At 67.8% G+C, this 115,343-nt stretch carries 104 protein-coding genes, 2 tRNA genes, 3 rRNA genes and 1 riboswitch (1 of these 110 cut by a window edge); of the genes, 74 read left to right on the top strand and 35 right to left on the bottom strand.

Translation table 11 applies throughout. From position 1 onward, the window contains the following. Window position 1: 1 nt before the first annotated feature. From U9J23_RS01830 to U9J23_RS01845, 4 genes are all read left to right on the top strand, one after another. On the top strand, window positions 2–325 hold the full coding sequence (locus tag U9J23_RS01830) for a YbaB/EbfC family nucleoid-associated protein (RefSeq protein WP_059383208.1): 324 nt from the start codon (window positions 2–4) through the stop codon (window positions 323–325). Between the two features lie 9 nt (window positions 326–334). Continuing rightward, window positions 335–943 (top strand): recombination mediator RecR, encoded by a 609-nt coding sequence (gene recR / locus U9J23_RS01835; RefSeq protein ID WP_059383130.1) that lies wholly within the window; start codon window positions 335–337, stop codon window positions 941–943. Beyond that, window positions 940–1,539, top strand: a complete 600-nt coding sequence (locus tag U9J23_RS01840; protein ID WP_059383129.1) for a TetR/AcrR family transcriptional regulator — start codon at window positions 940–942, stop codon at window positions 1,537–1,539. Before recR ends, U9J23_RS01840 begins: the two co-directional genes overlap by 4 nt. A gap of 96 nt (window positions 1,540–1,635) precedes the next feature. Next, window positions 1,636–3,132 (top strand): MFS transporter, encoded by a 1,497-nt coding sequence (locus U9J23_RS01845; RefSeq protein WP_226950049.1) that lies wholly within the window; start codon window positions 1,636–1,638, stop codon window positions 3,130–3,132. A 95-nt stretch (window positions 3,133–3,227) separates the two neighbouring features. Here U9J23_RS01845 and U9J23_RS01850 read toward each other — a convergent pair whose 3' ends face one another. Together U9J23_RS01850 and U9J23_RS01855 are read right to left on the bottom strand one after the other, a co-directional pair. After that, on the bottom strand, window positions 3,228–4,193 hold the full coding sequence (locus U9J23_RS01850; protein WP_059383127.1) for an oxygenase MpaB family protein: 966 nt from the start codon (window positions 4,191–4,193) through the stop codon (window positions 3,228–3,230). 4 nt (window positions 4,194–4,197) lie between these two features. After that, window positions 4,198–5,733 carry an aldehyde dehydrogenase family protein gene (locus U9J23_RS01855; protein ID WP_272268921.1) on the bottom strand — a complete coding sequence of 512 codons (1,536 nt, stop codon included), beginning with the start codon at window positions 5,731–5,733 and terminating at the stop codon, window positions 4,198–4,200. Window positions 5,734–5,863: 130 nt separating this feature from the next. On the opposite strand from U9J23_RS01855, the gene U9J23_RS01860 reads away from it, so the two are divergent. Then, entirely contained in the window at window positions 5,864–6,613 is a 750-nt protein-coding gene (locus tag U9J23_RS01860) for a GntR family transcriptional regulator (RefSeq protein WP_272268920.1), read from the top strand. Window positions 6,614–6,693: 80 nt separating this feature from the next. Then, on the top strand, window positions 6,694–7,551 hold the full coding sequence (locus tag U9J23_RS01865; protein WP_272268919.1) for an oxygenase MpaB family protein: 858 nt from the start codon (window positions 6,694–6,696) through the stop codon (window positions 7,549–7,551). Window positions 7,552–7,619: 68 nt separating this feature from the next. Here the strand turns inward: U9J23_RS01865 and U9J23_RS01870 are convergent, their stop codons facing one another. Genes U9J23_RS01870 through U9J23_RS01880 form a run of 3 tightly spaced genes read right to left on the bottom strand, consistent with a single transcriptional unit; the run spans window position 7,620 to window position 10,491 of the window. Further along, window positions 7,620–8,096: a DUF4334 domain-containing protein gene (locus tag U9J23_RS01870; RefSeq protein ID WP_088898822.1), complete on the bottom strand. Its 477-nt coding sequence runs from the start codon at window positions 8,094–8,096 to the stop codon at window positions 7,620–7,622. Further along, complete coding sequence (locus tag U9J23_RS01875; protein WP_326601091.1) at window positions 8,093–9,217, bottom strand: NAD(P)-dependent alcohol dehydrogenase; 1,125 nt, start codon at window positions 9,215–9,217, stop codon at window positions 8,093–8,095. Before U9J23_RS01875 ends, U9J23_RS01870 begins: the two co-directional genes overlap by 4 nt. Further along, entirely contained in the window at window positions 9,214–10,491 is a 1,278-nt protein-coding gene (locus U9J23_RS01880; protein WP_016693186.1) for a TetR/AcrR family transcriptional regulator, read from the bottom strand. The genes U9J23_RS01875 and U9J23_RS01880 overlap by 4 nt, the downstream gene beginning before the upstream one ends. A gap of 254 nt (window positions 10,492–10,745) precedes the next feature. On the opposite strand from U9J23_RS01880, the gene U9J23_RS01885 reads away from it, so the two are divergent. The 3 genes from U9J23_RS01885 to fadD5 all read left to right on the top strand — a co-directional run bounded on the left by U9J23_RS01885 (window position 10,746) and on the right by fadD5 (window position 14,418). Next, on the top strand, window positions 10,746–11,735 hold the full coding sequence (locus tag U9J23_RS01885) for an NAD(P)H-dependent flavin oxidoreductase (RefSeq protein ID WP_080968305.1): 990 nt from the start codon (window positions 10,746–10,748) through the stop codon (window positions 11,733–11,735). Next, window positions 11,732–12,511 (top strand): enoyl-CoA hydratase, encoded by a 780-nt coding sequence (locus U9J23_RS01890; RefSeq protein WP_272268917.1) that lies wholly within the window; start codon window positions 11,732–11,734, stop codon window positions 12,509–12,511. Before U9J23_RS01885 ends, U9J23_RS01890 begins: the two co-directional genes overlap by 4 nt. Before the next feature lie 308 nt (window positions 12,512–12,819). Beyond that, window positions 12,820–14,418 (top strand): fatty-acid--CoA ligase FadD5, encoded by a 1,599-nt coding sequence (gene fadD5, locus U9J23_RS01895; protein WP_272268916.1) that lies wholly within the window; start codon window positions 12,820–12,822, stop codon window positions 14,416–14,418. Window positions 14,419–14,666: 248 nt separating this feature from the next. Here fadD5 and U9J23_RS01900 read toward each other — a convergent pair whose 3' ends face one another. Continuing rightward, complete coding sequence (locus tag U9J23_RS01900) at window positions 14,667–15,815, bottom strand: hypothetical protein (RefSeq protein ID WP_230825514.1); 1,149 nt, start codon at window positions 15,813–15,815, stop codon at window positions 14,667–14,669. Then, window positions 15,815–16,750 carry a metal-dependent hydrolase gene (locus tag U9J23_RS01905; protein WP_106201609.1) on the bottom strand — a complete coding sequence of 312 codons (936 nt, stop codon included), beginning with the start codon at window positions 16,748–16,750 and terminating at the stop codon, window positions 15,815–15,817. The genes U9J23_RS01900 and U9J23_RS01905 overlap by 1 nt, the downstream gene beginning before the upstream one ends. Before the next feature lie 233 nt (window positions 16,751–16,983). Between U9J23_RS01905 and U9J23_RS01910 the strand changes: the two genes are divergently transcribed. The 3 genes from U9J23_RS01910 to U9J23_RS01920 all read left to right on the top strand — a co-directional run bounded on the left by U9J23_RS01910 (window position 16,984) and on the right by U9J23_RS01920 (window position 19,177). Then, window positions 16,984–17,643, top strand: coding sequence for a TetR/AcrR family transcriptional regulator (locus tag U9J23_RS01910; protein ID WP_059383117.1), 660 nt, complete (start codon window positions 16,984–16,986; stop codon window positions 17,641–17,643). Beyond that, entirely contained in the window at window positions 17,640–18,119 is a 480-nt protein-coding gene (locus U9J23_RS01915) for a rhodanese-like domain-containing protein (protein ID WP_019290247.1), read from the top strand. The genes U9J23_RS01910 and U9J23_RS01915 overlap by 4 nt, the downstream gene beginning before the upstream one ends. Window positions 18,120–18,334: 215 nt before the next feature. Further along, a complete protein-coding gene (locus U9J23_RS01920) occupies window positions 18,335–19,177 on the top strand; it encodes an alpha/beta fold hydrolase (RefSeq protein ID WP_272268915.1) in 843 nt (280 codons plus the stop codon). Window positions 19,178–19,196: 19 nt separating this feature from the next. Here U9J23_RS01920 and U9J23_RS01925 read toward each other — a convergent pair whose 3' ends face one another. From U9J23_RS01925 to U9J23_RS01935, 3 genes are read right to left on the bottom strand one after another with little or no spacing between them, the layout of a single operon-like run. Then, window positions 19,197–19,907, bottom strand: coding sequence for a type 1 glutamine amidotransferase (locus tag U9J23_RS01925; RefSeq protein WP_059383114.1), 711 nt, complete (start codon window positions 19,905–19,907; stop codon window positions 19,197–19,199). Then, complete coding sequence (locus U9J23_RS01930; protein ID WP_059383113.1) at window positions 19,900–21,153, bottom strand: Mur ligase family protein; 1,254 nt, start codon at window positions 21,151–21,153, stop codon at window positions 19,900–19,902. The genes U9J23_RS01925 and U9J23_RS01930 overlap by 8 nt, the downstream gene beginning before the upstream one ends. Then, a complete protein-coding gene (locus U9J23_RS01935; RefSeq protein ID WP_085469841.1) occupies window positions 21,048–22,085 on the bottom strand; it encodes an EamA family transporter in 1,038 nt (345 codons plus the stop codon). Before U9J23_RS01935 ends, U9J23_RS01930 begins: the two co-directional genes overlap by 106 nt. Window positions 22,086–22,157: 72 nt before the next feature. Here U9J23_RS01935 and U9J23_RS01940 point away from each other — a divergent pair, with 72 nt between their 5' ends. After that, on the top strand, window positions 22,158–23,054 hold the full coding sequence (locus U9J23_RS01940) for a LysR family transcriptional regulator (RefSeq protein ID WP_085469840.1): 897 nt from the start codon (window positions 22,158–22,160) through the stop codon (window positions 23,052–23,054). 12 nt (window positions 23,055–23,066) lie between these two features. Here the strand turns inward: U9J23_RS01940 and U9J23_RS01945 are convergent, their stop codons facing one another. Further along, on the bottom strand, window positions 23,067–23,441 hold the full coding sequence (locus U9J23_RS01945) for an SHOCT domain-containing protein (protein WP_059383110.1): 375 nt from the start codon (window positions 23,439–23,441) through the stop codon (window positions 23,067–23,069). Window positions 23,442–23,672: 231 nt separating this feature from the next. Further along, the gene (gene leuA, locus U9J23_RS01950) at window positions 23,673–25,484 is read right to left on the bottom strand and encodes a 2-isopropylmalate synthase (protein ID WP_059383109.1); all 1,812 of its coding nucleotides are present in this window, start codon (window positions 25,482–25,484) and stop codon (window positions 23,673–23,675) included. A gap of 354 nt (window positions 25,485–25,838) precedes the next feature. On the opposite strand from leuA, the gene U9J23_RS01955 reads away from it, so the two are divergent. The 9 genes from U9J23_RS01955 to U9J23_RS01995 all read left to right on the top strand — a co-directional run bounded on the left by U9J23_RS01955 (window position 25,839) and on the right by U9J23_RS01995 (window position 36,206). Next, entirely contained in the window at window positions 25,839–27,134 is a 1,296-nt protein-coding gene (locus tag U9J23_RS01955; RefSeq protein ID WP_059383205.1) for a DUF4185 domain-containing protein, read from the top strand. A gap of 78 nt (window positions 27,135–27,212) precedes the next feature. Then, window positions 27,213–28,478: an aspartate kinase gene (locus tag U9J23_RS01960; protein WP_059383108.1), complete on the top strand. Its 1,266-nt coding sequence runs from the start codon at window positions 27,213–27,215 to the stop codon at window positions 28,476–28,478. A 2-nt stretch (window positions 28,479–28,480) separates the two neighbouring features. Next, window positions 28,481–29,512 (top strand): aspartate-semialdehyde dehydrogenase, encoded by a 1,032-nt coding sequence (locus tag U9J23_RS01965; RefSeq protein ID WP_059383107.1) that lies wholly within the window; start codon window positions 28,481–28,483, stop codon window positions 29,510–29,512. 143 nt (window positions 29,513–29,655) lie between these two features. Continuing rightward, entirely contained in the window at window positions 29,656–30,234 is a 579-nt protein-coding gene (locus U9J23_RS01970; protein ID WP_085469839.1) for a TetR/AcrR family transcriptional regulator, read from the top strand. Next, window positions 30,231–31,736 carry a flavin-containing monooxygenase gene (locus U9J23_RS01975; protein WP_145707545.1) on the top strand — a complete coding sequence of 502 codons (1,506 nt, stop codon included), beginning with the start codon at window positions 30,231–30,233 and terminating at the stop codon, window positions 31,734–31,736. Before U9J23_RS01970 ends, U9J23_RS01975 begins: the two co-directional genes overlap by 4 nt. 56 nt (window positions 31,737–31,792) lie before the next feature. Further along, window positions 31,793–33,505 carry an FAD-dependent oxidoreductase gene (locus U9J23_RS01980; protein ID WP_145707548.1) on the top strand — a complete coding sequence of 571 codons (1,713 nt, stop codon included), beginning with the start codon at window positions 31,793–31,795 and terminating at the stop codon, window positions 33,503–33,505. Then, window positions 33,498–34,130 (top strand): acetoacetate decarboxylase family protein, encoded by a 633-nt coding sequence (locus U9J23_RS01985; protein ID WP_194699703.1) that lies wholly within the window; start codon window positions 33,498–33,500, stop codon window positions 34,128–34,130. The genes U9J23_RS01980 and U9J23_RS01985 overlap by 8 nt, the downstream gene beginning before the upstream one ends. An 86-nt stretch (window positions 34,131–34,216) precedes the next feature. Next, window positions 34,217–34,651 (top strand): Fur family transcriptional regulator, encoded by a 435-nt coding sequence (locus tag U9J23_RS01990; protein WP_024102806.1) that lies wholly within the window; start codon window positions 34,217–34,219, stop codon window positions 34,649–34,651. Window positions 34,652–34,745: 94 nt separating this feature from the next. After that, window positions 34,746–36,206, top strand: a complete 1,461-nt coding sequence (locus tag U9J23_RS01995) for a catalase (protein WP_085469890.1) — start codon at window positions 34,746–34,748, stop codon at window positions 36,204–36,206. A 27-nt stretch (window positions 36,207–36,233) separates the two neighbouring features. Here U9J23_RS01995 and U9J23_RS02000 read toward each other — a convergent pair whose 3' ends face one another. Beyond that, window positions 36,234–36,377: a hypothetical protein gene (locus U9J23_RS02000; RefSeq protein WP_155418953.1), complete on the bottom strand. Its 144-nt coding sequence runs from the start codon at window positions 36,375–36,377 to the stop codon at window positions 36,234–36,236. A 159-nt stretch (window positions 36,378–36,536) separates the two neighbouring features. Between U9J23_RS02000 and U9J23_RS02005 the strand changes: the two genes are divergently transcribed. Both U9J23_RS02005 and U9J23_RS02010 read left to right on the top strand, forming a co-directional pair. Beyond that, window positions 36,537–37,370 (top strand): metal-dependent hydrolase, encoded by an 834-nt coding sequence (locus U9J23_RS02005; RefSeq protein ID WP_272268914.1) that lies wholly within the window; start codon window positions 36,537–36,539, stop codon window positions 37,368–37,370. 76 nt (window positions 37,371–37,446) lie between these two features. Further along, window positions 37,447–39,195 carry a cholesterol oxidase substrate-binding domain-containing protein gene (locus tag U9J23_RS02010; protein WP_059383101.1) on the top strand — a complete coding sequence of 583 codons (1,749 nt, stop codon included), beginning with the start codon at window positions 37,447–37,449 and terminating at the stop codon, window positions 39,193–39,195. A gap of 9 nt (window positions 39,196–39,204) precedes the next feature. Here the strand turns inward: U9J23_RS02010 and U9J23_RS02015 are convergent, their stop codons facing one another. From U9J23_RS02015 to U9J23_RS02025, 3 genes are all read right to left on the bottom strand, one after another. Continuing rightward, window positions 39,205–39,726 (bottom strand): YdcF family protein, encoded by a 522-nt coding sequence (locus tag U9J23_RS02015; protein ID WP_085469836.1) that lies wholly within the window; start codon window positions 39,724–39,726, stop codon window positions 39,205–39,207. A gap of 331 nt (window positions 39,727–40,057) precedes the next feature. Beyond that, window positions 40,058–40,131 (bottom strand) — tRNA-Pro (locus tag U9J23_RS02020). Between the two features lie 54 nt (window positions 40,132–40,185). Continuing rightward, on the bottom strand, window positions 40,186–41,139 hold the full coding sequence (locus U9J23_RS02025; RefSeq protein WP_085469835.1) for a metallophosphoesterase: 954 nt from the start codon (window positions 41,137–41,139) through the stop codon (window positions 40,186–40,188). Between the two features lie 66 nt (window positions 41,140–41,205). Here U9J23_RS02025 and U9J23_RS02030 point away from each other — a divergent pair, with 66 nt between their 5' ends. After that, complete coding sequence (locus tag U9J23_RS02030; RefSeq protein WP_145707551.1) at window positions 41,206–41,682, top strand: GatB/YqeY domain-containing protein; 477 nt, start codon at window positions 41,206–41,208, stop codon at window positions 41,680–41,682. A 79-nt stretch (window positions 41,683–41,761) separates the two neighbouring features. Here U9J23_RS02030 and U9J23_RS02035 read toward each other — a convergent pair whose 3' ends face one another. Next, entirely contained in the window at window positions 41,762–44,188 is a 2,427-nt protein-coding gene (locus tag U9J23_RS02035) for a transglycosylase domain-containing protein (RefSeq protein ID WP_085469833.1), read from the bottom strand. A gap of 293 nt (window positions 44,189–44,481) precedes the next feature. Here U9J23_RS02035 and U9J23_RS02040 point away from each other — a divergent pair, with 293 nt between their 5' ends. Next, window positions 44,482–44,805, top strand: a complete 324-nt coding sequence (locus U9J23_RS02040; RefSeq protein ID WP_006552432.1) for a WhiB family transcriptional regulator — start codon at window positions 44,482–44,484, stop codon at window positions 44,803–44,805. 49 nt (window positions 44,806–44,854) lie between these two features. Here the strand turns inward: U9J23_RS02040 and U9J23_RS02045 are convergent, their stop codons facing one another. After that, window positions 44,855–45,985 (bottom strand): ArsA family ATPase, encoded by a 1,131-nt coding sequence (locus U9J23_RS02045; RefSeq protein ID WP_085469832.1) that lies wholly within the window; start codon window positions 45,983–45,985, stop codon window positions 44,855–44,857. Then, window positions 45,982–46,998 (bottom strand): ArsA family ATPase, encoded by a 1,017-nt coding sequence (locus tag U9J23_RS02050; RefSeq protein ID WP_370684068.1) that lies wholly within the window; start codon window positions 46,996–46,998, stop codon window positions 45,982–45,984. Before U9J23_RS02050 ends, U9J23_RS02045 begins: the two co-directional genes overlap by 4 nt. A 50-nt stretch (window positions 46,999–47,048) precedes the next feature. Here U9J23_RS02050 and U9J23_RS02055 point away from each other — a divergent pair, with 50 nt between their 5' ends. Genes U9J23_RS02055 through U9J23_RS02065 form a run of 3 tightly spaced genes read left to right on the top strand, consistent with a single transcriptional unit; the run spans window position 47,049 to window position 48,528 of the window. Next, window positions 47,049–47,213, top strand: coding sequence for a DUF4177 domain-containing protein (locus U9J23_RS02055; RefSeq protein ID WP_006552429.1), 165 nt, complete (start codon window positions 47,049–47,051; stop codon window positions 47,211–47,213). A gap of 3 nt (window positions 47,214–47,216) precedes the next feature. Next, complete coding sequence (locus tag U9J23_RS02060) at window positions 47,217–47,681, top strand: RidA family protein (RefSeq protein ID WP_059383094.1); 465 nt, start codon at window positions 47,217–47,219, stop codon at window positions 47,679–47,681. Window positions 47,682–47,739: 58 nt separating this feature from the next. Next, window positions 47,740–48,528 carry an MBL fold metallo-hydrolase gene (locus tag U9J23_RS02065; RefSeq protein WP_085469830.1) on the top strand — a complete coding sequence of 263 codons (789 nt, stop codon included), beginning with the start codon at window positions 47,740–47,742 and terminating at the stop codon, window positions 48,526–48,528. Between the two features lie 103 nt (window positions 48,529–48,631). On the opposite strand, the gene U9J23_RS02070 is transcribed toward U9J23_RS02065, so the two are convergent. After that, window positions 48,632–49,306, bottom strand: a complete 675-nt coding sequence (locus U9J23_RS02070; RefSeq protein WP_006552426.1) for a Crp/Fnr family transcriptional regulator — start codon at window positions 49,304–49,306, stop codon at window positions 48,632–48,634. 191 nt (window positions 49,307–49,497) lie between these two features. Continuing rightward, window positions 49,498–49,770, bottom strand: coding sequence for a hypothetical protein (locus tag U9J23_RS02075; protein ID WP_064059882.1), 273 nt, complete (start codon window positions 49,768–49,770; stop codon window positions 49,498–49,500). A gap of 72 nt (window positions 49,771–49,842) precedes the next feature. Between U9J23_RS02075 and nth the strand changes: the two genes are divergently transcribed. Genes nth through U9J23_RS02095 form a run of 4 tightly spaced genes read left to right on the top strand, consistent with a single transcriptional unit; the run spans window position 49,843 to window position 53,192 of the window. After that, complete coding sequence (gene nth, locus U9J23_RS02080; protein ID WP_059383091.1) at window positions 49,843–50,637, top strand: endonuclease III; 795 nt, start codon at window positions 49,843–49,845, stop codon at window positions 50,635–50,637. A 4-nt stretch (window positions 50,638–50,641) separates the two neighbouring features. Continuing rightward, window positions 50,642–51,313: a TlpA family protein disulfide reductase gene (locus tag U9J23_RS02085; protein WP_326601120.1), complete on the top strand. Its 672-nt coding sequence runs from the start codon at window positions 50,642–50,644 to the stop codon at window positions 51,311–51,313. Next, on the top strand, window positions 51,310–52,008 hold the full coding sequence (locus U9J23_RS02090; RefSeq protein WP_059383089.1) for an NUDIX hydrolase: 699 nt from the start codon (window positions 51,310–51,312) through the stop codon (window positions 52,006–52,008). Before U9J23_RS02085 ends, U9J23_RS02090 begins: the two co-directional genes overlap by 4 nt. Further along, on the top strand, window positions 52,005–53,192 hold the full coding sequence (locus tag U9J23_RS02095; RefSeq protein ID WP_059383088.1) for a MarP family serine protease: 1,188 nt from the start codon (window positions 52,005–52,007) through the stop codon (window positions 53,190–53,192). The genes U9J23_RS02090 and U9J23_RS02095 overlap by 4 nt, the downstream gene beginning before the upstream one ends. A 27-nt stretch (window positions 53,193–53,219) precedes the next feature. On the opposite strand, the gene U9J23_RS02100 is transcribed toward U9J23_RS02095, so the two are convergent. The 3 genes from U9J23_RS02100 to nhaA are packed head-to-tail and all read right to left on the bottom strand — an operon-like array spanning window position 53,220 to window position 55,913. After that, window positions 53,220–54,155, bottom strand: a complete 936-nt coding sequence (locus U9J23_RS02100) for an alpha/beta fold hydrolase (RefSeq protein WP_059383203.1) — start codon at window positions 54,153–54,155, stop codon at window positions 53,220–53,222. Between the two features lie 16 nt (window positions 54,156–54,171). Next, a complete protein-coding gene (locus tag U9J23_RS02105; RefSeq protein WP_016693234.1) occupies window positions 54,172–54,687 on the bottom strand; it encodes a phage holin family protein in 516 nt (171 codons plus the stop codon). Continuing rightward, window positions 54,687–55,913 carry a Na+/H+ antiporter NhaA gene (gene nhaA / locus U9J23_RS02110; protein ID WP_059383202.1) on the bottom strand — a complete coding sequence of 409 codons (1,227 nt, stop codon included), beginning with the start codon at window positions 55,911–55,913 and terminating at the stop codon, window positions 54,687–54,689. Before nhaA ends, U9J23_RS02105 begins: the two co-directional genes overlap by 1 nt. A 201-nt stretch (window positions 55,914–56,114) precedes the next feature. On the opposite strand from nhaA, the gene U9J23_RS02115 reads away from it, so the two are divergent. Further along, window positions 56,115–57,485: an MFS transporter gene (locus U9J23_RS02115; protein ID WP_059383087.1), complete on the top strand. Its 1,371-nt coding sequence runs from the start codon at window positions 56,115–56,117 to the stop codon at window positions 57,483–57,485. A 60-nt stretch (window positions 57,486–57,545) separates the two neighbouring features. Here U9J23_RS02115 and acs read toward each other — a convergent pair whose 3' ends face one another. Next, window positions 57,546–59,477, bottom strand: a complete 1,932-nt coding sequence (gene acs, locus U9J23_RS02120) for an acetate--CoA ligase (RefSeq protein WP_059383086.1) — start codon at window positions 59,475–59,477, stop codon at window positions 57,546–57,548. A 198-nt stretch (window positions 59,478–59,675) separates the two neighbouring features. Between acs and U9J23_RS02125 the strand changes: the two genes are divergently transcribed. Continuing rightward, window positions 59,676–60,425, top strand: a complete 750-nt coding sequence (locus U9J23_RS02125; protein WP_059383201.1) for a hypothetical protein — start codon at window positions 59,676–59,678, stop codon at window positions 60,423–60,425. A gap of 450 nt (window positions 60,426–60,875) precedes the next feature. On the opposite strand, the gene U9J23_RS02130 is transcribed toward U9J23_RS02125, so the two are convergent. Then, window positions 60,876–61,730, bottom strand: a complete 855-nt coding sequence (locus U9J23_RS02130) for an HAD family hydrolase (RefSeq protein WP_370670857.1) — start codon at window positions 61,728–61,730, stop codon at window positions 60,876–60,878. A 344-nt stretch (window positions 61,731–62,074) separates the two neighbouring features. Here U9J23_RS02130 and ssd point away from each other — a divergent pair, with 344 nt between their 5' ends. From ssd to U9J23_RS02185, 11 genes are all read left to right on the top strand, one after another. Continuing rightward, on the top strand, window positions 62,075–63,145 hold the full coding sequence (gene ssd / locus U9J23_RS02135) for a septum site-determining protein Ssd (RefSeq protein WP_085469829.1): 1,071 nt from the start codon (window positions 62,075–62,077) through the stop codon (window positions 63,143–63,145). Next, entirely contained in the window at window positions 63,142–64,314 is a 1,173-nt protein-coding gene (locus U9J23_RS02140; protein WP_059383084.1) for a TadA family conjugal transfer-associated ATPase, read from the top strand. The genes ssd and U9J23_RS02140 overlap by 4 nt, the downstream gene beginning before the upstream one ends. After that, entirely contained in the window at window positions 64,311–65,114 is an 804-nt protein-coding gene (locus tag U9J23_RS02145; protein WP_059383083.1) for a type II secretion system F family protein, read from the top strand. Before U9J23_RS02140 ends, U9J23_RS02145 begins: the two co-directional genes overlap by 4 nt. Beyond that, complete coding sequence (locus U9J23_RS02150) at window positions 65,111–65,686, top strand: type II secretion system F family protein (RefSeq protein WP_326601129.1); 576 nt, start codon at window positions 65,111–65,113, stop codon at window positions 65,684–65,686. Before U9J23_RS02145 ends, U9J23_RS02150 begins: the two co-directional genes overlap by 4 nt. Before the next feature lie 46 nt (window positions 65,687–65,732). Next, window positions 65,733–65,951, top strand: coding sequence for a DUF4244 domain-containing protein (locus U9J23_RS02155; RefSeq protein ID WP_059383082.1), 219 nt, complete (start codon window positions 65,733–65,735; stop codon window positions 65,949–65,951). 18 nt (window positions 65,952–65,969) lie between these two features. Continuing rightward, entirely contained in the window at window positions 65,970–66,335 is a 366-nt protein-coding gene (locus tag U9J23_RS02160; protein WP_059383198.1) for a TadE family type IV pilus minor pilin, read from the top strand. Then, window positions 66,332–66,688: an Rv3654c family TadE-like protein gene (locus U9J23_RS02165; protein WP_059383081.1), complete on the top strand. Its 357-nt coding sequence runs from the start codon at window positions 66,332–66,334 to the stop codon at window positions 66,686–66,688. The genes U9J23_RS02160 and U9J23_RS02165 overlap by 4 nt, the downstream gene beginning before the upstream one ends. Window positions 66,689–67,134: 446 nt before the next feature. Further along, on the top strand, window positions 67,135–68,748 hold the full coding sequence (locus U9J23_RS02170) for a peptide ABC transporter substrate-binding protein (protein WP_442802263.1): 1,614 nt from the start codon (window positions 67,135–67,137) through the stop codon (window positions 68,746–68,748). A gap of 81 nt (window positions 68,749–68,829) precedes the next feature. Beyond that, a complete protein-coding gene (locus tag U9J23_RS02175; protein WP_059383079.1) occupies window positions 68,830–69,753 on the top strand; it encodes an ABC transporter permease in 924 nt (307 codons plus the stop codon). Window positions 69,754–69,758: 5 nt separating this feature from the next. After that, window positions 69,759–70,700 carry an ABC transporter permease gene (locus tag U9J23_RS02180; RefSeq protein ID WP_370670856.1) on the top strand — a complete coding sequence of 314 codons (942 nt, stop codon included), beginning with the start codon at window positions 69,759–69,761 and terminating at the stop codon, window positions 70,698–70,700. A 4-nt stretch (window positions 70,701–70,704) separates the two neighbouring features. After that, window positions 70,705–72,417 (top strand): ABC transporter ATP-binding protein, encoded by a 1,713-nt coding sequence (locus tag U9J23_RS02185; protein WP_228525469.1) that lies wholly within the window; start codon window positions 70,705–70,707, stop codon window positions 72,415–72,417. Window positions 72,418–72,424: 7 nt separating this feature from the next. On the opposite strand, the gene U9J23_RS02190 is transcribed toward U9J23_RS02185, so the two are convergent. Beyond that, window positions 72,425–74,773, bottom strand: coding sequence for a DEAD/DEAH box helicase (locus tag U9J23_RS02190; protein ID WP_106200721.1), 2,349 nt, complete (start codon window positions 74,771–74,773; stop codon window positions 72,425–72,427). 417 nt (window positions 74,774–75,190) lie between these two features. On the opposite strand from U9J23_RS02190, the gene U9J23_RS02195 reads away from it, so the two are divergent. The 4 genes from U9J23_RS02195 to U9J23_RS02210 all read left to right on the top strand — a co-directional run bounded on the left by U9J23_RS02195 (window position 75,191) and on the right by U9J23_RS02210 (window position 79,992). Then, window positions 75,191–75,394 (top strand): cold-shock protein, encoded by a 204-nt coding sequence (locus U9J23_RS02195; RefSeq protein WP_003935252.1) that lies wholly within the window; start codon window positions 75,191–75,193, stop codon window positions 75,392–75,394. Between the two features lie 162 nt (window positions 75,395–75,556). Next, entirely contained in the window at window positions 75,557–76,162 is a 606-nt protein-coding gene (locus U9J23_RS02200) for a hypothetical protein (RefSeq protein ID WP_059383077.1), read from the top strand. A gap of 93 nt (window positions 76,163–76,255) precedes the next feature. Beyond that, window positions 76,256–79,222 carry a type I DNA topoisomerase gene (topA, locus tag U9J23_RS02205; RefSeq protein ID WP_442802264.1) on the top strand — a complete coding sequence of 989 codons (2,967 nt, stop codon included), beginning with the start codon at window positions 76,256–76,258 and terminating at the stop codon, window positions 79,220–79,222. A gap of 35 nt (window positions 79,223–79,257) precedes the next feature. Beyond that, window positions 79,258–79,992 carry a helix-turn-helix domain-containing protein gene (locus U9J23_RS02210; protein WP_085469826.1) on the top strand — a complete coding sequence of 245 codons (735 nt, stop codon included), beginning with the start codon at window positions 79,258–79,260 and terminating at the stop codon, window positions 79,990–79,992. Here the strand turns inward: U9J23_RS02210 and U9J23_RS02215 are convergent. Beyond that, window positions 79,929–80,321, bottom strand: a complete 393-nt coding sequence (locus U9J23_RS02215; protein WP_085469886.1) for a VOC family protein — start codon at window positions 80,319–80,321, stop codon at window positions 79,929–79,931. The two genes, U9J23_RS02210 and U9J23_RS02215, sit on opposite strands and share 64 nt — an antisense overlap. A gap of 91 nt (window positions 80,322–80,412) precedes the next feature. Here U9J23_RS02215 and U9J23_RS02220 point away from each other — a divergent pair, with 91 nt between their 5' ends. The 7 genes from U9J23_RS02220 to U9J23_RS02250 all read left to right on the top strand — a co-directional run bounded on the left by U9J23_RS02220 (window position 80,413) and on the right by U9J23_RS02250 (window position 88,520). Next, window positions 80,413–81,600 (top strand): DNA polymerase III subunit delta', encoded by a 1,188-nt coding sequence (locus tag U9J23_RS02220; protein WP_059383074.1) that lies wholly within the window; start codon window positions 80,413–80,415, stop codon window positions 81,598–81,600. Window positions 81,601–81,662: 62 nt separating this feature from the next. Next, a tRNA-Thr gene (locus U9J23_RS02225) sits at window positions 81,663–81,738 on the top strand. Window positions 81,739–81,981: 243 nt separating this feature from the next. Beyond that, entirely contained in the window at window positions 81,982–82,179 is a 198-nt protein-coding gene (locus U9J23_RS02230; RefSeq protein WP_059383073.1) for a hypothetical protein, read from the top strand. 492 nt (window positions 82,180–82,671) lie between these two features. Continuing rightward, window positions 82,672–84,193, top strand: a 16S ribosomal RNA gene (locus U9J23_RS02235). A 298-nt stretch (window positions 84,194–84,491) separates the two neighbouring features. Then, window positions 84,492–87,623, top strand: a 23S ribosomal RNA gene (locus U9J23_RS02240). A 106-nt stretch (window positions 87,624–87,729) separates the two neighbouring features. Beyond that, window positions 87,730–87,846: ribosomal RNA gene (gene rrf / locus U9J23_RS02245) — 5S ribosomal RNA — on the top strand. The 16S, 23S and 5S rRNA genes sit together here, the layout of an rRNA operon. Window positions 87,847–87,950: 104 nt before the next feature. Next, window positions 87,951–88,520 (top strand): putative immunity protein, encoded by a 570-nt coding sequence (locus U9J23_RS02250; protein ID WP_229582286.1) that lies wholly within the window; start codon window positions 87,951–87,953, stop codon window positions 88,518–88,520. A gap of 99 nt (window positions 88,521–88,619) precedes the next feature. Here U9J23_RS02250 and U9J23_RS02255 read toward each other — a convergent pair whose 3' ends face one another. Continuing rightward, window positions 88,620–89,387, bottom strand: a complete 768-nt coding sequence (locus U9J23_RS02255; RefSeq protein ID WP_085469470.1) for an SDR family NAD(P)-dependent oxidoreductase — start codon at window positions 89,385–89,387, stop codon at window positions 88,620–88,622. Continuing rightward, the gene (locus U9J23_RS02260; RefSeq protein WP_085469469.1) at window positions 89,377–90,672 is read right to left on the bottom strand and encodes a cytochrome P450; all 1,296 of its coding nucleotides are present in this window, start codon (window positions 90,670–90,672) and stop codon (window positions 89,377–89,379) included. Before U9J23_RS02260 ends, U9J23_RS02255 begins: the two co-directional genes overlap by 11 nt. A gap of 227 nt (window positions 90,673–90,899) precedes the next feature. Here U9J23_RS02260 and U9J23_RS02265 point away from each other — a divergent pair, with 227 nt between their 5' ends. The 10 genes from U9J23_RS02265 to U9J23_RS02310 all read left to right on the top strand — a co-directional run bounded on the left by U9J23_RS02265 (window position 90,900) and on the right by U9J23_RS02310 (window position 101,075). Continuing rightward, window positions 90,900–91,529: a TetR/AcrR family transcriptional regulator gene (locus U9J23_RS02265; protein ID WP_085469468.1), complete on the top strand. Its 630-nt coding sequence runs from the start codon at window positions 90,900–90,902 to the stop codon at window positions 91,527–91,529. 389 nt (window positions 91,530–91,918) lie between these two features. After that, the gene (locus U9J23_RS02270) at window positions 91,919–92,752 is read left to right on the top strand and encodes an MlaE family ABC transporter permease (RefSeq protein WP_016694634.1); all 834 of its coding nucleotides are present in this window, start codon (window positions 91,919–91,921) and stop codon (window positions 92,750–92,752) included. A gap of 2 nt (window positions 92,753–92,754) precedes the next feature. Further along, window positions 92,755–93,609, top strand: coding sequence for an ABC transporter permease (locus tag U9J23_RS02275; protein ID WP_016694635.1), 855 nt, complete (start codon window positions 92,755–92,757; stop codon window positions 93,607–93,609). A gap of 2 nt (window positions 93,610–93,611) precedes the next feature. Next, on the top strand, window positions 93,612–94,928 hold the full coding sequence (locus U9J23_RS02280) for an MlaD family protein (RefSeq protein ID WP_229582287.1): 1,317 nt from the start codon (window positions 93,612–93,614) through the stop codon (window positions 94,926–94,928). Further along, entirely contained in the window at window positions 94,925–95,962 is a 1,038-nt protein-coding gene (locus U9J23_RS02285) for an MCE family protein (RefSeq protein WP_272267107.1), read from the top strand. Before U9J23_RS02280 ends, U9J23_RS02285 begins: the two co-directional genes overlap by 4 nt. A gap of 4 nt (window positions 95,963–95,966) precedes the next feature. Beyond that, window positions 95,967–96,989, top strand: a complete 1,023-nt coding sequence (locus U9J23_RS02290; protein WP_326601179.1) for an MCE family protein — start codon at window positions 95,967–95,969, stop codon at window positions 96,987–96,989. Beyond that, complete coding sequence (locus U9J23_RS02295) at window positions 96,986–98,092, top strand: MCE family protein (RefSeq protein ID WP_085469485.1); 1,107 nt, start codon at window positions 96,986–96,988, stop codon at window positions 98,090–98,092. The genes U9J23_RS02290 and U9J23_RS02295 overlap by 4 nt, the downstream gene beginning before the upstream one ends. Continuing rightward, window positions 98,089–99,210, top strand: coding sequence for an MlaD family protein (locus U9J23_RS02300; RefSeq protein WP_085469464.1), 1,122 nt, complete (start codon window positions 98,089–98,091; stop codon window positions 99,208–99,210). The genes U9J23_RS02295 and U9J23_RS02300 overlap by 4 nt, the downstream gene beginning before the upstream one ends. Then, window positions 99,207–100,469: an MlaD family protein gene (locus tag U9J23_RS02305; protein ID WP_085469463.1), complete on the top strand. Its 1,263-nt coding sequence runs from the start codon at window positions 99,207–99,209 to the stop codon at window positions 100,467–100,469. The genes U9J23_RS02300 and U9J23_RS02305 overlap by 4 nt, the downstream gene beginning before the upstream one ends. A 39-nt stretch (window positions 100,470–100,508) precedes the next feature. Next, complete coding sequence (locus U9J23_RS02310; RefSeq protein WP_085469462.1) at window positions 100,509–101,075, top strand: hypothetical protein; 567 nt, start codon at window positions 100,509–100,511, stop codon at window positions 101,073–101,075. A 12-nt stretch (window positions 101,076–101,087) separates the two neighbouring features. Here U9J23_RS02310 and U9J23_RS02315 read toward each other — a convergent pair whose 3' ends face one another. Together U9J23_RS02315 and U9J23_RS02320 are read right to left on the bottom strand one after the other, a co-directional pair. Further along, window positions 101,088–102,467 (bottom strand): M1 family metallopeptidase, encoded by a 1,380-nt coding sequence (locus tag U9J23_RS02315; protein ID WP_016694643.1) that lies wholly within the window; start codon window positions 102,465–102,467, stop codon window positions 101,088–101,090. Then, window positions 102,434–106,339, bottom strand: a complete 3,906-nt coding sequence (locus tag U9J23_RS02320; RefSeq protein WP_059382617.1) for a Pls/PosA family non-ribosomal peptide synthetase — start codon at window positions 106,337–106,339, stop codon at window positions 102,434–102,436. Before U9J23_RS02320 ends, U9J23_RS02315 begins: the two co-directional genes overlap by 34 nt. 162 nt (window positions 106,340–106,501) lie before the next feature. Beyond that, window positions 106,502–106,619, top strand: a riboswitch (SAM riboswitch). 68 nt (window positions 106,620–106,687) lie between these two features. Between U9J23_RS02320 and U9J23_RS02325 the strand changes: the two genes are divergently transcribed. Both U9J23_RS02325 and U9J23_RS02330 read left to right on the top strand, forming a co-directional pair. Next, window positions 106,688–108,001, top strand: coding sequence for an aminotransferase class V-fold PLP-dependent enzyme (locus U9J23_RS02325; protein WP_059382616.1), 1,314 nt, complete (start codon window positions 106,688–106,690; stop codon window positions 107,999–108,001). Between the two features lie 209 nt (window positions 108,002–108,210). Continuing rightward, the gene (locus tag U9J23_RS02330; RefSeq protein ID WP_080968265.1) at window positions 108,211–108,828 is read left to right on the top strand and encodes a hypothetical protein; all 618 of its coding nucleotides are present in this window, start codon (window positions 108,211–108,213) and stop codon (window positions 108,826–108,828) included. Between the two features lie 62 nt (window positions 108,829–108,890). On the opposite strand, the gene U9J23_RS02335 is transcribed toward U9J23_RS02330, so the two are convergent. Together U9J23_RS02335 and U9J23_RS02340 are read right to left on the bottom strand one after the other, a co-directional pair. Then, on the bottom strand, window positions 108,891–109,421 hold the full coding sequence (locus U9J23_RS02335; RefSeq protein ID WP_326601185.1) for a winged helix-turn-helix domain-containing protein: 531 nt from the start codon (window positions 109,419–109,421) through the stop codon (window positions 108,891–108,893). A 219-nt stretch (window positions 109,422–109,640) separates the two neighbouring features. Then, on the bottom strand, window positions 109,641–110,114 hold the full coding sequence (locus U9J23_RS02340) for a YbaK/EbsC family protein (protein ID WP_059382614.1): 474 nt from the start codon (window positions 110,112–110,114) through the stop codon (window positions 109,641–109,643). A 101-nt stretch (window positions 110,115–110,215) separates the two neighbouring features. Between U9J23_RS02340 and U9J23_RS02345 the strand changes: the two genes are divergently transcribed. Next, entirely contained in the window at window positions 110,216–111,046 is an 831-nt protein-coding gene (locus U9J23_RS02345; RefSeq protein WP_059382613.1) for a crotonase/enoyl-CoA hydratase family protein, read from the top strand. Between the two features lie 68 nt (window positions 111,047–111,114). Here U9J23_RS02345 and U9J23_RS02350 read toward each other — a convergent pair whose 3' ends face one another. Continuing rightward, window positions 111,115–111,606: an inorganic diphosphatase gene (locus U9J23_RS02350; protein ID WP_006550524.1), complete on the bottom strand. Its 492-nt coding sequence runs from the start codon at window positions 111,604–111,606 to the stop codon at window positions 111,115–111,117. Between the two features lie 262 nt (window positions 111,607–111,868). Here U9J23_RS02350 and dacB point away from each other — a divergent pair, with 262 nt between their 5' ends. The 4 genes in view from dacB to hpt are tightly spaced (at most 19 nt apart) and all read left to right on the top strand, a layout consistent with a single transcriptional unit that may run on beyond the window. Next, on the top strand, window positions 111,869–113,212 hold the full coding sequence (dacB, locus tag U9J23_RS02355; RefSeq protein WP_059382612.1) for a D-alanyl-D-alanine carboxypeptidase/D-alanyl-D-alanine endopeptidase: 1,344 nt from the start codon (window positions 111,869–111,871) through the stop codon (window positions 113,210–113,212). Then, on the top strand, window positions 113,209–114,258 hold the full coding sequence (locus tag U9J23_RS02360; RefSeq protein ID WP_059382639.1) for a zinc-dependent metalloprotease: 1,050 nt from the start codon (window positions 113,209–113,211) through the stop codon (window positions 114,256–114,258). Before dacB ends, U9J23_RS02360 begins: the two co-directional genes overlap by 4 nt. Beyond that, the gene (tilS, locus tag U9J23_RS02365) at window positions 114,234–115,277 is read left to right on the top strand and encodes a tRNA lysidine(34) synthetase TilS (RefSeq protein ID WP_059382611.1); all 1,044 of its coding nucleotides are present in this window, start codon (window positions 114,234–114,236) and stop codon (window positions 115,275–115,277) included. The genes U9J23_RS02360 and tilS overlap by 25 nt, the downstream gene beginning before the upstream one ends. 19 nt (window positions 115,278–115,296) lie before the next feature. Then, window positions 115,297–115,343 carry the start of a hypoxanthine phosphoribosyltransferase gene (gene hpt / locus U9J23_RS02370; RefSeq protein WP_059382610.1) on the top strand. Its footprint extends 508 nt past the window's final position, so 47 of the gene's 555 nt are visible here — the first part of the coding sequence; the start codon lies at window positions 115,297–115,299; its stop codon lies beyond the right edge, outside the window.

The following is a 115,343-nucleotide window of genomic DNA, read 5'->3' on the forward strand; positions in this document are numbered from 1 at the left end:
AATGCCCGACATGCAGCAACTCCTCGCTCAGGCCCAGCAGATGCAGCAGCAGCTCGTGGCTGCGCAGAACGAGATGGCGCAGGCGGAGGTCACCGGCCAGGCCGGCGGTGGTCTCGTCACGGCGACGGTGAAGGGCACGGGCGAGGTCGTGTCCGTGAAGATCGATCCGAAGGTCGTCGACCCCGAGGACGTCGAGACCCTGCAGGATCTCGTGGTCGGTGCGATCGCCGACGCCTCGGCGAAGGCCCAGGACATCGCGGCCGAGAAGCTCGGTCCGCTCGCGGGTGGGCTCGGCGGCGGAATCCCCGGCCTGCCCGGTTTCTAGAGGTCGGCGTTGTACGAAGGACCGGTACAGGACCTCATCGACGAGCTGGGCAAGCTTCCGGGCGTCGGCCCGAAGAGTGCCCAGCGCATCGCGTTCCATCTGCTCTCGGTCGAGCCGCCCGAGATCGACCGCCTGCAGGCGGCGCTGCAGCGGATCCGCGACGGCGTGCAGTTCTGCGAGGTCTGCGGAACGGTCTCCGACCAGCAGCGTTGCCGCATCTGCTCCGATCCTCGCCGCGACCGCACGGTGATCTGCGTGGTCGAGGAACCGAAGGACGTGCAGGCGATCGAACGCACCCGTGAGTTCCGGGGGCGCTACCACGTCCTCGGTGGTGCGCTCGACCCTCTCAACGGTGTCGGTCCCGACCAGCTGCACATCCGCGAACTGCTCACCCGGATCGGCAACCAGGAGGACGGCATCGACGTCTCCGAGGTGATCATCGCGACCGACCCCAACACGGAGGGCGAGGCGACGGCCACCTATCTGGTGCGCATGCTGCGCGACTTCCCGGGGCTGAGCGTGACACGCCTCGCGTCGGGTCTGCCGATGGGCGGCGACCTCGAGTTCGCCGACGAGCTGACGCTCGGACGAGCGTTGTCGGGGAGGCGGGCGATGTGACCGTGCGCAGCACGGAGGCATCGCATCGGGGTGCACCCGAGAAGCGTCGCCGAACTTCCGACGAGACCAGGAAGCTGATCATCGATGCTGCCGGTAAGGCGTTCGCGACGCGCCCCTACCGCGACATCACGCTCAAGGACATCGCGGAGGAAGCGGGCGTCAGCGCACCGCTGATCATCAAGTACTTCGGCTCGAAGGAGCAGTTGTACGAGGAGCTCGTCGACTTCCAGTACGGCGCGCAGGTGCTGTTCGACGGGCCGCTCGAGAGTCTGGGGGAGCGGATGGTCGCGATGCTCGCCCGCCCGCTCGAGCCCTACAAGCCGCTGTCGATGAACATCCTCTTCATGAGCGGGGGCAGCGAGGAGAGCAACCGCATGCTCCGCGACAACTACTCCACGCAGATGGTCGACGCTCTCGCCGCGCGGCTTCCGGGGCCGGACGCCCGTCTCCGGGCCGAGCTGGCGATGTCGGCGGTGATGGGTTTGGCGATCATGCGCCGCCGCATGATGCAGGAGCGCGCGACCGGAACGGTCGAGGAGGTGGTGGCGCTGTACGCGCCGCTGGTCCAGCGATTGCTCGACGGAGACAGTTCTTAGCGGCACGAATGACCTTGGTCACTCCTCTTGAGGGTAAATAGCCGTTCACCTAATGTGGTGAACGGCTATTTACCTATTGGCGAGGAGGGGGTGTCGATGTCGATCTCGCTCCCCCTGCGCCTGCACGTGTCGGGTAGGTCCGCCTCCGCGCCGACCCGCTCGGTCCCCGGAACGAAGACGGCGAGCGGACCGGCGGAGAAGAAGACACGCGACCTGCGGCATCTCGTCTTCCCGGTTCTCGCGGTCGGTGCCGTCTTCCAGGCCATCATGCAGACCGTCATGGTCCCGCTCCTGCCGAGCATGCCGGGCTTCACCGGCGCCGGAACCACCGCGGTCTCGTGGTTGGTGACGAGCACCCTGCTGGTCGGTGCGGTGATGACGCCGATCTTCGGCCGTCTCGCCGACATGATCGGCAAGAAGCGGATGCTCCTCATCGCGTTCTCGCTCATGACCCTCGGCTCGCTGATCTGCGCGCTGACCTCCGACATCGGATTGCTCATCTTCGCCCGCGGCCTGCAGGGCGCCGGCGCGGCGGTGCTGCCGATCGGCATGGCGATCCTCCGCGAGGTCCTGCCCCGCGATCACGTGGAGCGCTCGATCGCGATGCTCAGCTCCACCCTCGGCATCGGCACCGCGGTCGGCATCCCGTTCGCGGCCGCCATCGTCCAGTTCGCCGACTGGCACCTGCTCTTCTGGATCACCGCCGCGATCGGTGCCGGTGTGGCCCTCGCGGCGTGGATCGTCATCCCGGAATCGGACACCCGCACCGGCGGTCGTTTCGACGCCGTGGGCGCCGCCGGCCTGTCCGCAGCGCTGGTGTGCCTGCTCGTGCCCATCACCCAGGGCAGCACGTGGGGCTGGTCGAGCCCCGCGGTGCTGCTCTCGTTCGCCGCGTCGGTGCTGCTGTTCGTGCTCTGGGGCGTGCAGCAGTTGCGCAACCGCAACCCGCTCGTCGACCTGCGTGTCTCGGCCCGCCGTTCCGTCCTCGCGCCGCATCTGTCGGCACTGCTCGTCGGGTTCGCCTTCTACGGCAACACCCTCATCACCACGCAGCTGCTGCAGGCGCCGTCCGGGCACGGAGCCGGGTACGACCTGACCATCCTCCAGGCCGCCGCGTGTCAGCTCGCCGCGAGCTTCGCGATGATGATCTTCGCGATCGTGGCCTCCCGGATCACCGAACGCTTCGGCCCCAAGATCACGATCATGACCGGAGCGGTCTTCCTGCTCGCCGGTTACAGCGTCCACGCGGTGCCCGGCAAGCCGCTGTGGCTCGTGGTCGCCGCCATCTTCGTCGCGGCCATCGGCACGTCGCTCGTGTACTGCACACTGCCGGTGCTCCTGCTCGGCGCGGTGCCGCTGTCGCAGAACGCCGCGGCGAACGGCGTCAACGTCCTGCTCCGCACTGTGGGCAGCACCGTCTGCAGCGCGGTCGTCGCCTCGGTGCTCGCGGCCCACACCCTCGGCGGCGGGCTCGGCATCGGCACGGCGGGCTTCGTGATCGCCTATCTCGTGTGCGCCGGCTGCGCCGTCGTCGTCTTCGTCTCGGGGTTCGCGCTCCCGTCGAAGCAGGCCCTGCGGCCCGTCGAGAACTGAGCCCGGCCCGCTCCTCCCCGAACAGTTACGGCCCCGCACCCGGTGTGAAACCGGAATGCGGGGCCGCCCTCCTGTCCCCCAGGCCTGTCGGTGCGTCAGTGTTCGACGCCCAGATCGCTCGGACGGTAACCGAGGGGGTAACCCGGATACGTCCGGTTGGTGGCATTGCCCGCCGACAGCGACACGCGTCGCTTCGGCAGTCGCCGCACGAACGCCGACCGTGCCCGCAGCGCACCCTCGACGAACTCCGTCAGCTGCGGTGAGCTCTTCGGGAAACCGAACGCCGACGCCATGCGGTCGTCGATCAGCGCGAAGACGACCTTCTCGATGCCCTTGTTCAGCACCTTCGGGTACCACGACTGGAACAGGCGCAGCGTGTAGGTGCCGATGGCGTGGTTGTCGTCGCTGTAGGTGAACTTCTCACGCTCGTATTCGAGCTTGAACCGGTGGAACTCCTGGAACGACTCCGGGATGTCCTTGATGCCCATCCGGATGCCAACCTGGCGGTAGAAGTAGAACGACGCCAGCCGCTCCTTCGGGTGCAGACGACGCCACCCGTAACGGTCGATCCAGTCGAGCGGGTCGTACACGAAGGTCGACAGGACGTACAGCATGTCGTCGTTGTCGATCGAGTACTTGCCGTGCATCCGGTTGATGTTGCGCAGCGATTCGCGTCCCCGCTCGGCGTCGTAGCCGTGCTCGACCAGCTCGGCCATCAGCAGCGCCGTGTCGTCGTACCGCTTCTGCGGCCGCTTCTCGAACTCGCCGGTGCGAGCGAGCAGTTCCGAGATGCTGGGCACGCAGTACGTGCGGAAGAGGGCGAACTCGAGCGACCGCTGATAGTCCCACGGGAACTCGTAGCCGGCGGTGATCCGCACGATGTCCTGGTGCTGCGTGACCGGGTCGAGCTCCTCGATCACCTTGACCCAGCCCATCCGCCCACGCTTCGGGTGCGGATCCCTGTTCGGGGGCGGGAACGTGCCGGCCTTCTCGATACGTGCCTCGGGCTTTGCGACGACGGCGGCCTTCCGGCTGCGAGTGCGCGGGGGAGTGGTCGTCATCGGCTCACCTTCCGTGCATGAACTTGAGCATCGCCTGCGAGATCTTCAGGTCGCGCTCCGGACGCTCGAGGCTCATGAGCTTGAGCGGCGAGCTGAACTTCGCCACCGTGACGGACTTGGGACGGCTGAACTCGCGCAGGCCGTCGGCGCCGTGGATGCGGCCGAAGCCGGACTCTCCGATGCCGCCGAAGGGCAGCGAGGCGATGGCGGCGAAGCCGAGCACCGAGTTGACCGACACCATGCCGTTGCGCAGGCGCTCGGCGAGCTGACGGCCCTTCTTCTTGTTGCGCGTGAAGATCGACGCGCCGAGACCGTAGTTCGTGCCGTTCGCGCGCTCGACGGCCTCGTCGAGGTCGCGGACCTTGTTGACGACGACCGTCGGACCGAAGGTCTCCTCGCACACCGCGGCCGAGGTCTCGGGCACGTCGGTGAGGATGACGGGCTCGACGATGCGTTCCTGCACCGATTCGAGTCCGCCGAGGACGGCCTTGCCACCGGACTTCAGGGCGTCCTCGATGTGGTTGCGCACGATGTCGACCTGACGGGGAAGCGTCATGGGGCCGTAGGTCGAGTTCTCGTCGCCGCCCGGCTTCGCACGCCTGACGGTGGCGGTGAGCTTGTCGAGGAACTCGCGGTAGACCGGCTCCTCGACGTAGATGCGCTCGACGCCCGCGCAGGTCTGGCCGGCATTGCCGAACGCACCGAAGGCGGCGAACTCGACGGCCTCGTCGATGTTCGCGTCGGCCGCGACGATCATCGCGTCCTTGCCGCCGCACTCGGCGACGAGCGGGGTGAGCGACTCGGCGCACACCGCCATGACCTTGCGGGCGGTGGGGCCGGAGCCGGTGAAGGCGACCTTGTCGACACCCGAACGCACGAGCGCCGAACCCGTCTCACCGAGACCGGTGACCACCTGGAAGACGGGCTGAGTGGGAGCGATCGAATTCCACTTGTCCTCGAGCCACTTCGCGACCCCGGGGGTGAGCTCGCTCGGCTTGAACACGACGGCGTTGCCGGCGGCCAGCGAGTAGGCGATCGAACCCATCGGGGTGTACACCGGGTAGTTCCAGGGGCCGATCACGCCGATGACACCGAGCGGCTTGTACTCGAGGGTCGCGGCCTGGTTGAAGCTCGCGACGCCCGAGGGCACCTTGCGGGGCTTGAGCACCTTCTTGGCGTTCTTGGCCGCCCAGTCGAGATGCTCGACCGCCAGCATGACTTCGAGGAAGGCGTCGCCGAAGGGCTTGCCGGTCTCCTTGGACACCACCGATGCGAGCGAGGTCGCGTCGGTCGCGACGGCCTTCTTGAACTCGAGGAGCCAGTCGCGGCGGCCGCGGAAGCCCTGGGCCTCCCACCAGCGGGCGGCGACGCGGGCACGCTCGACGGCCGCGCCCACGGCGGCCTCGTCGGCGATCGGATACTCGGCGATCACCTCGCCGTTCCGGGGGTCGAGGCTGGCGAAGGTGTCGGTGTTCGCTGCCGTGGATGCCTTGTCCGCGCTGCTCTTCGCGTTTTTCGGACTGGTGAGGTTCTGGGTCATATTCGACACTTCCTGGTGGACCACATCACATATATTTGATGTGATAGCTGTAGTGGACATCACATTAGGCGTTCGCGGGCCAATTGGACAACCCCCGTGCGCAGTTGTCCGGATTCCTACAGGAGACACGATGGCGGCACCGACACGCAGCCCCAGGACAGCGGCGGATCACGCTGCGGCATCCCGACGTTCGGAGGGGGCCGTGCGGCGCCGTCCGCAGCTGTCCGACGAGGTGGCCGGCCACCTCCGCGGCTCGATCATGTCCGGCGCACTGCGTCCGGGCGACTTCATCCGGCTCGACGAGACGGCGGTCGAACTCGGCGTCAGCGTCACCCCCGTCCGGGAGGCGCTGCTGACGCTGCGCGGGGAGGGGATGGTCGAATCCGCCCCGAATCGCGGGTACCGGGTCTCGCCCCTCACGCGCGGCGACATCGACGACATCTTCTGGCTGCAGGGACAGATCGCCGTCGAGCTCGCGCTCCGTGCGGTCGACCGTGCCACGCCGGCCGATCTCGAGCGTCTGGCCGAACTCAACGAGAGGCTGCGCATGCTCGTCGTCGTCCCGGAGGGGGTGACACCCGACATCGAGCGGATCGCCGACGCCGAGTTCGACTTCCATCGCGAGCTCAACCGCATCGCCGACAGCCCCAAGCTCGCGTGGTTCCTCAACACCGCCGCGCGCACGATTCCGTACCGCCTCTACGCGCGGGACGCCGAGTGGGGCACGCTCGCCATCCGGTCGCACACGAAGCTGATCGAGGCGATCGCCGCGCAGGACCACAGCGAGGTGATCACGCAGACGCTCGTGCAGTTCGAGGACGCGGCCGCGCGCCTGGTCGCCCACCGCGAGCGGGCGGGGGTCGATTCGCTCTCCGGATAGGCACTTGCCTATCTGAGTACGGGTGTGCACAATTTGTATGACAGTGCTGCACCCGTACTTTCACCATCAGGAGACCTCCGATGACGACCCACGCCGAAGAGCGCGCCCCCGCCGTCACCACCGACGAACCGGTGGCGACCCCCGCTCCGCTTCCGGCGGGCTCGGTCGAACTGGCCGACTTCGTCGGAGAGTCGATGCTCCTGCTCGGCGCCGGTGCCACGGTCCTCCTGCAGCTGGCATCGCGCGGTGTCGGGCACGGCGTCGCCGACCACAGCACCACCCTGCAGCGGCCGCTCGACCGGCTGCGCACCACGATGACCTACGTCTACGCCGTCACGCTCGGTACTCCCGAGGAGAAGAAGCAGGTCGTCCGGATGGTCAACAAGGCGCACGTCCCGGTGCGCTCGGAGACCTACAACGCCTTCGACCCCGAACTCCAGTTGTGGGTTGCCGCAACGCTGTACCGCAACGGCGTCGACATGTACCGGCGGATGTTCGGTCCTCTCACCGACGCCGACATCGAACGCATCTACCGTCAGTCCGCGGTCTACGGCACGGCCCTGCAGGTCGAGGACGACATGTGGCCGAAGACGCGGGAGGAGTTCGACAGGTACTGGGACGAGATGATCGCGACCTTCGAGGTCGACCGGAAGGTGCGTTCGTTCACCCGCGACCTCCTCACCGGCGGCGACGCCCCGCTTCCTGTTCGGGCTCTCATGCCGCTGCAGCGCTTCATGACGATCGGTCTTCTCCCGCAACGCATGCGCGACGAGTTCGCGCTGCCGTGGAGTCCGCGCGACCAGCGGCGCTTCGACCTGTTCTGGAAGGTGGTCCCGCCGATCTACCGCGCGGTGCCCAGACCCATCCGCCAACTGTCGGCCACCTACTACCTCAACGACATGCGCCGCCGGATGAAGGCGCACGGGCACGTCATCTGAGTTCTCTCCGGAGAACGACACAGTGGCCGGACGCACGTCCGGCCACTGTGTCGTTTCCCGTCGGACGATTACACAGCGCTGTCGCGTTCGAGACCGAACCAGTAGTGCTCACCGTCGTCGAACACCAGCGAGCCCTTACCGTTCATCACCCCGACGACGGTGTCGTCGTCGACCTTCTTGAAATGGTCGAAGACCGGCATGCCGTCGTAGACCATCGTCGCCGTCACCTCGCCGCGGAAGACGATCTCCCACAGGCTCGCCTCGCCGCGTCCGGTCTTCGTGTCGGAGAACAACTCGCCGTCCTCGTCGTAACACACGAGCGGCTGGACCTCGGACACAGACGCGAACGTCTTCCCGTACCACCGCGACCTGCCGAGCAGTGTGTGGGTGCGGTGCCCGGTATCGAAACTGAAGCCCTTCCACCGGTATCCGACGAGATCGTCGATACGTGCAGGAGCGAGATGCTCCCAGAGGGCGTCGAGTTCGCGAGGATCGATCCGGTCGGTGCGGGCGCGCAGTTCCTCGAGTCGCTGGACGACGTTCATGTGTTCCCCTGGATGTCGAAGGTGAGTACGGCCTTGACGACCTCGCCGGAAGCGACAGCGACGAGAGCGTCGTCGAATTTCGTGAAATCGAAGGTCTGAACGAGTTCGTCGACGGGGAAGCGCCCGTCGCGCCAGAGTGCGGCCAGTTCGGGAAGGAACCGGTGCGGATCGACGTCGCCCTCGATGACTCCGGTCAGGGTGCGACCGGACAACAGATGGGTCTGGTCGATCGAGACGGGATTGCGGCCGGCGCGCAGTCCGAGGGTGGCGCAGACGCCGGGACTGGTCAGGGACGACAGTGCCTGCTGGATCACGGATTCCGAACCCACGGACTCCACCGCGTAGTCGGCGCCACCGCCGGTGAGACGGCGCAGATGGCGTCCGAGGTCGTCGTGATCGGTGGGGGAGAGCAGCTCGGTGGCCCCGAGCGATCGCGCGAGCCCGTGCCGTCGCGGGTTGGGGTCGACCCCGATGATGTTCGCGCACCCGGCGATACGTGCCGCCATCACCGCGGCCATGCCGACGGCGCCGAGACCGAAGACGACGATCGTCGACCCCCGTTCCGGCCGCAGCACCTCGAGCACGGTTCCGGCGCCGGTCGCCAGACCGCACCCGAGCGGACCCGCCGACGCCACCGGGACATCCGCCGGCAGACGCACCGCGTTGCGTTCGGTGGCCACGACGAACGAGGAGAACGACGACTGTCCGAACCAGTTGCCGTGCACCGGTGCTCCGTCGGCGTCGCGGAGCACCGCGGTGCCGTCGCCGCGCACACCGCCGTAGTTGAGCGGGGCGAACCGCGTGCAGTAGGCGTGCCGTCCCCGGGCACAGTTGCGGCACGTGCGGCACGAGTCGAATCCGAGGACCACCCGGTCGCCGACCGCGAGATCGGTGACTGCCGAACCCACTTCGGTGACGACCCCGGCACCCTCGTGGCCCAGCACGACGGGCGTCGGGACGGGGACGCCTCCCGCGGCGGCGGTGAGATCGGTGTGGCAGATCCCGACCCCGTGAACCTGGACGAGCACTTCGTCGTCGCGCAGTTCGGGCACGGTCACCGTCTCGAGCCGCAGCGGTGCGCCGTACTCGCGGAGTACCGCGGCGGTCGCGGTGCGGGTCATCCCGCCGCCTCCGGCGAAGCGGTGCCGCCGAGCAGCACCGAGAGCATCAGCTGCTGTACCCGGCGTTGCCGGGAGGGGGTGGGCAGGAAGTGCACGAGGTTGCCGGTGTCGAGCACGAGGTTGAGCGCGGCGTGCACGAGGAAACGGCACTCGACGGCGGGCAGTTCGGGGCGTAGCTCGCCGACCAGCCGGGCCCATTCCTCGATGTTGAGGCGCTGGATGTTCCGCAGGTCGCTGCGGTGGTGCGCGGGCAGATTGCCGACCTCGGCGAAGTACACCGACATCAGTTCGCTGTTCTCGAACGACATCCGGACGTACACCTCGGTGAGGACGTCGAGGGCCTGCGCGGAGGTCGTCGAGTCGGCGAGCGCCTCGCCGATGATCATCGCGACGCGATCACCGGCCCGGTGGAAGGCGGCCGCGAGCAGATCGGCCTTGCTCGCGAAGTGCCGGTAGACGCCGGACGCGTTGATACCGGCTGCCGCACCGATCTCCTCGATGCTCACCTCGTGATAGCCCCGCGCATCGAAGAGCAGCACTGCCTCCTGCAGGAGGACCTCGCGCTTGTTCGCTACGGACAATCCGCGCGGTTCGGGGGCCGGCGTGGGCTCGTCGACATCGGGCACCAGGTCGGTCGCGGCGACCGCCGTGCACGCGTCGAGCAGCAGCTGCTGCAGGCGCCGGTTGGACAGTGGGACACGGTGGGTGGTGATGGAGCCGATCACGCTGAGCATCGCGCTGCTGAGCAGGATGTAGTCGTCGTCGGTGAGATCGGGCCGCAGGCGCGCGACCGTGCGGGCGAGATGGCGGTTGAGCGCTCTCATCTTCGAGCGGATCTCGCTGTGGTCCTCGCCGGTGAGATAGCGACGTTCCCAGCGGTACAGCCCGCCCGTCCGGCGGTTGTCGATCGTGGTGCGGATGAGCGCGAGGAGCTTGCGTTCGAGTTCCTCGGCGGCGTCGAGTTCGGCGCCGTTCGCTCCGCTCTGTTCGTCGAACTCCGCGAGGGCGGCGCCGAGGGCGTCGGCGAGGGTGACGACGGCGTGGTGGAACAGGGCGTACTTGTTCGGGAAGTGCCGGTACAGGGCGGGGCCGGAGATGCCGACGGCAGTGGCGATCTCGTCGATGCTCACGCCGTGGTAGCCGCGTTCGCTGAACGCCTCGGCCGCGACCGTGGCGATCTGTGCCTTGCGGTTCTTCGGCCGGCGCCGCACGGTGGGGGTCGGGGTGCCGGTCTTCGCGGCTGTGCGTGCCCCGACCTGCGCTTGTTCGGGCACCCTGCCTCCTCGTCGTGGATCCTGTTTCCGGCCGCGATGTCGCGGCGAATGTTCGTCGGCCTCAAAGGTAACAGTCGCACCCCCTGCAGAGAAACACTACTTTCGGGTAAGAATCGCCAAAACTGCAGGACAGAACGTATTGACAAACCAGCACCCAGGACGCAAAGTTAACCCCAATTCTTCAGGTGCGTCACCGCTGGGCGCATACGGAACCGTCACGACAGCGGCACTTTTCGAAGGACCGAGGAGGACTCGTGAGAACCCGATTCACCGAGATTTTCGGGGTGGAGCATCCCATCGTCCAGGGCGGCATGATGTGGGTCGGCCGCGCCGAACTCGTGGCCGCCGTGGCGGAGGCGGGAGCGCTCGGCTTCATCACCGCACTGACCCAGCCCACCCCGGAGGATCTCGTTCGCGAGATCGAACGGACGCGCGAACTCACCGACAAGCCGTTCGGCGTCAACCTCACGATCCTGCCGTCGATCGATCCGCCGCCGTACGCCGAGTACCGCCAGGCGATCATCGACTCGGGCGTGAAGATCGTCGAGACCGCCGGCTTCAACCCGGCCGATCACCTGCCGCACTTCAAGGACGCCGGCATCAAGGTGATCCACAAGTGCACGAGCGTGCGGCACGCGGTCAAGGCCGAGCGCATCGGCGTGGACGCCGTGAGCATCGACGGCTTCGAGTGCGCCGGCCACCCGGGTGAGGACGACGTCCCGGGCCTGATCCTCATCCCCGCCGCGACGAGCAAGCTCGGCATCCCTGTCATCGCCTCGGGCGGCATCGCCGATTCACGCGGCCTCGTGGCGGCGCTCGCGCTCGGCGCCGACGGTGTCAACATGGGCACCCGCTTCATGTGCACGGTCGAATCGCCCGTGGCCCACGAGGTCAAGGAGCAGATCGTCCGCAACACCGAACTCGACACCAAGCTCATCTTCCGCACTTTGCGCAACACCGCTCGTGTCGCCACCAACGCGGTGAGCGAAGAGGTCGTCGAGATCGAATCGCGCGGAGCCGAATTCGGCGACATCGCCCACCTGGTCGCCGGTGCGCGCGGCCGCAAGGTGTTCGAGGACGGAGATCTCGACGCCGGTATCTGGACGGCCGGGCAGAGCCAGGGGCTCATCCACGACATCCCCACCGTCGGCGAACTGGTCGACCGCATGGTCACCGAGGCGGAGGCCGTCATCACGGGCCGCCTGAACGACATCGCCGGTGCCGACCGGACGGTGCGCGCATGACCTCGACCACCACCGAGAGCCTGCGGTCCGAACTCGCCGACGGCATCCTGCGACTGACCATCACGCGTCCGCGCCGGATGAACGCGATCGACCTGACCACGATGAAGACGCTGAGCGACGCGGTGAAGGCGGCCGGCGACGACGAACGCGTCCGTACGATCGTCGTCACCGGTGAGGGATCGGCGTTCTGCACGGGTGCGGACCTGGCTGCGGGAGCAGCGGATCCGCAGGACCCCGGTGTCGTCATGGACACCGCCAACGAACTGGTCCGGACGATCGCGTCCGTCCCGGTCCCCGTCATCGCGGCGGTCAACGGACCCGCCGCGGGCGTCGGTGTCTCGATCGCCCTCGCGGCCGATCTCACCTACGCGGCCGAGAGCGCGTACTTCCTGCTCGCCTTCGTCAACATCGGACTGATGCCCGACGGCGGCGCGAGCCTGCTGGTTCCCGCCGCGATCGGGCGGGCCCGGGCCGCCGAGATGGCACTGCTCGGCGAGCGGGTGTCCGCGCAGGACGCCGACCGGTTCGGACTGGTGGCCCGCACCCTGCCCGACGCCGAACTCGCCGCACATGTCGACGCCGTCGCCTCGCGGACCGCATCCGGCCCGCGACGTGCCCTGGAACTGACGAAGCGAGCCCTCAACGCCTCGACGCTCGGCGAACTCGACGCGGCGCTCGCGCGGGAGAAGGACGGCCAGGTCGAACTCCTCGGTTCCGCCGACTTCGCAGAGGGGGGCATGGCGATGCTGGAGAAGCGCCCCGCCCGCTTCGCCTGACCGGACGATCCTTCCCGAGCACGGTTCTCGGGGGATCGACTAGGAACTTCCCGGGCGGGAGCAGGGACCGGCGTGCTCGTCGGAACACCCGCTCCCGTCCGGTGAACCCAGCGCTCGACCAGTATTTTCTGCGGTATCCACCCGTTCTCGCTCGGCGACGACGCCTGGAGCGAGTCGGGCCGCATTCGCGGAATCTCCGTTAACAAAAGCTCTGGCCCAAACCGTTCCGGGCCTGTAATGTGCCTCACACATCGACGGCTCGGCACAGGCCGTGCCCGCACTCCCGCCCCGTCACGAGAGGATCATCGATGGTTCCCCCCTCTGTCGTTTCCGAAGCGGTCGGTTCCGACGCGACCCGCTTCCGTAGCAACAACTGGAACAATCAGGTGGCGCGCCACGCCCTGATGATTCCCGATCGCACGGCCTTCCGATTCCGCGGCGAGACCATCACCTGGTCGCAGCTGAACACGCGTGTCGAGAAGCTCGCCGATGCACTCTCGCGTCGCGGCGTCGGCTTCGGCGACCGCATCATCATCCTCATGCTCAACCGTCCGGAGTACGTCGAGATCGTGCTCGCGGCCAACGCCCTCGGTGCCATCGCCGTGCCGGTGAACTTCCGCCTCACCGCACCCGAGGTCGCCTTCCTCGTGGGTGATTCCGGCGCGAAGGCGATCGTCGCGGAGGGACCGCTCGTCCCGCTCGCCGCCGCCGCGCGTGGCCAGGCCGAGGGCATCGAACTGTCCATCACGGTCGGAGCCGAGCCGGAAGGCGACTCGCTCTCCTACGAGGCGCTCGTCGCCGAAGAGGGCGAACCCCACCCGCCGGTGGCGATCCCGAACGACACGCCCGCGCTCATCATGTACACCTCGGGCACCACGGGCCGGCCGAAGGGCGCCGTGCTCACCCACTCCAATCTCGAAGCGCAGTCGCTCACCTGCATCCGGGCCTTCCGTCTGTTCGACGAGTCGGGCATCGGTTTCTGCGCGTCGCCGATGTTCCACATCGCGGCCCTCGGCTCGATCGCCCCGAGCCTGATGCTCGGCACCCCCACCGTCATCCACCCGGTCGGCGCCTTCGACCCGGAGGAACTGCTCGACGTGCTCGAGGCCGAGAACGTCACCAGTCTGTTCCTCGTGCCGGTGCAGTGGCAGGCGATGTGCGCCGCGCAGCGGGCCAAGCCGCGGAAACTGAAGCTGCGCAACATCTCCTGGGGTGCGGCACCCAGCTCCGACACGATCCTGCGGGCCATGGCGGAGACCTTCCCCGACGCCTTCAACGTGGCGGTCTTCGGGCAGACCGAGATGTCGCCCATCACCTGCGTGCTCGACGGCGACGACGCCATCCGCAAGCTCGGCTCCGTGGGCCGGGTCATCCCCACCATCCAGGCGCGCGTGGTCGACGACGAGATGAACGACGTCGCTCCCGGTGAGGTCGGCGAGATCGTCTACCGCGGCCCCACCATGATGCGCGAGTACTGGAACAACCCCACCGCCACCAGCGAGGCGTTCTACGGCGGATGGTTCCATTCCGGCGACCTCGTGCGCGTCGACGAGGAGGGCTTCGTCTACGTCGTCGACCGCAAGAAGGACATGATCATCTCGGGCGGCGAGAACATCTACTGCGCCGAGGTGGAGAACGTCCTGTTCGGGCACCCCAAGGTGCTCGAGGCCGCGGTCATCGGTCGCCCCGACGCGAAGTGGGGCGAGGTGCCCGTCGCCGTCGTCGCGCTGAAGCCCGGCAACGACGACCTCACCCTCGACGAGCTCCAGCCGTACCTGAACGAGCACCTCGCGCGGTACAAGCACCCCAAGGAGGTCGTGATCGTCGACGCCCTGCCACGCAACGCGAGCGGCAAGGTCGTCAAGGGTGAGCTCCGCGGCGGTCTCCCCGCCGTCGCCCAGGGCTGATCCCCGGCGCACTCCTCGTACGAACGAACGGGGACCGGACCACTGCGGTCCGTGTCCTCGTTCGTCGTCGTTCGGCGCCTGATCGGTGCGATCACGCGGTGGGACCACAGCGAGGGAAGCGTCGAACTACCGGCAGAAGCTGCGGGAAGGGCCGGACGATGACACCTTCCGCCGCTGTGACCTCCGATGCCATCAGGACGTGAGGAACGTCGTCGTGCCGGAGGGACGCACCGACGCGACCCGCTTCGTCAGGCCTCGGTGAGCGTCTTCGCCGCGGTGTCGTCCGGACTCGTATCGGCCTTGCGCGGGACGGTGAAGGTCGCAGCGACACAGGCGATTGCGACCGCGAAGCATGCGACGGTGTACCACAGGCTGCCGATCGGGTCGCCTGCCTCGGTGACCCCGTCGACGGCGGAGAACCAGTCGGGCAGAGCACCGATCCACAGCACGGCCATCACGACGAGATAGGCGACGGCGTACCAGCGGACGAGGTCGTTCGAATAGGGCCGATCCGTGGGTGTGCTCCGCAGCCGGGACCACTGGCGTGAGAGCACGTAGATCGCCACGATCGACAGGATCACGAGTTCGGCGGCGTAGATCGTGGCCCGCACAGTCGTGCTGCCCATGCCGATCACGGTCGCCGGTGCCGGCAGGATCACCACACCCACGGACGCGAGTAGTCCGACGGTGATCGTGCGCCAGGTCAGTTCGAGCCCGCTGAAGGTGCGCCCGGCGTCGATGTGGCGGCCGACGAAGAACTGCGCGCAGAATGCGAGCGACATCGGCCACAGGGCAGCGAAGACCACGACGCTGGGGAGCGGAACGGAGTCGAAGAAGGGCTGGTTGATCGGATTGTCGAGCGACCACTCCCACCACCGCAACTGCGGTCCGAGGTGATCGAAGATCTCGTAGAAGGCGTGGTGGACGAAGCCCACGCAGACGGCGCCGACGACGGTGCCGTACTTCCGGAACACTCCGAGCATCCGGACGATCTCGAACGCGATCGTCGCCATCATCGGGTAGATCGCGATGATGTACAGCGGCAGGCGTCCCCACATGAACTCGACGGTGAACACGTTGTGCGCGAACATCGTGTCGAGGTAGTCCTCCACGCCGAAGGCGTCGGGGAAGTACAGCAGCGGCTCGATGATGAACAGGAACGCGAGGGTGCCGAGCCAGACGACGAGGTTCGTGGCGTCACCGGTGCGCCGCAGCCGGACGATCGCGTACACGAGCATCAGCACGGCCCCGAGCACGATGGTCACCTCGAGGACGGGCAGCGTCCAGTTCTCCAGCGCGAACGGGCTGCGCAGTTCGAAGATCCCCCCGGCTTCGTCGCACGAGAATCCGAGGCGGGTCGAGAGGTCCTCGAAGGTGGGCGAGCACAGGTCCGACATCAGTTGTTCCTCCCGCCCACGGTTTCCGCCGTGTACCAGTGCGAGACGTCGTAGCCTTCGTCGAATCGACGGAACCACACGTCGGCGAGGGCCGGCAGCTTCTCGTGGTCGGGATTGTGCTTGGGCATCTGGCTGCGGACGATGCCCACCAGCGCGACGAGCTGTTCGCCGAGCGGCAGGACGTCGAAGGCGCGCGGCATCGGGCCGTGATCCTGGTACTGCAGGAACGGCAACCGGCGCCGTAGGTTCTGCTTACGGCGGTGCGACGCGAACATCGACATCGCGTCGATCTTCCGTTCCTCCAGCGGCACATGCTTGTTGAAGCCCTCGCATGCGATGGCGATGACGTCGAGCACGTGCTTGAACACCGAGGGGGCCTGCCGCATGCGGTACAGATCGCTGCCGACCACCGCGTCGAAGATGATGAGCGCCGAACTGCGGTGTTCGACCTCCTCGACGAAATGCCAGATGAACAACGAGGCGACCCGGTCGTCGCCGGGGCGGAAGAGCGCCGCGTCGTTGTCGAGCATGAGCTTGAAGACGGGAGTGAAGGTCGCCTCGAGATCGGCGGTGTACGCGAGGCGGTATTCGGGGGAGGTCTCGGCGGTGAGCTTGTCGAAGGCGCCGATGACGTCGTCGAGCGTCTCCTGCAGTCCCGGATAGCTCTTGATCAGTCCCTTCACGTGCTGCCGGTGGGCGGTGGAGTGCTGCCCCTCCTGGTACATGAAGGCGTTGGCCTCTTCGAGGACCTCGGGATCGGTGATGCGCGGGGTGATCTCGCGGATCATGTTCACGATCATCTTCTCGAAGCCGATCGCGAGGAACGAGACGGCGTTGGCCATGCTCGAGAAGGCCGGGTTCTCCTCGTTCCACAGGAACGGCACGTCGTAATCCGCGAATGCGAAACGCATCTTGCGGACCTGCAGGTTCGTCATGGGGCGGTACCTCGTCTCGTCGACGCCGGGCTGGCTGTGGACCTGTTTCGGGACACGGTCGGGAGGACCTCGGAAGAGCCGGGAGGCCCCGATCGGCGTGACCATACACGAAATGCGTCAGGTGTATGATAGGTGTCCCATCCGCTCGCGGGAGCCCGTTTCGGACCACCTCCACCGAGGTCGGCCGTGTTACCGTCGGGCCTTCTCCAGGCGACGGTTCGAGGAAGCGCGAAGTGGCACGTAGACGTGGGTGGGGTGGGAGTCCTCCCGCCGACGACGAAGAGGCGTCGCAGCGGATCGTGGCCGCTGCCGTCGACCTGATCGACCGGACCGGCGCGGAGATCAGCATTGCCGATGTGGCCCAGTCCCTCGGGGTGATCCGCCAGACGGTCTACCGCTACTTCCCCAGCGCGGACGCCCTGATGCGTGCGGCCGCCATCGCCTCGGTCGAAGGATTCCTGGAACGACTCACCCGGCAGGTCGCGGGACTCGACGATCCGGTCGAGGCCATGACCGAAGGTGTGGTCTACACGCTCGCGGAGGTGCGTCGCACCCCGCACCTCGGCATCCTGCTGTCGAGCACCTATTCGAACCCGCATCCCGAGGCGATCGCCTCGGAGGAGGCGTGGATGTTCGGCATGGCGATGATCAAGCGGTTCGACGTCGACTGGGAGGAACACGGCTACGACGACGACTCCCTCGCGGAGCTGGTCGAGTACGTGCTGCGCACGATGCAGTCGTTCTTCGTCTCGCCGGGAACCCCGCCACGCTCCGACGACGATCTGCGCCGCTACCTGCGACGATGGATGGGTACGGCGATCCTCGCCCAGCGGGAGTGGGATTCCGGCAATCCCGCGACGCGCGACCGCTCTCCCGTAGAGTCCGGCTCGTGACGAACGAGCAGCAGATCAGGCGTGCCGATCGTACGCGCGACGGCGATCCACAGAACGTTCCCCGCCCGCTGGAGGGTGAAGCCGACCGCACGGTGGTGGAGACGACCTGGGGCGAGGTGCAGCCGATGCAGGTGGCGGCGGGCGTGGCGACCGTCGGTGAACTCGAGGTGATCGAACTGCTCGACCGGGGAGCTGCGCTGGTGGACACGCGGGTGCCCGATTCCCGGAGCGGGGTGAGCCTCCCCGGTGCCGTGAACATCCCGCACGAGGACATCGTCGAGAGGAAGGGTGAGCTCGACCCCGCCCGGACGACGATCGTCTTCTGCAACGGTCCCCAGTGCCCTCAGTCGCCCGATGCGATCCGGAAGCTGATCGATGCCGGATATCCCGCGTCCGCGCTCGCCTACTACCGCGGGGGCCTGCACGACTGGGCGACTCTGGGATTCCCCCTCGCCTCGGTCCGGCCGGCGTCGTGAAAAGGGCTTGCGTTCGCACTGTGACGTAGCTAACATCGAAGGTGCGAATCGAGCTTATGAGACGTCCGCGGACGACAGAGAGAAGCTCGTGAAGCAGAGATCCGGCCCGGAGAACGCGTAAAGCGAATCACCGGGCCGAACCCCTGTTCAGGGGAGGTTTCGCGGCCGGATGCCGATCGCCGCGACTGCAGCAGGGGCTTGCACAGGGGGTATGGGTGGGGGAGCGCATCACGACCGTCGAGCGGAACGGACTCCGGTTCGGCATCCGCGACGACGGGCCCATCCACGGCGACCCCATCGTTCTTCTCCACGGCTTCCCGCAGGACTCCCGGGTCTGGGAGGCGGTCGCGCCCCACTTGCACGCCGAGGGGTATCGCACCTTCGCCCCGGATCAGCGCGGCTACTCGCCCGACGCCCGACCGCCCCGCCGCCGTGACTACGGCCTCGACCTGCTCGTCGACGACGTCGCGGCGCTCATCGAGTCGGTGCCCGGTGGTCGCGCGCACGTCGTCGGCCACGACTGGGGAGCCGCCGTCGCGTGGGTGCTCGCGGCGCATCGTCCCGATCTCGTCCGCACCGTGACGGCGGTGTCGGTTCCGCATCCGACGGCGTTCATGCGCTCGTTCTTCACCAGCGGGCAGTTGCTGCGCTCGTGGTACATGCTCGCCTTCCAGCTGCCCTGGATCCCGGAGACTCTACTGAGCAGGGAGAAGGTTGCACGGCTGTTGCTGCACGGCACCGGCCAGCCGTCCGCCGCCACCGACCGCGATGTCGCGCGGCTGAAGGACCGTGCCGCGGTGCGGGCCGGCATCAACTGGTATCGCGCTGTGCCCCTGTCGAATCCGAAATCGCCCTTCGGGAAGATCACCGTGCCCGCACTCATGGTGTGGAGCGACGACGACGCGGCGATCGGATCCGCCGGGGTCGACGCGACGGCCCGCTACGTCAGTGGGCCGTACCGGCGGGAAACGCTCGTCGGTACGAGCCACTGGATTCCGGACGAGGAGCCGGAGAAGCTTGCGCGGTCGATCCTCGAACACGTCGCCGCGCACGGCTGATCGCCCAGTTACGCAACCGTCAGGCGCGCAACCGTTCCTGCCTCAGCAGATCGACCTCGGGCAGATCCAGCGGCGGCAGCGAGTCGACTCCCAGAGCGCGCATCAGGAGATGATCGGCGAGCTCGGGATTGCGGGCGAGCACGGGACCGTGCAGATAGGTGCCGATCACCGAACCCTGCACGGCACCTTCGAGCCCGTCGCCCACACCGTTGCCGACACCGCGGTCGACGCGGCCGAGCCCGGTGGCGTCGGAGCCGAGAGTCGTTCCACCACGGTGGTTCTCGAATCCGGTCAGCGGCTGGGTGAGGCCCGACAGCGTGGGGCGGATGACGATCTCGCCGATTGCGCGGGTCTGCTGCGGCGAGGTGGTCGCGTCGAGGATGCCGACACCGTCGACGCGTTCGCCCGAGGACGTCTCGTACCAGTGGCCGAGCACCTGGATCGCGGCGCAGATGGCCAGCACGGGCGCTCCGCGCTCGGCGGCGCGCTGCAGACCCGGATAGCGCTGCAGGTGCCGCGTGGCCAGTCGCTGCGCGGCGTCCTCGGCACCACCGAGGGTGTAGAGATCGAGGGACTCGGGAACGGGATCGTTCAGTCCGATCTCGACGATCTCGGCGTTGTGACCGCGCATCCGCAGGCGCTGGCGCAGCACCAGGGCGTTGCCTCCGTCGCCGTAGGTGCCCATCACGTCGGGCAGGACGAGTCCGATGCGGACGGTCGACTCAGACATGGGCAGCTCTCCTGGCGATGGCGGTGTTGAGATCGCGGAACGCGGTGTAGTTGGCGAGCACCTCCACACGGCCGGGAGGGCACGAGGCGATGGCCTTCAGCGGATCCGGCACCAGCGTGTGCTCGACGCCCGCGTAGGTCAGGCGGACGGCGAGATCGGTGCCGCGTTCTCCGGCCGCCACCACCTGCACACCTTCGAAGTGTTCGAAACGCACGTCCCACAGCCACGACAGGTCCTCACCGTCGGGCACCTGGCCGTTGACGGCGATCACCAGGCCGTCCACGGTCGGGTCGATCATCGACAGGGCCTCCTGCCAGCCGGCGGGGTTCTTCGCGAGCAGCATGTGCACCGAATGCGGGCCGACCTGCACCGTCTTGTAGCGACCGGCGACCTCTTCGACGACCGAGGCGGCAGCGACGGCCTTCGCCGGATCGGCACCGAGGGCGACGGCGGCCGCGACCGCCTGGGCTGCGTTGCCCCGGTTGGCGCGACCGGGGAGGGTCAGCTTCAGAGGGAGGACGAGGCCGTCCGGTCCGTACAGGTTCTCGTCGTCGACCCACCAGTCCGGTGTCGGCCGCGCGAAGTCGGAGCCGGTGCTGTACCAGTGGTCGCCCTCGCGGACGATCGGCTCGCCCGTGCGCGGGCAGCTCACCGAGTCGTTGGCCCAGCCGGCGCCGGCGGCGACCCACACGACGTTCGGGTTGTCGTAGGCGGCGGACGTGACGAGCACGTCGTCGCAGTTCGCGACGATCACGGCGTCGGGATGCCGCTTCAGTCCCTCGCGCAGCTTCCGCTCGATCATGTTGATCTCGCCGACCCGGTCGAGCTGGTCGCGGGTGAGGTTGAGCAGCACGATCGCGCGGGGGTCGAGGGCGTCGGCGACGTGCGGGGTGTGGAGTTCGTCGACCTCGATCGCGGCGAGCGGTGCCCGGAGATCGGTGGCGAGCGCGGCGACGATCCCGGCGTCCATGTTCGCGCCGTCCGCCTGGGTGACGACCGAATCGATCGTCTCGAGCGCGGCGGCCGTCATACGGGTCGTCGTGGACTTGCCGTTCGTCCCGGTGACGAGCACCGTCTGCCGGCCGTGGCCGAGCTGCTTCATCAGTGCCGGGTCGATCTTCAGGGCGACGAGCCCTCCGATCATCGAGCCCTTACCGCGTCCGGCCTTCTGGGACGCCCACGCGGCGGCTCGGGCTGCGCGCAGTGCGAGCCGTCCACGTGCGGTGATTCCTGTGCTGGTTCCCACGTCGGCGAGTGTTCCACAGGCGCGGGAGCGTTGTGTCGCCGGAGGAGCGTCCTGCTCGTCACACTGCGGTGTCCGCCCTGGGCAGCGAGGGCTCCGACGATGACGATCACACCGCCGATCAGGGAGGACGGTGCGGGCCGCTCGCCGAGCGTGATCCACGCGACGGTGAACCCGACGACCGGCACCATGAGGGAGAGCGGGGCGACGGTCCCGGCGGGATAGCGCGACAGCAGCGAGGCGTAGATGCCGGTGCCGGCGATCGTGCCCGCCAGTACGACGTAGGCGAGTCCGGCCAGCGCGAGGCCTCCGTCCGCGGTGGTGACGGCGGTACCGAGGGTGGACCACGCCTGCGGGCCCTCGACGAACCAGGAGACCCCGAAGAAGGGGAGCACGGGCACGACGCACATCCACAGCATCAGGCGCATGGGGTCACCGGCGCCCGCCTTGCGGGTCCCGATGTTGCCGACCGCCCACGACAGACCGGCCAGCAACGCGAGGGTCATGGGGATCAGGCTCGCGTCCGCGGCGCCCTGCCCCACGGCGACGATCACCATGCCGGATACGGCGACCACCAGACCGGCGAGGCGGACGCCGTCGAGCCGTTCGTGCAGGAACAGTGCGGCGAGCAGGACCGTGAAGGGTGCGGACGACTGCAGTACGAGCGACGCGAGGCCTGTGGGCAGACCGGCCTCCATCGCCCAGAACAGGAAGGCGAACTGCGCGAATCCGAACCCGGCGCCGTAGAGGAGGAGCCAGCGCAGGGGAACGGCGGGTCGCGGGACGAACAGCAGCACCGGGACGGCGATGATCGCGAAGCGCAGACCGGCGAAGAAGAACGGCGGGAAGTGGTCGAGGCCCAATCTGATCGCGAGGAAGTTGCATCCCCAGAGCACTACGACGGTGAGTGCGAGCAGACGGTCCCGGAACGACATGCCGTCAATTCTTTGCGCAGGAAACAATCAGGACAAGCGAATGTTTCTGAAGGAAATGTGTAGTTTTACTACATGGATGTCGTGCGATTGCGGATACTGCGCGAATTCGCCGACCGCGGGACCGTGGCCGCGACCGCCGCAGCGTTGTCGATGACACCCTCGGCCGTCTCGCAGCAGCTCAAGGTGCTCGCGCGGGAGGCGGGAGTGCCCCTGCTCGAACCCGACGGCCGGCGCCTGCGGTTCACCGATGCGGGTCGTGCGCTCGTGGTGCGAGCCGACGAGGTGCTCGACGCCCTCGACCGGGCCGCCGACGAGATGACCGCCTACGCCCGGTCGCCCCGGGGGCGGGTGCGCGTGGCGTCGTTCCCCTCCGGGGCAGCGCTCCTGCTACCGGCCGTGCTCGAAGCGGCCGGGACGATCGGCGTCGAGTTGGACGTGAGCGACGAGGACGTCCCGGCCTCGGCCGCGCCCGCCCTGCTCGCCGACTACGACGTGGTGCTCACCCACCGCGACGAGCATTCGGCGCCGCTGTCCGGCCCGCGTGTCCACGTCGAGACGCTGATGCGCGAACCGATCGATGTCGTCCTCCCGCCGGAGCACCGGCTCGCGACGCAGGACCGCGTGCAGGTCGACGAACTGGTGGGGGAGAGCTGGATCAGCGTGCGGGGTGGATTCCCCGTCGACGACGTGTTGCTCTCCGTCGCGGCGGTGACGGGCATCCGGGCACGGGTCGTGCACCGCATCAACGACTTCCGCGTCATCGAGGAACTCGTTGCGGCGGGACACGGGGTGGCGTTGTTGCCGCGGTATTCGGTTCTGCATCCGGCGCTGGTACGTCTGCCGCTGGCCGGTGTGCGTGCGGCGCGGATCTACGAGCTCGTCACCCGCCCGGGGGCGGCGCGACGGCCCGCCGTGGGCGCAGTGCTCGACAGCTTCCGTGCCGCGGCGGCACGGAAGCTGTCGATGTGAACGAGCGCGGGGTCAGGCGAGTGCCTTGGCCTTCAGCGCGTCGAACTCGGCCTGGTCGATGACACCGTCGTCGAGCAGCTTCTTCGCGTCGGCGATGTGCTCGGCGGGCGACTTGCCGGCGACCGAGCGGATGTAGTCGTCCTGCACGGCCTTGTACTGCGCCGCTTCCTTCGCGGACCGTTCGGCCATGCCGCTGCCGTGGACGATCAGATAGATCAGACCCGTCAGCCACGGGAAGATGAACAGGAAGACGATCCAGATCGCCTTGACCCAGCCGGACTGTTCCCGGTTGCGGAACAGATCCCCGATGATCATCCACAGCATGATCAGGTACGCGATGAATGCGAAGCAGACGATGATGTACCAGATGATGTCCATGAATTCCATACGCACACTCCGGGTTCGAGCAGAACGACTCTGCGAGACGAGAATTGCGGAATTCGACGGATATCACCCGTGAACGGGTTCGTTCTCGTCGAACATTCGGAACTGTATCTTTCCGGAGAGTGCGGTAATTGCCCGAAACGGTATTTCCGAGATGAATTGTCGGGGTGAAAATCCCCGAAACGACGAATGCGGTGGACCCGTCCGGGTCCACCGCATTCGGCTTCGAGAAGATCAGCGGTGCGAGCGGTTCACCGCGGAGACCATCGCGCGCAGCGACGCCGTGGTAATCGACGGGGCGATGCCCACGCCCCACACCAGGACGGTCGTGCCGTCGGGACGCGTGACGTCGGCCTCGACATAGGCCGCGGCGTTCGCGTCGTCGCCGGCGGACATGGCGTGCTCGGCGTAGCCGCGGACGGCCACCTGGTAACCCAGCGACTCGAGGGCGTCGACGAAGGCCGCCAGCGGGCCGTTGCCGCTGCCGGAGATCTCCTTCTCCACGCCGTCGACCTTCAGCACCGCGGAGATGGTGTCCTCACCGTCGTCGGTCTCGGCCGCGGTGACCTTCTGCCGGATGCGCTCGAGCGGCGAGATCGGGGCCAGGTACTCCTCGTGGAAGATGTCCCACATCTCCTTGGGGCTGACCTCGCCACCCTCACCGTCGGTGACCTTCTGCACGGCCTGCGAGAACTCGATCTGCAGGCGACGCGGCAGGTTCAGGCCGTGGTCGTGCTTCATGATGTACGCGATGCCGCCCTTGCCGGACTGCGAGTTCACGCGGATCACGGCCTCGTAGGTGCGGCCGACGTCCTTCGGGTCGATCGGCAGGTACGGCACGGCCCAGGTGTGGTCGTCGATGTCGACACCGGCGGCGTCCGCGTCGACCTTCATCGCGTCGATGCCCTTGTTGATCGCGTCCTGATGGCTGCCGGAGAAGGCGGTGTAGACCAGGTCGCCGCCGTACGGGTGGCGCTCGTGGACGGGCAGCTGGTTGCAGTACTCGACCGTGCGGCGGATCTCGTCGATGTTCGAGAAGTCGATCTGCGGGTCGACGCCGCGGCTGAACATGTTCATGCCCAGGGTCACCAGGCAGACGTTGCCGGTGCGCTCACCGTTGCCGAACAGGCAGCCCTCGATGCGGTCGGCGCCGGCCTGGTAGCCCAGCTCGGCCGCGGCGACACCCGTGCCGCGGTCGTTGTGCGGGTGCAGCGACAGGATGATCGAGTCGCGCTTCGCCAGGTTGCGGTGCATCCACTCGATCGAGTCGGCGTAGACGTTGGGGGTGGCCATCTCGACCGTGGCCGGCAGGTTGATGATCACCGGGTTCTCGGGGGTCGCGCCCAGGGTCTCGACGACCGCGTCGCAGACATCCTTGGCGTACGACAGCTCGGTTCCGGTGTACGACTCGGGGGAGTACTCCCAGCGCCAGTTGGTGTCGGGGTGGTTCTTCGCCTCCTCGAGCACCAGTTCGGCGGCGTCGGTCGCGATCTTCTTGACGGTCTCCTTGTCGGCGCGGAAGACCACGCGGCGCTGCAGGATCGACGTCGAGTTGTAGAAGTGCACGATCACGTTCTGCGCCCCGGCGCACGCCTCGAAGGTGCGCTTGATTAGTTCGGGACGGGACTGCGTCAGCACCTGGATGGTGACGTCGTCGGGAATCGCGCCGTCCTCGATGATCTCGCGGACGAAATCGAAATCGGTCTGGCTCGCGGACGGGAAACCGACCTCGATCTCCTTGTAACCCATGCGTACGAGCAGATCGAACATGCGCCGCTTACGGGCGGGGCTCATCGGGTCGATCAGCGCCTGGTTTCCATCGCGCAGGTCCACGGCGCACCACGCAGGGGCGCGATCGATGATCTTGTCGGGCCAGGTGCGGTCGGGCAGCGAGATCGCCTCGACCTCCTCGGCGAACGGCCGGTACCGGTAGGTCGGCATCGACGAGTTCTTCTGCTTGTTCCACGACGGCTGGTCGGCCGGGGCCGGCTTGCTCGGCGGCGTGATGGTGCGCGAGCCGGAGGTGAAAGCGTCGGCGGGTGACATGACGTAACTCCAAAGAGAAAAGGGGACCTGTGGGCCCAGATCGAATATCGACCGGCGCGTCGAAACCCCGCGACGGGAAGCCGGTCTGGTCAGATCCCGCCGCGGCGGCCGAGGAGAAGCGCGCGCTGCATGTCCTGCAGTGTATCGCGCCATCCCCCACCGCGACCAAGTGGTGCCTCCCACACGCACACGTTTCGTGTGACCCGGCGGCGGTGATGTCGTGACCCGATCGATACGAACGCGCCTGACAGAGCGGTACCTGCGCCCCTAGCGTTACCGAACGTAACTCCCGCAACATCAGTAACACCGGTATCACCGATATCTTTGGTAACACCACGGGTGAAGGGCGTGTCGATGGGATCGTTGCGCACGGCGGCCGCCGGCTCGTGCAGTGCACTGCTGGCGCTCGGGCTCATGGCGGTCTCCGCCCCGGCGGCGCACGCCGAACCCTGCGACTCCGGGCTCCTCGGATCGGGCTCCGGCTCGGGCCTCCCCGGCTCGGGTTCGGGTTCCGGATCCTTCGGAACGGGATCGTCCGGACCCCGGCTCGGGAGCAGCGGATCGGGGAGCGGGGGACTCGCACCCCAGGGACCACAGGGGCCGCTACCGGCACTCGGACCGGGCCCCACCAGCACCGTGGCCTGGGTGACCGGTCCGCGCAGCCCCAACAGGACCTACGACAGGTTCTCCATCTCGGGAACCGACCTCGGCATCATGTGGGACAACGGAGAGGAAGGAGACGCACGTCAGGTTCTCATGGCCTTCGGCGACACCTTCGGAGACTGTTCGCTGCCCGATCAGCAGTGGCGGCACAACGTCCTCATGCGCACCACCGACGCCGATCTCTCCGACGGCATCGACGTGCCCGATCCGGTGCCCGGCGACCCGCGTGCGGGTTCGCCCGTCCTGCCCTCCGCACCCGACTTCTCCCGTGAACTCGTGGGCAGCCTCGCGATCGACGGCGTCGAGATCACCGTGATCCCCACGGCCGGGATCGCCGTCGACGGCATCCAGTACATCAACTTCATGTCGGTGCGGTCCTGGGGCGACCACGGTGAGTGGTGGACCAACGCGTCGATGATCGCGACCTCGGCGGACAACGGGGAGACCTGGGCGCTCGACCCGGCGACGGCACGGATCAACCTGCCGCTCGACGTACCCACGGTGCAGCAGCTGTCCACCGGTAACGAGAACTTCCAGCAGCACGCCTACGTCCGCCACGAGGGATACGTCTACGACTTCGGCACACCGCAGGGCCGATTCGGCGCGGCCTTCGTCTCCCGCGTCCCCGAGACCGCTCTGCTGGATCTGGCCGCCTACGAGTACTGGAACGGTGACGGCTGGGTGCCCGGCGACGCCGCCGCGGCCACCCCGGTCGTGCCGCCCGCCGTCGGAGAGATGTCGGTGCAGTTCCTCGGTGGTGAGTTCGTCATGCTCTACGGCAACGAGGCGAACGGCACGATCGAGATGAGGACGTCCGCGAGACCCGAGGGACCGTGGAGCGAAGCGCGCGTGCTGGTCACCCACCGTGAGATCGGTGGTCTCTACGCTCCGTTCATCCACCCGTGGTCCACGGATACGGACCTCTACTTCACCGCCTCGCGGTGGGGGGACTACAACGTCATGTTGTTGCGCACGACACTTTCCTGAGATGCCCCGGGTCGATGGAAGCCGCGGTCGGTAAGCTGGGCCACTGGACTTGTTCCCGAAACCCGGAGGTTGGCCAGCGTGGCACTCGTCGTCCAGAAGTACGGAGGATCCTCGGTCTCGACGGCCGAGCGGATCCGGCGCGTCGCTGAAAGGATCGTCGAGACCAAGAAGGCGGGCAACGACGTCGTGGTCGTCGTCTCGGCCATGGGAGACACGACCGACGAACTCCTCGATCTCGCGCAGCAGGTGTGCCCGGCCCCGCCGGCCCGCGAGATGGACATGCTTCTCACCTCCGGTGAGCGCATCTCCAACTCCCTCGTCGCGATGGCAATCCACTCGCTCGGCGCGGAGGCCCGGTCGTTCACCGGTTCCCAGGCCGGAGTGATCACCACGGGCAGCCACGGCAAGGCGAAGATCATCGACGTCACCCCCGGCCGCGTGCGCGCCGCCCTCGACGAGGGCAGCATCGTGCTGGTCGCAGGCTTCCAGGGCGTGAGCCAGGACAGCAAGGACATCACGACTCTCGGTCGTGGCGGTTCGGACACGACCGCCGTCGCACTCGCCGCCGCGCTGAACGCGGACGTCTGCGAGATCTATACCGACGTCGACGGCGTGTTCTCCGCGGACCCGCGCATCGTCAAGGACGCGCAGCGCCTCGAGAAGGTCTCCTTCGAGGAGATGCTCGAGCTCGCCGCGTGCGGCGCGAAGGTTCTCATGCTGCGGTGCGTGGAGTACGCCCGCCGCTACAACGTGCCCGTGCACGTTCGTTCGTCGTACACCACCAAGCCCGGCACCATCGTGTCCGGATCGATGGAGGACATCCCTGTGGAAGAGGCCCTGATCACCGGCGTTGCGCACGATCGCAGCGAAGCGAAGATCACCGTCGTCGGTATCCCCGACACCCCCGGTTACGCCGCCAAGGTGTTCCGCGCCGTCGCCGACGCCGAGATCAACATCGACATGGTGCTGCAGAACATCTCGAAGGTCGAGACCGGCAAGACCGACATCACCTTCACCTGCCCGAAGAGCGACGGCCCGCGCGCGGTCGAGCTCCTCACCAAGCAGCAGGGCGACATCGGCTTCACCCAGGTCCTCTTCGACGACCACATCGGCAAGGTCTCCCTCGTCGGTGCCGGCATGAAGAGCCACCCCGGCGTCACGGCCAAGTTCTGCGAGGCCCTCGCCGACGCCGGCATCAACATCGACCTGATCTCGACGTCGGAGATCCGCATCTCCGTGCTCGTGGATGACAACGAACTCGACGACGCCGTGCGCGCTCTGCACGCGGCGTTCGAGCTCGGCGGCGACGAAGAGGCCGTCGTGCACGCAGGAACGGGGCGGTAATCGTGACCACCATTGCAGTTGTAGGCGCCACGGGGCAGGTCGGGATCGTCATGCGCACCCTCCTCGAGGAGCGCAACTTCCCGGCCGACACCGTCCGGTTCTTCGCGTCGGCCCGCTCGGCCGGCAAGAAGCTGCCGTTCCGCGGTGAGGAGATCGTGGTCGAGGACGTCGCGGCGACCTCCGACGAGGATCTGAAGGGCATCGACATCGCGCTGTTCTCGGCCGGTGGCACCCTCTCCAAGGAACAGGCTCCGCGCTTCGCGGCCGCCGGTGCGATCGTCGTCGACAACTCGTCGGCGTGGCGCAAGGACCCCGAGGTCCCGCTCGTCGTGAGCGAGGTCAACCCGGAGCAGGTGAAGAACCCGCCGAAGGGCATCATCGCCAACCCGAACTGCACCACGATGGCCGCGATGCCGGTGCTCAAGGCACTGCACGACGAGGCCGGACTCCAGCGTCTGATCGTGTCGAGCTACCAGGCTGTCTCCGGTAGCGGCCTGGCGGGCGTCGAGGAACTGGTCGGCCAGGTGCGCGCAGTCGCCGACGAGGCCGACAAGCTCGTCCACGCGGGCGACGCCGTCGACTTCCCGGCCCCGAACAAGTACGTCGCGCCCATCGCGTTCAACGTCGTCCCGCTTGCCGGGTCGATCGTCGAGGACGGCTCGGGCGAGACCGACGAGGACCAGAAGCTGCGCAACGAGTCGCGCAAGATTCTCGGCCTGCCGGACCTGCTCGTCTCGGGTACGTGCGTGCGCGTTCCCGTCGTGACCGGACACTCGCTGTCGATCAACGCCGAGTTCGAGCGGCCGCTGTCGGTCGAGCGTGCGCAGGAGCTGCTCGCGAATGCTCCGGGCGTCCGCCTCGTCGACGTGCCGACCCCGCTCGCCGCTGCCGGCGACGACGTCTCGCTGGTGGGCCGTATCCGCCAGGACCCGGGTGCTCCGGAGGGCCGCGGTCTCGCGCTCTTCGTCTCGGGCGACAACCTGCGCAAGGGCGCCGCGCTGAACACCATCCAGATCGCGGAGCTGCTCGTCTAGGCGACTTCCGACCTTCTCGACGGAGCGGGTGGACCTCTTCCGGGTCCACCCGCTCCGTCGCGTTTCGGGGACGGTCCGGGATGCTCCGGAAATATTTACAAGCAGTCTGGACTGTTTGTTGATTTACCGTTACGCTGCGAAGCGTGATCCAGGACACTGTGCCGAACGGTGGTCGTACCCAGGCGCAACGCACAGCCGCGACGCGAGCCAAGCTGCTCGACGCCGCGGTCGACTCGCTCGTCGAGCACGGCTATTCGGGCACCAGCACGCAGGGCATCGCCAAACGCGCCGGAGTCTCGCGAGGCGCCCAGCTCCACCACTTCCCGACGAAGGAGAACCTCGTCGTTGCGGCGGTCGAGCACCTCGTCGACAAACGGCTGCAGGAGATCCTCGAGAAACGGCCCGACCCGGAGCACGGCTTCGAGGCGCTCATGGACGCCTTCTCCGGCCCGCTCTTCGCCGCAGCACTCGAACTGTGGGTCGCGGCGCGGACCGATCCGTCCCTGCACGAGGCCATGATCCCGCTCGAACGCAAGGTCTCGGACGCGCTCCGCACGGGTTGCCTGGAGATCATGGGCGACAGGGTCTCGCCCGACCACATCGACCTCAGCATCGAAATCGCCCGGGGCTTCGCCGTCTCGGCCCTGATGCGTACCCCCGAATCCGATCGAGAATTCCGGGAGCGCCTGCTCCCGGTCTGGAAGGCGCTGGTGATGAAATGAGTCTCGCACTGCTTCCCGATCACGTGCACACGCTCGTCGTCGGCGCGGGCTTCGGCGGCATCGGTATGACCGCAACGCTGTTGCGTGAGAACCCCGACGCCGACGTCCTCGTCCTCGAGCGCGGTGACGACGTCGGCGGAACCTGGCGTGTGAACACCTATCCCGGTGCCGCATGCGATGTTCCGAGCGCGCTGTACTCGTTCTCCTTCGCGCCCGAACCCGACTGGTCGCGAGCGCACGGCACCCAGGAGGAGATCTACGCCTACCTCCGCCGCGTCGCACGTGAGCAGGGCGTGACCGACCGGACCATGTTCGGGTGCGAACTGCGCGAGGCCCAGTGGGACGCCGAGCGCGCCGTGTGGCGGATCTCCACGTCCCGCGGTGACCTGACGGCCGACGTGCTCGTCGCCGCCACCGGCGCCCTCTCCACGCCCACCTACCCGAAGGTTCCCGGACTGGAGTTGTTCCGCGGCAAGAAGTTCCACTCGGCCGAATGGGATCACGACCACGACCTCACGGGTGAGCGCGTCGCCGTCATCGGTACCGGCGCCTCGGCCATCCAGTTCGTGCCGGCGATCGTCGACCGCGTCGACCATCTCACCCTGTTCCAGCGCACCGCCTCCTGGGTGATGCCCAAGCACGACCACGTCATCGCGCGGTCGGTCCGCACGCTCTATCGTCGATTCCCCCTGGCCCAGAAGCTCATGCGCGGATTCGTGTACGGGCAGAAGGAGATCTACGTCGTCGGTATGACGAAGCCCTTCGCCCGCCAGTACCTCCTGCCGCTGTTCGAGGTCCGGGCACGCCAGGTGCTGCGCAAGAACGTGCGCGATCCCGAGCTGCGCAAGCGTCTGACCCCCGATTTTGCGATCACGTGCAAGCGGATCCTGTTGTCCAACGACTGGTTCCCGGCCATCACCCGGCCGAAGGTGGACGTGGTGTCCTCCGGTCTGACCGCGGTCACCGAGAACGGTGTCGTCGACGACAAGGGCACCGAGTACCCGGTCGACACCATCATCTTCGGCACCGGCTTCACGCCTACGGAACCGCCTGTCGCGCACCACATCCGTGGTGGCGACGGTCGCACCCTCGCCGAGACGTGGGACGGCAGTCCCTCGGCCTATCTCGGCATCACCGTGCCCGGTTTCCCCAACCTGTTCCTCATGTACGGCCCCAACACCAATCTCGGCCACAGCTCGATCGTGTACATGCTCGAATCCCAGGCCAACTACATCTCCGACGCGCTGCGCACGATGGAGCGTCGCGGAGTCGCGGCCGTGGAGGTGCGCGACGAGGCAGTGCGCCGCTACACCGCCGATCTCGACCCGGCGCTGAACAACACGGTCTGGAACCAGGGTGGTTGCAGCAGCTGGTACATCGACGAGAAGGGCCGCAACTCCGTGATGTGGCCGACCTTCACGTGGCAGTACCGGGCGCGGACCAAGCAGTTCGACCCGGAGAGCTACACAGAGCACCGAGCGACCGCAGGAGCGAACGCATGAGGCAAGGTGACCGCAGGATCGAGCGCATGAGGCAGGGCGACGGCAGGAGCGAGCGCATGACCCACTACGACGTCCTCGTCATCGGCTCAGGGTTCGGCGGTAGCGTCGCTGCACTGCGCGCCACCGAGAAGGGATACAAGGTAGGTGTTCTCGAGGCCGGACGACGCTTCGAGGACGACGAGCTGCCCAAGACGAGCTGGCGGCTGCGCAAGTACCTGTGGGCACCGCAGCTGGGGTGTTACGGGGTGCAGCGCATGCACCTGCTGCCCAACGTGCTCGTCATGGCCGGAGCAGGTGTGGGTGGCGGGTCGCTGAACTACGCCAACACCCTGTACAAGCCGCCGACGCCCTTCTTCCGCGACCCGCAGTGGGGTCACATCACCGACTGGGAAGCGGAACTGACGCCGTACTACGACCAGGCGGCACGGATGCTCGGCGTCCGCCCCAATCCCAGCACCACGCCCGCGGACGAGGTGATGCGTCAGGTCGCCGACGAGATGGGTGTGGGCGACACCTACACGACCACCCCGGTCGGTGTGTTCTTCGACGAGCCCGGCAGGACGGTGCCCGACCCGTTCTTCGGTGGAGCCGGCCCCGACCGCACCGGCTGCACCGAGTGCGGCAGCTGTATGACGGGTTGCCGTGTGGGAGCGAAGAACACGCTCGTCAAGAACTACCTCTACCTCGCCGAGAAGGCGGGCGCGCAGATCCACGCCCTCACGACGGTGACCCGTGTGGTGCCCCGGGCCGGTGGTGGATACGAGGTCCACACCCGCAGCACGAACGGCATCAGGAAGCGCCGCAAGGTCTTCATTGCCGACCAGGTGGTGATCGCGGCCGGCACCTACGGCACGGCGCGCCTGCTGCTCGCGAGCCGGGAGACCGGTGACCTGCCGAACCTGTCGCCGGCCCTCGGCACCGTGGTGCGCACCAACTCCGAGGCGGTGCTCGCCGCGACCGCACAGGACCGTGTCGTCGACTACACGAAGGGCGTGGCCATCACGTCGTCCTTCCACCCCGACGACCACACCCACATCGAACCGGTGCGGTACGGCAAGGGCAGCAACCTGATCGGTCTGCTCCAGGCGCTGCTCGTCGACGGTGGCACGCGGATGCCGCGACTGCTGAAGTTCTTCGGTGTCGCCGCGAAGAATCCCGCCGCCTTCCTCCGTTCGCTGTCTGTGCGGAACTGGTCCGAGCGCACGGTCATCGCTCTCGTGATGCAGACCGACGACAACTCGCTCGAGCTCGCGACGCGGCGCACGCCGATCGGCCGGGGCCTGACCAGCAAGCAGGGTCCGGGCACCCCGCCGCCCGAGTGGATCCCGGTGGGCCACGAAGCGGTTCGCCGCGTCGCCGACAAGATCGACGGTGACGCCGGCGGGTCGATCGCCGACCTGTTCAACATCCCGATGACCGCGCACTTCCTCGGCGGGTGCGCGATCGGTGACTCGCCGCGTACCGGCACCGTCGACCCGTACCTGCGTGTCTACGGGCACGAGGGTCTGCACGTCGTCGACGGTTCCGCGGTGAGCGCCAACCTCGGCGTGAACCCGTCCCTCACGATCACCGCGCAGGCCGAACGTGCGCTGGCGCTGTGGCCGAACAAGGGGGAGAAGGACAACCGGCCTCCGCTCGGGTCGGCCTACGAACCCGTGCAGCCGGTGCAGCCCGTGCGACCGGTCGTGCCCGTCGAGGCCCCTGCGGCGCTGCGGCTCCCCATCACCCCCGTTCGGAAGGAGAGCGCCCGTGCTCTGGACAGTGCCTGAGAGCGAGGACGAACGCACCGACTATCCGGTCTCGCCGCCACCGCCCTGGCCGGCCGCCGTGCGGGCCACCCTCTGGTGGCATCGCAGCACCCCGGAGGCCGCCCAGTACGGGCCGGCCGGCGCGACCCTGCCCATCACGCTCGCGATGATGGTCGACTACCTCGATTCGCCCGTCGGGCCGTACCGCGAGGTGCTGGCCAGCCCGGTGCTGCGTCGCGGCCTGATCCCGGCGATGGCGGTGCCGTTCATCGCCGTCGACTCCGAGCCGTCGGTACACGGTGGTCGCGAGCACTGGAAGCTGCCGAAGGTGCTCGCGAAGTTCGACGGCGACGTCCTCGGCGACTTCTCCGCGACCGGCGCCCGATGGAGCGTGGCCACCTCGGCCGCGCCGAAGGGCCCGGAACTGCCGATCGCGGGTGGGTTGACCTTCGCCCAGCCGATCCCCGGTGGCGCCGTCGAGCGCGCCACGGCCCGGCTGCGGGGGAAGTTCCGCTACGCGCGGGTGACCGTCGCGGCAGAGGGACCGACGCTGAGCCGCTGGCTGCGTCCGGGCACCCATCACGGCATCGTCATCACCTCCGGACGGATGTCCACGGGAGCGTCGCGAGTCGTGTCGCGGGTGTAGGTCGACCGGTGTCGTGGGTGCGCCGCGGTGCCGGTTGCACCGATCCTTTTCTTGACTTATTCCAGAAAAGGGGCATACTTGGTGTCATGCAACAAGGACACGAGCATCACTTCGACCCCAAGGAGCAACTGCGCTCCGTGGGTCTGCGGGTGACCGCTCCCCGCGTTGCCGTACTGAGAACCGTTGCCGAGCATCCGCATTCCGATGCGGACGGAATCGCCGCCCACGTGCGCGACGAACTCGGCTCGGTGTCGACGCAGGCCGTGTACGACGTACTCAAGGCATGCGTGGGGAACGGGTTGCTCCGCCGGATAGAACCGGCCGGATCACCCGCACGGTACGAGACCCGCATCGGCGACAACCACCACCACCTCGTGTGCCGCGCGTGCGGCACGGTCGTCGACATCGACTGCGTCGTCGGGGCCGCGCCCTGCCTGACGCCGTCCGACGACCACGGCTTCGTCATCGACGAAGCAGAGGTCACCTTCTGGGGCCTGTGCCCCGATTGCCGCGCCGACTAGCGCCCACTCGCTCCACCGGTGGTCCGGCCCCTTCGCGGGTCGAACCGCCGGCTTCGTGTCCCGAGACCCGGAACACCCGTATTCGGAGGTCACCATGACGAATGCCCGTTACACCACGAACAACGTCGGTATCCCCGTCGCCAGCGACAACGAGTCGCTGACCGCCGGTACCCAGGGCCCGATCCTGCTCCACGACCACTACCTGCTCGAGAAGCTCGCACATTTCAACCGCGAGCGGGTACCCGAGCGTGTCGTGCACGCCAAGGGCGGCGGCGCGTTCGGCGAACTCGTCGTCACCGAGGACGTCTCCGCCTACACGAAGGCGAAGCTGTTCCAACCGGGTGCGAAAACCGAGATGCTGGCACGTTTCTCGACGGTCGCCGGTGAGCAGGGCAGCCCCGACACCTGGCGCGACCCGCGCGGTTTCGCCCTGAAGTTCTACACCGAGGACGGGAACTACGACCTCGTCGGCAACAACACGCCGATCTTCTTCATCAAGGACCCGATCAAGTTTCCCGACTTCATCCACTCGCAGAAGCGTCTGCCCGGCTCCGGCCTGCGCGACCACACCATGCAGTGGGACTTCTGGACCCTGCGTCCCGAGACCGCACACCAGGTCACCTGGTTGATGGGCGACCGTGGCCTGCCGCGCACGTGGCGCCACATGGACGGTTTCGGTTCGCACACCTACCAGTGGATCAACGCCGACGGTGAGCGCTTCTGGGTGAAGTACCACTTCAAGACCGACCAGGGCATCGAGTTCCTCACCCAGGACGAGGCCGACCGTCTCGCCGGCTCGGATCCCGACTACCACCGCGCCGACCTCTACAAGGCGATCGAGGGCGGCGAGTTCCCGAGCTGGACGCTCCACGTGCAGATCATGCCGGTCGCGGAGGCGGAGAACTACCGGTTCAACCCGTTCGACCTGACCAAGGTGTGGTCGCAGAAGGACTACCCGCTGATCAAGGTCGGCACCATGACCCTGAACCGCAACCCGCGCAACTTCTTCGCGGAGATCGAGCAGGCCGCGTTCGCCCCGTCGAACGTCGTGCCGGGCATCGGTTTCTCGCCCGACAAGATGCTGCTCGGCCGCGTGTTCTCCTACGCCGACGCCCACCGCTACCGCATCGGCGTCAACCACGCACAGCTGCCGGTGAACTCCGCGAAGGCCGCCCGTGTCGACTCCTACAGCAAGGAGGGCAACATGGCCTACAGCTTCAACGATCCGCAGACTCCGGTCTACGCACCGAACAGCTTCGGCGGTCCGCACGCCGATCCCGAGCGGGCCGGCGACGAAGGTCTGTGGAACTTCGGGACCGAGGCCGTGCGCGCGGGATACGTGCAGCACCCCGAGGACGACGACTTCGGTCAGGCGGGCACGCTCTTCCGCGACGTGATGGACGACGCGGCGCGTGAACGCCTCGTGGGCAACATCGTCGGGCACGTCCTCGGTGGTACCTCGGAGGCGCTCTACGAGCGGATCTTCGAGTACTGGCGCAACGTCGACGAGGAACTCGGCAAGCGGGTCGAGGCGGGCGTGCGCGCCGGGGCCTGACCCGTCACCGGGGGAGATGCGGCGGGATCAGAGCAGTCCCCACCAGTAGATCAGGGCTGCCAGCGCCAGCACGATCAGCGTGGTGTCCATGTCGCTCTCCCTCCATCCGACGACGACAACTCCATCTTCCTCGCAAACGAGGATTTCGGCACAGACGGCAGGGTCGTCCACCTCTCCGGTGGGCGGCCCTGTCGGCGTCCGTCGAACATATCGGCTGTTCGAACACGCGTGTGACAGCTGTGTCGGTTGTGGTTGTTAGGTTGGAGATCCGGGTCGGCGTCGTCATGCCGGATCGGATTCGCGCACGTTCGTCGAAAGGTGTTGTCCGACATGGTGATGGGTCCTACCCATGCAGTATCCGGGGCGCTGGTGGGGCTCGTCGTCGCAGATCTGCTTCCTCCCGACTGGGGTGCGCCCGCATCCACCGCGGAGACCTTCGCCTTCGCGGCGGTGTGTTCGGGGGCGGCCCTGCTTCCGGATCTCGATACCGCGCAGTCGACGGTCGCGAGGTCGTTCGGACCCGTGAGCCAGACCTTCGCGAAGGGTGTCGACGCCGTCTCGCTCGGCTACTACTCGCTCACCAAGGGCAGTCGCGACCGGAAGCGGCGCGGTGGACACCGCACCATGACGCACACCGCGCTGTTCGCGGCGCTGCTCGGCGCCGGAGTCTCGGCGCTCGTCGCGAGCTTCGGCAGAGAAGCGATCATCGGGGTCCTGTTCGTCACTCTCGGTCTCGCGCTGCGCGGGTTGTTCGGGTCGTGGGCGAAGAAGCGCGGGTGGGTGGTCGTCACCCTGAGCGCGGCAGTGCTGTCGATCCTGTCGTGGACGTGGTTCCCGCAGGAGGTCGCGTCGACGGGTCTGGGGGTCGCGGTGGCCCTCGGATGCGCGACGCACTGTCTCGGCGACGCCATCACCAAGGAGGGCATCCCCTTCCTCGCGCCGTTCGTGCCCTGGCGCGGGTCGCGCTGGTGGGAGATCAAGCTGCCGTCGGCGTTGTCCATCCGTGCGGGTGGCCCGTTCGAGCTCGGCATCCTCGGTCCGGCTCTCACCGTTGCGGCGGTCGCGATGGCCGTCTGGTCGGTCGACGGCGCGCCCGAACACATCCTCGGCACGTTGGAGGCGTCGGGCCTGTCGTTCTGGAGCGAGGGCACCGCACACCGGTAGCGGTACTGGAGAATAAAGAGAACTTGTTCTATTTTTGCGGAGTCCGTGCCCGCAGAACAGAACGGAACCCGCCCTCGTGAGCGCTCGAGCCTCTGGTCCCACCCTCAGTCGTCGCGGTCTTCTCGGAGCAGCCGCCGGAGCGGCCGTCCTTGCAGGCACGGGATGGACGCTCGCGGGTGCGGTACCGCTCGGCGACCCGGCTGCCACGATCCCGGCGCCGCCGGACTTCCCGGCCGACATCCCGCTCTCGCAGCAACAGTTCGTCAACTGGGCGAAGACCATCCGGTTCGACGCGGTGTGGACCGCGACCGCGCGCACCGCCGACGACGTCGTCCGCCTCGCGAACTGGGCGCACGCCCACGGCTTCCGGATCCGTCCCCGCGGGTCGATGCACAGCTGGAGTCCGCTCACCCTCGAGGCCGGGCAGGACATCGAGAACGTCGTGCTGGTCGACACCATGTCGCAGCTCAACCAGGTCGTCGTCGACGCGGGAGCCGCACCTGCGCGCGTGACCGCCGGCGGTGGCGCGAGCATCGAATCGATCCTCACCGCGCTCGAAGCGAGCGGACTGGGGTGGGCCAACTCGCCGGCCATCGGGGACATCTCCATCGCGGGGGCACTGTCGATCGGTGCCCACGGCGCCACCTACCCGGCAGCGGGGGAGACGGTGGTCCCCGGCCAGTCGTTCGGCTCCCTGTCCAATCTCGTCCTGGCTCTGACCGCCGTGGTGTGGAACCCGTCGGCCGGTGCCTACGAACTCCGCGAGTTCCGCCGTGCCGACCCGGAGATCGGCCCCCTGCTCGCCCACCTCGGACGCACCTTCGTCACCTCCGTGACGTTGCAGGCCGGAGCGAACTACCGGGTGCGCTGCCAGAGCTTCACCGACATCCCGTGGCGCGAACTGTTCGCACCGCCCGGCTCGCCGGGGCGCACCTTCGAGCGCTACGTCGAGGAGCACGGGCGGGTCGAGGCGATCTGGTTCCCCTTCACCGAAACGCCCTGGCTCAAGATCTGGTCGGTCTCTCCGGAGAAGCCTGCCGCGTCCCGCGAGGTGCAGGGCCCGTACAACTACTACTTCTCCGACAGCCTGCCCGAGGAACTCACCGACCTGCTGGGACAGGTCGTGCGCGGCGCCCAGGGCGTCACACCGGCCTTCGGTGCGTCGCAGTTCGGTGCAGTGGCCGCGGGACTCGCCGCGACCGGCACGAACGATCTGTGGGGCTGGTCCAAGGATCTGCTGTTCTACCTGCGCGCCGCGACCCTGCGCGTGGTCGCCGGTGGCGGTGTCGTCGTGACGAGACGCGACAACATCGCCCGCGTCATCAACGAGTTCACGACGTGGCTGCACGAGCGGATGACGCACTACGCCTCGCTCGGGCAGTACCCCGTGAACATGCCGTTCGAGGTGCGTCTGTGCAAGGTCGACGACGCCGGCGAGGTGCTCGTCGACGCCGCCGGCGTGCCCGACCTGTCGCCGGTGCGTCCCCGCCCCGACCGGCCCGACTGGGACACCGCGATCTGGATGAACGTGGTCTCCATCCCCGGAACGGCCGGGATGCCGGCCTTCTTCCGCGAGATGGAGCAGTGGATGGCCGCCCACTACTCGGGCGATTACGCGACCTTCCGGTCCGAGTGGTCGAAGGGCTGGGCGTTCGACGACGAGGGCGGCTACCGCGACCCCGGTTTCCTCGGAGAGACGGTGCCGGCCATGTACCGCACCGGCCTGCCGTCCGGGCAGGGTTGGGACGCCGCGCTCGCGGCCTTCGAGCAGTACGACCCGCACCGGGTGTTCAGCAACCGGTTCCTCGACCGGTTGCTGCCCTGACGTTCCGCCTCAGCACCCGGTGTGCGAGAAGGCCCTCATGTAGCCAGCGGTTTGATAGGCGTACGCCCATGCCCAGTACGACAGGGCGATGTCGGCCGGGCTGGCGGCCATGATGAGTTCGCCGTCGAAGCATCGGTCGAGGATGAAGCGCGCGCGGGAGACGTGCGGCACGAACGTCACGACGATGACGCTGTCCCAGCCGCGCTGCTCCGCGAGACGACGCAGTTCCATGGCTTCACCGCGCGTGGTCGGCGGGTCCGGTTCGAAGCACGTGACGGGGAATTCGTAGCGCGGGTGGTCGCACAGGTCCGTCAGCCAGACATCCTTCGCGCCGTTGGGATTCGACACCACGACTTCGGGTGCGAAGCCTTCGAGTGCGAGTTCGAGCGCGTAGGGATAGCGCTCGTAGATCGCACCGCCGAGGACGAAGATCGCGTCCGCCCGGCGATACGGGCTGAGGTTCTCGATCTCGATCTGCGGGGCCACGTAGACGGGAAAGCCCGCGGCGATGAACGCGCACGCGACGAGCACGAGGACGGCGAGCCACCGTCGTCGCCGGGGGCGTGGCCTGGTGAGTGTGGAACCTCCGGAGTTCTCCGGTGCGTCCTGCCGGGAGGCCCTGTGTCGTCGCGTCATCCGCCGAGTCCGTTCCCGCCCGACCGGAGCCGAGGCGTCTCGCGAGTGCGGTGCCGCCTTTCAGTTTAGGGTATGTAAGTCTGTTTTGACCCCTGAAAACAGACTTGAAGAATCTTTTGTGACGGGAGGGGACGTTCTTTCCCGGAGAGGTGAACCAGGTGCCCCGGAATGCAGTCAGGGCACCTTCTCCGTGAGGAGAAAGTGCCCTGACGAGTTCTTCCACGAGTCGGGGTGGCGGGATTCGAACCCACGACCTCTTCGTCCCGAACGAAGCGCGCTACCAAGCTGCGCCACACCCCGTATTGAACCTCGGTCAGCTTACAACACGAGTCCGCAGAAGATTAAATCGGCTGGTCAGCGACGTAACCCGGCGCGCTCTGCCGCATTGCCGCTGGCCTGCTGCGCGGTGTCGCGCGAGGCCGGAACGAGGGTCAGCAAGGTGGCCTCCGGGCGGCAGAAGAACCGAGCGGGAGCGAACGGCGACGTGCCGATCCCCGCGGAGACGTGCAGTCGCATGCGGGCGCCCCAGCGCGACGCGCCCTTCACCCGCGACCGGTCGATCCCGCAGTTGGTCACCAGCGCGCCGTAGAACGGCAGGCACAGCTGACCACCGTGGGTGTGGCCGGCGAGGACGAGGTCGTAACCGTCCTCGGCGAAACGGTCGAGTACCCGTGGCTCGGGGGAGTGCGTCATGCCCAGTCGCAGATCGGCCGAGGGATCGGCCGCACCGGCGATCGTCTCGTACCGGTCGCGGTCGAGATGCGGGTCGTCGACACCGCCGACGGCGATGCGCACACCGCCGACCTCGATGTCGCGGCGCACGTGCGTCATGTCCTGCCAGCCACGTTCGGTGAACGCCGCACGCAGATCGCCCCAGGGGAGCGGAGGACCGTAGACGCGGTCGTGGTCCTTGTCGAAGTAGGCCAGCGGATTCTTCAACACGGGAGCGAAGTAGTCGTTGCTCCCGAAGACGAACAGACCCGGGCGGGCGAGGAGTCCGCCGAGGGCCTGGACGACGGCCGGAACGGCCTTCGGGTGCGACAGGTTGTCGCCCGTGTTCACGACGAGATCGGGCTCGAGGCCGTCGAGTTCGCGCAACCAGTTCTGTTTCAGCTTCTGGTTGGGAGTCATGTGCAGGTCGCTGATGTGCAGGACCCGCAGTGTCGACGCGCCGGGCGCGAGCACCGGCACCGTGACCTCGCGAAGGGTGAACGCGTTCCGTTCGATCAGCGTGGCGTAACCGAGGCCGAGAGCGGCGGCGCCGGCAGCACCGAGGGTTACACGGCGAATTGCAGACAGGTCAGGCACTTCTCCAGCGTACCGCCGTGCGTGGTCCTCGCACGTGGTTCGCCTGCCCCGCGTAGCGTTTCCGGCATGAGCGACACCACATCCTCCCTCGAATCCAGGCTGCGGACCGACCTGACCGCAGCGATGAAGGACAAGGACAAGCTGCGGACCGAGACCCTCCGGATGCTGCTCGCGGCGATCCGGAACGAGGCGGTGTCCGGCAAGGAGGCGCGTGAGCTGTCCGACGACGAGGTGCTCGAGGTCCTCGCGAAGGAATCGAAGAAGCGCGGCGAGGCCGCCGAGGTCTACACCGAGAACGGACGCGGAGAGCTCGCGGCCAAGGAGCACGCCGAGGCACGGATCATCGACGAGTACCTGCCCACCCCGCTCACCGATGCCGAGCTCGTCGACGTCGTCGACACCGCCCTCGCGCGCGTCGCGGAGGAACTCGGCACGCGGCCGGGTCCGAAGAACATGGGCCAGGTGATGAAGGCCGCCACCGAGATCGCGGCAGGGAAGGCCGACGGCAAGCGCCTGTCCGCGGCCGTGCGTTCACGCCTGTAACCGAAACGGCCGTGCAGCTCCGGTCGACCGTCACGAGGACGGGGCGACGGGAACTGCACGGCCGTGGAAGCCCTGCGGCTCAGTTGTCGGGGCGACTCGGTGTCGTCGTGGGAGTGGAGTCCTCGTCCGCCGGCGGACTCGACTCGCTCTGCTCGAGCTCACGTCCCGGGATGGGTGCGGGCGTCGACCGCCGGGTCGTGTCGGGCACCTCGCGGTCGCGTGGGCGGGCCGGGGTTGCGCTCGTGGTGGGAGCCACGCGGACCGATCCGTCGCTGATGAACAGCGTGACCGTCGAGCCCGGGACGGCCGAGCCGCTCGGGGACGTACCCGTCACCGTTCCGGCGCGTTCCTCACCGGCGATCGTCGCCTCCGAGACCGAGAATCCGGCCTCCTGCAGCCGCTGCATCGCGCGGTCCTTCGGCAGGCCCGTGACGTCCGGGACCTGGGCGTTGCCCGCGCCGCGGACGTACCGGGGATCGGGGGCGGGCAGTTCGATGGGGCCGAACTTGTTCGCCACCGGCAGCATCGCCGAGAACCATGTCCGCGCCGGTTCGGTACCGCCGAAGAGGTTGCCGTCGTAGCAGGGGCGGACCGGACCCGAGCAGATCTCGCCGGGGGTGGGGGAGTCGCCGTAGGTGTAGACCACACCGGCGAACCGGTTGGTGAAGCCGAGGAAGGCCGACGACATGTGCGACTCCGTCGTACCGGTCTTCGCCGCGACCGGCAGGTTCCAGCCCACCGATCCCGCGGCGCCCGAGGCGGTACCGCCGGCAGCGGTGTCCTTGCTCATCGCAGTGGCGAGGGTGTCGGCGAGACCGGGCTCGACCACCTGCTCGCAGGCCTGCTGCGTGATCGGCACCGGCTTGCCCTCGCGGTCGAAGACCTCCTCGATCGGGCTGGGCGGGCACCACTTGCCGTGCGAGGCGAGGGTCGCCGCGACGTTCGACAGCTCGAGCGCGTTGATCCACGTCGGGCCGAGCGTGTACGAGCCGAGGTGCTGTTCCTTCTGCATCTCGGCCATCGACTGGTCGCCGAAGCCGGAGGTGCGCGGCTGCAGGTACGAACGCAGTCCCAGGCGCACCGACATGTCGACGGCGGCGTCGACACCGGTGGCCTCGATGAGCTTGACGAACGCCGTGTTCGGCGACTGCGCCAACGCGTCGGTCACCGACAGTTGCGACGGATACGGCGCGGCGTTCTCGACGCAGTAGTAGTTGGCCGGGCAGCCGCGGGCACCACCGTCGCCCAGACCGCGGGCGTTGTAGCGGGACGGGACGTCCAGCACGGCGGACGTGCCGAGTCCCTGTTCCATGGCGGCGGCGACGGTGAAGATCTTGAAGATCGACCCGGCGCCGTGACCGGCCAGAGAGAAGGGCTGCGGCTGGACCGTCTCCTTGGCCTCGGCGTCGAGACCGAACTTGCGGCTCGACCCCATGGCGAGGACCTTGTGCGAATCCTGGCCCGGCTCGATCACGTTCATCACCGAGGCCACGTCGTCGACGGTGGGGCTGGTGAACCGGTCGAGCGACTCCTTGACCGAGTTCTGGACCTCGGGGTCGAGGGTCGTGCGGATGAGATATCCGCCCCGGTCGATCTGCTCGCGCGACAGGCCGGAGTTCTCGAGGTACTGCAGCGCGTACTCGCAGAAGTAGCCGCGGTCGTCGGCGGCGATGCAGCCGCGGGGGAGCGTGTTGGGCTCGGGCAGCACGCCGAGCGGCAGTTCCTTCGCGGCGCGGATCTCGTCTGCGCGCTCGGGGATGTTGTCGATCATCGTGTCGAGCACGATGTTGCGACGGGCGAGCACGCCGTCGGGGTTGGTGTAGGGGTTCAGCGCCGAGCTGGACTGCACCATGCCCGCGAGCATGGCGGCCTGCGGGACGTTCAGGTCCTTGGCGTCGATGCCGAAGTAGGTCTGGGCGGCGTCCTGGACGCCGAACGAACCGTTGCCGAAGGGGACGAGGTTCAGATACCGGGTGAGGATCTCGTCCTTGGTGAGCTGATCGTCGAGGGTCAGCGCCATGCGGATCTCACGGATCTTGCGGGCCGGCGTCGTCTCGATCGCCGCGCGGCGTTCGGCGTCGGTCTTCGCGATGACGTGGAGCAGGTAGTTCTTGACGTACTGCTGATCGATCGTGGAGGCGCCCTGCTCGACCTGACCGCTCGTGGTGTTGGTGAGGAACGCGCGCATGGTGCCCTGCCAGTCGACGCCCTGGTGCTCTGGGAACCGCTTGTCCTCGATCGAGACGATCGCCAGTTTCATCTCGTTGGAGATCTGATCGCTGGGCACCTCGAAGCGACGCTGGTCGTAGAGCCATGCGATCGGCTCGCCCGCCTTGTCGACCATGGTCGTCACGGCTGGGACGACACCTTCGACGAGCTCTGCGGAACTGTTGTCGACGGTGTCCGCGGCTCGGTTCGAGACGTACCCGAAACCACCCGCGGCCGGGAAGAGCATCCCTGCTACGAGAACGCCGCCGAGGGCCGTGCAACCAGCGAGCTTCGCCACCGTTCTTCGGATCGACACGCCTACACACTACGTGGCGAGGGACCGGCCGGCCGTTTCCAGGGAGCGGGCGTGGCACGACGGGCGAGGTGAAAACGCCTCCGACGTGGGACTTTGTACGTGCGTACCAGAAAAGGTTTCGTTCGCCTTGCGCGTGGGCATCAGTTTACCTAGATTGAGACATCAGTGTGACGCAGATAACACCTTGACGGGCAGGTTTTGCGCCGTTGCGGCACACGGACGGCGCAGACCTCGAACACCGCGAACCGGCGTTCGGAAAGTAAAGGGGCAACTGAATGCACATGACCACCCCGACGACCCGACTCGACGTCGACCAGGCCGAAGCGCGCATCGCTTGGGTCTCCAAGGCTCGCTGCCGCGAAGTCGATCCCGATGAACTGTTCGTGCGTGGCGCAGCGCAGCGCAAGGCTGCGGTGATCTGCCGGCACTGCCCGGTGATGCTCGAGTGCGGGGCGGACGCCCTCGACAACCGTGTCGAGTTCGGCGTGTGGGGAGGCATGACGGAGCGGCAGCGTCGTGCTCTCCTCAAGCAGCATCCCGAGGTCGAGTCCTGGGCCGATTTCTTCCAGGCGCAGCGACAGCACCAGAGCGCGGTCTAGTCACCACCTCACCGGTACACGAACCGCCGAGATCATGACCCGCGAGACATCACGCCTCGCGGGTCAATTGCTCGCCCACCGCCCGCAGCGCCTCGAGATCCGAGACCTCGAAGGGCAGCGAGGGCACCCCGACCACGGGGACGGCAGGGTTCGCCGCGGTGAAGTTGCGTAGCAACCGCAGCTCCCGCTTGGCGATCACGGCCCGGTGCGCGTGGATGCGGAGAACGGCCTCAGCGGCCTTCGCGTCCACGCCCTCCTCCTCGGCGAGCTGGTCCGCTGCGGCGAGGGCGTGATCGGACGGCAACGCCGACAGTGTCGGATGGGTGCGGTTGAGCACCAGGCCCGACAGCGGCATGCGATCGCCCGACAGTCGCTCGACGAAGAACGACGCCTCGCGCAGGGCATCGGGTTCGGGTGCCGCGACCACCATGAAGTGGGTTCCGGGCTGCTGCAGCAACCGGTAGGTGCGGTTGGCGCGCTCGCGGAAGCCCCCGAACATCGAGTCCAGCGACTGCACGAAGGCCGACGCGTCCGACAGCATCTGGCTACCGACGATCGTCGAGACCGCCTTGAGCGCGAGCCCCATCGCGCCCGTCACCAGGCGGCCGAAGCCACGCCCGGGTGCCGTGAAGATCCGGATCATCCGGCCGTCGAGGAAGGCCCCGAGCCGCTGCGGAGCGTCGAGGAAGTCGAGTGCGTTCCGGGACGGCGGGGTGTCGACGATGATGAGATCCCACTCGTCGCTCTGCGCGAGCTGACCGAGTTTCTCCATCGCCATGTACTCCTGCGTGCCGGAGAACGACGACGCCACGGTCTGATAGAAGGGGTTGTCGAGGATCTGCTGGGCCTTCTCCGGCGTCGAGTGCTCGAGCACCATGTCGTCGAAGGTGCGACGCATGTTGAGCATCATCGCGTGCAGCTCGCCCTTCGCCTCCGGCCCGAGCTCCACCTTCTGCGGTGAATTGTCGAGCGAGGCGACCCCGAGGGCCTGTGCCAGTCGCCGCGCCGGGTCGATCGTGAGCACCACGACGCTGCGGCCCCGTTCGGCCGCGCGCAACGCGAGCGCCGCGGCGGTGGTGGTCTTGCCGACACCTCCCGACCCGCAGCACACGATCACCCGGGACGAGCGGTCGTCCAGGATGCGGGCGACGTCGAGGACCTTCCGGATCGGTGCGCTCATCGGACACCCTGCTCGGCGAGGACGTCGGCGAGTTCGTAGAGGCCACCGAGATCGACACCGTCGGCGAGGGCCGGTAGGGACATGCGTGCCACCTTCACTTCGTCGAGTTGAGCGGCGCTCACCTGCTGCGCCTGGAGTACCGCGGCGTGCTCGATGGTCTCGGTCAGCAGGCCGGCGAAATCGTCGTCGGAGAGCCTGATGGACACCCTCTCCAGCGTCGTCCGGATCGCGGGCCCGGCGATGCGGCCGGCGGCGACGTCGTCGACGAGTTCCTCGGGCAGGTGCTCGGGAGCGGTGCGGTTGACGATGACCGTCCCCATCCGGAGATCGGCGGCCTCGAGTTCCTCCACCGCGTCGGCCGTCTCCTGCACGGGCAGAGCCTCGAGCAGGGTCACCAGATGGACCACGGTCTGGTCGGAGTGCAGCAGCCGGACCACGCCCTCGCTCTGCGACCGGATCGGACCGGATTTGGCGAGATCGGCCATGGCCTTGGTGACGTCGAGGAAGCTGCCGATGCGGCCGGTGGGCGGGGAGTCGACGACGACCGCGTCGTAGACGGGTGCGCCCGACGCGTCGGTCCGCACCACGGTCTCCTTGATCTTGCCGGTGAGGATGACGTCGCGCAGACCCGGCGCGAGCGTGGTCACGAACTCGATCGCTCCCATCCGTCGCATCGCGCGACCTGCGAATCCGAGGTTGTAGAACATGTCGAGGTATTCGAGGAAGGCCGCCTCGATGTCGATCGCGAGAGCCGACACCTCACCGCCACCCGGCGCGGTCGCGATCTTCGTCTCGACCGGCGGGAGCGGCGGCACGTCGAACAGTTGCGCGATGCCCTGACGTCCCTCGGTCTCGACGAGCAGGACCTTGCGACCTCCGGCGGCGAGCGCCAGCGCGAGCGCCGCGGCCACGGTGGACTTCCCGGTGCCACCCTTGCCGGACACGAAGTGCAGTCGCGCCTGGGCGGCGCCTGCCGGCCATTCGCCGGAATGTGATGTCGGAGATGCCACGATCACGAGCCTATAAGTCGTGGACGGTGAACGGTGCCGGATAGGGTCAGGACATGAGTGAAACCACCACATGGGAATACGCAACCGTGCCGCTGCTCACGCACGCGACCAAGCAGATCCTCGACCAGTGGGGTGCCGACGGTTGGGAGCTCGTCACCGTCCTGCCCGGCCCCACCGGTGAGCAGCACGTCGCCTACCTCAAGCGTCCGAAGGGCTGATCCGTGTCGCACAACACCTGGAGCGAACGCCTGACCGAACTCGGCATCACCCTGCCGCCGGTCGCCGCCCCGGTGGCGGCCTACGTGCCGGCCGTCCGCAACGGCGACGTCGTCTACACCTCCGGTCAGCTGCCGCTGGTCGACGGGAAGCTGACGCACACCGGCAAGGTGGGCGCCGAGGTGTCGGCGGAGGAGGCGAAGACCGCGGCCCGCACCGCCGCGCTCAACGCGCTCGCCGCCGTCGACGATCTCGTCGGACTCGACAACATCGCGAGCGTCGTGAAGGTCGTGGGCTTCGTGGCGTCCGCCGAGGGCTTCACCGGACAGCCCGGCGTCATCAACGGCGCGTCGGAACTGCTCGGGGAGATCTTCGGTGAGGTCGGCGCGCACGCCCGTTCGGCCGTCGGCGTCGCCGAACTGCCCCTCGGCGCTCCCGTCGAGGTCGAGTTGATGGTGGAAGTACGCTGACGCCGCCCTCCCCGACCGAGGGCGGCTCCCGACGGACCCGACACGAGAGGCACATGTGATGGCGCTGGTCCACCCCGCCTACGCGCAGCTGCGCCAGGTCACCGAGAACGCCGCGGTGATCCTGGCCGAGAACCCCTCGATCATGTCCCTCGAGGGAACGAACACCTGGATCCTCCGGGCCCCCGGCAGCGACGAGTGCGTCGTGGTCGATCCGGGTCCCCTGGACGAAGGGCATCTCGAACGGATCGCGCAGGTGCCGGTGGCGGCGACCCTCATCAGTCACCGCCACTTCGACCACACCGAGGGTGCGGAGCGTTTCTCGCAGCTCGCGGAATGCCCGGTGCACGCAGTGCTGCCGGAACACCGCCACGGCGGTGGGCAGCAACTGTCCGACGGCGACGTCGTCGAGGCAGCGGGTCTGCGCATCCGGGTCGTCGCGACCCCGGGGCACACCGCCGATTCGCTGTCGTTCGTGATCGAGCAGGACCGCAGTGTGCTCACCGCCGACACCATCCTCGGCCGCGGCACGACCGTCCTCGACGACTCCGACGGCGACCTCGGCGACTACCTGCGGTCGTTGAGGTCGCTCATCGGCCTCGGCGGTGGCTACACGGTGCTGCCCGGGCACGGCCCCGAGCTGCCCGACCTCGAGACGATCGCGCGGGAGTACCTCGCGCACCGGGAGGGCCGGCTCGAGCAGGTGCGCGGTGCGCTGCGCACCCTCGGCGCCGAAGCCTCCGCACGGCAGGTCGTCGAGCACGTCTACGCCGACGTCGACCCCTCGTTGTGGGGTGCGGCGGAGAAGTCCGTCAACGTGCAGTTGGAGTACCTGCGCAGCCACGGTTGAGTCGAAGCAGCCAGACGGCTGGGTCGAAGCAGCTACGGCCGGGATACGCACATGCGAAAGGCCGGGACGCAGCGAGCGTCCCGGCCTTTCGTATGTCCGTGGGTCAGCGAGCGCGACGCGCCAGACGCTCCGAGTCGGAGATCAGCACGCTCTTGCCCTCGAGACGCAGCCAGCCGCGGTGCGCGAAGTCGGCCAGGGCCTTGTTCACGGTCTCGCGGGACGCGCCGACGAGCTGCGCGATCTCTTCCTGTGTCAGGTCGTGCGTGACACGCAGGGCGCCGGCCTCCTGGGTGCCGAAACGCTGGGCGAGCTGGAGCAGCGCCTTGGCGACACGACCGGGGACGTCGGTGAAGATCAGGTCGGCGAGGCTGTTGTTGGTGCGACGCAGACGACGGGCCAGCACGCGGAGGAGCTGCTCGGCGATCTCGGGGCGCTGGTCGATCCACGCCTTGAGCGCATCGCGGTCCATGCTCACGGCACGCACCTCGGTGACGGTGGTGGCGGTGGAGGTGCGCGGACCCGGATCGAAGATCGACAGCTCGCCGAACATGTCGGACGGGCCCATGATCGTCAGGAGGTTCTCGCGGCCGTCGGGCGAACGACGTCCGAGCTTCACCTTGCCGGAAACGATGATGTACAGCCGGTCGCCGGGCTCACCCTCGTTGAAGATGACATGGCCGCGCGGGAAATCTACAGGCTGAAGCTCTTTGATCAGCGCCGCAACCGCCGAGGGCTCGACTCCTTGGAAGATGCCTGCTCTGGCCAGGACCTCGTCCACGTGCGCTCCTTTTGGGAATGATTCGTCATCTACTGCCGGGTCTGCACGTCGACGGACTTCCCGGGCAGGTCACCTGTCAGGCGTACGAGCGCCCAGTCTATCGTGCGCGCTGCACGAGTGAGTGACCGATACCACGGAAACGATCGACGAACCCGATCATCGGTACCTCGAGGCTACCGGCAAGTAGTCGTTCAGCTGGCGCGGCGCGCGCGCAGATGGCCGTCCGAATCGTCCGCTCCGTTGGTGCTCGGTCCGCGGCGGCGGCGACGCTGGAAGCGGGCCAGGGCCCCGGGGAAACCTTCACGAGCGAGTGCCGCGACATCGGCCTGGTCCGCTTTGTCGAGGAACTCTTCCACTTCCTGCTCACGGACGGACAACCGGCTCAAGCGCGCTTCGACACGTTCCATGGACAGTGCGAACAACATGAGCAGCACCGGGAAGAGGACGACAGCAAGAGCTTGCATACCCGGAAGTAAACACCGGAAAGATCTCGGAAGAGACACGGGGCCGGATCCTGGGGAGAGTGTTTACGTAGAGTGGATCAGGTGCATGCCTCCCAGTCCGAGAGCCCCGAGACGGCCCCGCGCCGAGTGAACGGAAAGGCTCGCGGACCGGAGTCGCGACTGGCCCTCGTCCGTCGCGCGCGACGGATGAACCGGCGCCTCGCCGAGGCTTTTCCGCACGTCTACTGCGAACTGGACTTCACGAATCCGCTCGAGCTCGCCGTCGCCACGATCCTGTCGGCGCAGTGCACGGATGTGCGGGTCAACCAGGTGACCCCCGCTCTGTTCGCCCGGTATCCCGACGCCCGCGCGTACGCGGAGGCGGACCGCGCCGAGCTCGAGGAGTACATCCGCTCGACCGGCTTCTACCGCAACAAGGCCAACTCGCTCATCGGTCTCGGCCAGGCCCTGCTCGAGCGGCACGACGGCGAGGTCCCGGCCCGGCTGAAGGATCTCGTCGCGCTGCCCGGCATCGGCCGCAAGACCGCCAACGTCATCCTCGGCAACGCCTTCGATGTGCCGGGTATCACGGTCGACACCCACTTCCAGCGGCTCGTGCGTCGTTGGGAATGGACCGACGAGACCGATCCGGTCAAGATCGAGCACGCGGTGGGTGCGCTCATCGAGCGCAAGGAGTGGACACTGCTGTCCCATCGCGTGATCTTCCACGGTCGGCGCGTGTGCCACGCACGCAAGCCGGCATGCGGGGTGTGTGTCCTCGCGAAGGACTGCCCCTCCTACGGGACCGGGCCCACCGATCCGCAGACCGCGGCCGCGCTGGTGAAGGGACCGGAGACCGAGCACCTGCTCGAGCTGGCCGGGCGGTGACGGAGTGCGTCCTTTCACAGCAGGCCGCTGGAGCCTGGCAGCCCTCGTCGTCGTCATCGCGTTGATCGTCGCGATCTGGCCGCGCGACCGCAGCGACCCTCCACCGGCCACCGGTTCGGGACCGGCCACTTCCTCGGCCGCACCCGTGGACCGCCGACCCCAGGACGACGCGCAGGCCCTCGCCCCGCTGCGCGAGACCGCCGCGCTGGATCCGTGCCCGCAACCGGGCGCGTCCTCGCCCGCTCCCACCGGTCCGCTCGCCGGGCTGGTCTTCGAGTGCGTGGGCGACGGTTCCTCCGTCGACCTCGCGGCCGCCCTCGCCGGAAAGCCCGCCGTGGTGAACCTGTGGGCCTGGTGGTGCGCTCCCTGCGCCGAGGAACTGCCGGTCCTCCAGGACTACGCCGCCCGGGTAGGCGAGGAGGTCACCGTCGTCACCGTCCACACCGACCCGAACGAGTCGAACGCCCTCGGCCGGCTCGCCGACTACGACGTGCATCTGCCGGGTGTGCAGGACGGCTCGGGTCGCGTGCAGGCCGCGGTCGGCGCGCCCGCCGTCCTTCCCGTGACGGTGCTGCTCCGCGCCGACGGATCGGTCGCCGCCGTGCTTCCGATCCCGTTCCGGTCGGCCGACGAGGTCGCTTCGGTCGTCGAGGAGCATCTGGGGGTGGCGGCATGATCCCCGAATGGCTCCGGCGTGTCGCCTCGGTGTCGCCGACCGACCCGCACGGTCTCAACCCGATCCTGAACCGTCGCGCGCCGCGCGACGCGCGGGTGCGGCAGGCCTCGGTGCTGGTGCTGTTCGGCGGGTCGTCGGAGGCCGATCCGATCGCCCGCGGCGGACTTCCCGCCGACGCCGACGTCCTGCTCACCCAGCGCGCCGCGACGCTGCGGCAGCACAGCGGGCAGGTGGCCTTTCCCGGAGGCGCCGCCGATCCCGAGGACTACGGCGCCATCCACACCGCACTGCGTGAAGCGGAGGAGGAGACCGGCCTGGATCCGTCCGGGATCCGGCCGCTCGCCGTACTCCCCGAACTGTTCATCCCGCCTTCCGGCTTCGACGTGACCCCCGTGGTCGCCTACTGGGAGACCCCGAGCCCCGTCGGCGTGGTCGACCCGCAGGAGGCGACCCGCGTGGTCCGGGTGTCGCTGCACGAGCTGCTCGACCCCGACAACCGTTTCCAGGTCCGGCACCGGCTGGGTTATCAGGGCCCGGCATTCCAGGTGGACGGGATGTTGGTCTGGGGTTTCACCGCGGGTGTGCTCGCGGGTCTGTTCGCGGTGTCGGGGTGGGAGATCGAGTGGGATCACCACGATGTCCGTGACCTCGACGTCGTACTCGCCGAACTGGAGACGGGGGTGGTCGAATCATGACCGGATCGGGCTGGATCGATCTGATCATCGTGGTGATCGTCCTGATCGCCGCGTCCTCCGGACTCCGGCAGGGAGCCGTCGCCTCGGCGCTGGCCTTCCTGGGTGTGCTGCTCGGTGCGGTCGCGGGCATCCTCATCGCCCCGCACGTGCTCGTGCACATCGACGACGCACGCATGCGCATCCTCGCCGGGATCGCACTGATCGTGGTGCTGGTGGTGATCGGCGAGGTGGCCGGCATGGTGCTCGGACGTGCCGCGCGCAGCGGCATCCACAGTCCGGGCGCGCGGGCGGTGGACAGCGTCGTCGGTGCCGGTCTGCAGTCGGTGGCGGTGCTCGTCGCCGCGTGGCTGCTCGCCATCCCGCTGACCGCCACGACCCAGCCCGCCGTCTCCGCGGCCGTGCGGGGATCCCAGGTGCTCGGGACCGTCGACGACGTCGCCCCCGACTGGATGCGCGCGATCCCCAACGAGTTCTCGGCGCTGCTCGACACCTCGGGTCTGCCCGAGGTGATCGGGCCGTTCGGGCGCACCCCGATCGCCGAGGTGGAGGCACCCGACGGTGGTCTCCTCGAAGGATCGGTCCCGGCCCGGCTGCAGACGAGCGTGCTGCGCATCAACGGCGTCGCGCCCAGCTGCCAGAAGGCGCTCGAAGGATCCGGTTTCGTCGTGGCCCCCGAACGGGTGATGACGAACGCGCACGTCGTGGCCGGTACCGCGGCGGTGACCGTCGATACGGAGAGCGGCCCGCTCGAAGCGACCGTCGTGCTTTTCGATCCGGAGGTGGACGTCGCGATCCTCGCGGTGCCGGGACTGACCGCGCAGCCGCTGGGCTTCGCCTCGGAGCCGGCGGAGTCGGGTGACGACGCGATCGTGCTCGGCTACCCGGGCGGCGGCCCGTACACGGCGAGCGCGGCGCGGATCCGCGAGACGCTCGACCTGCAGGGCCCGGACATCTACCGCGGCGGCACCGTCGAACGCGAGGTGTACACGGTGCGCGGCACGATCCGGCAGGGCAACTCGGGGGGCCCGCTGGTCGATCCGTCCGGCGATGTCCTCGGCATGGTCTTCGGCGCGGCGGTCGACGACACCGACACCGGTTTCGTTCTCACCGGTGCAGAGGTGAGCCGGCAGCTGGAGATGGCCGGAGTGAATCAGCCGGTCGCGACCGGCGCCTGCATCGTCTGACGTCTGCCCGTCCGGCGGACGGGCAGATCAGTCGAGTCCGCGGACGAAGTCGGCGAGCAGTGCCGTCACCGCTTCGGGCTTCTCCTGATGGGCGTAGTGGCCGGCCCCGTCGACGAATTTCAGGATTCGTCCGGGGGCGTGCCGCACGCAGCGTCGGAGGGTCGCGGCGAGCACGTAGGGATCCAGCGCGCCGTGCAGCTGCAGGATCGGCAGGGTGAGCTCGACGTCCATGGTCTTCATGAAGCGGCGACCGTCGGGACGCCACTGGCTGCGGAACGCCCAGCGCTGGTATTCGAGGGTCAGGTGCGCCGTGCCCGGGATGCGGATCGCGGTGCGTAGCCGGTCGACGACGTCGGCGAACTCGTCGGTGCGTCGCCAGTCCGGGCCGCACCGCACACGCATCAGCCGTTCGATCTCCAGGCCGTGGTCGCGAACCAGCTTGCGTTCGGGACGCCACGGCAGCTGGTAGGCGAGGAAGATCGGCAGCAGAGCCTTGCGTTGCGCGCGGTCGCGCAGGGTCGCGTCGCGCAGCGAGATGGGGTGCGGGGAGTCGACGACCGCGATCGCCCGCACGACATGCGGATGGAGCACCGCGGTCGCCCAGCACACGAGACCCCCGTCGGCGTGGCCCACGAGGACCGCATCGGTGTGCCCGAGCGCGCGGATCAGTCCCGCGATGTCGTTCGAGAGCGTCCAGCCGTCGTATCCGCGCGGCGGCTTGTCCGTGTCGCCGTAACCGCGCAGGTCCACCGCGACCGCCCGGTAGCCGAGATCGGCGAAGGCGGTGAGCTGGTGACGCCACGACCACCACAGGTCGGCGAAGCCGTGCACGAACACCACGAGCGGTGTGTCCGGGTCGTGCGGACCGGCCTCGACGGCATGGAAGCGGATGCCGTTGGCGTGGATGTCTCGATGCGTCCACGGTCCGGGATACCGGACCGTGGACGGGTCGGGGACGGGCACTGGCGGTTCCGGTTCGTCAGCGGGTGGCGTGACGCGGCGCGGCGTGGCGCGGGCCGTCCGCATCGTGTCCGTCCTGGCTGCTCGGGAGGATCGACGCGGTCTGCTTGAGCGAGTCGATGGTCTTGTTGGGTGCGCGCAGCTTACGGACCCGCATATAGCCGATCAGGGCCAGCAGGCCCGTCACCACCAGCATGATCAGGAAGACGATGAGGAAGGCGAGCCAGCGCGCCACCCAGACATCGAGGAGTTCGGCGAGAAAGAAGAAGAAGAAGAACGAACTGAAGGTCAGCACGGCGAGCGCGAGGATGAAGAACAGGCTGCCCTGCACGCCCTTCTTGACCTCACCGGTCACCTCGGCCTTGGCGAGCTGGACTTCGGCGCGGAACAGGGTGGACAGCTGTGTCGCTGCGTCGCGTACCAGTTCGCCCACACTGGCATCGCGGGGTGTCGGAGCGTCCACCTTCGTCAACGGGATGCCCGAAATGCTCGACGGGACTCCGTTCTCCGGACGATTCGCGTTCGTCACGCTCACTACTCGACCCCTTCGGTTGGTTCGTTCCGTTGGCGGTGGGCGCGCCCACGCCGTAACAGTAGCGCCGACCCGAGGACAGAGGCGATCAATGATGTCACCAGCACGGCGGCCTTGGCGATCTCGGCGGGCTCGCCACCGTGGATGTCACCGAGCGAGAGTTCGGCGATGAGCAGGCTCACCGTGAACCCGATGCCGCCGATCACGGCGAGTGCGAACACGTCTCCCCACATCAGCCCGGTCGGGCGGGTGGCGAGACCGAGCCGGATCGAGATCCAGGTGGCGCCGAAGATCCCGACGGTCTTGCCGAGGAGCAGTCCGAGGACGACGGACTGGCCGACAGGATCGGTGAACACCTGGCCGAGCATCTCCGCACCGATGGGCACACCGGATGCGAACAGGGCGAACAGCGGGACGCACAGACCGGCGGACCACGGCTGGATGTGGTGGACCAGCCGCTCGGCGGGTGCGTAGTCCTCCCCGGGATCGGTGCGGACACGGGTGAGCAGGCCGAGGAGGACCCCGGCGACGGTCGCGTGGATGCCTGCGTTGTGCATGGCGTACCAGGTGAACAGCGCGAGCGGCACGTACAACCACGGCGTGGTGATGCGCTTCTGCTGCGCGAACCAGTACGCCGCCGCTGCGGCCACTGTGGCGAGCAGCCACGCGACGGCGAGTCCCGAGGTGAACAGGATCGCGATGAGCGCGATGCCGATGAGGTCGTCGACGACCGCCAGGCTCAACAGGAACACCCGGGCGCTGGTGGGGATGCGCGAACCGGTGAGGGCGAGCACGCCGAGAGCGAAGGCGATGTCGGTCGCGACGGGGATCGCCCAACCCCGGTCCATTCCCGGCGCACCCCAGCCGACGACGGCTGCGATGACGGCAGGAAGGATCACGCCGCCGCATGCGGCGATCACGGGCAGGATCGCCTTCCTGCGATCGGCGAGTTCGCCAGTGACGAGCTCACGCTTGAGTTCGAGGCCCGCGACGAAGAAGAAGACCGCGAGCAGGCCGTCCTTGGCCCAGTCGCCCACCGAGAGGTGCAGGTGCAGGGACTCCGGGCCGATCTCGAAGTCCCGCAGAGCGAGATAGGAGTCGCCGAAGGGGGAGTTGACCCAGATCAGCGCTATCGCTGCGGCGATGAGCAGCAGTGAACCGCCGACCGTCTCGGTGCGGAGGAAGCGACCCAGAGGGGCGGTCCAGGTGGGTGAGGAGGTGTCGGACACGGGCGTCTTTCGCTGGGCGGATACGGGCACGGGCGAACCGTCGCCGACCAGACTTCCCGGCACACCGGGGAAGAGTCTAACGCCGGACGGGGGGCGTCCGTAGGAGTGTCCGATTTGCGATGAGCGGAAACTCGGGTGTTCACTTTTCCTAGTAAGTGGGATCTGGTCTCAGAATGTGAGTGGAGTAGTGGGGATGGTTCAGTGAGCACATCGGTCGGAGTGGAGGACGGCGGTTCCTCGCTCGTCGCAGGCGTTCCGCGCCGGCGCATCGTCGTCGCCAGCATGGTCGGCACGTCCATCGAGTTCTACGACTTCTACATCTATGCGACAGCCGCCGTCTCGGTCTTCCCGCACCTGTTCTTCCCGCAGGGCAACAGCACGACCGCGCTGCTCGCCTCCCTCGCGACGTTCGGCATCGCCTTCGTCGCCCGCCCGGTCGGGTCCGTCGTCTTCGGACATTTCGGCGACCGCATCGGCCGCAAGGTCACCCTCGTCGGCTCGCTCCTGACGATGGGCATCGCGACCTTCCTCATCGGTCTGCTGCCGACCTACCACCAGGCCGGGCTCATCGCACCGGCGTTGCTGGCGCTCATGCGCTTCTGCCAGGGTCTGGGTCTCGGCGGGGAGTGGTCGGGTGCGGCGCTGCTCGCCACCGAGACCGCCGAACCCGGTAAGCGCGCGTGGGCGGCCATGTGGCCGCAGCTCGGCGCCCCCATCGGCTTCATCGGCGCGAACGGCCTGTTCCTGATCATCACGCTGGCACTCGGGCACGACAACGGTGAGCCCGACCTGTCGAGCGCCTTCCTCGAGTGGGGCTGGCGCATCCCGTTCCTGCTCAGCGCCATCATGGTGATCATCGGCCTGTACGTGCGGCTCAAGCTCGAGGAGACGCCGGTCTTCGCCAAGGCGGTCGCCGAGGGCAAGAAGGTCAAGACGCCTCTCGCCGAGGTGTTCAAGACCAGCTGGCGCCAGCTGATCATCGGCACCTTCGTCATGCTCGCGACGTACACGCTCTTCTACATCATGACCACCTGGGTCCTGAGCTTCGGAACGGGCAAGACCCCCGCCGAGGGCGGCCACGGCGCCGGTTTCCAGTACTCGGACTTCCTCGTGCTGCAGCTGGTCGCGGTGCTGTTCTTCGCCGCGGCCGTGCCCCTCGCCGGATGGCTCGCCGACCGCTACGGCCGTCGCTCCACCCTGCTCGTCGTCACGGGCGCGATCATGGTGTTCGGTCTGTGCTTCCAGCTCCTGCTGTCGAGCGACGGCATGAGCTCCGGACGGATGTTGTTCTTCCTCATCGTCGGCATGCTGCTCATGGGTCTGACCTTCGGACCGCAGAGCGCGATCCTGCCCGAGCTGTTCCCGACGAACGTCCGCTACACCGGCTCCGGGATCTCCTACAACGTCTCGAGCATCCTCGGTGCCGCCGTCGCCCCGTTCATCGCGACCTGGCTCGCCACGAGCTACGGCGTCGGCTGGGTGGGCATCTACCTGCTCGTCGCCGCGGCGACGACCTTCGTCGCGCTGCTCATCGTCAAGGAGACGCGCGACCGGTCGCTCGACGAGGTGTAATCGCACCGACCGCGAAAGGCCCCTTCCGGATCCGATCCGGAAGGGGCCTTCGTCGTTCGGCTACTTGCCGCGGATCGCGTCGAAGACGGCCGGATCGACGAGCGTCGAGGTGTCGCCGAGCTCGCGACCCTCGGCGACGTCGCGCAGCAGGCGGCGCATGATCTTGCCCGACCGGGTCTTCGGCAGCTCCGGCACCACGGTGATCTGGCGCGGCTTGGCGATCGGGGAGATCTCCACCGCGACGTGATCGCGCAGCTCCTTGATGAGCGTGTCGCCGGTGTTCTCGACGTGCTCGCGCAGGATCACGAACGCGACGATGCCCTGACCGGTGGTCTCGTCCGCGGCACCGACGACCGCGGCCTCGGCGACGGACGGATGCGACACGAGCGCCGACTCGACCTCCGAGGTGGAGATGCGGTGACCGGAGACGTTCATGACGTCGTCGACGCGGCCGAGCACCCACAGCGCTCCGTCGTCGTCGTAGCGCGCACCGTCGCCGGCGAAGTACCAACCCTGATCCTCGTAGCGCGACCAGTAGGTCTCGCGGTAACGCTGCTCGTCGCCCCAGATGCCGCGCAGCATCGCCGGCCACGGCTGATCGAGCACCAGGTACCCGTTACCGCCCGGGCCGAGCGGCTGGGCCTCGTCGTCGACGATCTTCGCGGAGATGCCGGGTAGCGGCGCCATCGCCGAGCCGGGCTTGGTGGCCGTGATGCCGGGCAGCGGCGAGATCATGATCGCGCCGGTCTCGGTCTGCCACCAGGTGTCGACGATCGGGGCCGAATCCGCGCCGATGACCTCGCGGTACCAGCGCCACGCCTCCGGGTTGATCGGCTCGCCGACGCTGCCGAGCAGACGGATCGACGACAGGTCGTGGGCGTCGGGGATCTCGCGACCCCACTTCATGAACGTGCGGATCAGCGTCGGAGCGGTGTAGTAGATCGACACCCCGTACTTCTCGATGATCTCGAAGTGCCGGTGCTCGTTCGGTGAATTGGGGGTGCCCTCGTAGACGACCTGGGTGACACCGTTGCTCAGCGGGCCGTAGACGATGTAGCTGTGGCCGGTGACCCAGCCGATGTCGGCGGTGCACCAGTAGACGTCCTTGCCCGGCTTGTGGTCGAAGACGTAGTGGTGGGTGTACGACGCCTGCGTCAGGTAGCCACCCGAGGTGTGGATGATGCCCTTGGGCTTACCCGTGGTGCCCGAGGTGTACAGGATGAACAGCGGATGCTCGGAGTCGAACGGCTGCGCCTCGTGCTCCGGCGACGCCTTCTCGACGGTCTCGTGCCACCACAGGTCGCGGCCGTCGGTCCACTCCACGTCGATGCCGGTGCGCGCGACGACCAGCACGTGCTCGATCGACTCCGCGCCGGCGACGGCCTCGTCGGCGGCTGCCTTGAGCGGCGCGGCCTGGCCGCGACGCCACTGACCGTCGACCGTGACGAGCAGCTTGGCCTGCGCGTCGTCGATGCGCGACCGCAGCGCCGACGACGAGAAGCCGCCGAACACCACCGAGTGGGTCAGGCCGAGACGCGCGCACGCGAGCATGGTCACGACGGCCTCGGGGATCATCGGCATGTAGATCGCGACGCGATCGCCCGCGACCAGACCGAGTTCGGTGAAGGTGTTCGCGGCGCGGGAGACCTCGGCGAGGAGGTCGTTGTAGGTCAGCGACCGGCTGTCGCCGGGCTCGCCCTCGAAGTGGATGGCGACCCGATCACCGTTACCGGCCTCGACGTGCCGGTCGACGCAGTTGTAGGCGACGTTGAGCTTGCCGCCGACGAACCACTTCGCGAAGGGAGCGTTCGACCAGTCGAGCACTTCCGTCCAGGGCTCCGCCCAGTCGAGCCGTTTCGCCTGCTCGTCCCAGAATCCGAGCCGATCGGCGTCGGCCGCGGCCTGCAGTTCCGGACCGGCGTTGGCCGTGGCGGTGAACTCCGGGCTCGGCGGGTACGCCTTCGATTCGTGCTCCTGGGCTGCGCTCGTCATGGTGCGGGGCCTCTTTCCGGGATGGTTCCATTCGGGCTCTTGTGAGCGTAATCATCTGTGACCGGCGCCGCACCGTTGCATCGATATGCAACCCCGTCACTTTCGCTCATCGGTCGAATTCGCGCGACGAACGGCATTCGGGCACGACCGGTGAACCTCTCGTCCGTCCACCGCATCCGCGCCGGTACCGTCGTCGACGTGACCGACCCTCTTCAGCCTCTCGTCGACCTTCCGGGCGTACGCGACGCCGCCGACCGTGCCCGCGACGCGCTCGCGGAGGTGCATCGTCATCGAACCAATCGGCGTGGTTGGGCGAACACCGCCGCGGAGGCATCGGTGCGGGCCGCCCGCGCCTCCGCGTCGATCGACGGCGGATCGACGGAACTTCCGCAGCCGGGGGAGAGCGGCGACCCGATCCTGGCCGGAGCGCTGCGGGTCGCGCAGTCGCTCGACGGCGACGCGCTCGGCAACATGGTCGCGACGTGGCGACGTGCCCCGCTCCAGGCGCTCGCCCGCCTGCACCTGCTCGCTGCTGCGGATCTCGTGGAGGACGCCGAGGAACTGGGTCGTCCGCGGACGGAGCCGGGGGTCGCCGAGCGTCTCGACGGGCTCGCGCAACTCGTCACCGGGGGAACGAACGCCCCGGCGCCCGTTCTTGCGGCGGTCGTGCACGGCGAACTGTCCGTCCTGAAACCCTTCGGTGTCGCCGACGGCATCGTGGCGCGGGCCGCGTCCCGGCTCGTGTGCGTCGCGTCCGGACTCGACACGCGCAATCTGGGCGTACCGGAGGTCCACTGGATGCGCCGGTTGCAGGCCTACCGCGACGGGGTCGCCGGATTCGGGGCGGGGACCGTGGAGGGCGTCGGCGGCTGGGTGCTCTTCTGCTGCGGGTCGCTCGAGGCCGGAGCTCGTGAGGCCGGCTCGATCGCCGAGGCGTTCGCCGGCTGAGTGCCGGGCGGGGCTTCGCCGGCCGAACCGCGGCCTGTACGCGAAATCCCCTGCACGCGAAAGCGGGTGGCATATCGATCGAGATCGATTCCGCCACCCGCTAGCACGGGCGGTCCGAGTTACCATGCGTGCTGAAATGGGTTGTGATTCAACGGCCTCGGCGATGATCCGGGTATCGTCGATTCGTCCTCGCAACGGGTGCGGGGTACTCGTCTTCGAAAATCCGGAACTCGCAGGCCCACAACACTTGTGCCCTTATAGTGGCATCGGCTTCGCGTGGGTACTCGGTGTCCGTGCTGGGAAGAACAGTCGGGAGATCGAATCTTCTCTTCCGATTCGGTCTTGGCCTTCCGTCCTTCCGTAACTCCTTTCTACCCCGTCCGCGAGATGTCGGCAAGCCCCCCCGCGGCAATGCTTCGCTTTCGATCTCCCGGCGAGTGACCCTGAGTGTCAACGCATCCGGCGTTCGGCCAGCCGGCGGGTGGCACCCAGTATCAGTGCGGTCGCCCCGAGGATGGCAGCGAGCGTCGCCAGGGCGCGCGGCGACGGACGGGCGCGACGTCCGAGCGGCACGGGACGGGCGAAAGTGAGAACAGGCCAACCGTTTTCGTTTGCCGCCCGGCGCAGTGGGCGGTCGGGGTTGACCGCGCGCGGATTGCCGACCTCCAGCAACATCGGCAGGTCGGTGGCCGAATCGGAGTACGCGTAGCTGCGGGAGAGGTCGTAGCCGTACTGCTCGGCGAGTTCGCGGATCGCGACCGCCTTCGCCTCCCCGAAGCAGTAGAACTCGAGCTCGCCGGCGTAGCGGCCGTCGACGATCCGCATCCGGCTCCCCGTGCTGTGGGAGGCACCGAGTGTCCGGGCGATCGGAGTCACCACTTCCTGGCCCGACGCGGACACGATGATCACGTCGTGACCACGGGCCCGGTGATCGGCGATCAGGTCCTTCGCCTCCGCGTAGACGAGCGGTGTCACGACGTCCTGCAGGGTTTTCTCGACGACCGATCCGACCTGCTCGACGTCCCATCCCTTGCACATGTGCGCGATGTGCTCGCGCATCCGGTCCACCCGGGCCTGATCGGCCGCCGACACCAGGTAGAGGAGCTGGGCGTAGGTGCTCTGCAACACGGCCCGACGGCTGAGGAGACCCTCCTCGAAGAACGGTCGGGTGAACGCCAGCACGCTCGACTTGGCGATGACGGTCTTGTCGAGATCGAAGAACGCTGCGATGCGGGCCGAGTCCGGTGAGCCCCCCGTCGACGGGGCCGGTCGGGACGGGTCCACGGACGTATCGGTCACGATCACCACAATAGGGGCGCGCCGGGCCGGTGTTTGAAGTTGCAAGCAGTCACGCCTAACGGTGTACTATCGCGAATGCCCGGGTCGATACTCGGGTTGTGTTCAGCCCGACCCCCCGGGGCTGAACGCAGACGGCCCTCGCCTCCTCCCCCCTGGCGAGGGCTGTCGCTTTGTCTGAGGGCCTTCCCCACACGTTTTCGTACTGTCTTCTACACTCGTCGACCTGCGCGCAGGTCCGGCAAGGGGGCGGCCGGCAGGGTTGTCCACAGGCCCCCGATCCATCCACAGGTGGGGCTTCCGAGGCCGTTTCCGCGACGTTCACGACCCCGCGGCGGGGCAGCCTGTCGGGCATGAACGACATCCTCGGACTGGTCGACGATCCCGCGCTGGTCGCCGACCTCCGTCGCGTGGTCGCGGCGGCCGACCGCACGCTGCACGAGATGACCGTGCCGGTGCCCCGCAGGGCGTGGACCGACGCGCGGATCGTCGTCCTCGACGCGTCCGCCGCAGCGGCGTGCGCGACCGATTGTCCCCGCCGCCCCGGTGTGATCCTCGTGTGCAGCGGGACGGCCGGCCTGGCGGACTGGCAGGCGGCCACGATCGTCGGCGCCGAACACGTCCTCGCCCTCCCGTCCGAGGAGGTGGAACTGCTCTCGATCGTCGCGGCCGCCGACGAACCCTCCACCGGTACCGGCACCGTCCTCGCGGTCGTCGGGGGATGCGGGGGAGCGGGCGCGTCGACCTTCGCCGCCGCGCTGGCCTGGGCCGCGGGACACGACGAACGCCGCGACACCCTGCTCGTCGACGCCGATCCGTTCGGCGCGGGACTCGACGTCCTGACCGGTCTCGAGGAACGTCCCGGAGTGCGGTGGTCCGGTCTCACCGTCGACGGAGGACGGGTCTCCGCGCGTGCCCTGCGCGACGCCGTGCCCGCATGGGCATCCGGGGTGGGCGTCCTGTCCACCGACCGCGAGAACATCGACCGGCTCACCGCGGTCGCCGCAGAATCGGTCGTCGAAGGGGTACGCGGAGCGGGAGCAACCGTCGTCTGCGATGTGGGGCGCAGCTTCGACCCGGTCGCCGACGCGGTGATCGCGCTGGCCGACCTCACCGTCGTCGTCGTACCGGCCCGGATCGGTGCGGTGCTCTCCGCTGCCCGGATCGCCCGCACGCTCGCGGCGCGGGGTGAGCCCGCCGGAGTCGTCGTCCGCGGACCTGCACCGGGCGGACTGCGAGCCGTCGACGTGGCCGACGCGGTGGGCCTGGACGTGCTCACCTCGATGCGTCCCGAACCGGGCCTGACCGAGATGCTCGAACGCGGCGGCCTGCGCCTGCGGCCGCGCTCGCCGTTGCTCGGGGCGGCACACGACGTGCTGGTGGCCGTCGGGACCGACCGCGTGGGCCCGGGACGCGCGGCATGACCGGGACCCTCGGGGACGACCTCCTCGCGCGGGTCCGAGACCGGCTGGCCGACGAGACCGGTGAGCTCACCCCGGCACGCGTCGCCGCGGCCCTGCGCGCGGAATCCGGTGGGGTGCTCGGAGACTCCGATCTGCTTGCGGCACTGCGGCATCTGCAGACCGAACTGACCGGTGCGGGACCGCTCGAGGATCTGCTGGCGGACCCGGCGGTGACCGACGTGCTCGTCACCGCGCCCGACCGCGTGTGGGTGGATCGCGGCAACGGGCTGCACCTGACCAGGGTCACCTTCCCCGATGAGGCAGCGGTCCGACGACTCGCGCAGCGACTGGCACTGTTCGCCGGGCGTCGACTCGACGACGCCCAGATGTGGGTCGACGGCAGACTGCCCGGGCACGGTGAGTTCGGTGTCCGGCTGCACGCGGTGCTCTCCCCGGTCGCGCAGGCCGGGACGTGCCTGTCGCTGCGAGTGTTGCGACCCGCGACCCAGGGACTCGAAGCGCTGCGGGACCGCGGTGCGGTCTCGGAGGCCGCCTACCGGTTGCTGCTCCGCATCGTCCGCGCGCGCCTGGCCTTCCTCGTCGTCGGCGGCACGGGTGCGGGGAAGACGACGATGCTCGCGGCGCTGCTCGGCGCGGTGGATCCGACCGAACGCATCGTCTGCGTCGAGGACGCCGCCGAACTGGTCCCGGCCCACCCGCACGTGGTGCGCCTCGTGGCACGGGCACCCAACGTGGAGGGCGTCGGCGAGGTCACCGTCCGCGATCTCGTGCGCCAGGCACTACGGATGCGCCCGGACCGCATCGTCATCGGTGAGGTGAGAGGCGCCGAGGTCGTCGATCTCCTGACCGCGTTGAACACGGGGCACGACGGTGGTGCCGGGACCGTGCACGCCAATTCGCCCGACGAGGTGCCCGCGCGACTCGAGGCCCTCGCCGCACTCGGCGGTCTCGACCGGGCGGCGCTGCACAGCCAGCTCGTCGCAGCGGTGCAGGTCGTTCTGCACGTCCACCGCAGTACCGACGGAGTGCGACGTCTCGTGGGGATCGGCGTGGTCGAGCGGGACCCCGTCGCGGGCGTCGTCGTCACCCCCGCATGGACCCACGAGAGGGGCGACGAGCACGGTACGGACATCCTCGAGCGGATCCTGCAGCGACGGGAAATGCCGTGAGCGCGCCGATCCTGTGCCTGGTGGCGGCGCTGTTCGTCCTGCCCTCGCCCTCCGCCCGTCGCCGACTGCGCCGCGGCGTGCCCGACGCGGCGCTGCCCCCGATACCGCGCGTCCTCGTCCTCGGGGTGGTGATCGTCGTGCTCGTGACGGTCGTGGTGTGGGTGGGGATCACGCCGGCCGTGGCCGGCGCAATCGTCGCATCGACCGCGGTGGGGCGGCGTCGATCGCGTCGTCGTGCTGCGGAGCTCGATCGGCAACGGCGGATGTTGCTGTCGGGGCTCGACACCGTGATCGCCGACCTGCGGGTCGGGACGCATCCCGCCGACGCGTGCGAGACGGCGGCCCGGGAGACGGCCGGACCCGTCGCCGGTGCATTCCGGGTCGCTGCGGCCCGGGCACGACTCGGTGGGTCGGCAGCGCACGGCTTACGTTCGGCCGCAGCATCTCCGGACGGTGGTGGCGTCGCCGACAGTCTGGGGCGTGTCGCCGATGCGTGGGCGGTCTCCGACCGTCACGGTCTCGCTCTCGCCGAACTGCTCGGGGCCGCGCGGGTCGACCTGGCCGCACGTATGCGGATCCGCGCCCGCACGGAGGCCGGGCTCGCCGGCGCCCGGGCCACGGCGACGGTCCTGGCGGGACTGCCGGTGCTCGGGGTGGGTCTCGGTCAGCTCATGGGTGCCGCTCCGCTCGCGATTCTTCTCGCCGGTGGTCTCGGTGGCGTCATGCTCGTGGTCGGCACGGCGCTGGCGTGTGCGGGTCTGCTGTGGACGGACCGGATCGCGGCGCGGGTGGGCACATGAGCGCGACGTGGGCGGTGTTCCTGGGAGCGGCCTCGCTCGTCGTCGCTCCGATGCCTCGCGGAACGAGCCGTGTTTCCTCCACGAGATCTATCACTTCCGAACCGGATACACCCCCATCCGAGACCGACCCGCACGCGGTTCCCGCTGCCTTCGACCTCTTTGCGGCGTGCCTGCGCGCAGGGATGCCCGCCGGCTCTGCGGCACGGGTCGTCGCGGAGTCCGCCCCACCCGACCTCGCAGCGGAGCTGCGGAGAGGCGCCGACAGATTGGCGCTCGGAGCAGACCCGGCCGAGGCATGGGAAGGTTCGGGAGCGGTCGATGCTCTGGACGACTTCGCCCGCGCGGCAAGGAGATCCGCGAAATCGGGTGCGCCCCTGTCGGACACCGTCGCCGAACTGGCGGTCCGGCATCGCGCCGAGACGGAGGACCGGGTGGCCGCCGAGATCGATCGGGCCGGAGTGCTCGTGAGCGGGCCGCTCGGTCTGTGCTTTCTGCCTGCCTTCGTGTGCCTGGGCATCGTGCCGGTCGTCGTCGGCCTGGCGCGGGACGTCCTGGGTGCGGGGCTGATGTGAGCGTCGGCGCGGACGGTCCGCGCCGCACGGATGGGAGGGACGGAAGATGGGGAAACGAACACCGGCCGCAGAGCTCGCACGTGGTCTGCGTGGTCGTCTCGGTGGGTTCGTCGTGCAGGACGACGGCATGTCGACGGCGGAATATGCGATCGGGACCATCGCGGCGGCGGCCTTCGGGGCGGTGCTGTACACGGTGGTGACCGGCGACTCGATCGTGTCCGCGCTGACGGGCATCGTCGAGCGTGCCCTGAACACGGCGGTGTGACACCGAGGCATGCGAAAGATGCTCGGACGACGATGGTTACGCGCCTTCGTTCGTGAGGACGAAGGAGGAGTCACCGTCGAGGCGGCTCTCGCCGTCGCAAGCCTGGTGACGGCACTCGTGCTGTGCATCGGCGCGGTGCTGGGCATCGCGTACCAGGTGAGGTGTCACGACGCCGCGCGTGAAGCCGCCCGCCTCACCGCGCGGGGAGACCAGGCGCGGGCGGTCGAGGTGGCCATGCGCGTCGCACCTCCGGACGCACGCGTGACGGTACGCGAGGAGGGAGATCTGATCGTGGCGGTCGTGACCGCGGACGGCCCACTACTCCCACTGCTGACTCTGACGGCCGAGGCGGTGGCGGTGCGCGAACCGGAAGGAACGCGATGAGGCCGGGTCCGCACCTGCTCGGCGACGACGGGAGCGCGAGCGTGATCGGTTGCGCCGTGATGGCCGGTCTCATCGCGATCACGGCCGCGCTGCTGCACGTCGGGTCGGTCGTCGCCGCACGTCATCGTGCGCAGGCGGCGGCCGACCTGGCGGCGGTGGCGGTCGCCTCGGCGCTGGACCGCGGGATCGTGCGGGCATGCGAGGCGAGTGAGCCGATCACCATGCGGATGCGAGTACGTTTGCGGCGCTGCGAGATCGACGAGTGGGATGCGGTCGTCGAGGTCTCCACTGCGGTGTCGGCCCTCTTCGGTGGGAAGGAGGCGACGGCCGTCGCGCGAGCCGGTCCTGCCTGATGAGGCCGCCGAGGGGTCGCTCACGGCCGTATCCAGGGGATTCGCGCTCGTCGCTTACCTGTGCTTATTATGTGTGACGGTCGTCATAGACGACTGTGGACACAGTGGTGGTGGACGAAGCAATTCCGGTTCCCGGTCGGGCGGCGGTAAGGGTGCGGGAGCGGATGTAGTGCGCGTATGAGGGTCGGTTCCGTCGTCGGAACCCTTTCACATCGACGTATCCGGCAGGCGACGTGTGGTCCTGCTCGATTACGAAGGTATTCCGTTCGTTCTTTTTCCGGTCCCCGATCGGGGACGCCGCGTGACGGACTCTCCAGGTCTGGCTGGAGTCCTCCGACATTCCGGGCTGTGCATCGATTCGCACTGTGGCCCACACCGACACCGCGGACCATCGCGGCCTGCGCGGACGGCGACCCCGTCCGGTAGGAACTGAGGGAGGATCGATCTTGAGGGTCAAGCGCGTAATCGCGGCCGTGTCGGCAGGCTTCGTGGCTGCCGGCCTGCTCGCGGCATGTGGGGGCGGCAGCGCTTCCGGTGCCGAGGGCGTCTACAGCCTGCACATCATGCAGCCCGAGAACCCGCTGGTTCCGGGCAACACCACCGAGAGCGAGGGCAATCAGGTCCTCAAGTCGCTGTTCACGCCGTTGGTGCGCTACAACGACGAGACCAGCGAGGTGGAGTACACCGGCGTCGCGAAATCGGTCGAGTCCGAGGACCAGATGACCTGGACCATCGAACTGAACGAGGGCTGGACGTTCCACGACGGAACTCCCGTCACCGCGAAGTCGTATGTCGACGCGTGGAACTACACCGCGCTGAGCACCAATGCGTTCGGTGCCTCCTACTTCTTCGAGAACGTCAAGGGATACGACGAGCTGCAGGCCGCCGACGGTGCCGAGCCCGCCGCGACCGCTATGTCGGGCCTCGAGGCCGTGAACGACACGACGATCTCCGTCGAGCTGAAGGAACCGTTCGCGATCTTCCCGGTCACCCTCGGGTACACCGCGTTCTACCCCCTGCCCGAGGCATTCTTCGACGATCCCGACGCATTCGGTCGCCGTCCGATCGGCAACGGCCCGTTCAAGGCCGACGAGGACTTCGTCGACGGCCAGGGCTTCACCGTGACCAAGTACGAGGACTACGCCGGCGACAACCCGGCGCAGGCAGAGGGCGTGCAGTTCAAGGTCTACACCGAACTGACCACCGCCTTCACCGACGTCCAGGCCGGCGGACTCGACGTGCTGCTGGATCTGCCGCCGGACGCCTGGGCCACCGCCCGCGACCAGTTCGGTGATCGCTACGTCGAGCGTGCCCGTCCCGACATCACCGCGCTCTCGTTCCCGACCTACGACGAGCGCTTCGCCGATCCCCGTGTCCGCGAAGCATTCTCGATGGCGATCGATCGTCAGGCCATCACCACGGCCATCTTCACCGACACCCGCACGCCGGCCGCCTCCTTCGGGTCTCCCGTCGTCGAGGGCTACCGCGAGGACGCCTGCGGGGCCAAGTGCGAGCTGAACGTCGAGCAGGCCAACAAGCTTCTCGACGAGGCCGGTTTCGATCGCAGCCGGCCGGTCGATCTGTGGTTCAACGCCGGAGCCGGGCACGACCAGTGGATGACCGCGATCGGCAACCAGTTCCGCAGCAACCTCGGTGTCGAGTACGCGCTTCGCGGCGACCTGCAGTTCGCGCAGTACCTGCCGCTGCAGGACGACAAGGGCATGACCGGTCCGTTCCGGATGGGCTGGATCATGGACTACCCGTCGCTGTACAACTTCCTGGCGCCCGTCTACAGCACGGCTGCGACGCCGCCGGCCGGTTCGAACATGTCCTTCTACAGCAACCCCGAGTTCGACGGGGCGCTGTCGGCCGGTAACAACGCCGACACCCTCGACGAGGCCACGGTGGAATACCAGCATGCCGAGGATATCCTGTTCCGCGACATGCCCGCCACGCCGCTCTTCTACGGACTGAACCAGGCCGTGACGAGCGACCGGGTCGACAACGTGAAGATCGACGCGTTCGGTGACATCGTGACCGAAGAGGTCACGGTCGGCTGAGTGACGAGTGGTGGGGTGTCCCGCGTAGTCGGGGCACCCCACCACCCGCGTAGGACGTTCTGTTCCGTATAGGAGAACCCAGTGGGTCGCTTCATCACGCGCCGATTGCTGCTGACCGTTCCGGTCCTGATCGGCGCCTCGTTCCTCATCTTCGCGATGGTCTACGCCCTTCCGGGCGATCCCATTCGCGCGCTGGCGGGCGATCGCCCGCTCGCTCCCGCGGTCGTGGCGCAGCTCCGCGCCCAGTACAACCTCGACGATCCGTTCTTCGTCCAGTACATCAAGTACGTCGGCGGACTGTTCCAGGGCGACTTCGGATCCGACTTCTCCGGTAGGCCGGTGCTGGACACCATCTCGCAACGGCTGCCGGTCACCATCCAGTTGACCGCCGTGGCAGTGATCTTCGAGATCCTCATCGGCGTCACGGCCGGTGTGCTCGCAGCGTTGCGCCGCAATTCCTTCTTCGACAACCTCGTGCTCGTCTCGTCGACGCTGCTCGTTTCGATCCCGGTGTTCGTCCTCGGTTTCGTCTCGCAGTACGTCCTGGGATACAAGCTGGGTCTGTTCCCGATCGCCGGTATCAACGAAGGCTGGTACAGCTACCTGCTGCCCGGGCTGGTGCTCGCATCCCTGTCGATGGCCTACGTGGCGCGACTGACGCGCACCGCGGTCTCGGAGTCGATGGCGGCCGACTACATCCGCACCGCCCGTTCCAAGGGCGTCGGTTACAGCCGCATCGTCACCCGTCATGCGTTGCGCAACAGTCTCATCCCGGTCGTGACGTTCATCGGTGCCGACATCGGTGCGTTGCTCGGCGGTGCGATCATCACCGAGTCGGTGTTCAACATCCCCGGACTCGGCCGCGCCATCTTCGACGCTGTGCAGAACCAGGAAGGTGCTGTGGTCGTCGGCATCGTCACGCTGATGGTCTTCTTCTACATCTTCTTCAATCTCGTCGTGGACGTGCTGTACGCCTTCCTCGACCCACGGATCAGATACGAGTAGTGGTGATGGATTCCAATAACGCCGAGGCCGCCCGCCAGCACGCCGTGCAGGAAGGCGAGCCGGGAAATGTCATGACCGGTGAGGCTGTCGAGCTCGTCGGCCAGGCCAGTCTGTGGGGCAACGCGTGGAAGAAGCTGCGCCGCAGCGCGTTCTTCTGGTTCGGAGCCGTCATCACCGTCGTCCTCGTCGCGATGGCGGTGGTGCCGCAGGTGTTCGCCCGCGGGATCGATCCGCGGGCCTGCGACCTGTCGGACACCCGCCTCCCACCCAGCGCGCAGCACTGGTTCGGAACGGACCTGCAGGGCTGCGACTACTACGCCAACGTCGTCTACGGCGCCCGCGTGTCGCTGTCCATCGGTCTGCTGGCCGTCATCGGTGTGCTGGTCATCGGCGTACTGATCGGTTCGCTCGCAGGATATTTCGGAGGAATCCTCGACAGCGTGCTGGCACGGTTCACCGATGTCTTCTTCGGTATCCCGCTCCTGCTCGGCGCGCTCGTGCTGCTGACCGTGACCAGTGAGAGGACGGCTCTGACGGTCGCGATGGCGTTGATCGCCTTCGGCTGGATGACAGCGATGCGCCTGGTCCGGTCGTCGGTCATCGCCGTCAAGGGCAGCGAGTACGTCCAGGCCGCGCAGGTGCTCGGCGCGTCGACCTTCCGCATCCTCGTCCGGCACATCCTCCCGAACGCCCTGACCCCGGTGCTGGTGTACGCCACCGTCGCCGTCGGTACGTTCATCGCGGCCGAGGCAGCGCTGTCGTACCTCGGTATCGGCCTGCAGATGCCGGCCATGTCCTGGGGTCTGCAGATCAACCTGGGCCAGAACTATCTCTCCACCTCGCCGCATCTGGTGTTGTTCCCGGCAGGCTTCCTGTCCGTCACGGTGCTGGCCTTCATTCTCATGGGTGATGCGCTGCGCGATGCGCTCGACCCGAAACGGAGCTGACGCAATGAGTCTCGATATGCGTGAGAAGACCACCCCAGGCGCCCCGATCCTGCAGGTCTCCGGTCTGACCATCGACTTCGAGGTGGACCGGACCTGGCGGACCGCCGTGCGCGATGTCTCGTTCGAGGTGGCGCGCGGAGAGATCGTGGCGATCGTCGGCGAATCCGGTTCGGGCAAGTCCACGACCGCGATGGCGGTACCGGGTCTGCTCGCCGACAACAGCAGGGTCGACGGCAGCATCACCCTCGGTGGACGCCAACTGGTCGGGCTGACGGAACGTGAGCTGAACTCGGTGCGCGGCAAGGACATCGCCGTGATCTTCCAGGAGCCGATGACGGCTCTCAATCCCGTCTACACGATCGGGTGGCAGATCACCGAGGCCATCCGCGCGCACGCCGACGTGACGAAGGCCGAGGCGAAGAAGCGCGTGATCGAGCTGCTGCGTCTCGTCGACATGCCCGAACCCGAGAAGCGCGTCGGTTACTACCCGCACCAGCTCTCCGGCGGTCAGCGTCAGCGCGCGATGATCGCGCAGGCCCTGGCATCGGAGCCGTCGGTGCTCATCGCCGACGAGCCGACCACCGCTCTCGACGTGACGGTGCAGGCGGAGATCCTGCAGCTCATGCGCGACCTGCGCGAGCGGGTGGACGCGGCGATCGTGCTCATCACGCACGACATGGGGGTCGTCGCCGACATGGCCGACCGCATCATCGTCATGCGCAACGGTGCGATCGTCGAGCAGGGGACGTCGGATCGGATCTTCGGCACGCCGGAGCACGCCTACACCCGCGAACTGCTCGCCTCGGTGCCCCATCTCGGCTCGCGCGCCGGTGAGGTGGGTGCCGACGACACTCCCGATGTGCAGTACGCGCTCCGGTTGGTCGACGCGGTGATCGAGTACCCGGGTGCCCGTCGCAACAGCGGTTTCCGTGCCGTGGACGGGGTGAGTCTCGACATCGAGCCGGGTGAGGTCGTCGGGCTCGTCGGTGAGTCGGGTTCGGGTAAGTCGACCATCGGCAAGGCCGCGGTCGGCCTGGTCGGGCTGCACTCGGGTTCGTTGTCCGTCGGCGGTGTCGACATCACGAAGATGTCGGCGCGCGATCTGCGTCCGGTGCGCCGCCGGATCGGCATCGTCTTCCAGGATCCGGGTTCGTCGCTCAATCCGCGGTGGCCGATCGGGCAGTCCATCGCCGAGCCGATGCTGCTGCACACCGAGATGGACCGTACGCAGCGGGACAGGAAGGTCGAAGAACTCCTCGACCAGGTGCATCTGCCCCGCGACATGCGCAACCGCTATCCACACCAGCTCTCCGGCGGACAGCGTCAGCGTGTGGGCATCGCCCGGGCGCTCGCTCTCGAACCGACCCTGCTGATCGCGGACGAACCCACCTCCGCTCTGGATGTGTCCGTGCAGGCCAAGGTGCTCGAGCTGTTCCGGGAACTGCAGCGCGAGTACGGTTTCGCATGCCTGTTCATCAGCCACGACCTGGCCGTCGTCGAGGTGCTCGCCCGTCGCATCGCCGTGATGCGTGCCGGGAAGCTCGTCGAGTTCGACCGCACCGATCGCATCCTGCGATCGCCGTCCGATCCGTACACCAAGCGGTTGCTGGCGGCCGTGCCCGTCCCGGATCCGGCCGAGCAGGCGCGCCGACGCGAGGCACGTGCCGCGCTGCTGGCCACCGAACGGGCCGACATCGGCGGCGCACCGGTGGCCTGAGCCGGCGTCATCCCTCGATCGCAGCGAGGACGGCATCGAGGACGGCGACCGCGCCGGCCTTGTCGAGCGGATCGTTGCCGTTCCCGCACTTGGGGGAGTACACGCACGACGGACATCCGGCGGCGCACTCGCAGGCCGCGACAGCATCGCGGGTCGCGGTGAGCCACTTGGTGATCCGGTGGTATCCGCGTTCGGCGAATCCCGCACCGCCGGGCTGTCCGTCGTAGACGAAGACGGTGGGCAGCCCGGTGTCGGGATGAAGATCGGTGGAGACACCGCCGATGTCGCCGCGATCGCACGTCGCGAGCAGGGGGAGCAGACCGATCGCGGCGTGCTCGGCGGCGTGGAGTGCACCGGGCACCCGATCGGGGGTCACCCCGATCGGGTCGAGCAGGCCGGGGTCGATCGTGTACATCACCGCGCGGGTGTCGAGCGTGTGCTCCGGCATCTCGAGGGGGATCTGGTCGAGCACCTCTCCGGACGGCAGGCGGCGCAGATAACCGACCACGCGGTGCGTCACCTCGACCCCCACGGACGCGACCGTCACGGGCCCGAAGTCGCGGTGTTCGTCGACGGAGATGCAGCAGATGTCGGTGATCTCGCGTGCGCTCGTCGACCATTCCGGGTCCTCGGCGTGGACGAGGGCGATGCCGTCCTCGAGATACAACTCGTCGACGACGAAGGACTCGCCCTGGTGCAGGTGCACCGCTCCGGGATGAACGGTCGCGGGCGCGCGGGCCGCGTCGACGGTGCCGAGCATGCGGCCGGTGTCGCCCTCGACGATCGAGACCTGATGGCCGATCCCGCCGCGGATCTCGACGTCTCCGTGCGGTTGCGTTCCCGGGGTGACGAACCAGCCGTGCGGGCGGCGCCGGATCAGTCCCTGCTCCGCGAGGTCCGTGAGGACGTCGATCGCGCCGAACTCCTCGACTTCGGCGTCGCTGAGCGGCAGTTCCGATGCAGCGCAGAGGAGCTGGGGTCCGAGAACGTACGGATTGTTCGGATCGGTGACGGTCGCCTCGACCGGCCGGTCGAGCAGTGCCTGCGGATGGTGCACGAGATAGGTGTCGAGCGGATCGTCCCGCGCGACCAGCACGACGAGCGAACCCTGCCCGCGGCGACCGGCGCGGCCGCCCTGCTGACGGAAGGACGCGACCGTGCCCGGGAATCCGGCGACGATCACCGCGTCCAGGCCGGCGATGTCCACCCCGAGTTCGAGGGCGTTGGTGCTGGCGACGCCGAGCAGACGACCGTCGGAGAGAGCGGCCTCGAGATCCCGCCGATCCTCGGCGAGATAACCCGCGCGGTAGGCCGCCACCCGGTCGACGAGATCGGGGGCCGCCTCGGCGAGGAGTCGGCGCGCGCCCATCGCCGTGAGTTCGGCGCCGTGACGCGACCGGACGAACGCCAACGTGCGGGCTCCCTCGACGACGAGGTCGGCGAGAAGACGCGCGGCCTCGGTGCCGGCGGCCCGTCGCACCGGGGCGCCGTGCTCGCCCGTGAGTTCACGCAGCAGGGGCGGCTCCCACATCGCGACCGTGCGGGGTCCGTGGGGCGAACCGTCCTCGGTGACCTCGCGGCAGGGTGCTCCGACGAGCCGGGACGCCGCTGCCCCCGGTTCCGCGGTCGTCGCGGAGGCGAGGACGAAGACGGGATCGGCGCCGTACCGGCGGGCCACGCGCCGGAGCCGACGCAGGATCAGTGCGACGTGCGAGCCGAACACACCCCGGTAGGAGTGGCATTCGTCGACGACGACGTACCGCAGGCGCCGCCACAACCGGACCCATCGCGCGTGGGCGGGCAACAGCGACAGGTGCAGCATGTCGGGATTGGTGAAGATCCAGCGCGAGTGCCGGCGCGTCCACTGCCGGATCTCGGTGGAGGTGTCTCCGTCGTAGGCGCACGCGCACACGCTCGACAACGCGTCGATGTCCGAGGTCAGTTCGGTGACCGCGCGCAACTGGTCGGCACCGAGGGCCTTCGTGGGCGACAGGTACAGGGCGGTGGCCTGCGGGTCGTCGGCCAGCGCGCTCAGGACGGGCAGCTGGTAGGCGACCGACTTGCCCGACGCGGTGCCGGTGGACACCACCACGTGTTCCCCGCCGGCCGCGATGTCGGCGGCAGTCGCCTGGTGGTGCCAGGGACGCTCGACACCCTGTTCGCGGAAGGCCCGGACGACGTCCTCGTGTGCCCACTGCGGCCAGTCGCTGTGGTGGGCGGGCCGGGCCGGGATCTCCGCGACGTGGGTCAGCGGTGACTCGCCTGTCGGGGTGCCGGCCAACAGGCGGTCCAGCAGCTCGCGGCCGTAGGTGGGGGCGGGGGCGTCGCCGCTGTGCAGGAAGGGCGAGCCGGTCACGCAGTACTCCGCTGGGTCGGACGAGGTGTCTGTCGAAAACGTCTGTCGGATAGGAGTGTGCCGGATGCGGGCGACCCGGGGTTCCGGGACGAGTGAGGCCGCAGTGGCCTCCCGTAACATGGGAGCAACAGCTACCCGTGGGTAATGCTACCGAGGCGTGAACAAGATCAGGGAATTGGCACGTTTGTGCCCATTCCTACTGTTGCGCGTGCCCAGAACGTGGTTGACTGACACCCGGTCGCAGCTTCTGTGTTCGTAGACTTGGAAAAGTGCACGCTCGCAGGATCGATGGTTGCGAGCGCGGTGCTTTAGCTCTTCCAACGGGGGACTCGAGAAGTACAGCGGTCGGAACCGGGACCTGGCGGATCGCGTACCCGGCGGTTCGTCGAATCCGGTGTTAGAAAGAGAAGGAAAAGCATGGCACAGGGCACTGTGAAGTGGTTCAACGCGGAGAAGGGCTTCGGCTTCATCGCTCCTGAGGACGGCTCCGCCGACGTGTTCGTTCACTACTCCGAGATCCAGGGTTCCGGCTTCCGCACCCTCGAGGAGAACCAGCGAGTCGAGTTCGAGGTCGGTCAGGGCACCAAGGGTCCGCAGGCCACCGGCGTGCGCGCACTCTGATCCACCCGCTCGAGCGAGCAACCGGGCAAGGTCAACCACCTCGCCCGATCGTCCCCCGTCGCCTCAGGTGATGGGGGACGATGCTTTCTCCGGGACGTGTGCGCGAACCGGTCGCGAGACCTCGCCGCCCGTCGCGCTCACGGAGCCGTGAGAGGAGGACCCGTGAGTCAACTGTCCTTCTTCGGGGCCGACACGATGCCGCCGGCCCTGGCCGACCTGAGCGGCCTGCTCGCGGCACACGGACGCGCGCGTCTCACCGGCGACGGTGCGGTGCTGACCGTCGAGGTCGACGCCGAGTGGCGCGCCCGTGCGATCGCGCAGCTCGTGACCGATACGGGAGTCGGAACGGAGATCGTCGCCGACGGCGAGGTGTTCACCGTCGGCACGTCCGCGGACCCCGCTCTCGTCCCGCTCGCGGCCCAGTGGAGCAGCGACCACGGCAAGGTGGTCCCGACCGGCTGGGTCCCGTCCTCGCGTGCCCAGCGTGCGTGGTTCCTCGCGTCCGGTCGCATGGAGGTCGAGGGAACACAGTATGTTCTCGGTCTGGACCCGACGGCTCCCGACACCCACGCGACCCTGGCGCAGGCGCTCATGCGCGCCGGCATCGCACCGACCCTGATCGGTACGCACGGCACCGGTGGGCCGGGGTTGAGGATCTCCGGTCGGAGGCGTCTGACGAGGCTCGTCGAGAACATCGGTGCACCTCCGGACGCCGACGCGGCACGCCGGATCTGGCCGCACGTGGAACCGGGTGATCATCACTTGTGAAGAGTCGTTCCCCGAGGATGTGCGACCCTGTGTGTGGCCGCGTCTGGGGAACGGGTCGGTATACATGTCTTCGAACAAGGCGACATGTCGGCAATGAGGGAAGGTGCGGGCGGCACGGTGGCAGCACGGGAGAAGAGCACTGCGGGCGGTTCGTCGGGCACGCGTCGGCTCGTGATCGTCGAGTCCCCGACCAAGGCGAGGAAGATCGCCCCCTACCTCGGCCGCGACTACGTCGTCGAGGCATCGGTCGGTCACATCCGCGACCTGCCGCGCGGCGCCGCGGACGTCCCCGCCAAGTACAAGGGCGAGTCGTGGGCACGGCTCGGTGTCGACGTCGACCACGACTTCGAACCGCTCTACGTCGTCAGCGCCGACAAGAAGTCCAAGGTCTCCGAGCTGAAGAGCCTGCTCAAGGACGCCGACGAGCTCTACCTCGCCACCGACCCCGACCGCGAGGGCGAAGCCATCGCCTGGCACCTGCTCGAGACCCTGAAGCCCAAGGTGCCGGTCCGGCGCATGGTCTTCCACGAGATCACCGAGCCCGCCATCCGTGCGGCCGCAGAGAACACCCGCGACCTCGACACCGACCTGGTCGACGCGCAGGAGACCCGCCGCATCCTCGACCGTCTCTACGGCTACGAGGTCAGCCCCGTGCTGTGGAAGAAGGTCATGCCCCGTCTGTCGGCGGGTCGTGTGCAGTCGGTGGCGACCCGAGTGATCGTGCAGCGCGAACGCGAGCGCATGGCGTTCAAGTCCGCCGAGTACTGGGACATCGCGGCCACGATGGACGCCGGCGCCGACGCGAGCCCCCGGTCGTTCGGTGCCCGCCTGGTCAACGTCGACGGTTCCCGCGTCGCATCGGGTCGCGACTTCGGGCCCGACGGGAACCTGAAGTCGAACGGTGTCGTCGTCCTCGACGAGGACCGCGCCCGCCGCCTCGCGGAGGCACTCGCCGGTGTCGCGTTGACGGTGTCCTCGGCCGAGAGCAAGCCGTACACCCGCAAGCCCTACGCGCCGTTCATGACGTCGACGCTGCAGCAGGAGGCGGGCCGCAAGCTGCGGTTCTCGTCCGAACGCACCATGCGCACCGCGCAGCGGCTGTACGAGAACGGCTACATCACCTACATGCGTACCGACTCGACGACGCTGTCGGAGTCGGCGATCGCGGCGGCCCGCGCACAGGCCACCCAGCTGTACGGCGCCGAGTTCGTTCATCCGACGCCGCGCCAGTACACCCGCAAGGTCAAGAACGCGCAGGAGGCACACGAGGCGATCCGCCCCGCCGGCGACGTCTTCGCGACCCCCGGCGAGCTGCACTCGCGCCTCGACGGCGACGAGTTCAAGCTCTACGAGCTCATCTGGCAGCGCACCGTCGCCTCGCAGATGGCCGACGCGCGGGGCACCACGCTCACGCTGCGCATCACCGGCACCGCGGGCACCGGCGAGGAGTGCACCTTCTCGTCGTCGGGCCGCACCATCACGTTCCCGGGCTTCCTCAAGGCGTACGTCGAGAGCGTCGACGAGGAGGCCGGCGGTCAGTCGGACGACGCGGAGTCGCGCCTGCCGAACCTGTCCGAGGGTGCCTCGGTCACCGCGACGAAGCTCGATCCGGACGGTCACTCCACCAACCCGCCCGCCCGGTACACCGAAGCGAGCCTGATCAAGACGCTCGAAGAGCTCGGGATCGGTCGCCCCTCGACCTACGCGTCGATCATCAAGACCATCCTCGACCGCGGCTACGTCTACAAGCGCGGCAGTGCGCTCGTCCCGTCGTGGGTGGCGTTCGCCGTCATCGGCCTGCTCGAGGCACACTTCGCCCAGCTCGTCGACTACGACTTCACGGCCGGGATGGAGGACGATCTCGACGAGATCGCCTCCGGTCACCGGCAGCGCACCGACTGGCTGACGCGGTTCTACTTCGGCAGCGACGACGGTCACGAGGAGTCGGTCGCGCGCAAGGGTGGCCTGAAGAAGCTCGTGGGGGAGAACCTCGAGGACATCGACGCCCGCGAGATCAACTCCATCCGCCTGTTCGACGACTCCGAGGGTCGCGAGATCCACGTGCGTGTGGGCCGCTTCGGTCCGTACCTCGAACGGATGGTCACCGACCCCGACAACCCCGACGCCGAGCCGACCTCGCAGCGCGCCAACCTGCCCGACGACCTGCCGCCGGACGAGCTCACCCTCGAATACGCCGAGAAGCTCTTCTCGACGCCGCAGGAGGGACGTGTCCTCGGTGTCGATCCGTCGACCGGCTACGAGATCGTCGCGAGGGAGGGTCGCTTCGGTCCCTACGTGACCGAGCTGATCCCCGATCCGGCGCCCGAGCCCGAACCGGAGCCGGACGTCACGCCCATCCCCGTCGAGGAACTCGGCTCGGAGGGGGAGGGTGGCACGAAGACCGCCACCAAGAAAGCCGTCGCCAAGAAGACGGCGAAGAAGGCTCCCGCGAAGAAGGCCGCGAAGAAGACCGGCCCGAAGCCGCGCACCGGTTCGCTGTTCAAGACGATGGACCTGTCCACGGTCACCCTGGACGACGCCCTGAAACTGCTGTCGCTGCCGCGCGTGGTGGGTGTCGATCCGGAGTCCGGCGACGAGATCACCGCTCAGAACGGCCGCTACGGTCCGTACCTGAAGAAGGGCAGCGACTCGCGGTCGCTCGCCAACGAGGAGCAGATCTTCACGATCACGCTCGACGAGGCGCTGAAGATCTACGCGGAGCCGAAGCGCCGCGGCCGGCAGGCCGCCGCCACGCCGCCGCTGCGCGAGCTGGGCACCGACCCGGTCAGCGGCAAGCAGATGGTGATCAAGGACGGCCGGTTCGGTCCGTACGTCACCGACGGTGAGACGAACGCGAGCCTGCGCAAGGGCGACGAGGTCGAGTCCATCACCGACGAGCGGGCGTCCGAACTGCTCGCCGACCGTCGGGCACGCGGTCCCGTCAAGAAGACCGCGAAGAAGACGGCGGCGAAGAAGACGGCCGCCAAGAAGACCACTGCCAAGAAGACAGCGGCGAAGAAGACGACGAAGAAGGCCGCCGCGAAGAAGACGACGGACTGACGGTTCCCGTCGGCGTACGCGGATAACCTCACGGTGTGTACCGCGAACTGCCGTCGGGGATCCCCGGCGTCACACTGTGGCGATCCGAGCCGGCCGGTGCCCGCGTGGGCGGAACCCACGTGTTGCCGGACGGATGCATGGACCTCATCCGGCACGCCGACGGCTTCCTCGTCGCCGGCCCGGACACGACGTCACAGTTCTCCGATCTGGCGGCCGATCGGCCGCTCACGGCGGTCCGGTTCGAACCCGGCCTGGGGCCGCGGTTCTTCGGCGTCGACGCGAGCGAGCTGACCGATCGACGGGTTCCGCTCGACGATCTGTGGCCGTCACGTCGTGTGCGGCTCCTCGCGGATCGTGCCGAGGACGATCCCGTCGCTGCACTGGTCGACGCCGTCCGAGGTGCGGTCGACGCACACGATCCGATGGCCGCCCTCGCGCGGGCGCTGGCCTCCGGCACGGCCGTCACGGAAGTCGCCGCGGCCCTCGGCTGGAGCGACAGAACACTGCGTCGTCGCTCGGCCAGGGCCTACGGATACGGACCGAAGACGTTGTCGCGGGTGCTGCGTTTCCGTCGGGCGGTCGCGCGTGCCCGGGCCGGCGACGACTTCGCCCGTGTCGCGGCCGACTGCGGGTACAGCGACCAGGCGCATCTGGCCCGGGAGGTCCGTGCACTGTCCGGCGTCACCCTCGGTGAGCTGGTCCGGCGTCATCCCGGGAGCGCGGCGAACAGGTCGAGACCGTGGCCGTCGGGATCGATCGCGCTCGCGTAGCGCTGTCCCCAGAACGCGTCCCAGGGGGCCTTCGTCGATGTGCACCCCGCCTCGACCAACGCTGCAAGTGTCTCGTCGACCGCCTCGGGGGAACCACAGTCGAAGGCGAGCGCCGCTCCGCCTCCGGACGACGGCTCGAACTCCGGATCGAAGCTGCGGACGGACTCGACGGTGTCCCACATCAGGCGCAGACCACCGGGCAGAGTGACCTCGAAGTGCGGCGCCTCGGGTGCTTCGGTGGGCAGGTCGAGGCCGAGCACGCGATAACACGCGAAGGACCGATCGAGATCGGCGACGACGAGGCCCACTGCGGAGAAATGAATGGTCATGGCCCGACGGTAGGACCGAGGACGTGCAGCCGTCTTGAACGTTTCGGACACGTGATCCGGACCCGTCGGACCCGGTCGTTAGGCTGAGCGCATGTCCGGGGTCTTCGATCGTCTCGTCGGTCAGCGCGATGTCGAGACCGAACTCGTCGCGGCCGCGGTTGCCGCCCGTCGTGGCGACACCGGGTCGGCGATGACGCACTCGTGGCTGTTCACCGGTCCTCCCGGATCCGGTCGCTCGGTCGCGGCGCTGTGTTTCGCCGCCGCCCTGCAGTGCACCGACGAGGAGACTCCCGGTTGCGGGCGATGCCACGCCTGCACCACCACGATGGCCGGCACCCACGGCGACGTACGGCGGGTCGTGCCCGAGGGGCTGACGATCAGCGTCAAGTCGATGCGCGACATCGTGCAGGTCGCTTCGCGGCGTCCCAGCACGGGGCGATGGCAGGTCGTGGTGATCGAGGACGCCGACCGCCTCACCGAGGGTGCCGCGAACGCGCTGCTGAAGGTGGTCGAGGAACCGCCGCAGCGAACGGTCTTTCTCCTGTGCGCGCCGTCGATCGATCCCGAGGACATCTCGGTGACGCTGCGCTCGCGCTGCCGTCACATCGGGCTGGTCACTCCCAGCGCCGACGCCATCGCGCGTGTCCTCGAGGCCACCGACGGCATCGATCCGAAGACGGCGCAGTGGGCTGCATCCGTCAGTGCAGGCCACGTCGGCCGGGCCCGACGGCTGGCCACCGACGAGGGCGCCCGCGACAACCGGGCACGTGCCCTCGCTGTCGCCGGCGCGGTCCTGCGCCCCGCCACCACCTACTCCGCAGCCGACGACCTCGGACGCAGTGCCGAGACCGAGGCGAAGGAGATCAGTGCGGAGCGCGACGAGCGCGAGACCGAAGAGCTCAGGACCGCTCTCGGTGCCGGCGGTACCGGCAAGGGTGCTGCGGGTGCGCTTCGCGGTTCGGCCGGGGTCCTCAAGGAACTCGAACGCACCCAGAAGTCACGGAAGACGCGAACCGAGCGCGACATCATGGACAGAGCGCTCATCGATCTCGCCGGTCTGTATCGGGACGCGCTGGTGCACGCCTTCGGATCGCGGGTCACGCTCAACCATCCGGATATGTCGGATCGTGCGGCCGACCTGGCGTCGAGGACCCGGCCGGAGTCGCTTCTCGAGTGCATCGAGGCAATCCTCGACTGCCGGGAGGCGCTCGCCCAGAACGTCAAACCTCGCTTCGCTCTCGCAGCGCTCGCAGCCCGGTTGAGCTCGGCGTTCCGGTAGCCGAAGTGCCGGTTTGCATCGGGGTGGGGGTAGTCCGCTAGACTTCGGACGCCGAAAGGCTCGCTGCCTTAGCTCAGTCGGTAGAGCATTTCACTCGTAATGAAAAGGTCGTCGGTTCGATTCCGACAGGCAGCTCCACGAAGGCCCCTCACCCCGGTGAGGGGCCTTCGACGTTTCTGCGCGCTGTGCGATTCGCACGGATGATGGAGACATGTTGATGGAACTGTTCTCCTTGGTCCTGATCATCGGCGCTCTCGCAGTGGTGCTGCCCATGGCCGTCCGGGTCTTCCGGGACAAGGACCGCTGACGCGCACGACGCGGAGTCTCGGACACGAGTACGAAATCCTCGACAACCCGGTCACCGCGCAGCATGCTTCTCTCATGGCTGAGTCGTTGAAGGACCGGGTTCGGGAGAAGATCCTGCGGCAGCGCGCCGAGGACGGGGGCCGGCCGATCGGCGACGCCGAGGGGGACGACCCTCGCCTCATGGATCTCCGCAGCGATCTCGCGATGCTCGAGCAGGCCGACGAGGACGGTCCGGTCGTCCAGCACCTCGCTGCCAAGTACTGGGTCCCCTGAACGCCCCACAACGACGCTGTATGAGCCGATAAACCCGGTCTGACCTGGCGATTTGGTGTTCTCGGACATGTTCGCGTAACTTATTCCAGGTCAGAGCGACACGGACACCGACCCGGGCCGAGAGGAACGGGACAACGAGGTTGGACGAAGGCGCCTGCAGATTTCACTGGTTCGAAACCTTCTGGTAAGGTTTGGAACCGTGCCCGAGAGCCGGAAGGTCCTCGGATGAACAGTCACCCCGGAGTGAACGAACCGGAAGGTTCGGGATCGATGGTGTGTGCGTGTTCTTTGAGAACTCAACAGTGTGCCGATGAATGTCAGTGCCAATATTATTTGGTACTCCGCTCCGTCGTTTCGATGGGGTGGGTATTTGCTGATCGTCTCATTCTTCCGTCTGGGATGGTCAGTGTTTTTGAGCTAGTTTGAGTTTTTATGCTAGTGATTTGACTCGATGTCTTTGACTGATTGCCCCTTCGGGGTGATTGTGAGTCTTCAACGGAGAGTTTGATCCTGGCTCAGGACGAACGCTGGCGGCGTGCTTAACACATGCAAGTCGAACGATGAAGCCCAGCTTGCTGGGTGGATTAGTGGCGAACGGGTGAGTAACACGTGGGTGATCTGCCCTGCACTCTGGGATAAGCCTGGGAAACTGGGTCTAATACCGGATATGACCTCTTGCTGCATGGTGAGGGGTGGAAAGTTTTTCGGTGCAGGATGAGCCCGCGGCCTATCAGCTTGTTGGTGGGGTAATGGCCTACCAAGGCGACGACGGGTAGCCGGCCTGAGAGGGCGACCGGCCACACTGGGACTGAGACACGGCCCAGACTCCTACGGGAGGCAGCAGTGGGGAATATTGCACAATGGGCGAAAGCCTGATGCAGCGACGCCGCGTGAGGGATGACGGCCTTCGGGTTGTAAACCTCTTTCAGCAGGGACGAAGCGAAAGTGACGGTACCTGCAGAAGAAGCACCGGCCAACTACGTGCCAGCAGCCGCGGTAATACGTAGGGTGCGAGCGTTGTCCGGAATTACTGGGCGTAAAGAGCTCGTAGGCGGTTTGTCGCGTCGTCTGTGAAATCCCGCAGCTCAACTGCGGGCTTGCAGGCGATACGGGCAGACTCGAGTACTGCAGGGGAGACTGGAATTCCTGGTGTAGCGGTGAAATGCGCAGATATCAGGAGGAACACCGGTGGCGAAGGCGGGTCTCTGGGCAGTAACTGACGCTGAGGAGCGAAAGCGTGGGTAGCGAACAGGATTAGATACCCTGGTAGTCCACGCCGTAAACGGTGGGCGCTAGGTGTGGGTTTCCTTCCACGGGATCCGTGCCGTAGCCAACGCATTAAGCGCCCCGCCTGGGGAGTACGGCCGCAAGGCTAAAACTCAAAGGAATTGACGGGGGCCCGCACAAGCGGCGGAGCATGTGGATTAATTCGATGCAACGCGAAGAACCTTACCTGGGTTTGACATGTACCGGACGACTGCAGAGATGTGGTTTCCCTTGTGGCCGGTAGACAGGTGGTGCATGGCTGTCGTCAGCTCGTGTCGTGAGATGTTGGGTTAAGTCCCGCAACGAGCGCAACCCTTGTCCTGTGTTGCCAGCACGTAATGGTGGGGACTCGCAGGAGACTGCCGGGGTCAACTCGGAGGAAGGTGGGGACGACGTCAAGTCATCATGCCCCTTATGTCCAGGGCTTCACACATGCTACAATGGTCGGTACAGAGGGCTGCGATACCGTGAGGTGGAGCGAATCCCTTAAAGCCGGTCTCAGTTCGGATCGGGGTCTGCAACTCGACCCCGTGAAGTCGGAGTCGCTAGTAATCGCAGATCAGCAACGCTGCGGTGAATACGTTCCCGGGCCTTGTACACACCGCCCGTCACGTCATGAAAGTCGGTAACACCCGAAGCCGGTGGCCTAACCCCTTGTGGGAGGGAGCCGTCGAAGGTGGGATCGGCGATTGGGACGAAGTCGTAACAAGGTAGCCGTACCGGAAGGTGCGGCTGGATCACCTCCTTTCTAAGGAGCACTTCTCCCGGCGAGGGGTCACACAGGTGACGTCCTCACGGGCAGAGACTGTTTCGTTCCCACAGGTGGAACGGCAGAAGCTCATGGGTGGAACGCTGACAACCTCATCCGCATATCAGCCGGCTACACGGTCGGTTGGTGGGTGATATATCGGTGCACTGTTGGGTCCTGAGAGAACACGCGAGTGTTTGATCAGCGACGATGATCTGCGAAAGGGAAGAGTTCTTCTTCTCGAGTAGGGGTTGTTGTGTGTTGTTTGAGAACTGCACAGTGGACGCGAGCATCTTTGTTGTAAGTGTTTATGAGCGTACGGTGGATGTCTTGGCACCAGGAGCCGATGAAGGACGTGGGAGGCTGCGATATGCCTCGGGGAGCTGTCAACCGAGCTGTGATCCGAGGATTTCCGAATGGGGAAACCCAGCACGAGTGATGTCGTGTTACCCGCACCTGAATATATAGGGTGTGTGGAGGGAACGTGGGGAAGTGAAACATCTCAGTACCCACAGGAAGAGAAAACAACATGTGATTCCGTGAGTAGTGGCGAGCGAAAGCGGATGAGGCTAAACCGAGTACATGTGATACCTGGCAGGGGTTGTGTATTCGGGGTTGTGGGGTTCGTTGTGTCGGCGCTGCCATGCCGGCCGACAGTAAGAAATCGTCGTGTTAGTCGAAGTGGTCTGGAACGGCCTGTCGTAGAGGGTGAGAATCCCGTAGACGAAAACACGGCGACTGTCGATTCGAATACCCGAGTAGCACCGGGCCCGTGAAATCCGGTGTGAATCTGTCGGGACCACCCGATAAGCCTGAATACTCCCTGGTGACCGATAGCGGACTAGTACCGTGAGGGAAAGATGAAAAGTACCCCGGGAGGGGAGTGAAATAGTACCTGAAACCGTGCGCTTACAATCCGTCAGAGCCTTCGAACACTTCGGTGTTGGGGGTGATGGCGTGCCTTTTGAAGAATGAGCCTGCGAGTTAGTGGCATGTCGCGAGGTTAACCCGTGTGGGGTAGCCGTAGCGAAAGCGAGTCCGAATAGGGCGAGTCAGTGGCATGTTCTAGACCCGAAGCGGAGTGATCTACCCATGGCCAGGGTGAAGCGACGGTAAGACGTCGTGGAGGCCCGAACCCACTTAGGTTGAAAACTGAGGGGATGAGTTGTGGGTAGGGGTGAAAGGCCAATCAAACTCCGTGATAGCTGGTTCTCCCCGAAATGCATTTAGGTGCAGCGTCGCGTGTTTCTCACCGGAGGTAGAGCTACTGGATGGTCTAGGGGGCCCACAAGCTTACCGAAATCAGCCAAACTCCGAATGCCGGTGAGTGAGAGCGCGGCAGTGAGACTGCGGGGGATAAGCTTCGTAGTCGAGAGGGAAACAGCCCAGATCGCCGGCTAAGGCCCCTAAGCGTGTACTAAGTGGAAAAGGATGTGGGATCGCTGAGACAACCAGGAGGTTGGCTTAGAAGCAGCCACCCTTGAAAGAGTGCGTAATAGCTCACTGGTCAAGTGGTCCTGCGCCGACAATGTAGCGGGGCTCAAGTACACCGCCGAAGCCGCGGCATTCACACAAGCCCGCTGATTCTCCACGGAGGGTCGGCCAGGTGTGTGGATGGGTAGGGGAGCGTCGTGTGGCCGTAGAAGCGCCGGAGTGATCCAGGTGTGGAGGCCACGCGAGTGAGAATGCAGGCATGAGTAGCGAAAGACGAGTGAGAAACTCGTCCGCCGGATGACCAAGGGTTCCTGGGCCAGGTTAATCCGCCCAGGGTGAGTCGGGACCTAAGGCGAGGCCGACAGGCGTAGTCGATGGACAACGGGTTGATATTCCCGTACCCGTGTATCCGCGCCCAATGGCGAATCAGTTGTGCTAACCGTCCAAAAGGTCGGTCGTCTCCTTCGGGAGTCGGCGGGCTGGCTGCACGGGACCCCGATTGTAGTAGTCAAGCGATGGGGTGACGCAGGAAGGTAGCTGGGCCAGGTGATGGAATACCTGGTGTAAGCCGGTAGGGCGAATGGTAGGCAAATCCGCCATTCATCAAGCCTGAGAGGTGATGCGTACCCGTTGAGGGGAATTCAGTGATCCTATGCTGCCGAGAAAAGCCTCTAGTGAGTTGGTACACGGCCCGTACCCCAAACCGACACAGGTGGTCAGGTAGAGAATACCGAGGCGATCGAGAGAACTGTGGTTAAGGAACTCGGCAAAATGCCCCCGTAACTTCGGGAGAAGGGGGACCACGCTCGGTGACGAGTCTTGCACTCTGAGCTGGGGGTGGTCGCAGAGACCAGAGAGAAGCGACTGTTTACTAAAAACACAGGTCCGTGCGAAGTCGTAAGACGATGTATACGGACTGACGCCTGCCCGGTGCTGGAAGGTTAAGAGGACCGGTTAGTCACTTCGGTGGCGAAGCTGAGAATTTAAGCCCCAGTAAACGGCGGTGGTAACTATAACCATCCTAAGGTAGCGAAATTCCTTGTCGGGTAAGTTCCGACCTGCACGAATGGCGTAACGACTTCTCTGCTGTCTCGACCACAGACTCGGCGAAATTGCATTACGAGTAAAGATGCTCGTTACGCGCGGCAGGACGAAAAGACCCCGGGACCTTCACTATAGCTTGGTATTGGTGTTCGGTTCGGTTTGTGTAGGATAGGTGGGAGACTGTGAAGCGGCCACGCCAGTGGTTGTGGAGTCGTTGTTGAAATACCACTCTGATCGTATTGGACCTCTAACCTCGGACCATGATCTGGTTCAGGGACAGTGCCTGGTGGGTAGTTTAACTGGGGCGGTTGCCTCCCAAAATGTAACGGAGGCGCCCAAAGGTTCCCTCAGCCTGGTTGGCAATCAGGTGTCGAGTGCAAGTGCACAAGGGAGCTTGACTGTGAGACTGACAGGTCGAGCAGGGACGAAAGTCGGGACTAGTGATCCGGCACCGGCATGTGGAAGCGGTGTCGCTCAACGGATAAAAGGTACCCCGGGGATAACAGGCTGATCTTCCCCAAGAGTCCATATCGACGGGATGGTTTGGCACCTCGATGTCGGCTCGTCGCATCCTGGGGCTGGAGTAGGTCCCAAGGGTTGGGCTGTTCGCCCATTAAAGCGGCACGCGAGCTGGGTTTAGAACGTCGTGAGACAGTTCGGTCTCTATCCGCCGCGCGCGTTAGAAACTTGAGGAAGGCTGTCCCTAGTACGAGAGGACCGGGACGGACGAACCTCTGGTGTGCCAGTTGTCCCGCCAGGGGCATGGCTGGTTGGCTACGTTCGGAAGGGATAACCGCTGAAAGCATCTAAGCGGGAAGCCTGTTCCAAGATGAGGTTTCTCACCCCCTCGAGGGGGTAAGGCCCCCGGCAGACCACCGGGTTGATAGGCCGGAACTGGAAGCACAGCAATGTGTGGAGGTGACCGGTACTAATAGGCCGAGGACTTACCACGAAGATGTTACGCGTCCACTGTGCGGTATCTGAAACAACACACACATCAGATATCGAAGCCCGAGAAGGGTTTTCGATACTCCTGATGCGTAAATGTTTCATAGAGTTACGGCGGCCATAGCGACAGGGAAACGCCCGGTCCCATTCCGAACCCGGAAGCTAAGCCTGTCTGCGCCGATGGTACTGCACTCGACAGGGTGTGGGAGAGTAGGACACCGCCGAACACCCGTTACCGAAGACCCCCAACATTGTTGGGGGTCTTCGGCTTTGAGGAGGGGACCCGCTTTCGCGGGTCCCCTCTTCTCGTATGCGGACATCCGTCCGACCTATGCTCGGAGTTGTGGGACGGATCGAGCCGGCGACAAGCGTGTTCGGTGATTTCGAACTCACCATGGACGAACTACGAGCGGTCGCCCGATACGTGACGGAGAGCGCCCAGGCCGTGCTCCCCGTCTTCGAAGAATCTGTGCCCGACGACCGTCGTCCACGTGCAGCACTCGACGCGGCTAGGGAATTCGTCGACGGTGCGCGACGAACGAGACTCCAGCGCGTCACTGCCCTGGATGCCCACCGGGCTGCGAAGGACGCACCGACGGAGGCGGCGTCCCTTGCCGCACGGTGCGCCGGTGATGCCGCGGCGGCTGCCTATCTGCACCCCATCGCGAAGGCCACTCAGGTCGGGCACATCCTGCGTGCCGCAGCGAGTGCCGCTCGCATCGCCGAACTCCGCGCTGACGGCGACCCGGGAGCCGTGGAGGACGCGCTCGACGACGCCCGGCGACGCGCGACTTCCGTGGTGGTCGACGTCCTCTCCAGATATCCGCTCGCGCCCACGTCGAGAAGTCGGGTCGGAGAGTTGATGAGCGCACTGGATACGTCTCTACGTCGTCGGACCTAGACGACATCCGGAGGGGGACCCGATGCTCGGATCCCCCTCCGGATTCCCATCCCCCGCGACCGGTGCCCATCCCACCGGTCGGCGTCCGGAAGATCGCGACTACAGGTACCAACCGCCGTTGACGCCGATGGCCTGCCCCGTGATGAAGCCGGCGTCGTCCGTGCACAGGAATGCCGCGGCCGCGGCCACGTCGTGCGGTGTGCCGGTGCGGCGCACCGGAGTCATGTTCGCCAGCACGTCGAGGTCGATCAACTGACCGGGTTGTTCCTCGGCCCGCGCCATCGGGGTGTCGATGATCGACGGGGGAATCGTGTTGGCGGTGATGCCCTTCGGGGACAGCTCGAATGCCAGCGCCTTCGTCAGCGCGATGACACCACCCTTGGATGCGACATAGTGTGCGCGATCCGGTGCGCCGGACTGCGCGCTCGACGACGAGATCGTCACGATGCGCCCCCATCCCGCCTCGAGGAGATCGGGGAGCGCCGATTGGATCGTGTTGAACGTGCCGGTGAGATTCACGTCGAGAGTCCGCTGCCACGACTCCGCGGTGATCTCACCGAACGGTGCGCTCTCCTGGATGCCGGCACTCGTGACGATGATCGAGATCGGGCCGAGTTCGGCGCGTGCCTTCTCGACGGCCGCATCCACGCTCGCCCGATCCGAGACGTCCACCTCGAGCCCGATCACGCGGGCTCCGTCGTTCGCCAGTTCGTCCGCCGCGGCTCGGACTGCGTCGCCGCTGCGGTCGAGAAGGGCCACGGGGTGGTTGCGTCCGGCGAGCTCTCCGGCGATCGCTCGTCCGATACCGGATGCGGCACCCGAGACGATGGCCACCCGCTCTGCTGCTGTGCTGTTCTCAGTGGACATGGGCGCTTCCTTCCGTGACGGAGACGGGAGTGAACTCGAGATGGATCTCGGTCAGTCCGCGGAGGATGTAGGTCGGTTCGTAGGCGAAGTGCCGGTCGTCGGCGGGTCCGTGCTTCTCTTCCGAGATCCGGATGTCGCCGAGCCGGTCCAGGAGACGTTCGACGGTGACACGTGCTTCCACCCGGGCCAGCGGACCGCCCGGGCACGAGTGGACACCGCGTCCGAACGCGATGTGTTCGCGGGAGTTCTCGCGGTCGATCCGGAACTCGTGGGGGTCGGTGAATCTGCGGGGATCGCGGTTACCCGCCGGCAGGGACACCATGACGGTGGTGCCCGCCGGAATCTCGACGCCTCCGAGGTTCGTCTTCTTCCTGGTCAGTCGGAAGTCGCTCTTGACCGGACCTTCCAACCGGAGCGCTTCCTCCACGAACTGGGGGATGAGGCTGCGATCCTCGCGAAGTTGCTTCTGCAGGTCGGGGTTCTCGGCGATGAGCCGGAAGGCCGCGGTGATCAGGCGTGCGGTGGTGTCCTGCCCGGCACCGAACAGGAAGGTTGCGAGCCGGACGAGATCGACGACCTCGGGAGTATCGCCGTCCGCGTAGGTGGAGCCGGCGAGGATCGACAGGACGTCCTTCCCCGGGTTCTTCCGCCGGTCCTCGATGTAGGCCGAGAACTTCGAATCCAGGAACTCGAGGGGATTGGTCCCGAGGGCTCCGTCCTCGGCCATCGCCCCGGGGGTCTGCGTCGACAGGTGGGCGACGAAGGCGGCGTGATCCTTCTCCGGTACGCCGAGGAGGTCGGCGATGGTGAGCAGCGCGAAGGGCTGCGCGTACTGGTGGAGCAGCTCGACCTTGCCGGACTCGTGGAAGGTGTCGATCAGGCGGTCCGCGAGTCGCCACATGAAGTCCTCGTTCTCGGCGAGACGTCGCGGGGTGAACAATCCGCCGAGCAGTCGGCGGACGCGGGTGTGCTGGGGCGGATCCATCGTCACGAGGTGTTCGTTCAGCGGGATCTCGGGACGATGACGTTCGATCTGTTCGCCGATGTCGTCGCCCTCGGGTTCGAAGGGCATGCCGGGAAACGGTCCCGTTGCGGCGTTGATGTTCGAGTACGTCGCCGTATCGCGAAGTACAGCAAGACATTCCTCGAATCCGGTCACCGCGACAACGTTGCGTGGACCGGTGAACCGCACCGGGCATTCCGAACGGAGGTGATCGAAGTAGGGATGCGGGTCGGGGATGAAGGACGGATCCGTGAAGAAATCCTTGGAATCGAAGTCGTTCACTCGGGCTCCTGACGTCGTGCGCACACGAGGTGCGCAACTGCGGTGTTTTCCGATGAGAACGCCAGCCTCGCCCGATGCTGAGCGCCTGCCTAGCAGTGCTGGCTACATGGATAGCACGGGGGTCGAATGTGGTCAAGAGCACACTCGTAGGTGTGGTTACGATGAGCGCGCATCGGTGCGCCGCACCGGCCGCGCGAAGCGGACGCCGACGACCACGGAGGTAGGAGATGACGTCGTCGAGGCGGATCGGCTCACCGGATGCGAAGAACAGGACCGTTCTGCTCGACGCGGCTGAGCAGTTGATGCTCGAAAAAGGCTACGCCGCAGTCACTTCGCGTCGTGTCGCCGAGCGTGCCGGACTCAAGCCGCAACTCGTGCACTACTACTTCCGGACCATGGACGATCTCTTCCTCGAGATGTTCCGCCGGCGTGCCGAGGAGGGCCTGGCGGTCCAGGCCGAAGTGGTGAAGTCCCCCAACCCTCTTCGGGCTCTCTGGGAGTTCAGTACCGATCCCGCCGCGGTCGCCGTGACGATGGAGTTCATCGCGATGGCGCGCCATCGCGACGCGCTCCGCTCCGAGATCGCGCGCTACTCGGAGCTGTTCCGCGTCGGGCAGCGGGATGCCGCACGGGCTGCTCTCGCGCGGTCGGGATACGACCTGGCCCGGATTCCTCCCGTGGTGCTGTCGGTGCTGATGACGAGCATCTCGCGAGTGCTCGTGATGGAGGAGTCCCTCGGCCTGACGGCGGGCCATGCCGAGACCTACGAACTCGTCGAGTGGTGCCTGTCGATGCTCGAAGGTGCTGCCGATCGCGACGGAACGGAACCTGCTTTCCAGCGCCGTGACCTGGCCTGATACGCCCCGGTACGGGCTGGAAACCGGAGTCGTCCGAAATCGTGTATTGCAACTACGAGAATAGTATTCTACTTTTGGCTCGGGTGGACAGCCCGGCTTCGGCACCCGATCGCCCGCGGGTCGCCGAGGCGCTGCGCCACCGAGCGTGACCCGGCATCGGCCGGTCCCGCTCGTGCGCTCCGGCCGGCGATGTGCTCGTCGTGCCGGATCTCGACAATTTCTCGAAAAGTCTGCGAACACAGTCTGTTTCGGCGATGCTTGCGACCGTTCGATGGTCGGTGTCGTCCACGCTCATCTACTCCTGGAGGGGAGCAGCCGTGACACCTGCGAGATGGGGGTCGTCGAGACGGTGGTGTGTGCTCGATGTCGGATCGGTGCGGTAGGCCGCGATGAGCACGACGGCCACGAAGGAGATCGGCGCGTGGGCCCGCGGCTACCTCCGGCGACATCCGATGGCGGCGCTCGAAACCGTCGGTGGTCAGTGTGTGCTGGGCATCCGTGCCCTCCAGTATCTGATCCTCGACATCGTCACCCTGAGGTTCCCGTTCGCCGAGTTCGTCCGGCAGGCGGCGTTCATGGCCTCGGCCTCCGCACTGCCCACGATGTTCGTCGCGATCCCGATCGGGGTGACCCTGTCGATCCAGTTCGGGCTGCTCGCCGGCCAGGTCGGCGCGACCTCCCTGGCCGGCGCGGCGAGCGGTCTCGCGGTCATCAAGCAGGGCGCACCCATGGTGGCCGCCCTGCTCATGGCGTCGGCGGCCGGTTCCGCCGTCTGTGCCGATCTCGGATCCCGCAAGATCCGCGACGAGATCGACGCCATGGAGGTGATGGGCCTGTCGGTCGTCCGACGCCTCGTGGTGCCGCGCCTGGTGGCCGCAGTGGTGGTCGGTCTCGCCCTCACCGGCCTGGTCTGCTTCGTCGGATTCCTCTCCGGATACATCTTCAACACCTTCGTGATGAACGGAACGCCAGGCAGTTTCGTCACGACGTTCGCGTCCTTCGCGACGATCGGTGACTTCGTGCTGACCATGATCAAGGCGGCGGTCTTCGGGGCGATCGTCGCGGTCGTCGCCTGCCACAAGGGTCTGTCGACGCGCGGCGGGCCGGCGGGCGTCGCCGACTCGGTCAATGCGACCGTCGTCGCGTCGATTCTGCTCCTGATGATCGTCAACGTCGCCTTCACGCAGCTGTACGTGCTGCTGTTCCCGAAGACGGGGTTCTGACGATGGCGTCCCGGTACCTCCCACCCGGCACCCGGCCGTTCGTCGTCGTCGCGACGGCGCAGATCCGCTCGGTCCAGCGTCTCGGCCACATGGTCGTCTTCCTCCTGCGCGCCGTGGCCGCGATCCCGACGACCCTGCGGCACTACCGGAAGGAGTTCCTGCGCATCCTCTCCGATGTCACCTGGGGCAACGGCTCTCTCGTGGTCGGAGGTGGCACGGCCGGGGTGATCATCGTCCTGGGTGCGTCGGCGGGTGCGATCGTCGCCATCGAGGGATACAACGCGCTGCACCTGCTCGGACTCGAACCCGCGACGGGAATGGTGTCCTCGACCGCCACGACCCGCGAACTCGCCCCCATCATGGCCTCGCTCGCGTTCGCCGCGCAGGCCGGGTGCCGGTTCACCGCCCAACTCGGCGCGATGCGCATCTCGGAGGAGATCGACGCCATGGAATCGCTGGCGATCCGGTCGATCCCGTATCTCGTCACGACCCGGCTCCTCGCCTCGGTGGTCGCGGTGGTGCCGCTGTATCTGGTCTGCCTCACCGTGAACTACGTTGCCGTGCAATCGGTGATCGGGCTGACCGGGGGAGTGTCGGCCGGCACCTACGGCCACTACTTCTCCCTCGTGCTGAACGGCACCGACATCGCCTACTCACTGCTCAAGACAGTGGTCTTCGTCGTCATCACCACCACCATCCAGTGCTACTACGGCTTCTACGCCGCCGGCGGGCCGCAGGGTGTGGGAACGGCGGCCGGCCGCGCCATGCGGGCGAGCATCTCCGCGATGATCGTGGTCAACCTCCTCATGACCGTCGCCCTCTGGGGTATCGGTTCGGGCGCAAGGCTCGGAGGGTAGGCATGTCCATCCTGCTCGAGAGCGACGTCGGACGGGCGACCCCCACCAGACTGTTCGTCGCGGGTGCGGTGGCGCTGCTCCTCGGTGTCCTCGGGGTGGGGGCCGTCGTGGCGAAGGCCGACGGCAGATTTACCCGGACGGTCGATGTGGAGGCCGTGCTCTCGGACATCGGCGACGGACTCCCGGCGCGCTCGGACGTGAAATTCCGGGGCGTGCTGGTCGGTGAGGTCGGCGAGGTCGTCCGCCCGGACGACACGTCCTCCCTCGTCGTGAGGATCGCGCTGAAACCCGAACATGCGCACACGATCCCGAACACCGTCACCGCGCGGGTCGTGCCGAGCAATGTGTTCGCGGTGTCGTCCGTACAGCTCGTCGACAACGGCCCGGCACCCGCCCTGGCCGCCGGGGCGACGATTCCGCAGGACACCGGCCTGGAGACCGTCCAACTGCAGACCGCGCTGACGAAACTCCGCGACATCACCGCGGCGACCGCCCGCGTCGACACCCGGCACACCCTCGGCATCCTCGCCACCGTGGCCGAGGCGACCGACCGTCGCGGTGCCGACATCGTCGCCGCCGGAGAGAAACTCGATCGGATGGTCCGTGAACTCGGAGCGGTCCTCACCCCCGACGGCGGGCCCTCGACACTGGTCGCACTCTCGGATGCCGTGCGTGGGCTGCAGGAATCCGCACCGGATCTGCTCGACGCCGTGAACCATGCCGTGGTCCCCATGCGGACCCTGGCGGAGAAGCAGGCGGAGTTCGGAACGTTCCTGGCGGCGAGTGCCACCACGCTCGACCACGTGGCGAACGGTTTCGAGAAGCACATCGACCAGGTCATCGGTGTGACGACCTCCCTCACGCCGGTGCTGGGGGTCATGGCGGACGGTGCCGACGAGTTCCCGCGCATCACCACACGGATGCGTCGCATCTCCGACAAGTGGTTCGAAACCTTCTGGCCCTACGGCGCACCGCGCGGGATGGGCAAGTTCATCTTCCAGTTCACCCCGCACCGGATGTACACGCGTGCCGACTGCCCCCGCTACGGCGACCTCGCCGGTCCGAGCTGCGAGACGGCACCCGAGACCGGGGCACCTCCGGTCTCGTCGCTGAACACCGCACCCCGGAGCGGAACGCAGGTACTCAGCAGTATCCCGTCCGGCGGCAACGTCGGCCCGGTCGGCAGCGACGACGAGAAGAAGCTGCTCGGTGCCCTCCTCGGCGGCGATCCGTCGGCCGCCGCCGAAGTACTGCTCGGACCGGTGGCGCGCGGAGCGATGATCTCGATCCTCCCGGACGAGGGGAACGGCCCGAGATGAGCTACCGCAAGCCGCTGATCGGCCTCGTCCTGTTCCTGCTGCTGGCCCTCGCCGCGACGTGGCCGGTGGTCGTCACGCTCCAGCGGAACGTCCACGGCGACACGACCGGCTACCGCGCGGTCTTCAGCGATGTCTCCGGACTGCGGGTGGGTGACGACGTCCGGATGGCCGGCGTGCGGGTCGGACGCGTCGACGCCATCGAACTCGACGGGTCGGTCGCGAGGGTGGCGTTCCGCATCGAGACCGGGCAGACGATCCACGACGACACCGAGGCCGCGATCACCTACCAGAACATCATCGGCCAGCGATATCTGGGACTCTCCCGCGGAGAAGGCGGCTCCGGGACGCCGGTCCCGGCGAACTGGGAGATCCCTCTCGAACGCACCGATCCGTCGTTCGACATCTCCGTACTGCTCAACGGATTCGAGCCCCTGTTCAGCGTGCTCGATCCCGAACAGGTCGACCGCATCACGAGCGCGATCATCGCGGCACTCCAGGGGGACGGCGGTGCCGTGACCGCTCTCGTCGCCGAAACATCCCGTCTCGCGGAGTCGCTCGCCGAACCCGACCGCATCCTCGGCGACATCATCGTCAACCTGGACGCGGTCATCGGCGATCTCGCGACGCAGAGCGAGGACGTCGACGCCGTCCTGACCAGTGCCCGTGCGATCTTCTCCGAACTGTCGGCGCGACGAGACGAGACGATCGGCTCGCTCGACTCCCTGTCCGCGACCGTCGACCGGATCGCGGCGATGAGCCGGGAAGTGCAACCCGACCTGCACGCGATGATCAGCCGCCAACCGGGTTTCACCCGCCACTTCCTCGACAACAAGGACAGCTTCGGATATTTCGGGGCGAACCTGCCGGGGCTGCTCAAGGGACTCGCGCGCGTCAGTCAGGAGGGCAGTTACCTGAACACCTACCTGTGCAACTTCAACGTCACCCTGATCCCCGAAGTGGGATCGATCATCCCGTCCGTCGTCTCCGAGGTCACGCCCGAAGGGCGGATCACGCATTCCCCGGTGTGCAGGTGAGATCGTGACACGGAAACCGACTCTCGAAGATCGAAATCCCCTGGTCATCGGGACCGTGGCGGTCGTGGTGATCGCCCTCGCGCTGGTCGCCACCGTCGCCGTCTCCCGTCTCGGATTCTCCTCCGTGCGATACGAGGCCGAGTTCGCGCATGCGGCCCGGATCAGCGCGGGCGACGCCGTGACGATCGCCGGCGTCCAGGTGGGAACCGTCGAAGGAGCGCGACTCGCCGGGGACCACGTGGTGGTGGCGATGGACATCGACCGCGACGTCGAACTCGGATCCGGCACCGTGGCGTCGATCAAGCTCACCACGCTGCTCGGATCCCGTTATCTCGAACTGCAACCCGCAGGAGAAGAACCCCTGGCCGACAACAGGATCCCCCTCGGGAACACCGTGGTGCCCTACGATCTGCAGGAGCTGCTCGCGGACGCGACGACCACCTTCGAGCAGGTGGACGCCGAACGCCTCGGGGAGACGATGACGCTGATGGCGGACGAACTCCACGGCGTACCCGAGCTTCTCCCGCAGGTCCTGCAGAACATCGAGAGCCTCTCCGGCACCCTCGCCGACCGGCGCAGGCAGATCGGGTCGATCCTCGAGGCGACCGCGTCGATCACCACCATCGTGCGCGCCCAGCAGGACAGCCTCGGTGTCCTCGTCCGCGACGGGTACAGCATGCTCACCGAGCTCGAGAACCGACGCAATCTGGTTCAGCGACTGCTCGATTCGACCACCCGCCTCGTGGACGCCCTGCACTCGGTCGTCGTGGAGGACCGGACGCACGTCGATGCGATGATCGCGGATCTCGACGAGTTCCTGCAGACCCTCGCGAACAACGACGCGTTGCTCCGCAACATCCTCCAGATCCTGCCCGTCCCGATCCGGAACTTCACCAACGCGTCGGGGACGGGCAACGAGGTCGACTTCACGGCGCCGGCCGGACCGATGATCGACTCCTGGATGTGCGCCCTCGTGGGGCACACCGGCGAGCCGAGCCTGCGCGACTATCTCGGGGAGTGCCGATGACGGTGACACGGTTGGTGAAGGGGATCGTGCTGGTCGCGGTCGTCGCGCTGGCGGGAGCCCTCGTGCTCGACCGGGTCCTGTCTCCTGATCGACCCGTCACCGTCACGGCACGGTTCGACAACGCCGCCGGTCTGTACGAAGGGAACGAGGTGTCGATCCTCGGGATACCGGTGGGGCGCGTGCTGACGATCGAGCCGCAGGGCACCCACGTCGCGGTCACGATGGAGATCGACGCCGGTGTCGACGTACCCGCCGACGTGCAGGCGGTGGCCGTATCGACCTCCGTGCTCACCGACCGGAACGTCGAACTGACCCCTGCCTACCAGGGCGGGCCGACCCTCGTGGACGGTGCGGTGATCGACCTGGACCGGACCCGGACCCCGATCGAGTTCGACCGCCTGCTCGCGATGGCCGACACCCTGGCCCTCGAACTCGAGGGCGACGGGACGGGCGACGGACCGGTGGCGCGACTGCTCGACATCGGAGCCGGGATGACGGCGGGCAACGGCGTCGGTATCCGGGCCGCGCTCGGCCGCCTGTCGGACGCACTGCGGATGAGCGCCGAGAAGGGCGCGGTGACGGGCAACGAGATCACCACCATCGTCGACAACCTCTCGGCCCTGACCGACATCGCCGCCGCCAACGACGTCGAGATCCGCGAATTCGGCGAAGCCACGCGAAGGCTCAGCACGGTCCTCGCCGACGCCCGGGTCGGAACCGGCGACACCGGAACGAAACTCAACGAGATCCTCGCGCACGCCGAGCAACTGCTCGAGACCCACCACGACGAGGTGCACTCGACGGTGACGAACGCCGAATCGGTCACCCGCGCGATCGTCGACTACCGCAACGAGGTCGCCGAATTCCTCGATCTGTCACCGCTTCTCCTCGGCAACGCGTACAACGCGATCGACCAGGAACACGGTGCGGCCCGCGTCCACGCCCAGCTCGAGAAGGTCTTCTTCGACGGGCATCTCGTCTCCCAGGTGTGCGCGGCGCTGGAGATGCGCGATCTCGGGTGCACCTCCGGGAACCTGAAGGATTTCGGCCCGGGCTTCGGTATCGCCTCGATGCTCGAAGGGATCGCGGGGTTGCCACGATGACGCGCGCACACACCACCGGCAGGCGACAGGCACGGGCCGTGGTCGCGATGATCGCCGCGTCGGTTCTCGGCACCACCGCCTGCTCGGTCGGCCTCGAGAGCCTTCCCCTTCCCGAACCGGGGGTGGGCGGCGAGTCCTATCCGCTCCACGCGACCTTCGAGAACGCGCTCAACCTGCCGACGAAGGCCAAGGTGAAGCTCGCGGGTGCGGACGTCGGGGAAGTCGCGTCCATGCGGGTGGAGGAGTACTCCGCGATCGTGACCATGCGCATCACCGAGGACGTGTCCGTCCCGGTGGGAACGGCCGCCGAGCTGAGATCGGCCACGCCGCTGGGCGACGTGTTCGTCTCGCTGCAACCCCCGGCCGATGCGACCGGCGCCGCGGCCCTCGCACCGGGGGACACGATCCCGTTGTCGTCGACGGCGGCAGCGGCGACCATCGAGGAGATGCTGTCCACCGCATCGGTGCTCGTCAACGGCGGAGCGCTGCGCAACCTCACGAAGATCGTCGACGGACTGGGGGAAGCGGTGGGGGACCGCGGCGACCGGCTCGGAGCGCTCGTCGACGAGTCGACGAGGCTGGCGGGCCTCATCACCGCACGCACCGCCGAGATCGAGGAATCCCTGACCCGCACCGACCGGCTCATCGCGACCCTTGCGGAGCGTCGGTCGACGATCGACGAGGTGATGCTGGCCGCGCGCCCGGCGCTCGACGTCGTCGCCGCCGACACCGCGCAGCTGCTCGACCTCGTCGGGCAGGTCGACCGGATCGGACAGCAGATGGGACGATTCCCGTCGGTGCAGGGCACCGACACCCGCAGCACCCTCGCGGACCTCGACCGGATCGCCGAGCAGCTGAACGCCGCGGCGACCCATCCGGACGCCAGCCTGAACTCGGTCAACCGGTTGCTCGCACCGATCATGCGGGTCACCAACAGCACGTCGGCGAATGTCGACGCCGACCTCGAACAACTGGTGATCGGCGCCGTGCCCGCGCCGGGCCATTCGGGGGATCCGGGAAGCCGTCTCCCCGACGAGAGCGACTGGCAGGCATTCGTGGGAACACTGACGTACACGCTGATGCGATTGCAGCAGCGACTGGACGGAGAAGGTCCGTGAGCCGCCGCGGCCCCGTCGAGGTCACGGCCGGCGGCATCGTCGCGGGTGTGCGGTACGGCTACGCGCGTCGGCTGGGACTGTCGGTGGTCGCCCTCGCCACGACCTTCGTCGTCGGGATGGCCTACCTGGTGTTCGGTGTGTTCGACGCGGTCCCGACGGCCGAGACCTACCGGATCCGGGTGCACTTCGACGAGTCGGGCGGGTTGCTGCCCGGCCGGGACGTCACGCTGCGGGGTGTTCCCGTCGGCACGGTCTCGTCCGTCGACCTGACGGAGGACGGGGTGGCCGCGGTCGCCGAGATCGATTCACGTGCACGGATTCCGGCGGGTGGCGAGATCCGGGTCGCCGGCCTGTCGCTCGCGGGTGAGCAGTACCTCGACCTGCGTCCCGACAGCGACGACGGCCCCTATCTCGAGGACGGTGCCGAGATCTCGGCCGAGGACACCTCGACACCCGTTCCGCTGTCGACCCTCATGCACGACCTCGACGGGATGCTCGCCCAGATCGACCCCGACTCGCTGCAGGTGATCGTGGAGGAACTCGGTGTCGGGCCGGACGGTCCACGCAAACTCACCGACATCGTCGAGGGTGGAACCTTCCTCATCTCGACACTCGACGGGGTTCTGCCGCAGACGGTCTCGCTGTTGCGCTCCGGCAGGATCGTGCTCCGCACACTCGCGGACGCCGCACCCGGACTGCAGGGCATGTCGGCGGAGATGTCGACCCTGCTCGGTGGAGTCGAAGCGATGGACGAGGGATTCCGCAGCTTCGTCGACAGGACACCGGCGACGATGCAGTCCGTCGACACTCTCCTTGCCGAGAACTCCCCGACGATGGTGCAACTGCTGGGCAATCTGACGACGGTGGCGCAGATGGCGCACGTGCGCGTCCCCGCCCTGAACGAATTCTTCTTCCCGAGCGACCGTGACGGGTCGACGCTCGAAGCGCTCATGACCGCCTTCCGCGACGGCGGCATCTGGGCTCTGGTGAACATCTATCCCCGCAACTCGTGTGACTACGACCTGCCGCGACGACCACCGACGATCGCGGATCATCCGGAGCCGTATCTGTACACCTACTGCACCGACCCCGACCCGTCGACGCTCGTGCGCGGCGCGCGCAATGCGCCACGTCCTCCCGGTGAGGAGGGCGCCGCGACCATGCCGCCCGGCGTCGATCCGCTCCGTACGTCCGACCCGGCTCCCGTCGGGCCGTACAGCGTCCCACTCGACTACGGCGGACCGACAGTGCCGAACTGACCTGTGCCCGACGATCGTGCAGAACCCAGGAGAACCGACATGAGCACCGACACCGCGGCCCGCACCGACGAAACCGGGACGACCGACAGCACGCATACGGGAGCAGCCGAGAAGACTTCGAGGGGAAGGCGATTCGTCCGCCTTCCCCTGCTTCTGCTCGCGTTGGTCGCGGTGGCGGGACTGGTGGCCTCCGCAGTGCTGGGAACCCAGCTCCGGAACGCCCGCGCCGTGGAGGACGCTGCCCGCGCGGCGTCGGAGGCTGCACGGCAGTTCGCCGTGACGTTGACGTCGGTGGATTCGGCGGACCTCGACGCCGACTTCGCCGCGGTACTCGACGGAGCCACCGGCGAATTCGAGAAGATGTACGCCGAGTCGAGCGCACAACTCGAACAGGTGCTGATCGACAACCGGGCACGCTCGGAGGGTGTCGTGGTGGAGTCGGGCATCAGGTCCGCGACCACGACGAAGGTCGAGGTCCTGTTGTTCGTCGACCAGAGCGTCACGAACACCCTCGTCCCCGAACCGCGACTCGACCGCAGCCGCGTGGTCATGACGATGGAACTCGTCGACGGCCGGTGGCTCGCGTCGCAGGTGGATCTGCCCTGAGCCGGCGTCGCGTCAGGCGGTCGGTGCCGGAGGGAGCTCTCGCGTGCTCAACCACGCCTCCCACAGCGGCCGGAGCGAGACGTCCGAGAAACGCGCGGCGAGATCCTTGAACTGCGCCGTCGTCACATTGCCGTGCCGGTGTTCCGCGGTCCACGTCCGCAGGAGGGTGAAGAACGGTTCGTCGCCGAGTTGCACGCGCAGGGCGTGCAGGGTCAGTGCCCCGCGCTTGTAGATGCGGTCGTCGAACATGTCCTTCGGGCCCGGATCCTCGAGCAGGATGTCCTGCGGCTTGCGGGCCAGTCCCCGGTGGGCGTCGAGTGCGTGCGCGTGCGCCGACCTGCCGCCCGAGTTCTCCGACCACAGCCACTCCGCGTAGCACGCGAATCCTTCGTGGAGCCAGATGTCGCACCAGCGGTTCAACGTGAGGCTGTTGCCGAACCACTGGTGCGCCAATTCGTGTGCGACGAGCCGTTCCTCGCGGCCGGTGCCGTCGCAGAAGTTCGCGCCGAAGATCGACAATCCCTGCGCCTCGAGGGGGATCTCGAGGTCGTCGTCGGTCACCAGAGCGGTGTAGTGCGCGAACGGATACGGGCCGAACAGGCGTGTGAACAACTCGAGCATCTCGGTCTGACGAGCGAAGTCCCGATCGAACTCCGCGCGCAGGCGAGGCGGGTGGATACCGTACTGCGGCACGGGTTCCGTTGCGAGGGTGCGTATCTCGTAGTGGCCGGTCTGGACGGTGGCGAGATAGGTCGCCATCGGTTCGGGTTGCTCGTACACCCGTGTGGTGCGGCTCGCCTTCGTGGTCTTGTGCACGAGCGTGCCGTTCGCGATCGCGACGAACGGAGCGTCGGTGGTGACGGCGATGCGGTAGGTGGCCTTCGAACCGGGATGGTCGTCGCAGGGGAACCAGGTGGGTGCGCCGTTGGGCTGGCTCGCGACGAGCGACCCCTCGTCGAGTTCCTCCCAGCCGACCTCACCCCACATCGTGCGCAGCGGGGTGGGCGTGCCCGAGTACTGCACACCGAAGACGAGGACCGCCCCGGCAGGGAGTTTCTCGGCGGGGGTGACGGTGAGCTTGCCACCGCGATGCGCGAACTTGGCGGGACGTCGCCCGTTGACGGTCACCTTCGCGACCCGCATCGACTGCGCGAGATCGAGTGAGTACTTGGCGCGCACGTCCGTCGTCGTGGCGATGATCTTCGCTCGGCCGTCGAGCCGGTTGGACACGACCTTGTAGGTGAGTTCGAGTTCGTAGCGGGAGACTCGGTAGCCGCGGTTCCCGCTCTCGGGCAGATAGGGATCGAGCGGGCGGTCGGCGGCGACCGGCGCGACGGGCTTGGCGGCCTTGATGGGCTTCACCGCGGCGACCAGTCGTTCGGTGTGGTCCACGGCGTGATCGGATTGCCCTGCCAGCGAGTGGACGGCGGGACCACGTCGCCGCGCATCACCAGCGAGGCGGGGCCGACGGTGGCGCCGTCCCCGATGCCCGAGGCGGGCAACGCGACGCATTGGGGGCCGAGCGTGGCGCCGGCGCCGAGGGTCACGGTGTCCATGGACATGATCCGATCATGGAACAGGTGGGTCTGTACAACGCAACCGCGTTCGACGGTCGCACCGTCGCCCAGTGACACCAGGTCGGCCTCGGGCAACCAGTAGCTCTCGCACCACACACCGCGGCCGATCCTCGACCCCAGCGCGCGCAGCCACAGATTCATCACGGCGGTGCCCGCCGCGGCCCGGGCGAACCACGGTGCCGCCACGGTCTCGACGAAGGTGTCGGAGACCTCGTTGCGCCACACGAACGAACTCCACAGCGGGTGCTCGACGCGTCCGATCCGACCGACGACGAGCCATTTCGCGATCACGGTCACGAGGCACGCCAGAGCGCCGGCCACCATGAGCACGAGACCGCCCAGCAGTGCCGCGGCGAGATAGCCCCAGTGCACGGCGAGGGTGTCGAGGGCGAAGAGCACACCGAGCCCGATGCCGTAGGTGACGACCATGGGCACGAGCCGGAAGGTCTCCACCGCGCCGCGCGCGATCTTCAGTTTCAGCGGCGGTTCGAAGGTGCGGCTCGCGTCGCTGTCGCCGCTCGCGCGCCGCAGGCGCACCGGGGGACTGCCCAGCCACGACGAACCGGACTTCGCCTTCTCCGGAGCAGCGGAGAGCACCGCGACGAGTCCATGCTTCGGGACCCGCCGACCCGGCGCCGCCATCCCCGAGTTGCCGAGGAATGCACGCTTGCCGACCTTCGCATGCGAGATGTACAGCCAGCCGCCGCCGAGTTCGTAGGAGGCGACCATCGTGTCGTCGGCGAGGAACGCTCCGTCGGCGACCTTCGTGAACTTGGGGACCATCAGCACGGTCGACGCCTCGACGTCCTTGCCGATGTCGGCGCCGAGCAGACGGAGCCAGATCGGGGTGAGCATCGACGCGTAGAGCGGGAACAGGAAGGTGCGCGAGGAGTCCATGAGGCGCTCGGTGAACCACACCTGCCAGCCCACGCGACTGCGCACGGGATGCCAGCCTTCCGACATCCCGATGGCGAGCAGCCGCACCGCCATCAGGGTGAGCAGGGCGAAGACGAACATCGTCAGCAGCGCCGCGACGGGCAGCATCGCCAGCGAGTGCACCACGGCGTCGGAGACGGTGGGGGTGTCGTGCACCCACCACACGAGCAGCGCGACCCCGGCGGCGATCGAGACGATGGGCAGGCCGCCGAGCAGGATCGACGACAGGGCGTAGACCGGCACCCATCTGCTGCCCCGCGGCGGTGTCCCGGCGGGCCACGGCCGGTCGGCCTTGCCGGCCTTGCGGGCGGGTGAGCCCGACCAGTTCTGTCCGGCCTTCACGCGGCCGAACACCGCGGATCCGGCCTCCACTTCGGCGTTCTTGCCGATCCGCGCGCCGGGGGCCAGGAACGACCGGGCACCCACCGTGGCGCCGGCACCGATCCGGATGCTTCCGATGTGGACGACGTCGCCGTCCACCCAGTAGCCGCCGAGATCCACCTCCGGCTCGACGGCACAACCGTCGCCGAGTTCGAGGAGGCCGGTGACCGGCGGAAGGCTGTGCAGGTCGACGTCGCGGCCCACCTTCGCGCCCAGCGCCCGCGCGTACTGCCGCATCCAGGGAGCGCTCGAGATGTTCACGGCACCCACGGCCTCGGACAGCCGCAGGGCCGTCCACAGCCGGAGGTGGACGCTCCCACCACGGGGGTGGCTTCCGGGCTTCACGCCGCGCAGCAGCAGACGCGAACCCGCGACGGAGATCGCCATGCGGCCGACGGGCGTGAGGAACAGCAGGACTCCGAGCGCCACCCACCACCACGACAGGGTGACGGTCCACGGAACGTCGACGACGAACGCGACGACGTTGTTCAGGATGGCAAGCCAGGTCACCCACTGCAGTCCGGTGAGGGTGGTGAGGACGGCGGTCACCGCGATCTGCCCGAGCTGGGCGAGTCGCGGCACCGGGGCCACCTCACGGGGGGTCGCGGCTTCCGTCGGTGCGAGTTCGTCGAGATAGACGGCGAGTGATCCGAGCCGGGGATGGTCGTACAGTTCCGCGACCGTCATCTCCGGATATCGGCTCCGCAGCGCCGTGACGAGCTGCGCCGCCGCGAGGGAACCACCGCCGAGTTCGAAGAAGTCGTCGTCGACGCCCTCGATCCGGGCACCGAGGATGTCGGTCCACAGTTCGGCGACCCATTCGGCGGTGGGATCGAGACCGAGTGCTTCCACCGAGTCGGCATCGGCGCCCGGCAGCGGCCACGGCAGAGCGTTGCGGTCGACCTTGCCGGATGTGCGGGTGGGGAGTTCGTCGACGAGCGCGAGTCGCGGGACGAGCGCGGCGGGGAGTTGTTCGGACAGCAGGTCGTGGGCCGACGTGATGTCGAAGTCCGGATCGGTGGAGGCGATGTACCCCACGAGGATCGAGTGCCCAGCAGCGGTCCTGCGGACCGCGCAGGCGCCGCCCGCCACGCCCGGCAGGTTCTGCAGCGCGTTGTCGACCTCGCCGAGCTCGATGCGGCGACCACCGATCTTGACCTGGTCGTCGGCGCGCCCCTGGAACAGCAGACCGGCGCGGTCGAGCGTCACGAGATCGCCGCTGCGGTAGGCGCGGTCCCAGCCGAGAGTGGGCATGGGAGCGTACTTCTCGGCGTCCTTCGCCGGATCGAGGTAGCGCGCGAGACCGACACCGCCGATGACGAGTTCCCCGGTCGCGCCCTCCTCGACGGGGTTTCCGTCGGCGTCCACGACGGCCAGGTCCCATCCGTCGAGGGGCAGGCCGATGCGGACCGGTCCGGTGCCGTCCATGAGCGACGCGCAGGCCACGACCGTCGCCTCGGTGGGTCCGTAGGTGTTCCACACCTCGCGTCCCGGAACGGCGAGACGCTCGACGAGGTCGGGTGGGCAGGCCTCGCCGCCGAAGATGAGCAGGCGCACCGCCTCGAGGGCTTCGGCCGGCCACATCGCCGCGAGGGTGGGCACCGTCGAGACGACATTGATGTTGCGGGAGACGAGCCACGGCCCGAGATCCATGCCGGAGCGGACGAGCGCGCGGGGTGCCGGAACCAGGCAGGCGCCGTGCCGCCAGGCGAGCCACATCTCCTCGCACGAAGCGTCGAACGCCACCGACAGGCCGGCCAGGACACGGTCGCCGGGGCCGAGCGGCGCCCCCTGACAGAACATCCGCGCTTCCGCGTCGACGAAGGCCGCCGCATTGCGGTGGGTGACGGCGACACCCTTCGGTGTCCCGGTCGAACCGGAGGTGAAGATGATCCACGCGTCGTCGTCGACGTTCGGGCCCCGCACCACCGGGGTGCCCGACGGTGCGGCCGTGCCCGATCCGATGCCCTCGTCGGTGACGATGGCGGTGACCTGCGCTTCCGAGAACACGAGTTCGGCTCGTTCGTCGGGATCGTCGGCGTCGACGGGGACGTATGCGGCGCCCGCGGCGAGAATCGAGAGAATCGTCACATACAGGTCGCTGCGCCCGGAGGTCATGCGCACGCCGACCCGGTCGCCGGCCCCGACGCCCGCGTCGTTCAGCGCGTACGCACCGGCGATCACCGCCTCGACCAGTTCGGCGTACTCGAGGATCGTCGAGCCGTCGTCGATCGCGGGAGCGTCGGGATGCGCTTCGGCGGTGCTCCGCAGCAGGTCGACGAGGGTGCGAGCGGGTGGGGCGTGCGACGCGCGGAGGAACTCGTCCGGGATGGGGGACCGGCCGACGGGGGTCGAGGATATGGCTGGCAACTCCGCGCGTCCTTCTGCTCGATGGATCTTCCGGTTATCTCACGTCCCGGTGGACGACAGGTGAACGTTCGGCGCGCGAACGCGTGTCGTCCTCGCGGTGCCGGGCGACGCGGAGCGGTACGGGGTTGACACGGCACGGTCGTCCTGCCATTCTCTTCGCCAGGTCATGAGTACCAGCGTCAAGCCCCGGCTAGCTGGTCGGCAACCCTCCAACCGCGGTGGGGTGCTCCGGGTGACGACCGGGCCGTGAATCCACTACCGGACACGGCAAGCGCGGACTCCGCCGGCGACGAGAATTCTCTGTCGTAGGCGTCACCGGCGGGTCCCTGAATACACGAGGGATTTGTCATGACTGCTGTAGCCGCCACCACCTGCATCGCTCCGTTCGCCACCGTTTCCGGATGTGACGTGCAGGTTCCGCTCGTCCAGGGTGGTACCTGCACCTACGCGAACTTCGACTACGCGGCGAGTGCACCGGCGCTGTCCGCCGTCACCGACCGCATCACCGAGCTGCTGCCCTTCTACGCGAGCGTGCACCGCGGCGCCGGATACGCCTCGCGGATCAGCACCACCGCCTACGAGGACGCCCGCACCTCCGTGTCGCGCTTCGTCGGCGCGGCCGACGACCAGGTCGTCGTCTTCACGCGCAACACCACCGATTCGTTGAACCTGCTCGCGAGCGCGGTGCCCGGTGACGTCGTGGTGCTCGATATCGAACACCACGCGAATCTGCTGCCCTGGAAGAACTCTCGGATCGTCGAGGCCGCGGACACCGTCTCCGAGACGGTGTGGCGCCTCGCGGTCGAACTCCAGCGCGCCCCCGCGGCCCTGCTCGCCGTCACCGGTGCTTCCAACGTCACCGGCGAGGTCCTGCCGATCGCCGAACTCGCCGAGCTCGCACACGCTTCCGGTGCGCGGATCCTCGTCGACGGCGCGCAGCTCGTGCCCCACCGCCGTGTGGATCTCGCCGAGCTCGGCGTGGACTACCTCGCCTTCTCCGGTCACAAGCTGTACGCGCCGTTCGGTGCGGGAGCGCTTGTCGGCCGCCGCGACTGGCTCGACGCCGCCGAGCCGTACCTCGCCGGTGGTGGTGCGGTGCGCGAGGTGCGCCTCGATCACACCGAATGGGCCTGCGCCCCTGCGCGTCACGAGGCCGGCACCCCCAACGTGCTCGGTGTCGCCGCTCTCGCCGCCGCGTGCGATGCGCTCGCCGGTTTCGACTCCGACGCGGTGACCCGTCACGAGGAGGCCCTGTGCGCCCTGCTCGTCGACGGTCTGCAGACCATCGACGGCGTGGAAGTGCTTCGGCTGTGGAACGATTCGGCCGACAGCGTCGGAATCGTCACCTTCACGGTCGACGGTTACGAGCCCGGCCACATCGCCTCCTATCTGTCCGCCGAACACGGCATCGGTGTCCGCGACGGCCGGTTCTGCGCGCACCCGCTGCTCGCGCGGGTCGGCCGCGCCGGCGGTGCCGTCCGGGCATCGCTCGGACTCGGCAGCTCGTCCGACGACGTCGAACGCCTCCTCGGAGCACTCCGCTCGCTGGTCGAGAACGGGCCGGCGTGGGTGCACGCGAAGACCGACGGCGTGTGGAACCCCTCGCCGGAGACGCGTCCCGGTCTCGGTGCGACCGATGGTGATGCATCGCCGTGCGTCTGACGGTCGACAATTCCCCACAGGATAAGTAGGGTAATTCGCATGGAACGGACGAGGGCGATCGCTGCGGCACGCTGGTGCCGTCGCCATGTCGACCTCTGCCGTACGGCATCGGGAATCTGTCCGGACTGAAGGTCTTCTCCCTCACAGTCTTCCGGCCCCCCAGGCCGATCCCTCCGTGCCGTTCCGCGGCCCGTACCGAGAGGTATCCCATGTCCGTCGCATCCACCGTCACCCCTGTGTCCGCAGACCCGGCCGTCGTCGAGTCCGCCGCCGTCCGGCCGTTGCGCGTCGCCGTCGAACTCACCGGTCACTCCGGACCCGACTACTGGGCCGACCTGACCCTGGGCCGCGCCGGCGACCCGCCGCTCGACCTCAGCGCCGATGCCTTCAACGTCGTGCGGGTGCGTGCCGCCGACCTGCGTGAAGCCGGGAAACTGCGCGACCGCATCCGTGCGGAGGCCGTCGAGGAGGGGCGCGACCCCGACTCGGTCACCGTGCTCGTCGACGTCGAGGTCATCCTCGCCTCCGATGCCCGCACCGCCCGCACCCGGCGCGCCCGCCCCGAATCCACCCGCGGGGAGACAGGCACGCTGTCCTATGTCGGTACGCCGCACGGTCTCGCCGGGCTGATCGCCGACATCCATGCCGTGCAGGTCGCCGACGGTGTCACGCTGATCCCGCTCGCCGCGCCGTTCACCGTCGAGCATCTCGTCGACGGAACGCTGCCGTGGCTGGAGTCGCGCGGCCTCATCGAGGTCTCACCGACCGTCGTCGAGGTCCTGCGCCGATTCGGCGAGGGCGCTCAGGCATCCGTGCGCGCTTCCTGACGCATCTCCGTATCATGAAGGAGGGGCAGGAGTTTCGACTCCTGCCCCTCCTTCGTATGCGCTCACGCCGTGCGGCGGTCGAGTGTTTCGACGACGTGCACGCGCGGATCGGGATCGAACCGATAACCCGACCCACGGACGGTCGTGATGATGTTGCCGAAACGTCCCAGCTTGGAACGGATCCGGGAGACATGGACGTCGACACTGCGATTGCCCCGATCGGTGTCGAAGTCGTCGTTCTCGGAGTATCCGGCGCCGAGCGGTCGCAGCGCGGCGCGGGACACCACGACGCGGGGCCGGCGGGCCAGATACGCGAGGATCTCGAATTCGCTGTGGCTCAACTCGACCCGCTGACTGTCGAGCACCAGACCGCGGGCGGGCAGGTCGATCACCAGAGGGGTCGGGCCGGGGCTGAGGAGGGTGTGGGTGCGCGCGCCCGGGAGCAGGTCGAGCGCGGTCTCCCGCAGGGCGTCGGCGAGGGCTGCGAGATCGCCCGCCGATCCGGCATTCGTGTCCGAGATCTGCACGATGAGAACGAGTTCGGGGGAATCGACCGAGCTGCCGGCCGGGTTCTCGATGGAGGACGTGGTCATGGAAGGGCTCCGCTGGTCGGAAGGTGAAGGGCGCCGGGCAGGCGACTACCCGCAGCTGTGCGGCGCCGGGAAAGAGGGAGGAATGGTGCGGATCTCAGAACGCACAGAGACACGAGCGGGTACGACACAGGTCGACATGCCTGCGGCTCCACGCTCGGACTGTCACGACGGAGAGTGTACCCGGGTGGAGGTGCCTGCGGTACCGGTAGGTGGGCGGTCTCAGTCGACGTCGATGTCGATCGCCGCGGTGATGCGCATGAGCTCCGAATAGACGGTCCGGAACAGTGTGTTCGGGCATCCACCCGACGCCCACAGATCCTGGTGGTGCTGCAGCGCGCGGTCGATGTAGGTGGGCAGGTTCGTGGGGTGGCCGAGCGGTGCGACGCCACCGAGCGGCTGACCGGTGACCTCCGTGACCAGGTCGGGGGAGGCCGGCACGAGCTCGCCGCCGAGCCGCTCGCCGGTCCGCTCGACCGACACGCGATGCGCCCCGGACACCAGCAGCAGGATCGGGTCGTCGTCGAGCAGGAAGACGAGCGACTTCACGATCGCGCCCACCTCCACACCCACCGCGGCGGCGGCCTGCTCGGCGGTGTGCACGGTCTCCGGCTGCTGGACGATCAGACCGTGATGGCCGCGGGCGATGAGCGTGTCCGAGACGCGGTGGGCATTCGGATGCAGCGACCTGGTCATGGATCAAGAGTAGGAAAATCGCCGGACGATGTGCGGGCTTCCGCGATCCCGGATCGGACGGTGCCGATGCGATCCGGCGATCCACAAGTTACTCTTCGGTAATGTCCGATCTCTCGCCTTGGAAAGCGTTCACCGTCGAACGCAAGGATCACGTTGCACAGGTCACGCTCATCGGCCCCGGCAAGGGCAACGCGATGGGCCCCGACTTCTGGGCGGAACTGCCCGTCCTCTTCGGTGAGCTCGACGCCGACCCCGAGGTCCGTGCCGTCGTCCTCGCCGGTTCCGGCCGGAACTTCTCCTACGGCCTCGACCTCGTCGCCATGGGCGGCAGCCTCGGCGCCGTCGTCTCCGGCAAGGCGCTCGCGAAGCCTCGCACGGACTTCCACGCGATGATCAAGAACATGCAGGCGGCCATCACGGCCGTCGCCGACTGCCGCAAGCCGGTCGTCGCGGCGGTCCAGGGCTGGTGCATCGGCGGAGCGGTCGACCTCATCTCCGCCGCCGACATCCGCTACGCGAGCGCCGATGCGAAGTTCAGCGTCCGCGAGGTCAAGGTCGGAATGGTGGCCGACGTCGGCACCCTCGCCCGGCTCCCGCTCATCATCGGCGACGGTCACGTCCGCGAGCTCGCGCTCACGGGCAAGGACATCGACGCCGCCCGCGCCGAGAAGATCGGTCTCGTCAACGACGTCCACGACGACGCCGACGCAGTGCTGGCCGCCGCCCACGCGACCGCCGCGGAGATCGCCGCCAACCCACCGCTCGTCGTCCAGGGCATCAAGGACGTCCTCGACCACACCCGCTCTCCGCAGGTCGACGACAGCCTCCGCTACGTCGCGGCGTGGAACGCGGCGTTCCTGCCGTCGGAGGACCTCACCGAGGCCATCACGGCCGTCTTCGAGAAGCGCCCGCCGCAGTTCAAGGGCGAATAGCCCCCCATAGACGACGGATCCCCCGGACGATGCGATCGTCCGGGGGATCCGTCCTTGCAGGCTCGGTGTCAGTGCCCGCCGTTGTTCTTCAGGCGCTCGACCGACGCGGTCACCTCGGCCTCGGCCTCGGCGCGACCGACCCAGTCGGCGGCCTCGACGTGCTTGCCCGGCTCGAGGTCCTTGTAGTGCACGAAGAAGTGCTTGATCGCGTCGAGCTCGAACTGCGAGACGTCGCTGATGTCCTGGACGTGATCCCAGCGCGGATCGCCGGCCGGGACGGCCAGGATCTTGTCGTCGCCACCGGCCTCGTCGACCATCTTGAACATGCCGACGGGGCGGGCCTCGACGATCACGCCGGGGAAGACCGACTCGGGCAGCAGGACCATGCAGTCGAGCGGATCGCCGTCCTCACCGAGGGTGTTCTCGATGTAGCCGTAATCGGCCGGGTAGCCGAACGAGGTGTACAGGTAACGATCGAGCTTGACGCGTCCGGTCTCGTGATCGACCTCGTACTTGTTCCGCTGTCCCTTGGGGATCTCGATGGTGACCTCGAACTCCACGCCTTGCCTCACTTCGTCGGTGTTTTTCCGGCGGATACGACATCCGTATCTGCGGTGATGGTCCGCAGAGAGGATAACGGTCGCGGCGCTAGGCTGGAGGTGCAGGTACCGGGGCCCCGAGTGCGTCACAGCAGTATGCGGCCGGCAGCGGGAAGTGCGGGTAGCTGGTCGACCAGTGTGTGCAGGATGCAGCGGAGGCGTGTTGACGGGGCAGGGCGGCAACAAGAAGCAGGGTTCACTGGCAACCAGGCGACGACGGAACATGAAGATCCTCTTCGGGATCTGGGGAGCGGGTCTCCTCGCTCTCGTCGTGGGCGGGGCCTTCGCGATCTACGACGTGCGGGCGTCCGCCGGCGCGGTCGTGCTCCCCGCACCGGCGCCGGTGGTCGCGACCCCCGCGGTCGCCGCGGTCTCGCCCGACGCTCCGATGCCCGACCCGGCCTCGTTGGCTGCGGCACTCGACCAGGCCGTGAACAATCCCGGTCTCGGTGACTTCGCCGGATCGATCACCGACCCCACGACCGGCACGGTGCTGTGGTCGAAGGACGCCGATCGCGCGCTGATCCCGGCCTCCACGACGAAGATCCTCACCGCCGCGGCCGCCATGCTCGTGCTGCCCTCCGACCATCGGATCACCACGCGCGTGGTCGAGGGTTCGAAGCCGGGTGAGATCGTCCTCATCGCCGGTGGCGATCCCACCCTCTCGGCGATGCCGCCCGGGGAGGAGAGCTTCTACCCGGGTGGCCCTCGCATCGCCGACCTCGCCGAACAGATCCGGCGCAGCGGCGCGACGGTCGAGACCGTCCTCGTCGACACGAGCCTGTACACCGGGGATCCGCTCGCGCCGGGCTGGTTCCCGCAGGACGTCGGCGACGGCTATGTCGCGCCCATCGAACCCGTGATGCTCGACGGTGGCCGGTTGCGGCCGCTCGAGGACGAATCGCCCCGCAGCGCGACGCCCGCTCTGGACGCCGGTCGTGCACTGGCCACCGCACTCGGTGCCGATCCGGCGCGGGTCGCGCCCGGGTCCGCCACGCCGGGCGCGGCGCCCATGGCGTCGGTCCAGTCGGCGCCGCTCACCGTGCGCCTCGGCCAGATGCTGGGCCGATCCGACAACGTCCTCGCGGAGACCGTCGGACGGGAGGTCGCGGTCGCGACCGGCAACGAGCACTCGTTCGAGGGCACCACGAAGGCCGTGACCGGTACCCTGCAGCAAGCGGGTCTGGACGTCACCGGAGTGACGTTGCGCGACGTCAGCGGGCTCTCGGTCGAGAACCGGATCCCCGCTCGCACGCTCGATCGCGTGATCTCGGAGGCGGCCGGACCGAACAGGACGGAGCTGCGGCCCATGCTCGACTATCTTCCCGTCGCCGGAGCGACCGGCACGCTCGCCGATCGCTACGGCACCACGACCCGCGCCGGAGCCGGATGGGTGCGGGCGAAGACCGGCACGCTGACCGAGGTCAACGGACTCACCGGATACGTCGTCGACTCCGACGGCCGCGTGCTGTCGTTCGCGCTGCTCTCCAACGGCAGGTCCCCGAGCGAGGCCCGCCCCGCCCTCGACGCCGTGGCGTCGGTACTCCGTGAGTGCGGTTGCCGATGACCGGCAAGGAGCGGGCACTCGGCGACGCGATCGACTGGTCGTTCGCGGCCGGCGTCGGCGTGCGCCTCACCCGCTCCGAACCCGCGATGTCGCGGTACACCCGCGACGCGGTGCAGGACGAGTTGTTCTCGGCCGCCTCACGCGCCGAGGGACCGGTGCGCGAGCACACACGACTCGACGACGGAACCGAGCCGCCGCCCGCGCAGGTCGTCGACCGGCCGGGCTGGGTGCGTGCGGCAGCAGCGTCGATGGCCGACCTCACCGCGACATCGGGCGAGGACCCGTCCGGCTCCTCCCCGCGCTGGGTGGGCAAACCGGCGGGCGCACAGGCCGGCGCCATGCTCGCCTACCTGTCGTCCGCGGTGCTCGGACAGTACGACCCGTTCTCCCGTTCGCTGCTGCTCGTCGCGCCCAACGTCGTCGCGGTCGAACGCGCGCTGAAGGTGCCGCCCGCCGACTTCCGGTTGTGGGTGTGTCTGCACGAGGTGACCCACCGCGTGCAGTTCGCGCAGGCACCGTGGATGGCCGAGCTGATGCGCGAGGCCGCCGCCGACCTCGCCACTGCGGTCGAGGAGCCGATGGGCGACGTCGCGACCCGCGTGGTGTCGGCGGTGAAGGACCTGCGCACTCCCGGCGACAAGCCGATGTCGGAGCGGGGCATGCTCGGTGTCGTGCGGGCGCTGCAGGCGCAGTCGCAGCGTGAGTCGTTCGACCGGATCCTCGCCCTGGGAACGCTCCTCGAAGGGCACGCCGATCATGTGATGGACGGTGTCGGCCCGGCGGTGGTCCCGTCGGTCGCGCGGATCCGGCGGGCGTTCGACAACCGGCGGCACCGCAACAGCAGCCCGGTGCATCGCCTCATCCGGCTCGTCCTCGGCATGGACGCCAAGATGGCCCAGTACGTGCACGGCAAGAAGTTCGTCGACGCCGTCGTCGCGAAGGTCGGCATGGACGACTTCAACGCGGTGTGGTCCGGTCCGGACGCCCTGCCCACCCTGAGCGAGATCGACCATCCCGACGCGTGGATCGCGCGGGTGCTGAGCTGATCGTGGCTTCACCGTCGACCGATCGTCCGCTGCTGCCCGAGGCCCCGGCGATCCACGAGGTGCGCCTCGCCGTGCGGGCCTGGCTGGGCGCGCACCCGGCCGACGCGGTGACCGTCGCGTTGTCGGGCGGCGCCGATTCCGCCGCCCTGACCGCCGCCGCCGTCGCGGAGACCGACGCGGTGCACGCCGTCGTCGTCGATCATCGCCTCCAGTCCGGCTCCGAGGTCGTCGCAGCGCGGGCCGCGGAGTTCGCCCGGGCCCGCGGCTGCGCGACCGTCACGGTGGTCGGTGTCGACGTCACCGGCGGGGGAGGCATCGAGGCCGCCGCGCGCGCGGCCCGTTACCGGGCCCTCGACGAGAACCGCGACGACCGGCCCGTGCTGCTCGGTCACACCCTCGACGACCAGGCCGAGACGGTGCTGCTCGGTCTCGGCCGCGGATCGGGTCTGCGTTCGATCCGCGGGATGGCACCCTTCGACCCGCCGTGGGGCCGTCCGCTGCTCGGCGTGCGCCGCGACACGACCCGCCGGGCGTGCGACGAACTCGGCTACCGCCCGTACGAGGATCCGCACAACGCCGACGACCGGTTCACGCGCGTGCGCCTGCGCCGCGAGGTGCTGCCGCTGCTCGAGGACGTGCTCGGTGGGGGCGTCGCCGAAGCCCTCGCGCGCACGGCCGGGCAACTGCAGGACGACGGTCACGCCCTCGACGTCTGGGCTCGCGACCTGCTCGCGACAGCGCGGCGCGAGGACGACCTGCTCGACACCGACGCACTCGCGGCGGCTCCCGCCGCAGTGCGACGCAGAGCCCTCCGATCGTGGCTGATCGATCACACCGCGACACCGAACGAGACGATGCTGCGGGCGGTCGACGACCTGGTAGTGGCGTGGCGCGGACAGGGCCCGGTCGCGGTCGGGCGGGGGCCGCGGACGGGGACGAGGTTGGTGGTGTCGCGTCGGCGTGGCACGCTTGCCGTGGAGTACGTCGACCGGGCGAAGGTCCGGGCGACCGGCAGCTGAAGGTAGGGAAGGACCCCCGGTGTACGAGAACGACATAGCGTCGGTGCTGATCTCCGAAGAGCAGAT

The sequence above is a fragment of the Rhodococcus sp. PD04 genome (genome assembly GCF_035918275.1).
Lineage (GTDB): Bacteria > Actinomycetota > Actinomycetes > Mycobacteriales > Mycobacteriaceae > Rhodococcus > Rhodococcus rhodochrous.

Excerpts from the sequence above, each read along its gene's own strand:
- U9J23_RS01830 (WP_059383208.1), top strand. The coding sequence starts at position 2 with ATGCCCGACATGCAGCAACTCCTCGCTCAGGCCCAGCAGATGCAGCAG.
- U9J23_RS01865 (WP_272268919.1), top strand. The coding sequence starts at position 6,694 with ATGACGACCCACGCCGAAGAGCGCGCCCCCGCCGTCACCACCGACGAA.
- U9J23_RS02275 (WP_016694635.1), top strand. The coding sequence starts at position 92,755 with ATGGCGTCCCGGTACCTCCCACCCGGCACCCGGCCGTTCGTCGTCGTC.
- U9J23_RS02270 (WP_016694634.1), top strand. The coding sequence starts at position 91,919 with ATGAGCACGACGGCCACGAAGGAGATCGGCGCGTGGGCCCGCGGCTAC.
- U9J23_RS02090 (WP_059383089.1), top strand. The coding sequence starts at position 51,310 with ATGATCCCCGAATGGCTCCGGCGTGTCGCCTCGGTGTCGCCGACCGAC.
- U9J23_RS02165 (WP_059383081.1), top strand. The coding sequence starts at position 66,332 with ATGAGGCCGGGTCCGCACCTGCTCGGCGACGACGGGAGCGCGAGCGTG.
- U9J23_RS02030 (WP_145707551.1), top strand. The coding sequence starts at position 41,206 with ATGAGCGACACCACATCCTCCCTCGAATCCAGGCTGCGGACCGACCTG.
- U9J23_RS01925 (WP_059383114.1), bottom strand. The coding sequence starts at position 19,907 with ATGTCTGAGTCGACCGTCCGCATCGGACTCGTCCTGCCCGACGTGATG.
- topA (WP_442802264.1), top strand. The coding sequence starts at position 76,256 with ATGAGGGAAGGTGCGGGCGGCACGGTGGCAGCACGGGAGAAGAGCACT.
- U9J23_RS02335 (WP_326601185.1), bottom strand. The coding sequence starts at position 109,421 with ATGACCACGTCCTCCATCGAGAACCCGGCCGGCAGCTCGGTCGATTCC.
- U9J23_RS02185 (WP_228525469.1), top strand. The coding sequence starts at position 70,705 with ATGAGTCTCGATATGCGTGAGAAGACCACCCCAGGCGCCCCGATCCTG.
- U9J23_RS01905 (WP_106201609.1), bottom strand. The coding sequence starts at position 16,750 with ATGACGAACCTGCAGGTCCGCAAGATGCGTTTCGCATTCGCGGATTAC.
- U9J23_RS02285 (WP_272267107.1), top strand. The coding sequence starts at position 94,925 with ATGAGCTACCGCAAGCCGCTGATCGGCCTCGTCCTGTTCCTGCTGCTG.
- ssd (WP_085469829.1), top strand. The coding sequence starts at position 62,075 with ATGAACGACATCCTCGGACTGGTCGACGATCCCGCGCTGGTCGCCGAC.
- U9J23_RS01990 (WP_024102806.1), top strand. The coding sequence starts at position 34,217 with ATGCAACAAGGACACGAGCATCACTTCGACCCCAAGGAGCAACTGCGC.
- U9J23_RS02280 (WP_229582287.1), top strand. The coding sequence starts at position 93,612 with ATGTCCATCCTGCTCGAGAGCGACGTCGGACGGGCGACCCCCACCAGA.
- U9J23_RS02160 (WP_059383198.1), top strand. The coding sequence starts at position 65,970 with ATGCTCGGACGACGATGGTTACGCGCCTTCGTTCGTGAGGACGAAGGA.
- U9J23_RS01900 (WP_230825514.1), bottom strand. The coding sequence starts at position 15,815 with ATGTCGGACCTGTGCTCGCCCACCTTCGAGGACCTCTCGACCCGCCTC.
- U9J23_RS02255 (WP_085469470.1), bottom strand. The coding sequence starts at position 89,387 with ATGTCCACTGAGAACAGCACAGCAGCAGAGCGGGTGGCCATCGTCTCG.
- U9J23_RS02230 (WP_059383073.1), top strand. The coding sequence starts at position 81,982 with ATGGCTGAGTCGTTGAAGGACCGGGTTCGGGAGAAGATCCTGCGGCAG.
- U9J23_RS02195 (WP_003935252.1), top strand. The coding sequence starts at position 75,191 with ATGGCACAGGGCACTGTGAAGTGGTTCAACGCGGAGAAGGGCTTCGGC.
- U9J23_RS02215 (WP_085469886.1), bottom strand. The coding sequence starts at position 80,321 with ATGACCATTCATTTCTCCGCAGTGGGCCTCGTCGTCGCCGATCTCGAT.
- U9J23_RS02250 (WP_229582286.1), top strand. The coding sequence starts at position 87,951 with ATGCTCGGAGTTGTGGGACGGATCGAGCCGGCGACAAGCGTGTTCGGT.
- U9J23_RS02220 (WP_059383074.1), top strand. The coding sequence starts at position 80,413 with ATGTCCGGGGTCTTCGATCGTCTCGTCGGTCAGCGCGATGTCGAGACC.
- U9J23_RS02340 (WP_059382614.1), bottom strand. The coding sequence starts at position 110,114 with ATGACCAGGTCGCTGCATCCGAATGCCCACCGCGTCTCGGACACGCTC.
- leuA (WP_059383109.1), bottom strand. The coding sequence starts at position 25,484 with ATGTCACCCGCCGACGCTTTCACCTCCGGCTCGCGCACCATCACGCCG.
- U9J23_RS02325 (WP_059382616.1), top strand. The coding sequence starts at position 106,688 with ATGACTGCTGTAGCCGCCACCACCTGCATCGCTCCGTTCGCCACCGTT.
- U9J23_RS02005 (WP_272268914.1), top strand. The coding sequence starts at position 36,537 with ATGGTGATGGGTCCTACCCATGCAGTATCCGGGGCGCTGGTGGGGCTC.
- U9J23_RS01855 (WP_272268921.1), bottom strand. The coding sequence starts at position 5,733 with ATGACCCAGAACCTCACCAGTCCGAAAAACGCGAAGAGCAGCGCGGAC.
- U9J23_RS02345 (WP_059382613.1), top strand. The coding sequence starts at position 110,216 with ATGTCCGATCTCTCGCCTTGGAAAGCGTTCACCGTCGAACGCAAGGAT.
- acs (WP_059383086.1), bottom strand. The coding sequence starts at position 59,477 with ATGACGAGCGCAGCCCAGGAGCACGAATCGAAGGCGTACCCGCCGAGC.
- U9J23_RS01890 (WP_272268917.1), top strand. The coding sequence starts at position 11,732 with ATGACCTCGACCACCACCGAGAGCCTGCGGTCCGAACTCGCCGACGGC.
- U9J23_RS02295 (WP_085469485.1), top strand. The coding sequence starts at position 96,986 with ATGACGGTGACACGGTTGGTGAAGGGGATCGTGCTGGTCGCGGTCGTC.
- U9J23_RS01940 (WP_085469840.1), top strand. The coding sequence starts at position 22,158 with ATGGATGTCGTGCGATTGCGGATACTGCGCGAATTCGCCGACCGCGGG.
- U9J23_RS01945 (WP_059383110.1), bottom strand. The coding sequence starts at position 23,441 with ATGGAATTCATGGACATCATCTGGTACATCATCGTCTGCTTCGCATTC.
- U9J23_RS02155 (WP_059383082.1), top strand. The coding sequence starts at position 65,733 with ATGGGGAAACGAACACCGGCCGCAGAGCTCGCACGTGGTCTGCGTGGT.
- U9J23_RS01980 (WP_145707548.1), top strand. The coding sequence starts at position 31,793 with ATGACCCACTACGACGTCCTCGTCATCGGCTCAGGGTTCGGCGGTAGC.
- dacB (WP_059382612.1), top strand. The coding sequence starts at position 111,869 with ATGAAGATCCTCTTCGGGATCTGGGGAGCGGGTCTCCTCGCTCTCGTC.
- U9J23_RS01850 (WP_059383127.1), bottom strand. The coding sequence starts at position 4,193 with ATGACGACCACTCCCCCGCGCACTCGCAGCCGGAAGGCCGCCGTCGTC.
- U9J23_RS01995 (WP_085469890.1), top strand. The coding sequence starts at position 34,746 with ATGACGAATGCCCGTTACACCACGAACAACGTCGGTATCCCCGTCGCC.
- U9J23_RS02095 (WP_059383088.1), top strand. The coding sequence starts at position 52,005 with ATGACCGGATCGGGCTGGATCGATCTGATCATCGTGGTGATCGTCCTG.
- U9J23_RS01875 (WP_326601091.1), bottom strand. The coding sequence starts at position 9,217 with ATGACCCGCACCGCGACCGCCGCGGTACTCCGCGAGTACGGCGCACCG.
- U9J23_RS01870 (WP_088898822.1), bottom strand. The coding sequence starts at position 8,096 with ATGAACGTCGTCCAGCGACTCGAGGAACTGCGCGCCCGCACCGACCGG.
- U9J23_RS02140 (WP_059383084.1), top strand. The coding sequence starts at position 63,142 with ATGACCGGGACCCTCGGGGACGACCTCCTCGCGCGGGTCCGAGACCGG.
- U9J23_RS02075 (WP_064059882.1), bottom strand. The coding sequence starts at position 49,770 with ATGCAAGCTCTTGCTGTCGTCCTCTTCCCGGTGCTGCTCATGTTGTTC.
- U9J23_RS01935 (WP_085469841.1), bottom strand. The coding sequence starts at position 22,085 with ATGTCGTTCCGGGACCGTCTGCTCGCACTCACCGTCGTAGTGCTCTGG.
- U9J23_RS02360 (WP_059382639.1), top strand. The coding sequence starts at position 113,209 with ATGACCGGCAAGGAGCGGGCACTCGGCGACGCGATCGACTGGTCGTTC.
- U9J23_RS02055 (WP_006552429.1), top strand. The coding sequence starts at position 47,049 with ATGAGTGAAACCACCACATGGGAATACGCAACCGTGCCGCTGCTCACG.
- fadD5 (WP_272268916.1), top strand. The coding sequence starts at position 12,820 with ATGGTTCCCCCCTCTGTCGTTTCCGAAGCGGTCGGTTCCGACGCGACC.
- U9J23_RS02265 (WP_085469468.1), top strand. The coding sequence starts at position 90,900 with ATGACGTCGTCGAGGCGGATCGGCTCACCGGATGCGAAGAACAGGACC.
- U9J23_RS02330 (WP_080968265.1), top strand. The coding sequence starts at position 108,211 with ATGTCCGTCGCATCCACCGTCACCCCTGTGTCCGCAGACCCGGCCGTC.
- U9J23_RS01860 (WP_272268920.1), top strand. The coding sequence starts at position 5,864 with ATGGCGGCACCGACACGCAGCCCCAGGACAGCGGCGGATCACGCTGCG.
- U9J23_RS01975 (WP_145707545.1), top strand. The coding sequence starts at position 30,231 with ATGAGTCTCGCACTGCTTCCCGATCACGTGCACACGCTCGTCGTCGGC.
- U9J23_RS02040 (WP_006552432.1), top strand. The coding sequence starts at position 44,482 with ATGCACATGACCACCCCGACGACCCGACTCGACGTCGACCAGGCCGAA.
- U9J23_RS02300 (WP_085469464.1), top strand. The coding sequence starts at position 98,089 with ATGACGCGCGCACACACCACCGGCAGGCGACAGGCACGGGCCGTGGTC.
- U9J23_RS02150 (WP_326601129.1), top strand. The coding sequence starts at position 65,111 with ATGAGCGCGACGTGGGCGGTGTTCCTGGGAGCGGCCTCGCTCGTCGTC.
- U9J23_RS02045 (WP_085469832.1), bottom strand. The coding sequence starts at position 45,985 with ATGAGCGCACCGATCCGGAAGGTCCTCGACGTCGCCCGCATCCTGGAC.
- U9J23_RS01845 (WP_226950049.1), top strand. The coding sequence starts at position 1,636 with ATGTCGATCTCGCTCCCCCTGCGCCTGCACGTGTCGGGTAGGTCCGCC.
- U9J23_RS02310 (WP_085469462.1), top strand. The coding sequence starts at position 100,509 with ATGAGCACCGACACCGCGGCCCGCACCGACGAAACCGGGACGACCGAC.
- U9J23_RS02180 (WP_370670856.1), top strand. The coding sequence starts at position 69,759 with ATGGATTCCAATAACGCCGAGGCCGCCCGCCAGCACGCCGTGCAGGAA.
- U9J23_RS01955 (WP_059383205.1), top strand. The coding sequence starts at position 25,839 with ATGGGATCGTTGCGCACGGCGGCCGCCGGCTCGTGCAGTGCACTGCTG.
- U9J23_RS02065 (WP_085469830.1), top strand. The coding sequence starts at position 47,740 with ATGGCGCTGGTCCACCCCGCCTACGCGCAGCTGCGCCAGGTCACCGAG.